General features: G+C 65.7%; 96 protein-coding genes and 1 pseudogene (1 of these 97 only partly in view). 52 read left to right on the top strand and 45 right to left on the bottom strand.

Annotated features, from left to right (window positions below):
• Positions 1-184: 184 nt before the first annotated feature.
• From L6D89_RS30075 to L6D89_RS30065, 3 genes are all read right to left on the bottom strand, one after another.
• Entirely contained in the window at positions 185-1,648 is a 1,464-nt protein-coding gene (locus L6D89_RS30075; protein ID WP_236202071.1) for a hypothetical protein, read from the bottom strand.
• A 165-nt stretch (positions 1,649-1,813) separates the two neighbouring features.
• Positions 1,814-2,920 (bottom strand): choline metabolism transcriptional regulator GbdR, encoded by a 1,107-nt coding sequence (gene gbdR / locus L6D89_RS30070; protein ID WP_024766695.1) that lies wholly within the window; start codon positions 2,918-2,920, stop codon positions 1,814-1,816.
• A 384-nt stretch (positions 2,921-3,304) separates the two neighbouring features.
• The gene (locus L6D89_RS30065; RefSeq protein ID WP_236202070.1) at positions 3,305-4,681 is read right to left on the bottom strand and encodes an L-serine ammonia-lyase; all 1,377 of its coding nucleotides are present in this window, start codon (positions 4,679-4,681) and stop codon (positions 3,305-3,307) included.
• Between the two features lie 348 nt (positions 4,682-5,029).
• On the opposite strand from L6D89_RS30065, the gene L6D89_RS30060 reads away from it, so the two are divergent.
• The 4 genes from L6D89_RS30060 to choV all read left to right on the top strand — a co-directional run bounded on the left by L6D89_RS30060 (position 5,030) and on the right by choV (position 9,216).
• A complete protein-coding gene (locus L6D89_RS30060; RefSeq protein ID WP_236202069.1) occupies positions 5,030-5,974 on the top strand; it encodes a choline ABC transporter substrate-binding protein in 945 nt (314 codons plus the stop codon).
• Between the two features lie 237 nt (positions 5,975-6,211).
• On the top strand, positions 6,212-7,150 hold the full coding sequence (locus L6D89_RS30055) for a choline ABC transporter substrate-binding protein (RefSeq protein WP_054907626.1): 939 nt from the start codon (positions 6,212-6,214) through the stop codon (positions 7,148-7,150).
• Positions 7,151-7,192: 42 nt separating this feature from the next.
• Complete coding sequence (gene choW / locus L6D89_RS30050) at positions 7,193-8,032, top strand: choline ABC transporter permease subunit (protein ID WP_038803445.1); 840 nt, start codon at positions 7,193-7,195, stop codon at positions 8,030-8,032.
• Between the two features lie 5 nt (positions 8,033-8,037).
• Positions 8,038-9,216 (top strand): choline ABC transporter ATP-binding protein, encoded by a 1,179-nt coding sequence (choV, locus tag L6D89_RS30045; protein ID WP_236173620.1) that lies wholly within the window; start codon positions 8,038-8,040, stop codon positions 9,214-9,216.
• A gap of 699 nt (positions 9,217-9,915) precedes the next feature.
• Here choV and L6D89_RS30040 read toward each other — a convergent pair.
• From L6D89_RS30040 to L6D89_RS30025, 4 genes are all read right to left on the bottom strand, one after another.
• The gene (locus L6D89_RS30040; RefSeq protein ID WP_236202068.1) at positions 9,916-10,926 is read right to left on the bottom strand and encodes an alpha/beta fold hydrolase; all 1,011 of its coding nucleotides are present in this window, start codon (positions 10,924-10,926) and stop codon (positions 9,916-9,918) included.
• Between the two features lie 322 nt (positions 10,927-11,248).
• Positions 11,249-12,118 (bottom strand): helix-turn-helix transcriptional regulator, encoded by an 870-nt coding sequence (locus L6D89_RS30035; RefSeq protein WP_236173622.1) that lies wholly within the window; start codon positions 12,116-12,118, stop codon positions 11,249-11,251.
• A 53-nt stretch (positions 12,119-12,171) separates the two neighbouring features.
• The gene (locus L6D89_RS30030) at positions 12,172-13,590 is read right to left on the bottom strand and encodes an aminotransferase (RefSeq protein WP_236202067.1); all 1,419 of its coding nucleotides are present in this window, start codon (positions 13,588-13,590) and stop codon (positions 12,172-12,174) included.
• A gap of 93 nt (positions 13,591-13,683) precedes the next feature.
• On the bottom strand, positions 13,684-14,787 hold the full coding sequence (locus L6D89_RS30025) for a polyamine ABC transporter substrate-binding protein (RefSeq protein ID WP_236202066.1): 1,104 nt from the start codon (positions 14,785-14,787) through the stop codon (positions 13,684-13,686).
• 200 nt (positions 14,788-14,987) lie between these two features.
• Here L6D89_RS30025 and L6D89_RS30020 point away from each other — a divergent pair, with 200 nt between their 5' ends.
• The 14 genes from L6D89_RS30020 to L6D89_RS29955 all read left to right on the top strand — a co-directional run bounded on the left by L6D89_RS30020 (position 14,988) and on the right by L6D89_RS29955 (position 32,723).
• Positions 14,988-15,635, top strand: a complete 648-nt coding sequence (locus L6D89_RS30020) for a TetR family transcriptional regulator C-terminal domain-containing protein (protein ID WP_236173625.1) — start codon at positions 14,988-14,990, stop codon at positions 15,633-15,635.
• 110 nt (positions 15,636-15,745) lie between these two features.
• Positions 15,746-16,492, top strand: coding sequence for a response regulator (locus L6D89_RS30015; protein WP_236202080.1), 747 nt, complete (start codon positions 15,746-15,748; stop codon positions 16,490-16,492).
• A gap of 96 nt (positions 16,493-16,588) precedes the next feature.
• Positions 16,589-17,350 (top strand): substrate-binding periplasmic protein, encoded by a 762-nt coding sequence (locus L6D89_RS30010; protein ID WP_236202079.1) that lies wholly within the window; start codon positions 16,589-16,591, stop codon positions 17,348-17,350.
• Positions 17,347-19,590: an ATP-binding protein gene (locus L6D89_RS30005; protein WP_236202065.1), complete on the top strand. Its 2,244-nt coding sequence runs from the start codon at positions 17,347-17,349 to the stop codon at positions 19,588-19,590. Before L6D89_RS30010 ends, L6D89_RS30005 begins: the two co-directional genes overlap by 4 nt.
• Before the next feature lie 327 nt (positions 19,591-19,917).
• Entirely contained in the window at positions 19,918-21,345 is a 1,428-nt protein-coding gene (locus L6D89_RS30000; protein WP_236202064.1) for an amino acid permease, read from the top strand.
• Between the two features lie 393 nt (positions 21,346-21,738).
• A complete protein-coding gene (locus tag L6D89_RS29995) occupies positions 21,739-22,527 on the top strand; it encodes an enoyl-CoA hydratase/isomerase family protein (protein WP_236202063.1) in 789 nt (262 codons plus the stop codon).
• A gap of 17 nt (positions 22,528-22,544) precedes the next feature.
• Complete coding sequence (locus L6D89_RS29990) at positions 22,545-23,705, top strand: acyl-CoA dehydrogenase family protein (protein WP_138523355.1); 1,161 nt, start codon at positions 22,545-22,547, stop codon at positions 23,703-23,705.
• A 65-nt stretch (positions 23,706-23,770) separates the two neighbouring features.
• Complete coding sequence (locus tag L6D89_RS29985) at positions 23,771-25,858, top strand: acetate--CoA ligase family protein (RefSeq protein ID WP_236202062.1); 2,088 nt, start codon at positions 23,771-23,773, stop codon at positions 25,856-25,858.
• 112 nt (positions 25,859-25,970) lie between these two features.
• Positions 25,971-27,581: a 5-guanidino-2-oxopentanoate decarboxylase gene (locus L6D89_RS29980; RefSeq protein ID WP_236202061.1), complete on the top strand. Its 1,611-nt coding sequence runs from the start codon at positions 25,971-25,973 to the stop codon at positions 27,579-27,581.
• A gap of 55 nt (positions 27,582-27,636) precedes the next feature.
• Positions 27,637-28,827, top strand: coding sequence for a pyridoxal phosphate-dependent aminotransferase (locus L6D89_RS29975; protein ID WP_236173632.1), 1,191 nt, complete (start codon positions 27,637-27,639; stop codon positions 28,825-28,827).
• Positions 28,820-30,238 (top strand): aldehyde dehydrogenase family protein, encoded by a 1,419-nt coding sequence (locus L6D89_RS29970; RefSeq protein ID WP_236202060.1) that lies wholly within the window; start codon positions 28,820-28,822, stop codon positions 30,236-30,238. Before L6D89_RS29975 ends, L6D89_RS29970 begins: the two co-directional genes overlap by 8 nt.
• 78 nt (positions 30,239-30,316) lie before the next feature.
• Positions 30,317-31,021 carry an NAD(P)H-dependent oxidoreductase gene (locus L6D89_RS29965; RefSeq protein WP_236173634.1) on the top strand — a complete coding sequence of 235 codons (705 nt, stop codon included), beginning with the start codon at positions 30,317-30,319 and terminating at the stop codon, positions 31,019-31,021.
• A 390-nt stretch (positions 31,022-31,411) separates the two neighbouring features.
• Positions 31,412-32,347 carry a LysR family transcriptional regulator gene (locus tag L6D89_RS29960; protein ID WP_236173635.1) on the top strand — a complete coding sequence of 312 codons (936 nt, stop codon included), beginning with the start codon at positions 31,412-31,414 and terminating at the stop codon, positions 32,345-32,347.
• A 181-nt stretch (positions 32,348-32,528) separates the two neighbouring features.
• On the top strand, positions 32,529-32,723 hold the full coding sequence (locus L6D89_RS29955) for a hypothetical protein (RefSeq protein WP_236173636.1): 195 nt from the start codon (positions 32,529-32,531) through the stop codon (positions 32,721-32,723).
• A gap of 322 nt (positions 32,724-33,045) precedes the next feature.
• Here the strand turns inward: L6D89_RS29955 and L6D89_RS29950 are convergent, their stop codons facing one another.
• On the bottom strand, positions 33,046-33,945 hold the full coding sequence (locus L6D89_RS29950) for a methyltransferase domain-containing protein (protein ID WP_236173637.1): 900 nt from the start codon (positions 33,943-33,945) through the stop codon (positions 33,046-33,048).
• 164 nt (positions 33,946-34,109) lie between these two features.
• Here L6D89_RS29950 and L6D89_RS29945 point away from each other — a divergent pair, with 164 nt between their 5' ends.
• Positions 34,110-35,114, top strand: coding sequence for a hypothetical protein (locus L6D89_RS29945; protein WP_236202059.1), 1,005 nt, complete (start codon positions 34,110-34,112; stop codon positions 35,112-35,114).
• Here the strand turns inward: L6D89_RS29945 and L6D89_RS29940 are convergent.
• Together L6D89_RS29940 and L6D89_RS29935 are read right to left on the bottom strand one after the other, a co-directional pair.
• A complete protein-coding gene (locus tag L6D89_RS29940; RefSeq protein WP_236173639.1) occupies positions 35,096-36,430 on the bottom strand; it encodes a sigma-54-dependent transcriptional regulator in 1,335 nt (444 codons plus the stop codon). The two genes, L6D89_RS29945 and L6D89_RS29940, sit on opposite strands and share 19 nt — an antisense overlap.
• Positions 36,427-38,190 carry a sensor histidine kinase gene (locus L6D89_RS29935; RefSeq protein ID WP_236202058.1) on the bottom strand — a complete coding sequence of 588 codons (1,764 nt, stop codon included), beginning with the start codon at positions 38,188-38,190 and terminating at the stop codon, positions 36,427-36,429. The genes L6D89_RS29940 and L6D89_RS29935 overlap by 4 nt, the downstream gene beginning before the upstream one ends.
• 105 nt (positions 38,191-38,295) lie before the next feature.
• Here L6D89_RS29935 and L6D89_RS29930 point away from each other — a divergent pair, with 105 nt between their 5' ends.
• Together L6D89_RS29930 and L6D89_RS29925 are read left to right on the top strand one after the other, a co-directional pair.
• Positions 38,296-39,174, top strand: a complete 879-nt coding sequence (locus tag L6D89_RS29930; RefSeq protein WP_236202057.1) for an alpha/beta fold hydrolase — start codon at positions 38,296-38,298, stop codon at positions 39,172-39,174.
• Positions 39,171-39,524 (top strand): DUF7079 family protein, encoded by a 354-nt coding sequence (locus L6D89_RS29925; protein ID WP_236173642.1) that lies wholly within the window; start codon positions 39,171-39,173, stop codon positions 39,522-39,524. Before L6D89_RS29930 ends, L6D89_RS29925 begins: the two co-directional genes overlap by 4 nt.
• On the opposite strand, the gene L6D89_RS29920 is transcribed toward L6D89_RS29925, so the two are convergent.
• The gene (locus L6D89_RS29920; protein WP_373873597.1) at positions 39,521-39,985 is read right to left on the bottom strand and encodes a DUF3301 domain-containing protein; all 465 of its coding nucleotides are present in this window, start codon (positions 39,983-39,985) and stop codon (positions 39,521-39,523) included. The two genes, L6D89_RS29925 and L6D89_RS29920, sit on opposite strands and share 4 nt — an antisense overlap.
• 147 nt (positions 39,986-40,132) lie before the next feature.
• On the opposite strand from L6D89_RS29920, the gene pdxY reads away from it, so the two are divergent.
• The gene (pdxY, locus tag L6D89_RS29915) at positions 40,133-41,002 is read left to right on the top strand and encodes a pyridoxal kinase PdxY (protein ID WP_236202056.1); all 870 of its coding nucleotides are present in this window, start codon (positions 40,133-40,135) and stop codon (positions 41,000-41,002) included.
• A gap of 193 nt (positions 41,003-41,195) precedes the next feature.
• On the opposite strand, the gene L6D89_RS29910 is transcribed toward pdxY, so the two are convergent.
• The 6 genes from L6D89_RS29910 to L6D89_RS29885 all read right to left on the bottom strand — a co-directional run bounded on the left by L6D89_RS29910 (position 41,196) and on the right by L6D89_RS29885 (position 48,354).
• The gene (locus tag L6D89_RS29910; RefSeq protein ID WP_024766834.1) at positions 41,196-41,780 is read right to left on the bottom strand and encodes a YqaA family protein; all 585 of its coding nucleotides are present in this window, start codon (positions 41,778-41,780) and stop codon (positions 41,196-41,198) included.
• A gap of 4 nt (positions 41,781-41,784) precedes the next feature.
• On the bottom strand, positions 41,785-43,488 hold the full coding sequence (ybaL, locus tag L6D89_RS29905) for a YbaL family putative K(+) efflux transporter (protein WP_236173645.1): 1,704 nt from the start codon (positions 43,486-43,488) through the stop codon (positions 41,785-41,787).
• A gap of 209 nt (positions 43,489-43,697) precedes the next feature.
• Positions 43,698-44,177, bottom strand: coding sequence for an acyl-CoA thioesterase (locus tag L6D89_RS29900; RefSeq protein ID WP_236202055.1), 480 nt, complete (start codon positions 44,175-44,177; stop codon positions 43,698-43,700).
• A gap of 200 nt (positions 44,178-44,377) precedes the next feature.
• A complete protein-coding gene (locus tag L6D89_RS29895; protein ID WP_236173647.1) occupies positions 44,378-45,136 on the bottom strand; it encodes an SDR family NAD(P)-dependent oxidoreductase in 759 nt (252 codons plus the stop codon).
• A 307-nt stretch (positions 45,137-45,443) separates the two neighbouring features.
• Positions 45,444-46,811: a glutamine synthetase family protein gene (locus L6D89_RS29890; RefSeq protein ID WP_236202054.1), complete on the bottom strand. Its 1,368-nt coding sequence runs from the start codon at positions 46,809-46,811 to the stop codon at positions 45,444-45,446.
• Positions 46,812-46,959: 148 nt separating this feature from the next.
• Positions 46,960-48,354 carry an aspartate aminotransferase family protein gene (locus L6D89_RS29885; RefSeq protein ID WP_236202053.1) on the bottom strand — a complete coding sequence of 465 codons (1,395 nt, stop codon included), beginning with the start codon at positions 48,352-48,354 and terminating at the stop codon, positions 46,960-46,962.
• A gap of 127 nt (positions 48,355-48,481) precedes the next feature.
• Here L6D89_RS29885 and L6D89_RS29880 point away from each other — a divergent pair, with 127 nt between their 5' ends.
• From L6D89_RS29880 to lepB, 3 genes are all read left to right on the top strand, one after another.
• Positions 48,482-49,270: an SDR family NAD(P)-dependent oxidoreductase gene (locus L6D89_RS29880; RefSeq protein ID WP_236202052.1), complete on the top strand. Its 789-nt coding sequence runs from the start codon at positions 48,482-48,484 to the stop codon at positions 49,268-49,270.
• A gap of 74 nt (positions 49,271-49,344) precedes the next feature.
• Positions 49,345-50,010 (top strand): GntR family transcriptional regulator, encoded by a 666-nt coding sequence (locus L6D89_RS29875; RefSeq protein WP_236202051.1) that lies wholly within the window; start codon positions 49,345-49,347, stop codon positions 50,008-50,010.
• A gap of 137 nt (positions 50,011-50,147) precedes the next feature.
• Positions 50,148-50,717 carry a signal peptidase I gene (gene lepB, locus L6D89_RS29870; protein WP_236202078.1) on the top strand — a complete coding sequence of 190 codons (570 nt, stop codon included), beginning with the start codon at positions 50,148-50,150 and terminating at the stop codon, positions 50,715-50,717.
• A gap of 19 nt (positions 50,718-50,736) precedes the next feature.
• Here lepB and L6D89_RS29865 read toward each other — a convergent pair whose 3' ends face one another.
• The 3 genes from L6D89_RS29865 to L6D89_RS29855 form a co-directional block, all read right to left on the bottom strand.
• Complete coding sequence (locus tag L6D89_RS29865) at positions 50,737-50,949, bottom strand: YgdI/YgdR family lipoprotein (protein WP_017521498.1); 213 nt, start codon at positions 50,947-50,949, stop codon at positions 50,737-50,739.
• A 103-nt stretch (positions 50,950-51,052) separates the two neighbouring features.
• Positions 51,053-51,454, bottom strand: a complete 402-nt coding sequence (locus tag L6D89_RS29860) for an SMI1/KNR4 family protein (RefSeq protein WP_184595010.1) — start codon at positions 51,452-51,454, stop codon at positions 51,053-51,055.
• Between the two features lie 248 nt (positions 51,455-51,702).
• Complete coding sequence (locus tag L6D89_RS29855) at positions 51,703-52,587, bottom strand: Tim44 domain-containing protein (protein WP_236202050.1); 885 nt, start codon at positions 52,585-52,587, stop codon at positions 51,703-51,705.
• A gap of 257 nt (positions 52,588-52,844) precedes the next feature.
• Between L6D89_RS29855 and L6D89_RS29850 the strand changes: the two genes are divergently transcribed.
• Positions 52,845-54,605: a cation:proton antiporter gene (locus L6D89_RS29850; RefSeq protein WP_236173653.1), complete on the top strand. Its 1,761-nt coding sequence runs from the start codon at positions 52,845-52,847 to the stop codon at positions 54,603-54,605.
• Positions 54,606-54,617: 12 nt separating this feature from the next.
• On the opposite strand, the gene L6D89_RS29845 is transcribed toward L6D89_RS29850, so the two are convergent.
• Together L6D89_RS29845 and L6D89_RS29840 are read right to left on the bottom strand one after the other, a co-directional pair.
• Positions 54,618-55,391 carry an ABC transporter ATP-binding protein gene (locus L6D89_RS29845; protein ID WP_236202049.1) on the bottom strand — a complete coding sequence of 258 codons (774 nt, stop codon included), beginning with the start codon at positions 55,389-55,391 and terminating at the stop codon, positions 54,618-54,620.
• A gap of 8 nt (positions 55,392-55,399) precedes the next feature.
• Positions 55,400-56,155 (bottom strand): ABC transporter permease, encoded by a 756-nt coding sequence (locus tag L6D89_RS29840; protein WP_236173655.1) that lies wholly within the window; start codon positions 56,153-56,155, stop codon positions 55,400-55,402.
• Between the two features lie 121 nt (positions 56,156-56,276).
• Here L6D89_RS29840 and L6D89_RS29835 point away from each other — a divergent pair, with 121 nt between their 5' ends.
• From L6D89_RS29835 to L6D89_RS29815, 5 genes are all read left to right on the top strand, one after another.
• Entirely contained in the window at positions 56,277-57,014 is a 738-nt protein-coding gene (locus L6D89_RS29835; RefSeq protein ID WP_236202048.1) for a sulfotransferase family protein, read from the top strand.
• 15 nt (positions 57,015-57,029) lie between these two features.
• Positions 57,030-57,953: a glycosyltransferase family 2 protein gene (locus L6D89_RS29830; protein WP_236202047.1), complete on the top strand. Its 924-nt coding sequence runs from the start codon at positions 57,030-57,032 to the stop codon at positions 57,951-57,953.
• A complete protein-coding gene (locus L6D89_RS29825) occupies positions 57,950-59,773 on the top strand; it encodes a class I SAM-dependent methyltransferase (RefSeq protein ID WP_236202046.1) in 1,824 nt (607 codons plus the stop codon). The genes L6D89_RS29830 and L6D89_RS29825 overlap by 4 nt, the downstream gene beginning before the upstream one ends.
• Before the next feature lie 3 nt (positions 59,774-59,776).
• Positions 59,777-60,883, top strand: coding sequence for an acyltransferase family protein (locus tag L6D89_RS29820; protein ID WP_236202045.1), 1,107 nt, complete (start codon positions 59,777-59,779; stop codon positions 60,881-60,883).
• Between the two features lie 81 nt (positions 60,884-60,964).
• Positions 60,965-62,122: an acyltransferase family protein gene (locus tag L6D89_RS29815; RefSeq protein ID WP_236202044.1), complete on the top strand. Its 1,158-nt coding sequence runs from the start codon at positions 60,965-60,967 to the stop codon at positions 62,120-62,122.
• 6 nt (positions 62,123-62,128) lie between these two features.
• On the opposite strand, the gene L6D89_RS29810 is transcribed toward L6D89_RS29815, so the two are convergent.
• Complete coding sequence (locus tag L6D89_RS29810) at positions 62,129-62,920, bottom strand: 2OG-Fe(II) oxygenase (protein ID WP_236202043.1); 792 nt, start codon at positions 62,918-62,920, stop codon at positions 62,129-62,131.
• 18 nt (positions 62,921-62,938) lie between these two features.
• On the opposite strand from L6D89_RS29810, the gene L6D89_RS29805 reads away from it, so the two are divergent.
• Positions 62,939-64,846 (top strand): sulfatase family protein, encoded by a 1,908-nt coding sequence (locus L6D89_RS29805; protein ID WP_236202042.1) that lies wholly within the window; start codon positions 62,939-62,941, stop codon positions 64,844-64,846.
• A 13-nt stretch (positions 64,847-64,859) separates the two neighbouring features.
• Here the strand turns inward: L6D89_RS29805 and uvrD are convergent, their stop codons facing one another.
• Positions 64,860-67,040, bottom strand: coding sequence for a DNA helicase II (gene uvrD, locus L6D89_RS29800; RefSeq protein ID WP_236202041.1), 2,181 nt, complete (start codon positions 67,038-67,040; stop codon positions 64,860-64,862).
• Between the two features lie 175 nt (positions 67,041-67,215).
• Between uvrD and L6D89_RS29795 the strand changes: the two genes are divergently transcribed.
• Positions 67,216-70,065, top strand: a complete 2,850-nt coding sequence (locus L6D89_RS29795; protein WP_236202040.1) for an EAL domain-containing protein — start codon at positions 67,216-67,218, stop codon at positions 70,063-70,065.
• Here the strand turns inward: L6D89_RS29795 and L6D89_RS29790 are convergent.
• From L6D89_RS29790 to L6D89_RS29760, 7 genes are all read right to left on the bottom strand, one after another.
• Complete coding sequence (locus L6D89_RS29790) at positions 70,059-70,580, bottom strand: nitrous oxide reductase accessory protein NosL (RefSeq protein WP_236202039.1); 522 nt, start codon at positions 70,578-70,580, stop codon at positions 70,059-70,061. The two genes, L6D89_RS29795 and L6D89_RS29790, sit on opposite strands and share 7 nt — an antisense overlap.
• A gap of 16 nt (positions 70,581-70,596) precedes the next feature.
• On the bottom strand, positions 70,597-71,421 hold the full coding sequence (locus L6D89_RS29785) for an ABC transporter permease (protein WP_236202038.1): 825 nt from the start codon (positions 71,419-71,421) through the stop codon (positions 70,597-70,599).
• Positions 71,418-72,326 carry an ABC transporter ATP-binding protein gene (locus L6D89_RS29780; RefSeq protein WP_236202037.1) on the bottom strand — a complete coding sequence of 303 codons (909 nt, stop codon included), beginning with the start codon at positions 72,324-72,326 and terminating at the stop codon, positions 71,418-71,420. The genes L6D89_RS29785 and L6D89_RS29780 overlap by 4 nt, the downstream gene beginning before the upstream one ends.
• A complete protein-coding gene (locus L6D89_RS29775; protein ID WP_236202036.1) occupies positions 72,323-73,600 on the bottom strand; it encodes a nitrous oxide reductase family maturation protein NosD in 1,278 nt (425 codons plus the stop codon). The genes L6D89_RS29780 and L6D89_RS29775 overlap by 4 nt, the downstream gene beginning before the upstream one ends.
• A gap of 59 nt (positions 73,601-73,659) precedes the next feature.
• Complete coding sequence (gene nosZ / locus L6D89_RS29770; protein WP_236173675.1) at positions 73,660-75,567, bottom strand: TAT-dependent nitrous-oxide reductase; 1,908 nt, start codon at positions 75,565-75,567, stop codon at positions 73,660-73,662.
• Between the two features lie 27 nt (positions 75,568-75,594).
• Positions 75,595-77,742 (bottom strand): transcriptional regulator NosR, encoded by a 2,148-nt coding sequence (gene nosR / locus L6D89_RS29765; protein WP_236202035.1) that lies wholly within the window; start codon positions 77,740-77,742, stop codon positions 75,595-75,597.
• 75 nt (positions 77,743-77,817) lie between these two features.
• A complete protein-coding gene (locus L6D89_RS29760; protein WP_236173679.1) occupies positions 77,818-78,129 on the bottom strand; it encodes a c-type cytochrome in 312 nt (103 codons plus the stop codon).
• A gap of 200 nt (positions 78,130-78,329) precedes the next feature.
• Here L6D89_RS29760 and L6D89_RS29755 point away from each other — a divergent pair, with 200 nt between their 5' ends.
• The 6 genes from L6D89_RS29755 to L6D89_RS29730 all read left to right on the top strand — a co-directional run bounded on the left by L6D89_RS29755 (position 78,330) and on the right by L6D89_RS29730 (position 83,841).
• Complete coding sequence (locus L6D89_RS29755; RefSeq protein WP_236202034.1) at positions 78,330-79,127, top strand: CbbQ/NirQ/NorQ/GpvN family protein; 798 nt, start codon at positions 78,330-78,332, stop codon at positions 79,125-79,127.
• Positions 79,111-79,701, top strand: a complete 591-nt coding sequence (locus L6D89_RS29750; RefSeq protein WP_236202033.1) for a cytochrome c oxidase subunit 3 — start codon at positions 79,111-79,113, stop codon at positions 79,699-79,701. Before L6D89_RS29755 ends, L6D89_RS29750 begins: the two co-directional genes overlap by 17 nt.
• Positions 79,698-79,946, top strand: coding sequence for a cytochrome C oxidase subunit IV family protein (locus tag L6D89_RS29745; protein WP_236202032.1), 249 nt, complete (start codon positions 79,698-79,700; stop codon positions 79,944-79,946). Before L6D89_RS29750 ends, L6D89_RS29745 begins: the two co-directional genes overlap by 4 nt.
• Before the next feature lie 113 nt (positions 79,947-80,059).
• Positions 80,060-80,500 (top strand): c-type cytochrome, encoded by a 441-nt coding sequence (locus L6D89_RS29740; RefSeq protein WP_045213987.1) that lies wholly within the window; start codon positions 80,060-80,062, stop codon positions 80,498-80,500.
• The gene (locus L6D89_RS29735; RefSeq protein ID WP_236202077.1) at positions 80,500-81,927 is read left to right on the top strand and encodes a cbb3-type cytochrome c oxidase subunit I; all 1,428 of its coding nucleotides are present in this window, start codon (positions 80,500-80,502) and stop codon (positions 81,925-81,927) included. The genes L6D89_RS29740 and L6D89_RS29735 overlap by 1 nt, the downstream gene beginning before the upstream one ends.
• A 66-nt stretch (positions 81,928-81,993) precedes the next feature.
• Positions 81,994-83,841: a nitric oxide reductase activation protein NorD gene (locus L6D89_RS29730; protein ID WP_236202031.1), complete on the top strand. Its 1,848-nt coding sequence runs from the start codon at positions 81,994-81,996 to the stop codon at positions 83,839-83,841.
• Positions 83,842-84,052: 211 nt separating this feature from the next.
• Here L6D89_RS29730 and L6D89_RS29725 read toward each other — a convergent pair whose 3' ends face one another.
• The 6 genes from L6D89_RS29725 to nirK all read right to left on the bottom strand — a co-directional run bounded on the left by L6D89_RS29725 (position 84,053) and on the right by nirK (position 88,663).
• Positions 84,053-84,235, bottom strand: coding sequence for a protein DnrP (locus L6D89_RS29725; protein ID WP_236202030.1), 183 nt, complete (start codon positions 84,233-84,235; stop codon positions 84,053-84,055).
• Between the two features lie 3 nt (positions 84,236-84,238).
• Entirely contained in the window at positions 84,239-84,922 is a 684-nt protein-coding gene (locus tag L6D89_RS29720; protein ID WP_236202029.1) for a Crp/Fnr family transcriptional regulator, read from the bottom strand.
• 108 nt (positions 84,923-85,030) lie between these two features.
• Complete coding sequence (ytfE, locus tag L6D89_RS29715) at positions 85,031-85,714, bottom strand: iron-sulfur cluster repair protein YtfE (RefSeq protein WP_236202028.1); 684 nt, start codon at positions 85,712-85,714, stop codon at positions 85,031-85,033.
• A gap of 111 nt (positions 85,715-85,825) precedes the next feature.
• Positions 85,826-86,554: a Crp/Fnr family transcriptional regulator gene (locus tag L6D89_RS29710; protein WP_236173693.1), complete on the bottom strand. Its 729-nt coding sequence runs from the start codon at positions 86,552-86,554 to the stop codon at positions 85,826-85,828.
• Between the two features lie 66 nt (positions 86,555-86,620).
• Positions 86,621-87,430: an SUMF1/EgtB/PvdO family nonheme iron enzyme gene (locus L6D89_RS29705; protein ID WP_236202027.1), complete on the bottom strand. Its 810-nt coding sequence runs from the start codon at positions 87,428-87,430 to the stop codon at positions 86,621-86,623.
• Positions 87,431-87,511: 81 nt separating this feature from the next.
• Positions 87,512-88,663, bottom strand: a complete 1,152-nt coding sequence (nirK, locus tag L6D89_RS29700; RefSeq protein ID WP_373874997.1) for a copper-containing nitrite reductase — start codon at positions 88,661-88,663, stop codon at positions 87,512-87,514.
• A 244-nt stretch (positions 88,664-88,907) separates the two neighbouring features.
• On the opposite strand from nirK, the gene L6D89_RS29695 reads away from it, so the two are divergent.
• Complete coding sequence (locus L6D89_RS29695) at positions 88,908-91,076, top strand: PA5441 family protein (protein ID WP_236202026.1); 2,169 nt, start codon at positions 88,908-88,910, stop codon at positions 91,074-91,076.
• Positions 91,007-91,789 (top strand): DUF3142 domain-containing protein, encoded by a 783-nt coding sequence (locus tag L6D89_RS29690; protein WP_373874996.1) that lies wholly within the window; start codon positions 91,007-91,009, stop codon positions 91,787-91,789. The genes L6D89_RS29695 and L6D89_RS29690 overlap by 70 nt, the downstream gene beginning before the upstream one ends.
• Before the next feature lie 148 nt (positions 91,790-91,937).
• On the opposite strand, the gene trhP is transcribed toward L6D89_RS29690, so the two are convergent.
• Together trhP and zwf are read right to left on the bottom strand one after the other, a co-directional pair.
• Positions 91,938-93,341 (bottom strand): prephenate-dependent tRNA uridine(34) hydroxylase TrhP, encoded by a 1,404-nt coding sequence (trhP, locus tag L6D89_RS29685; protein WP_236202024.1) that lies wholly within the window; start codon positions 93,339-93,341, stop codon positions 91,938-91,940.
• Between the two features lie 285 nt (positions 93,342-93,626).
• Positions 93,627-95,102, bottom strand: a complete 1,476-nt coding sequence (zwf, locus tag L6D89_RS29680; protein ID WP_236202023.1) for a glucose-6-phosphate dehydrogenase — start codon at positions 95,100-95,102, stop codon at positions 93,627-93,629.
• Between the two features lie 90 nt (positions 95,103-95,192).
• Between zwf and hexR the strand changes: the two genes are divergently transcribed.
• Both hexR and L6D89_RS29670 read left to right on the top strand, forming a co-directional pair.
• A complete protein-coding gene (hexR, locus tag L6D89_RS29675; protein WP_024766116.1) occupies positions 95,193-96,077 on the top strand; it encodes a transcriptional regulator HexR in 885 nt (294 codons plus the stop codon).
• A gap of 216 nt (positions 96,078-96,293) precedes the next feature.
• A complete protein-coding gene (locus L6D89_RS29670; protein WP_037013823.1) occupies positions 96,294-96,509 on the top strand; it encodes a PA3496 family putative envelope integrity protein in 216 nt (71 codons plus the stop codon).
• Here the strand turns inward: L6D89_RS29670 and L6D89_RS29665 are convergent.
• Complete coding sequence (locus L6D89_RS29665) at positions 96,463-97,398, bottom strand: LysR family transcriptional regulator (protein ID WP_139092869.1); 936 nt, start codon at positions 97,396-97,398, stop codon at positions 96,463-96,465. The two genes, L6D89_RS29670 and L6D89_RS29665, sit on opposite strands and share 47 nt — an antisense overlap.
• A 241-nt stretch (positions 97,399-97,639) precedes the next feature.
• Between L6D89_RS29665 and L6D89_RS29660 the strand changes: the two genes are divergently transcribed.
• The 3 genes from L6D89_RS29660 to L6D89_RS29650 all read left to right on the top strand — a co-directional run bounded on the left by L6D89_RS29660 (position 97,640) and on the right by L6D89_RS29650 (position 101,674).
• Positions 97,640-99,055, top strand: coding sequence for an acetyl-CoA carboxylase biotin carboxylase subunit (locus L6D89_RS29660; protein ID WP_236173704.1), 1,416 nt, complete (start codon positions 97,640-97,642; stop codon positions 99,053-99,055).
• An 11-nt stretch (positions 99,056-99,066) separates the two neighbouring features.
• Positions 99,067-100,881, top strand: coding sequence for a sodium-extruding oxaloacetate decarboxylase subunit alpha (gene oadA, locus L6D89_RS29655; RefSeq protein WP_236173706.1), 1,815 nt, complete (start codon positions 99,067-99,069; stop codon positions 100,879-100,881).
• Positions 100,882-101,050: 169 nt separating this feature from the next.
• Positions 101,051-101,674 carry a c-type cytochrome gene (locus L6D89_RS29650; RefSeq protein ID WP_236202022.1) on the top strand — a complete coding sequence of 208 codons (624 nt, stop codon included), beginning with the start codon at positions 101,051-101,053 and terminating at the stop codon, positions 101,672-101,674.
• A 71-nt stretch (positions 101,675-101,745) separates the two neighbouring features.
• Here L6D89_RS29650 and L6D89_RS29645 read toward each other — a convergent pair whose 3' ends face one another.
• Positions 101,746-101,979, bottom strand: a complete 234-nt coding sequence (locus L6D89_RS29645) for a hypothetical protein (protein WP_236202021.1) — start codon at positions 101,977-101,979, stop codon at positions 101,746-101,748.
• A gap of 186 nt (positions 101,980-102,165) precedes the next feature.
• Positions 102,166-105,138, bottom strand: a complete 2,973-nt coding sequence (locus tag L6D89_RS29640) for an autotransporter family protein (RefSeq protein ID WP_236202020.1) — start codon at positions 105,136-105,138, stop codon at positions 102,166-102,168.
• Between the two features lie 163 nt (positions 105,139-105,301).
• On the opposite strand from L6D89_RS29640, the gene L6D89_RS29635 reads away from it, so the two are divergent.
• Positions 105,302-105,643, top strand: coding sequence for a zinc ribbon domain-containing protein YjdM (locus L6D89_RS29635; RefSeq protein WP_024766124.1), 342 nt, complete (start codon positions 105,302-105,304; stop codon positions 105,641-105,643).
• Positions 105,644-105,834: 191 nt separating this feature from the next.
• On the opposite strand, the gene L6D89_RS29630 is transcribed toward L6D89_RS29635, so the two are convergent.
• From L6D89_RS29630 to L6D89_RS29620, 3 genes are all read right to left on the bottom strand, one after another.
• Positions 105,835-106,674, bottom strand: a complete 840-nt coding sequence (locus L6D89_RS29630) for an acyl-CoA thioesterase (protein ID WP_236202019.1) — start codon at positions 106,672-106,674, stop codon at positions 105,835-105,837.
• A gap of 79 nt (positions 106,675-106,753) precedes the next feature.
• Complete coding sequence (locus L6D89_RS29625) at positions 106,754-107,782, bottom strand: DUF5924 family protein (RefSeq protein WP_236202018.1); 1,029 nt, start codon at positions 107,780-107,782, stop codon at positions 106,754-106,756.
• Between the two features lie 306 nt (positions 107,783-108,088).
• Entirely contained in the window at positions 108,089-108,997 is a 909-nt protein-coding gene (locus L6D89_RS29620) for a LysR substrate-binding domain-containing protein (RefSeq protein ID WP_236173715.1), read from the bottom strand.
• A 203-nt stretch (positions 108,998-109,200) separates the two neighbouring features.
• Here L6D89_RS29620 and L6D89_RS29615 point away from each other — a divergent pair, with 203 nt between their 5' ends.
• The 5 genes and pseudogenes from L6D89_RS29615 to L6D89_RS29600 all read left to right on the top strand — a co-directional run.
• Entirely contained in the window at positions 109,201-109,998 is a 798-nt protein-coding gene (locus L6D89_RS29615) for a carbon-nitrogen hydrolase family protein (RefSeq protein WP_236202017.1), read from the top strand.
• Between the two features lie 182 nt (positions 109,999-110,180).
• Positions 110,181-111,674: an aldehyde dehydrogenase gene (locus L6D89_RS29610; RefSeq protein WP_236202016.1), complete on the top strand. Its 1,494-nt coding sequence runs from the start codon at positions 110,181-110,183 to the stop codon at positions 111,672-111,674.
• A 44-nt stretch (positions 111,675-111,718) separates the two neighbouring features.
• Positions 111,719-111,834 (top strand): annotated as a pseudogene (locus tag L6D89_RS32890) (hypothetical protein); the annotation flags it as partial.
• 12 nt (positions 111,835-111,846) lie between these two features.
• Entirely contained in the window at positions 111,847-113,229 is a 1,383-nt protein-coding gene (locus L6D89_RS29605; RefSeq protein WP_236173720.1) for an aspartate aminotransferase family protein, read from the top strand.
• Between the two features lie 222 nt (positions 113,230-113,451).
• Positions 113,452-114,281 carry the 5' portion of an ABC transporter substrate-binding protein gene (locus tag L6D89_RS29600; protein WP_236202015.1) on the top strand. 217 nt of this gene lie beyond the right edge of the window, so only the first 830 of its 1,047 coding nucleotides appear in the window; it begins with the start codon at positions 113,452-113,454; its stop codon lies off the right edge, out of view.

The raw sequence follows: 114,281 nt of genomic DNA, 5'->3' as shown, positions 1-114,281 counted from the left end.
GGTTCAATGGCAAGGTGCCGCTCTTGAAGGCTGTCCGATGTTTCCATTCGCCGCAGTTCTGTTGGCTCGCCTGCATGGTTGCGGGAGCTTCCCCTGGCTGCGCCTGAATTGGCTGAGTGTGCGAGCGAGTCGGGGTGTCGTGGCAGTTGAGCCTGCCGCTGGCGGCATAGGGCAGGGCCTGCACTCAAGGCAGGTCAGCAGCCACTTCCAGCGGGGTCAGCGGGAAGGTGTCGCCAACCGGCTCTCCCAGCAGGGCCAGGTAGCGCTGGCCCTGGTCTTCCACGGTGACCTTGCGGCCGGCATCCAGGGGCAGGGTCGGGCAGAGAACACGCAGGCCGTTCGCGTCGGGCAGCAGCAGGGCATAGCGTGGCGCGCTCTCCTGCAGCTTGCTGCGCAGGCTGAGGCGGCAGGGGCGCAGCTGCGAGGAGAGCCAGGCGCCGCGCAGTTCATAGCGGTCGCCGCCAAGCAGGCGCAGGCTGTCCACCTGCGCCAGTTGCCAGGAGCCTCCGGGAGAGCGGCGGATGCCAAGCAGTTCGCCAACGGCGGGCGGTGGGGAGTCTTCCCAGTGACCACTGAAGTGCTGCTCCGTGGTGCGGGGTTGTGCCAACGGCAGAGTGGCTGGAAGGCTGGCCTTGAGTGTCGGGCGGCTGAACTCGATATCGCGCGGGTGCGCGACGACCTCATCCAGCCCGCCACGGTTGCCGGCGTGCTGGGACCAGACGTCGCTCACCTGGTGCTGGCGCTCGAAGTGGCGTGCGTCGAGTCGGGTGTCGTCAGCCACGCCCAGGTGCGCCAGCAATTCAGGGAAGCCCCGACAAACCTGCCAGGGTTCGGCGCAGCTTTCCGCTTCGCTCCAGCAGGCGAGCAAGTGGGCATTCAGGTCGAAGCTGGCATCGCCCGTGCTCGCGGCGGCGAAGCGTTTGAGCATGTCCAGTAGTTCGTCGAGCACCAGGGCGAGTCCTTGCTCGCGGTTGGCAGCGCCGGGATCAAGGAAGGGACGGTCGTCCTTTTGTTCGAGTCGCCAGTGGCTACCAGGCCGTTCCGGCTGGATGTGCACGACGGAGGCGAATACCTGGATGGATTCGATCAGCGCCGGCAGGCATTGCGCGGGAACCTCCAGCGGCCGGGAGCCGGCCACCAGCAGGCAGTGCAGGTAGCCGCCGGCGACGGTCTGGCTGTGCAGTTCGAAGGCTTCGCCGTCATCGATGGGCAGGTGCTGGACTTCGAGCTTCAGGGCGCGCCCATACACCTGGTGCAGCAGGCTCCATAGTCCCGGCGGCGCCGGGTGGTGGTTCTGCAGGCAGCTGCAATGGATTTCCTGCAGGCTGCGCACCAGGCGCTGCATCAGCAGGGCGGCGGTCTTGCGCTCGGCTCGGCGGGTGCGCAGCAGGTGCCAGTAGCCGCCGAGCAGCCGTCGGTGCAGGGCGACGATGAGCTTTTCCGCTTTGTCCGCCCGCGCCCGTTCGAGGGTGCCAGCGTGCTCGCCGAAGAGCTCGGTGAGGTGGCGGCTGACGTCGAAGACCTGCGGGCGCAGGCGTTCGAGCTGGCGCAGCAACTGGATGCCGGTCAGCGTCGAGTGGTTCAGTTCGATGGCCGTGCGGTACAGCTCCCGCGTTCGCTGGGCCAGGTAGTCGAGGGCGGTGTCCATGTGTCCCGTGCTTCCGAAGCTCGCCGGAGGTGGCCGACGCTTCGGAGACTGCGGGATTCAGGGCGGTTTGCGATTCAGACGAATCTGAATGATGGAGAGTAATGCGTCACAGGCAGGAAAAAAGGGAGGCCGTCGGGCCTCCCTTCGGGTCTGCGGGAAAGCGTCTCAGAGCACCCGCACGCTGGCGAAAGTGGATTCGCCCTGGGCCTGGCTGAGGGCCGAGATGGCCGAGGAGTTGGGCATGAGGGCGAGGTCCTGCGGGATCGGCATGACCATCACCGGTTGGCCGATTGGCTGGCCCTGGCGCTCGTCGCGCGGCGGGATGCCGAAGTACTCGCGATAGCACTTGGAGAAGTGCGGCGTGGAGACGAAGCCGCAGACCGAGGCGACTTCGATGATCGACATCGACGTCTGCTTGAGCAACTGGCGCGCGCGGATCAGGCGCAGCTTCAGGTAGTAGCGCGACGGTGAGCAGTGCAGGTACTTCTGGAACAGGCGCTCGAGCTGGCGGCGCGAGACGTTGACGTAGACGGCCAGTTCGTCGAGGTCGATGGGCTCCTCGAGGTTGGCTTCCATCAGCGCGACGATTTCCTGCAGCTTGGGCTGGTTGGTGCCGAGCATGTGCTTGAGCGGCACGCGCTGGTGGTCCTGCTCGTTGCGGATGCGCTCGTAGATGAACATCTCGGAGATCGCCGCCGACAGCTCGCGGCCATGCTCGCGGCCGATCAGGTGCAGCATCATGTCCATCGGCGCGGTGCCGCCGGAGGAGGTGAAGCGGTTGCGGTCGATGGAGAACAGGCGGGTGCTCATGGCCACGCGGGGGAAGGCTTCCTGCATGGCCGCCAGGCATTCCCAGTGCACCGAGCAGTCGTAGCCGTCGAGCAGGCCGGCGCGGGCCAGGGCCCAGCTGCCGGTGCACACGGCGCCGAGCTTGCGGCCCAGGCGCGCCTGGGCCTGGAGGAAGGTGGTGTGTTCGCGGGTGACGCTGCGCTGGATACCGACGCCGCCGACCACGATCAGCGTGTCCATCTGCGGGGCGCTGTCGCACGCTGCGTCAGGGGTGATCTGCAGGCCATCGCTGGCCCAGACCTGGCGGCCGTCGAGGCTCAGGGTGTGCCAGCGGTAGAGTTCGCGTCCGGACAGCTGGTTGGCCATGCGTAGCGGTTCCACCGCTGAGGCCAGGGAGATCAGGGTGAAGTTGTCCAGCAGCAGGAAGCCGATGGACTGCGGAGCTCGGTTTTGCGGGGGAACTCCGGGGTTGAACGCATTCATTCAGTCACCTCACGCTAGTCACAGTCGCCTCGCTGGAGGCGTTTCTTATGCTTGTTCTTCTGTTGGGAAATTCGCCCCGGGATCGCCCTGGGCCATTCCTCTGATTGCTCTCTACCCAATAGCAAGGCAAATGCCGTGCCTAGGTTGAATGGGCGTTCAATTAAAAAAGAAAACGGCATGGGAATGCCGCTTTTGCAGGCCCGGATTGCGACGCCTCGAAGGTCGCAAATACGCATGAATCGTGGGCTGGGGTTTTTGGTAGCACTCACCGGTCACGCGACCGGCGGAGCTGTGCCCGGAACGGTAACGCCCTTGTGTCGTCGGGACGGGCGTTGCACTTGCGCCATCAGGGGGCGCGTCGGGTCTGGCGTGGTCGATAGCGGGTCAGCACTCGATGATGCTGACGGCCAATCCGCCGCGCGAGGTTTCCTTGTACTTGTCGTGCATGTCGGCGCCGGTGTTGCGCATGGTGCGGATCACCTGGTCGAGGCTGATGAAGTGCTGGCCGTCACCACGCAGGGCCATCTGTGCGGCGTTGATGGCCTTCACCGCGGCGATGGCGTTGCGCTCGATGCACGGTACCTGGACGAGACCGCCGACCGGGTCGCAGGTCAGCCCGAGGTTGTGCTCCAGGCCGATCTCGGCGGCGTTCTCCACCTGTTCGGGCGAGGCGCCGAGTACTTCGGCGAGGCCCGCGGCAGCCATGGCGCAGGCAGAACCGACTTCGCCCTGGCAGCCGACTTCGGCGCCGGAGATGGAAGCGTTCTTCTTGCACAGGATGCCGACGGCGGCGGCGGCGAGGAAATAGTTGGTGACGTCGTCGTCGCTGGCGTCGGGGTTGAAGCGCATGTAGTAGTGCAGCACCGCCGGGATGATCCCGGCCGCGCCGTTGGTGGGTGCGGTGACCATGCGCCCGCCGGCGGCGTTTTCCTCGTTCACCGCGAGGGCGAAGAGGTTGACCCATTCCATCGCCGAGAGGGTCGAGCCGATGACGTTGGGCTTGCCGATTTCCTGCAGGTTGCGGTGCAGGCGCGCGGCGCGGCGCTGCACGTTGAGGCCGCCAGGGAGGATGCCTTCGTGGCTCAGGCCGTTGTTCACGCAGTCGCGCATGGCCTGCCAGATGACCTTGAGGCCTTCGCGGATGTCGGTTTCGCTGCGCCAAACGCGCTCGTTGGCCATCATCAGCTCGGACACACGCAGGTTGTGGCGACGGCAGAGCATGAGCAGTTCGGCGGCGCTGGCGAAGTCGTAGGGCAGCACGCTGTTGTCGGTGTCGAGGCTGCCGGAGGCGGCCTGTTCCTCGTCGACCACGAAGCCGCCGCCGATGGAGTAGTAGGTGTCGCTGTGCAGCACGTGGTCGCCTTCGATGGCGGTCAGGCGCATGGCGTTGGGGTGGTAGGGCAGGTTCTCTTCGAGCAGGCGCATGTCGCGGATCCAGTCGAAGGGAATCGCCCGGCTGCCGGCCAGCAGCAGTTCGCCGGATTCACGCAGGGCGGCCATGCGCGGTTCGATCTGGCGCGGATCGATACGGTCCGGCCATTCGCCCATCAGGCCCATGATCACCGCGCGGTCGGTGCCGTGGCCGACGCCGGTGGCGGACAGCGAGCCGTACAGGCGCACCTCCACGCGGCTGGTGCGTTCGAGCATCTGCCGTTCGCGCAGGGCGCCGATGAACAGCGCAGCGGCGCGCATGGGGCCGACCGTGTGCGAGCTGGACGGGCCGATACCGATCTTGAACAGGTCGAACACACTGATTGCCATGCCGGACTCCGGGCGAGCTGCGCATCCATGAAGGGGCATCTCTTGAAGGGATGAGTAGGCACGTCCCTGTGCCCGCGATGCCCGGCCATGATCGGCCCAAGTCCGACGCCGGCTGCGTCCATCGGCGACGCGGCCGTATCCAATAACGCCGCTTGTGCACCGCGCCGATGCGGGGCGCCGGGTTGCCTGTTCCGGGGCCGACGAAAGCTTGCCTTTTTACGACGCGAGTGCCGTGAACCACGACCGGTCGATAGGCGTGCGGCAGGTTGCTGTTCCATGATCCGCCACCGACGAACGGCCGCGTTCGCCCGTATCCACCCCCCTTCTCCGCAGTCAGAGGCTGGCCTCATGAAGAGTCTTGTGTCGTCGCTGTTGGCGTTATCCGTGGTACTACCGGGCGCTGCGCGCGCCGTCGAAGCCGAACCCGAGTCCTGCGCCGTGGTGCGCCTCGCCGATGTCGGCTGGACCGACATCACCGTGACCACGGCGGTCACCCGCCTGGTGCTCAGCCACCAGGGCTATCGCACGCAGGTGGTGCGGCTGTCCGTGCCGGACACCTACAAGGCCATGGCGGAGAAGAAGATCGACGTGTTCCTCGGCAACTGGATGCCGAGCATGGCGAACGACATCAAGCCGTTCGCCGACAAGGGCCAGGTGGAAACCGTGGGCGCCAACCTCGAGGGCGCCAAGTACACCCTGGCAGTGCCGCGCTATGCCTACGAGGCGGGCCTGAAGACTTTTGCCGATATCGCAAAATTCAAGGATCAGCTGGGCGGGCGCATCTACGGCATCGAGCCGGGCAACGATGGCAACCAGTTGATCCAGAAGATGATCAAGGAAAAAGCCTTCGGCCTGGGCGACTTCAAACTGGTCGAATCCAGCGAGGCCGACATGCTGGCCTACGTCAAGCGAGCCGGGGCCTTGAAGCAGCCGATCGTGTTCCTGGGCTGGGAGCCGCACCCGATGAATACCCGAATCCAGATGAACTATCTGGCGGGAGGGGATTCCTACTTCGGTCCCGACTATGGCGGAGCAACGGTCTTCACCAACGTCAGGGCAGGCTATCTTCAGGAGTGCCACAATGTGGCGCGCCTGTTGAAGAACCTGAAGTTCGACCTGGCGATGGAGAACCAGTTGATGGATGCGGTGCTCAACGAGCGACGCAATCCGCGCCAGGCCGCCAAGAGTTGGCTTAAGGCCAATCCGCAGGTGCTCGATGGCTGGTTGCAGGGCGTCGCACCGAGTACATCGAACGCGTCGCCAGGGGGCCAGAAAACCGCCGCCATGGAATGATCCTGGCCTCTGCAAGTCGCTGGAACCGGGCCTTTCCACTGGATGCGACATGGCTGGTGCTGAATACGACTTCGCCTGCACTGGATGCGACCCACCCGGTAGGCGACGAAATTTTCCTGCTCCATGATCGTTTACGAAATGACAACAAAAGGGTCCCTCCCGACCCCAACCATAATTCAGACCGCCGCGCCCCACTGTGGGCAGCGCCGGCGCCCCACCCCGCAGAGGAGTACGCTCATGAATGGTTTCAAGTCTTTGCTGCTGGCTGTGTCCATTTGCGCGCCGCTGGCGGTTCAGGCCGCTGAACCTGACTCGTGCGGCACGGTACGTTTCTCCGACGTCGGCTGGACCGACATCACCGTGACCACCGCTACTACCCGACAGGTGCTGGAATCCCTTGGCTACAAGACCAAGGTGACCATGTTGTCCGTGCCGGTGACCTACAAGTCGCTGGCGAACAAGGACCTGGACGTCTTCCTCGGCAACTGGATGCCGAGCATGGCCAACGACATCAAGCCCTACGCCGACAACGGTTCGGTGGAGACGGTGAAAGCCAACCTCGAGGGCGCCAAGTACACCCTGGCCGTCACCCAGGCGGCCTATGACGGCGGCCTGAAGTCCTTCGCCGACATCGCCAAGTTCGCCGACAAGCTCGACAACAAGATCTACGGCATCGAGCCGGGCAACGACGGCAACCGCCTGGTCCAGGGGATGCTCGACAAGAACCAGTTCGGCCTGGGCAAGTTCAAGCTGGTGGAGTCCAGCGAAGCCGGCATGCTCTCGCAGGTCGGGCGCGCCGACCGGCGCAACCAGTGGATCGTGTTCCTGGGCTGGGAACCGCATCCGATGAACACCCGCTTCAAGATGAAGTACCTCGAAGGTGGCGATGACGTGTTCGGCCCCAACTATGGCGGCGCGACCATCTACACCAACGTGCGCAAGGGCTACGCCCAGGAATGTCCGAACGTCGGCAAGCTGCTGACCAACCTGACCTTCACCCTGGATATGGAAAACAAACTCATGGACGCCGTGCTCAACGGGGGCAAGAAACCCGAAGAGGCGGCCAAAGCCTGGTTGAAGGACCATCCGGAACTGCTCGACGCCTGGCTCGCCGGCGTGACCACCCGTGACGGCAAACCGGCCTTGGCGGCAGCCAAGGTGGCATTCGCAAAATAATTGCCGTTGGCCGATTCCCTAAGCTTCTGATGGGCCCGCATTATGTTTCTGACTGACCACAAGCTACCGCTGGGCGAGCATATCGCCGCCTTCGTCGACTGGCTCACGCAACATGGCGCGTCGGTGTTCGACAAGATTTCCGACACCCTCGAGTTCCTCATCCACGGCGTCACCAACAGCCTGCTCTGGTTCAACCCGCTGGCGCTGATCGCGCTGATGGTCTTCCTGGTGTTCTACATCCAGCGCAGCTGGGGCCTGGCCGTATTCGCCCTGGCTTCGCTGCTGCTGATCCTCAACCTGGGGTACTGGCAGGAGACCATGGAGACCCTGGCGCAGGTGATCTTCGCCACAGTGGTGTGTATCGCCATCGGGGTGCCGCTGGGCATCCTGGCGGCGCACAAGCCCTGGTTCTACACCGGGCTCAGGCCCTTGCTGGATTTGATGCAGACGGTGCCAACGTTCGTCTACCTGATCCCCACCCTGACCCTGTTCGGCCTGGGGGTGGTTCCGGGCCTGATCTCCACGGTGATCTTCGCCATCGCCGCGCCCATCCGCCTGACCTGCCTGGGTATCCAGGACGTGCCGGCGGAACTGATGGACGCCGGCAAGGCCTTCGGCTGCTCGCGCTGGCAACTGCTGACGCGCATCGAGCTGCCGCACGCCATGCCGAGCATCGGCGCGGGGATCACCCAATGCATCATGTTGTCGCTGTCGATGGTGGTTATCGCCGCGCTGGTGGGTGCTGACGGCCTCGGCAAGCCGGTGGTCAACGCGCTCAACACCGCGGACATTTCCCTCGGCTTCGAGGCCGGTCTGGCCATCGTCCTGCTCGCCATCCTGCTCGACCGGGTGTGCAAGCAACGTTCGCTGCGGGGGAGGTAAGCACTATGTCGGCGATTCGATTCGAACATGTGGATGTGATATTCGGCACCCACACCAAGGAAGCGCTCAAGCTGCTGGACCAGGGCCTGGGCCGCGAGGAAATCCTCAAGCGCACCGGCCAGGTGCTGGGTGTCGAGGATGCCTGCCTGGACGTCAATCGCGGCGAGATCTGCGTGATGATGGGCCTGTCGGGTTCGGGCAAATCCAGCCTGCTGCGCTGCATCAACGGCCTCAACCGGGTCAGCCGCGGCAAGCTGCTGATCGAGCACGAGGGCCAGCAGGTGGATATCGCCAACTGCTCGCCGGCGACGCTCAAGACCATGCGTACCAAGCGCATCGCCATGGTGTTCCAGAAGTTCGCGCTGATGCCCTGGCTGACCGTGGCCGAGAACATCGGCTTCGGCCTGGAGATGCAGGGCCGCCCGGCCAACGAACGGAAGAAGGTGATCGACGAGAAGCTCGAACTGGTCGGCCTCTCGCAATGGCGTGACAAGCGCCCGGACTCGCTCTCCGGCGGCATGCAGCAGCGCGTCGGCCTGGCCCGCGCGCTGGCGATGGATGGCGACATCCTGCTGATGGACGAACCCTTCTCTGCGCTCGACCCGCTGATTCGCCAGCAATTGCAGGACGAGTTGCTGGTGCTGCAACGCCAGTTGCACAAGACCATCGTCTTCGTCAGCCACGACCTCGACGAGGCGCTGAAGATTGGTACCCGTATTGCGATCATGAAGGACGGACGCATCATCCAGCACGGCAAGCCCGAGGAAATCGTGCTCAGCCCGGCGGATGACTACGTGCGTACCTTCGTCGCCCATACCAACCCGCTCAACGTGCTCTGCGGCTCCAGCCTGATGCGAGGCCTGGACCAGTGCCGCCGCCAGGCCGACGAGGTGTGCTTCGACCAGGGCCGCGATTGCTGGCTGGGCCTGACCGAGTCGAACCAGATCAAGACCGCACGCCAGGGCAGCAACATCATCGACCTGCAGCAATGGCGCCCGGGTGACCCGGTGGAGAAGCTCAAGCACGAGCCGACCCTGGTGGACGTCAACATCCGCATGCGCGACGCACTGCAGATCCGCTACCAGACCGGCCACAAGCTGGTGCTGCAGGAGCAGAGCCGCGTGGTCGGCGTGCTCGGCGACAGCGAGCTGTACCACGCGTTGCTGGGCAAGAACCTGGGCTGATCGTTCGGCCATATGAAAACGCCGGCTCCCTGCGAAGGGGGGCCGGCGTTTTTGTGTGCGCAATTCGCGTGCCTGGGGCTGCGTGTTTGTAGGAGCGAGGGGGACGCACAGTTCTTGCTCGCGAACGGATTACCTGGCGGCCCTGCGGTTGGGCGGTTGGGCGGTTCGCGAGCAAGCTCGCTCCTACAGGGAAACTCCGCTGCCTCAGCGGGCTGTACCACGCGTTGCTGGGCAAGAACCTGGGCTAATCGTTCGGCCATATGAAAACGCCGGCTCCCTGCGAGGGGGCCGGCGTTTTTGTGTGTGCTATTCGCGTGCCTGGGGGCTGCATGTTTGTAGGAGCGAGGGGGACGCCCAGTTCTTGCTCGCGAACGGATTACCCGGCGGCCCTGCGGTTGGGCGGTTCGCGAGCAAGCTCGCTCCTACAGGTCAGCCCCGCGCGAGGGCTGGCCCTCACCCTAGCCCTCTCCCAAGGGGAGAGGGGACTGTCCTCTGCGTTCGGGAGGCTTGGAGCTTTCCGGCTACCTTCGTTTCCGATCCAGCACTCCGAACGGCTCCCTCTCCCTTCGGGAGAGGGCTGGGGTGAGGGGGCCTCGCGCCGATGTTGCAAGAACCGTAGGAGCGGACTTCGTCCGCGATGGTATCCGGCGCGAAGCGGAATCGATCGCGGACGAAGTCCGCTCCTACAGACCTGCCAGGTCAGTGCTTCAGGTCCGCCAAGCCCTTGAGCAGCGCATCGTGGAAGCGTTTCGGGTCCTGGATCTGCGGCGCGTGGCCCATGTCGTCGAACTCCACCAGGGTGGCGTTGGGAATGGCCTTGGCGGTCGCCTTGCCCAGCTCGGCGTAGTTGCCCAGCTTGGCTTTCAGATCGTCCGGGGCGATGTCCTTGCCGATCGCGGTGTTGTCCTTGGTGCCGATCAGCAGCAGGGTCGGCATCTTCAGTTGGCCGAATTCGTAGACCACCGGCTGGGTGAAGATCATGTCGTAGAGCAGTGCCGAGTTCCACGCCACGCGCTCATGGCCGGCGCCATTGAACAGGCCGGCGAGCATGTTCACCCACTTGTCGTACTCGGGCTTCCATTGGCCGGCGTAGTAGGTCGCCTGCTCGTACTGGCGAATGCCCTCGGCGCTGGTCTTCAGCTCGCGCTCGTACCACTGGTCCGGGGTGCGGTAGGGCACGCCCAGGGCTTTCCAGTCCTCCAGGCCGATGGGGTTGACCATCGCCAACTGCTCGACCTGCTGCGGATACATCAGCGCGTAGCGGGTGGCGAGCATGCCGCCGGTGGAGTGGCCCAGCAGGGTGATCTTGCCGATCTTCAGGTGCTCCAGCAGCGCGTGGGTGTTGGTCGCCAGTTGCTGGAAGCTGTACTGGTAGCGCTCGGGCTTGGTGGACTTGCAGAAGCCGATCTGGTCCGGCGCCACCACGCGGTAGCCGGCATCGCTCAGCGCGGCGATGGTGGTTTCCCAGGTGCCGGCGCAGAAGTTCTTGCCGTGCAGCAGCACCACGGTGCGGCCGTTGGGCTGTTTCTTCGGCTTCACATCGATGTAGGCCATGTGCATGTGGTGGCCCTGGGAGGCGAAGCTGTAATGGCCGACCGGGTAGGAGTAGTTGAAGCGCTCCAGTTCCGGGCCATAGGTGGGTTTGGATTCGGCGGCGTGCAGCGGCAGGGCGGCGGCCAACAGCAAGGCGGGTAGCCAGCGGCGGGGCATCGGGGAGCTCTCCTGGTGGTGGGGCACGGGTCAGACAGCGGGAATGGACATAGGTTGGCAGATTTCCGGGCGGGATGCCGCATCGGCGGGTAATGCGAGGAGCGCTTTTTTGCAGGAGCGAGGGGGGGCGACCAGTTCTTGCTCGCGACCCGATTTCCCGGCGGCTCTGCGGTCGAGTGGTTCGCGAGCAAGCTCGCTCCTACAGGCCAGGACCCGCTGCGGTGTCATGATCGTAGGATGGGTGGAGCGCAGCGATACCCATGCTGATGGCAAGCGGGGCGATGGGTATCGCTGCGCTCTACCCATCCTACAAAAGCGGGCGTCAGGCCGCGGTGGCGTCGCCAGTCAGCCAGTCGATGAACAGCGAGAACAGTTCTGCCTGGGAGTTGATCTCCAGCTTGGTATAGAGGTGCTTGCGGTGCATGCGCACCGTCTCGGGCGAGATATCCAGCACCCGCGCGCTGGATTTCACCGAGTGGCCGCGCAGCAGCAGGTGGGCGATTTCCCGCTCGCGCTCGGTGAGCTGGTCGGCGCCGAAGTTCATGAAGGCCGCGCGGATGTGCCGGTTCAGCGGCGCCTGGGCATCCGCCGGGCTGACGCTCACGCCGCGCCCGGCGAGCAGCAGGTCCAGCCCGCCGTTGCGTTCGAACTGGCGGATCAGCTCGCGCACCAGCGGCAGCACGGTGGCCAGCAGGTCCAGCTGGGTTTCGCTGAAGCGCGCGCCGCTCTTGCCCTGGTACAGGCACAGCGAGACCTTGCGCGCCTCGCCCAGGTCGATGATGAAGTGGCAGTCCTCGGTGCAGCCGAACTTGAGGTAGTAGGTCTTGTAGTACTCGCTGGCGAAGAAGTCGTCCGGGGCGATGTCGGCCAGTGGGTAGAAACCTTCGGTGAGGCCGTCTTCCATGGCCAGGCAGAAGGGGTCGAGCAGGTAGCCGCGGGCGTAGTAGCGGTCGATCAGCGCCTCATGGTGTTCCGGGTCGATGCCGCGCTGGTACAGCGGTTGCGGCGGCTGGCCGCGCTGTTCCAGGCCGAGCATCACTGACTCCAGCGGCACAAGGCAGCCCAGCGCGTCGGCCAGGCGCTCGACGAAGATGACTTCAGCGACGCTGGCCATGGCGCGCGCCAGCCCCGCATGCCAGGCATGCAGGGCCAGTGCGTCGGAGGTTTCGCTCAGTGCCTGAGATTCGCTCATGCCCGGCAGCATAAAGGGCTGCCGGGGTGTAGGCAAAATCCTCGGATCGATCATCAGTGCCCCGCGTAATCACCGCTGCGCTGGAGGTCTTCGGCGGCCTCGAGGATCGACTCGCGCAGCGTGTCGACGATCTCGTCGACCTGCGCGCGGGTGATGGTCAGCGGCGGCGACATCACGTTCAGGTGCACGATCGGCCGCACCAGCAGGCCCTTGGCCTGGGCGCGCAGGTGGATCTTCTCGCCGATGTTCAGCTCCTCGGGGAAGAGCACCTTGCTGCGCTTGTCGGCAACGAACTCGACGCAGGCCATCAGCTTCTGGCAGCGCACGCTGCCCACCAGCGGCAGCTCGGCCAGTTCCTGCAGGCGCTGCTCCAGGTAGGAGCCGACGTCCTTCACGTGGTCGAGCAGGTTCTCGCGCTCGATGATCTCGATGTTCTTCAGCGCCGAGACGCAGCTCACCGGGTGCCCGCTGTAGGTGAAACCGTGGGCGAAGCAACGGCCCTTGTCGGCTTCGCCGATCACTTTCCAGATGCGGTCGGAGAAGATGCACGCGCCCAGCGGCAGGTAGCCGGAGGTCAGGCCCTTGGCGGTGGTGATGATGTCCGGCTGCATGCCGAATACGTCCTCGGAGGCGAAGAACGCGCCGAGGCGGCCGAAGGAGGTCACCACTTCGTCGGCGACGTAGAGCACGTCGTACTTCTGGCACACCTGCCACATGCGCTGGTGGTAGCCCTTGGGCGGGATGATCACGCCGCCGGAGCCCATGATCGGTTCGGCGAAGAAGGCGGCGACCTTGTCCTCGCCCAGTTCGAGAATCTTGTCTTCGAATTCCTTCACCAGGAATTCGAGGAAATCGCCCTCGGTCATCCCTTCCGGTGCGCGGTAGGGGTTGGGGCAGGAAATGTGGTGGATGACGTCCTTGAGGAAGTCGAACTCGGCCGGATGGTCGGCAACCTTGCCGCCCAGCGACATGGTGAGGAAGGTCGAGCCGTGGTAGGCGTTGACCCGGCTGATGATGTGCTTCTTCTCATGCTTGCCGCGGCAGTTCTGGTAGTACTGGATCAGCCGGTAGGCGGTGTCCACGGCGGTGGAGCCACCGGTGGTGAGGAACACATGGTCGAGGTCGCCCGGGGCCAGTTCGGCGAGCTTCTCGCAGAGCTGGATGGCGGTGACGTTGGCCATGTCGCAGAAGGGGTTGGAGTAGGCCAGCTGGCGCACCTGCTCGGCGATGGCGTCGGCCATTTCCGCGCGGCCCAGGCCGATGTTGGTGCACCACATGCCGCCCACGGCATCCAGGTAGCGATTGCCCTTGGTGTCGTAGATATACGCGCCCTCGCCGGCGGCGATGTTCAACGCACCGTTGACCCGGTGATCGTCGAACACGTGGTAGCCGTGCATGTAGTGGGCTTTGTCGGCGGCGACCAGCTGCTCGTCGTTGAACTGGGCGAAGAAGGCTGGGGTGGTGGTGGTCATCGTCTGTACCTCGGACTTTCGGTTATTCATGGTGGGGGAGAGCCTTCTCCCCGTGCCCCGGCGCTCAGGCCGGGGCGGGTGGTTGGCGATCCATCAGGTCCCGGTCTTCACCGCGTTCCAGGTACGGGTGATCAGGCGGGTGGCCTTGGGGTTCTGCACTTTCTGGGTGAACAGGCGGGCGCGGGTCTCGGCGTCGGGGTAGATCGCCGGGTCATTGCGCACTTCGGCGGCCAGCAGCGGGGTGGCGGCGGCGTTGCTGGAGGCGTAGCGGATGTAGTCGGCGACGCCCGCGGCAACCTTCGGCTGCAGCATGTACTCGATGAACTTGTGGGCGTTTTCCACGTGTGGCGCGTCGGCCGGGATGTAGAAGTCGTCGAACCAGATCAGCGAACCTTCCTTGGGCACGAAGTAGCCCAGCTTGACCTTGGCGCCGGCTTCGTCGGCGCGGGCCTGGGCGGTGGCGTAGTCGCCGGACCAGGTCATCGCCATGCACTGGTCGCCGTTGGCCAGGCCGTTGAGGTAGCTGGTGGAGTCGAACTTGCGGATATACGGGCGGATCGATTGCAGCAGGTCCTGGGCGGCCTTCAGGTCCTCGGACAGCGCGCTGTTGGGGTCGCGCTTGAGGTAGGCCAGGGCCAGCGGGATCACGTCGGTGGGGGAATCGATGATGGTCACCCCGCAATCGGCGAATTTCGACACGATCTTCGGATCGAACAGCATCGCCAGCGAGCCGATCGGTGCGTCGGGCATGCGCTGCTTGATCTTGTCGATGTTGTAGGTGATGCCGTTGCTGCCCCAGGTGTACGGCGCCGAGTACTTCACGCCCGGATCATAGTGGTCCAGGTGCTTGAGCACGTCCGCATCGAGGTTGTTCCAGCTGGGCAGCTTGGACTTGTCCAGCGGCTGGAACACGCCCGCTTTCAGCAGCGGCGGCACCAGGGCGGCGTTGAGCACCACCAGGTCGTAGCCCGAGCGGCCGGGCAGCAGTTTGCCCTGCACGGTCTCGTAGGAATCGAAGGTGTCGTAGACCACCTTGATCCCGGTTTCCTTCTCGAAGTCGGCGATGGTGTGCTCGCCGATATAGTCGGTCCAGTTGTACAGCCGCAGCGTCTTCGCACCGCCGGCTTCCTCCCCGTGACCCAGTGCCGGCAAGGTCGCCAGCGCCGCGCTGAGTACTGCTGCGAGCGTTTTCTGCATGTCAGTCCCACCTTTGATTTTGTTATGGATTGGAGATATCGCGGATGCAGCCACTGTCGACCAGGGCCGGTTCCCCGGCCATTCCCCGAACGGGTAGGTAAGGGGCGTTGGCGTTTCGACGCGAGTCGCAACAGAGCCTGACGCTGGCGTCTTGTCGAACAATCGTTCAGATTGACCATCTGAAACCCTAGGAGCCAGGCATGAACGAGGAAGTCCGCTTTACCCGACTGGAGCCGGAACAGCGCAAGGCGCTGCTGATCGAGGCCACCCTCGCGTGCCTGAAGCGCCATGGCTTCCAGGGAGCATCCATACGCAAGATCTGCGCCGAGGCCGGCGTCTCGGTGGGGCTGATCAACCACCACTATTCGGGCAAGGACGAGCTGGTGGCCGAGGCCTACCTGACCGTCACCGGGCGGGTCATGCAGTTGCTGCGCGAGGCCATTGCCGAGGCGGCGCCGGATGCCCGCGCAAGGTTGTCGGCGTTTTTCCGCGCGTCCTTCTGCGCCGAACTGCTCGACCCGCAGCTGCTGGATGCCTGGCTGGCGTTCTGGGGCGCGGTGAAGACGGCCGAGGAAATCAACAAGGCCCACGACCATTCCTACGGTGAGTACCGCTCCTTGCTGGCGCAGGCGCTGGGCGAGCTGGCGCGGGAGCAGGAATGGTCCGACTTCGATGCGGAGCTGGCCGCCATCGCCCTCAGCGCGTTGCTCGACGGCCTGTGGCTGGAGTCCGGCCTGAACCCCAACACCTTCACCCCGGAGCAGGGCGTGCAGATCTGCGAAGCCTGGGTGGATGGCCTCCAGCACGGTGGCCGGCAGCGCTTCTGTCGGGCGTCGGGAGCCTGTTGATCGATTGTTCAGCGGGCGGTAACCTGCCGCCATCTGCAGGACGGTTCCTACAGCTCTACCTCCACGCATAACAAGAATGGCCCCGTCACGAGCGGTGGCTTCAGCAGGGTATTGCGATGACTTCCCGTGTACTGATCGTCGACGACGATCCGGTGATTCGCGAGCTGCTCCAGGCCTACCTCGGCGAGGAAGGCTATGACGTGCTTTGCGCCGGCACCGCCGAACAGGCCGAGGCCAGCCTGGCCGAAGCCGAGCAGGCCGAACAGCCCATCGACCTGGTGATGCTCGACATCCGCCTGCCCGGCAAGGATGGCTTGACCCTGACCCGCGAGCTGCGCGTGCGCTCGGAGGTCGGCATCATCCTGATCACCGGGCGCAACGACGACATCGACCGCATCGTCGGCCTGGAATGCGGCGCCGACGACTACGTGATCAAGCCGCTCAACCCGCGTGAGCTGGTGTCCCGCGCGAAGAACCTGATCCGCCGCGTGCGCCACGCCCGGCAACCTGCCACCAGCTGCGCTGCGGGCGCGCGCCAGCAGCACAAGCGCTTCGCCCAGTGGACGCTGGACCCGGACCGCCGCCGCCTGATCGACCGCGATGGCAGCGAAACCCCGCTGACCCACGGCGAATTCCAGCTGCTCGGTGTGTTCCTGCGCAACACCGGCCACACCCTGAGCCGCGACCAGCTGATGGACCAGATCCGCAACCGCGAATGGCTGCCCAACGACCGCTCCATCGACGTGCTGGTCGGCCGCCTGCGCCGCAAGCTGCGCGACGATCCGGCCGAGCCCGAGCTGATCATCACCATCCACGGCGCCGGCTACCTGTTCACTGCCACGCCTGCCGACACCTGAGTCAGCACGGTGATTGCGGAGGGCGCAGGACAGTCCCCTCTCCCTTCGGAGCGGGGCGCGCAGCCAGGGCGAGGGAAGCCCCTGTTTCGACTCCTCCTGTCCCTGTTGGTCCTGTTCTTCTGCACCACCGCCCGCGCCGCCCAGTCCATCCGCTACTGCGACTACCCCGTCTACCCGCCGATCTCCTGGAGCGACGGCCACGAAGTTCGCGGCCTGGCCCCGCAGACTGTGCGCAGCGTCCTCGGCGAACTGGGCTACGAGGTGAAGACCGTGGTGCTGGGCAACTGGAAGCGCTGCCTGCTGGACGCCGCCGAGGGCCGTGTCGACGTGGTGCTCGCCTACCAGACCCCGCAGCGTGACGACGGCCTGCTGTTCTCCCGCGTGCCGGTGCTGCGCGAGGAAGTGGCGATCTTCTACAACCGCCGCAAACCGGTGCGTTTCGATCGCCTGGGCGACCTGGCGAGCTACCGTGGCGGGTTGCTCTTCGGCGAGAGCTACGGGCCCGAGTTCGACCGCTTCGTCGCCGAGCACGGTAACGTCGAATGGGTCTCCGACAGCCGACAGAACTTCGGCAAGCTGATCCGCCAGCGCATCGACTTCATCGCCCACGAGCGGCGCACCGGCACCCTGTTCGTCGAGCAGTTGGCCGGCGGAGAAGACATTGTTGCTTTGCCTCGGCCGTTGACCGTGGATTACCTGCGCATCGCCGTCTCCCGCCATTCGCCGCTTGCCATACGGATGGACGAGATCGATGTGCTGCTGAAGAAGCGCGTGGATGACGGCAGTGTCGCCCGCTGGCTGGAGCAGAGCGAGCGCGACTACCGCGCCATGCTGGCCGGCGACGGGGTGCCGCGATGAGGCTGCCCGGCGGCTTGGCCCGTCGCCTGCTGCTGCGGGTGCTGCTGTTCAGCCTGTGTTTCACCGTGCTGGCCAGCGCGGTGCAGCTGTACTTCGAGTACCGCCGCGAGATGCGCGACATCGATACGCGCCTGGAGCTGATCCGCATCGGCTACCTCGCCAGCTTCGAGCGCAGCCTGTGGGATCTCAACCAGGAACAGCTCAACGTGCAGTTGCACGGCCTCGCCGACTTCCCCGACATCGCCCAGGTGCGCCTGCGCAGTGCCGACTTCAACCTGGTGCAGGACGCCGACGACACGCGCGGGCCGTTCCGTACCGAGCGCTACGCCCTGGCCTTCCAGCCGCCGGACGGCGAGCGCCGCGACCTCGGCGAGCTGGAAGTCAGCGTCGACCTGGGCGCCGTCTACCTGCGCCTGCTCCATGGCGGTCTCGCCAGCCTGTTGTGGATGGGCGTGTTCCTCTGTGGCCTGGCGGTGGCGCTGAGCTGGCTGTTCCACAGCCTGGTCACACGCCATCTGCGCGCCATGGCCGACTTCGTGCGCGGGCTCACCGGCGGCGACCTCGGCACCGAGCTGGCGCTGGACAAGAAGCGCTCGGGAGAAGAAGACGAAATCGACACCGTGGCCGATGCCCTCGATGGTTTGCGCCGCGCGCTGCGTGCCGAACTGCGCCGCCGCGAGGCTGACCGCGAAGCCTTGCAGAGCAAGCGCGACGAGTTGCAGCGGCGGGTCGAGCGGCGCACGGCCAGCCTGCGCCGTGCCAAGGAAGAGGCCGAGGCCGCCAACCGTGCCAAGAGCCGCTTCCTCGCCACCATGAGCCACGAGATTCGCACACCGCTCAACGGCATTCTCGGCATGGCCGAACTGCTGCGCGCCGCGCCCCTGGGCGAGCAGGACCGGCGCCGGCTTGAAGCGTTATCCACAGCCGGTGAAGGCCTGCTGGCAATCCTCAACGAGGTGCTGCACTTCGCCAAGCTGGAGGACGGCGCCAGCCAGCCGGAGCCGGTGGACTTCTCCCTGCGCCGCCTGCTCGACGACGTGGTGACCCTGCTGGAGCCGCGCGCCGAGGACAACGGCACCTGTCTGCGTTTGCGTATCGAACCCCAGGTGCAGGACGGTTGCCGGGGCGCCGAGCAGTTCCTGCGCCAGGTGCTGAGCAACCTGCTGGCGAATGCCGTGAAGTTCACCGAAGAGGGTGAGGTGTTGCTGGAAGTCGTTGTGCTTGAAAGCAGCGATGCGGGACAGCGCCTGCGCTTCAGCGTGACCGACGATGGCATCGGCATCTCCGCCGAGCAGCAGGAAAAGATCTTCCAGCGCTTCACCCAGGCCAGCGACGAGGTGGCGCGGCGCTACGGCGGCACCGGGCTGGGGCTGGCGATCAGCAAGCGGCTGGTGCAGGCCATGGGCGGCGAGATCGGCGTGGAAAGCCTGGAAGGCGAGGGCAGCACCTTCTGGTTCGAGATGGTGCTGGCGCCGGGCGTGGTGCCGCGCTCCACCCTGGCCGTCGAACAGGCACCAGCACTGGACGTGCTGGTGGTGGAAGACGTCGCCCTCAACCGCGAGGTTGCCCAGGCGCTGATCGAGCGTGACGGCCACCGCGTGCAACTCGCCGAGGACGCGGCGCCGGCGTTGGCGCTGACCGCCGCGCGGCGCTTCGATCTGATCCTGCTGGATATGCACCTGCCGGGCATGAACGGCCTCGACCTATGCCGGGCGATCCGCGCGCAGGCCGGCGGGCTCAATGCGACCACGCCGATCCATGCCTTCACCGCCAGTGTGCAGCCGGGGATGGTCCGGCGCTATTTCGAGGCCGGCATGCAGGGCGTGCTGGGCAAGCCGCTGCGCCTGGATGACCTGCGCCGTGCGCTGTCCGGCGTGGCCTGGGAACTGCTACCGGAGGCTGTGGATAACGGCCCGCTGGATCGCCAGGTTCTGGATACCCATCGCCGCCTGCTGGGTGAGCACAAGCTGGACGAACTGCTCGCCAGCCTGTGGAAGCTGCTGGACGAGCAGTGGCCGCTGCTGCTGGAGGCGTTGCGTCAGGATGATGCCATCGAGGCCGCGAGCATAGCGCATCGGCTGGCGGGGAGTTGCCGGTCCATGGGCTTGCGCGGGTTGGGGGATTGCCTGGGTGAGCTGGAGGAGGCGGCGTTGGCGGGTTCGTTATCCGACGATTGGGTGGCACGACTGGAGCGAGAGAGGACGGTTGCCGCTGAACTCCTGAAGAGCGTTCAGGTGTAGCTCTGGCATAGCAGGCCGATCCTCACTTTGTAGGAGCGAGCTTGCTCGCGAATCCGCCCAGCTCTGGATTCATCGGGGAAATCCGTTCGCGAGCAAGCTCGCTCCTACAAGTGCCAATGCGCTGAAAGCCTCGTCCCACAAGGCCTGCACAAAATCCTTACATCTTTCTACAACTTCGATCCGAGGAAACAACGGGGTCTTACATCGCCTTCCAATAATCCGCTGGCATCCGTGCCCGAGCCACGGCCTCTGATTGATTGGAGATAACAATAATGATCCAACGTAGAGTTCTGCTCCGTCGCGCCCGCCGTTTCCCGGAGGTGCGCCATGTCTGAGTCCCATCACGCCACGAGCGGCGAGAAGATCCAGCTCACCCGCGCGCTCAAGAGCCGCCATATCTTCATGCTGTCCCTCGGCGGCGTGATCGGCACCGGCCTGTTCATGGGCTCAGGGGTCACCATCAGTTCCGGCGGCCCGATGGGCGCCATCCTCGCCTACCTGGTCGCCGGCCTGCTGATGTACCTGGTGATGGTCTGCCTGGGCGAGCTGTCGGTGCAGATGCCCGTCTCCGGCTCCTTCCAGGCCCACGCCACACGCTTCATCGGCCCGGCCACCGGGTTCATGATCGGCTGGGTGTACTGGATGAGCTGGGCCTCCACCGTTGGCCTGGAATTCACCGCCGCCGGCATGCTGATGACCCGCTGGTTCCCCGAAGTGCCGATCTGGCTGTGGTCGGGCTTCTTCGTGGTCGTGCTGTTCTCCCTCAACGCCCTGGCCACCCGTGCCTTCGGCGAGGCGGAATACTGGTTCTCCGGAATCAAGGTCGCGGCCATCCTCGGCTTCATCGTGGTCGGCCTGCTGGTGATCTTCGGCGCCATCCCGTTGAACAGCGGCGAGGCCGCGCCGGGGCTGTCCAACCTGGTCGGCGACGGCCTGTTCCCCAACGGCCTGTCCGCCGTGTTCGCGGTGATGATGACGGTGGTCTACGCCTTCCAGGGCTGCGAGATCATGGGCGTCGCCGCCGGCGAGACCGACCAGCCGGAAAAGAGCATCCCGCGCGCCGTGCGCAACGTGGTGTTCCGCGTGCTGATCTTCTACGTGCTGGCGATTGCCGTGCTGTCCTGCATCGTGCCGTGGAAGCAGGCCGGGCTGATGGAAAGCCCCTTCGTGCAGGTGTTCGACATGGTCGGCATTCCCTACGCCGCCGACCTGATGAACTTCGTGATTCTCACCGCGATCCTCTCGGTGGGTAACTCCGGCCTCTACGCCTCCACGCGCATCCTCTGGGCCATGTCCAAGACCGGCATGGCGCCACGCAAGCTGTCCAAGCTCAGCGCCCGCGGCGTGCCGCTCTACGCGCTGCTGATCAGCCTGGGCTTCGCCCTGCTGTCGCTGCTCACCAGCGTGGTCGCCGCCGACACCCTGTTCATGGTGCTGATGGCGGTGAGCGGAATGGCCGGCACCGTCACCTGGATCGTCATCGCCTACGCCCAGTACCGCTTCCGCCGCGAGCACATGGCCAAGGGCGGCACCGTGGCCGACCTGAAGTACGCCGCGCCGCTGTTCCCGCTGATCCCGCTGGCGTGCATCGCGATCTGCTGCTCGCTGTTCGTGTTCCTCGCCATGGACCCGACCCAGCGCCCGTCGCTGTACTGGGGTTTCGGCTTCATGGGCGCGTGCTACCTGGCCTACTACCTACTCAAGCGCAAGCGCGGCCAGGTGCTGAGCGAGGAAGCGCTGCCGAGTATCGGTTGAGTCTTCCGGCATTGGAAAAGCCCCGCCTCGCGGGGCTTTTTCTTTGGCTCTTTGTAGGACCGAGGGGGACGCCTAGTTCTTGCTCGCGAACCCGCCCAAGGCCGGAGCTGCCGGAGGCCAATCGCGGACGGAGACCGCTCCTACGCTCGCCGGTCAGGTAGAAACGGACTCTGTCCGCGAAGGCCCGCAGGGCCGTTTGTTCGAAGTTGTAACAAAGCCTCGGGGCAAACCCTGGGGAAACCCCTCAGCCCCCGCGTCGCGCGGCCTTCCCGCCGTTCGGCGGGGCGTTACAAGCCACCCATTCGGGTGGATTGCCGGCTTGCTGAACAAGTGTTTAGTATTGGCTCCAACGCTTCATCCGCCTCAGCAAACGACTACAAGAACGAGGGCAGCATGACTCAGCCATCCCCACTCAGCCGGGTCCAGGACGGTATCGCCTGGATCACCCTGAACCGCCCCGAGCAGCGCAACGCGCTCGACGTCCCCACGCTCAAGAACCTGCTGGCCCTGCTCGACGCCTATGAGGCCGATGCGGCCGTGCGCGTCATCGTGCTGACCGGCGAAGGCCGCAGCTTCTGCGCCGGCGCCGACCTCGCCGAATGGGCCGAGGCCGAAGCCCGTGGCGAACTGGAAACCTACGGCTGGACCGAAACCGCCCACGCCCTGATGCGCCGCCTGCACAGCCTGGACAAGCCGACCATCGCCGCCGTCAACGGCACTGCCGTCGGCGCCGGGATGGACCTGACCCTGTGCTGCGACTTCCGCATCGCCGGCGCCTCTGCGCGCTTCAAGGCCGGCTACACCGGCATGGCCTACTGCCCGGACGCTGGCGCCAGCTGGCACCTGCCGCGTCTGATCGGCAGCGAAGCGGCCAAGCGCCTGCTGTTCCTCGACGAGCTTTGGAACGCCGAGCGCGGGCTGAGCGCCGGCCTGGTCGGCGAAGTGGTCGCTGACGATCAATTGCAGGCTCAGGTCGGCGAATTCGCCGCGCGTCTGGCGGCCGGCCCGACCTACGCCTTCGGCCACACCAAGCGCCTGATCCGCGAAGGCGCCAGCCGCACCCTGGCCCAGCAGCTGGAAGCCGAACAGGCCGCCGGTCTGCTCTGCGGCCGCAGTGAAGATGCCGCCGAGGCGCTGCGCGCCGTGGCCGAGAAACGCTCCCCCCAATTCAAAGGCCGCTGACGGCTGCAGGTGATGTGATGGATTTCCAACTGACCCAAGAACAGGAAATGCTCGTCGAGGCGGTCAAGGCTTTCGTCGAGAAAGAGCTGCTGCCCTACGAAGAGGAAGTAGACCGCGCCGACGCGGTGTCCCCGGAGCTGGCCGCGAAGATTCGTGGCAAGGCCCTGGCGGCTGGCTTCTACGCCTTCAACATGCCTGAGGAAGTGGGCGGCGGCGGCCTCGACTACCTGTCCCAGGCGCTGGTCGAGCGCGAGCTGTCCAAGGTCTCCTGGGCCCTGCATGTGTTCGTCGCGCGCCCGTCGAAGATCCTCATGGCGTGCAAGGGCGAGCAGATCCAGAACTACCTGCTGCCAGTGGTGCAGGGCGAGAAGATCGACTGCTTCGCCCTCACCGAACCGGGCGCCGGCTCCGACGCCAACTCGATCAAGACCCGCGCCGTGCGTGATGGCGAGGACTTCGTGATCAACGGCTCCAAGCATTTCATCAGCCACGCCGGGCATGCCGACTTCGCCATCGTCTTCGCCGTGACCGACACCTTCGAGCGCAACGGCAAGAAGCGCAACGCGGTGACCGCCTTCCTGGTGGACAAGGGCACCGCCGGCATGACCGTGCGCCGTGGCCCGAAATGCGTCAGCAACAAGGGCTACCACACCTACGAGATCTTCTTTGATGACTGCCGCGTGCCGGCCTCCCAGGTGCTGGGCGAAGTCGACAAGGGCTGGGAAGTGGCCAACGCCTGGCTCACCGCCGGCCGCGTGATGGTCGCCGCCAACTGCGTCGGCCAGGCCCAGCGCGCGCTGGACCTGGCGCTGCAATGGTCGGCCGACCGCAAGCAGTTCGGTCAGGCCATCGGCAGCTACCAGGGCATCTCCTTCAAGCTCGCCGACATGGCCACGCAGATCCGCGCCGCCGAGCTGATGACCCTGCACACCGCCTGGAAGATGGATCGCGGCAGCATGACCGACGGCGAAGCCGGCATGGCCAAGCTGTTCGCCAGCGAAGTGCTGGGCAAGGTCGCCGACGAGACCGTGCAGATTTTCGGCGGCATGGGCCTGATGGACGAAGGTCCGGTGGAGCGCATCTGGCGCAACGCGCGCATCGAGCGCATCTGGGAAGGCACTTCGGAAATCCAGCGCCACATCATTTCCCGCGAACTGCTGCGTCCGTTGTTGCGCTGAATCCTTCGCTCCCTCTCCCTCTGGGAGAGGGTTGGGGTGAGGGATCGACATTGCCGAGACAAGACATGAAAAGAGAAAACCTCCAGCGCCTGTTGGCTCCCCGTCACGTCGCCTTCATCGGCGGCCGCAGCATGGCGCGCGCGCTCAAGCGCTGCGCCGAAGGCGGCTTCCCGGGTGCGATGTGGCTGGTCAACCCGCAATACGACGAGCTCGAAGGCGTGCCCTGCGTGCGCAGCGTCGCCGAGCTGCCCGAAGGGCCGGACGCAGTATTCGTCGCCACCAACCGCGACCTGACCCTGCAGGCCGTGGCCGAGCTGGCCGCCAAGGATGCCGGCGGCGCCATCTGCTACGCCTCCGGCTTCGCCGAGACCGGCGCCGAGGGCGAAGCGCTGCAGCGCCGGCTGCTCGCCAGCGCCGGCGACATGGCCCTGCTCGGCCCCAACTGCTACGGCCTGCTCGACTACCTGCACGGCTCCGCGCTGTGGCCGGTGGCCCACGGCGGGCACATGGTCGAGAAGGGCGTGGCGGTGCTCACCCAGAGCGGCAACTTCGCCTACAACCTGTCCATGAGCGACCGCTCGCTGCCCATCGCCTACATGGCCTCGGTGGGCAACCAGGCGCAGCTGGGCGTGGCCGAACTCATGGACGTGCTGCTCGACGAGCCGCGCGTGACCGCCATCGGCCTGCACCTGGAAGGCCTGAAGAATGTTCCCGGCTTCGCCCGCGCCGCCTTCAAGGCGCTGCAGAAAGGCATCCCGGTGATCGCCCTGAAGACCGGCGTTTCCGAGATCGGCGCCGAGCTCGCACTCAGCCATACCAGCTCCCTGGCCGGCTCCGATGCACTGTACGACGCGCTGTTCGACCGCCTCGGGGTGATCCGCGTGAGCGGCCCGGTGAGCTTCATCGAAACCCTGAAAGCCGCCGCCTGCGGCAACCTGCCGGCCGGCCCCAGCCTCGCCGCGCTGGCCTGCTCCGGCGGCGACGCCGGGCTGATCGCCGACTACGCCGAGCGCAACGGCCTGAGCCTGCCCAAGCTGGTCGACGCGCAGCGCGTCGAACTGGCCCAGGTGCTGCCGGACTACGCCAACATCGCCAACCCGCTGGATTTCACCACCGCCATCTGGGGCGACGGTCCTGCGCTGGACAGGATGCTCGACAGCGCCCTGCAGACCGAAGCCGACGCCGCCCTGCTGGTGCTCGACTACCCCGGCGAAGAAACCGGCGAGCGCCCGCAGTGCGACCTGCTGCTGGAGCTGTACTGCGCGGCGCTGGAGCGTCACGGCAAGGTCGGCTTCATCGCCTCCGCGCTGCCGGAACTGCTGCCCAAACATGCTCGCGAACTGCTGCATTCCCATGGCGTCGCCGCGCTGCAGGGCGTGGAAGACGGCCTCGCCGCCTGGGGGCGCATCGCCCATTACCGCCAGCGCCGCGAAGCGTTGCTGGCCCGTGGCGAAGCCGCGCTGGTGCCACTCTGCCCGCAGGCCATCGACGGCCACGGCCGCTTGCTCGACGAGTGGCATTCCAAACAGGCGCTGAAACCCTTCGGCCTGCCGCTGCCGCGCGCCGCCTTGAGCACGCCGACCCAGGCCCGCGAAGCGGCCACCGATGTTGGCTTCCCGCTGGCGTTGAAAGTGGTCAGCGCGCAGCTGCCGCACAAGACCGAGGCCGGCGGCGTGGCGCTCAACCTGCGCAACGAGGCGGCATTGGAAGCTGCGTTGTTCGACATGCGCGAGAACATCGCCCGCCACGCGCCCACGGTGCCGTTCGACCAGGTGCTGCTGGAGCGCATGGCCAACCCGCCGCTGGCCGAGCTGATCGTTGGCATCAAGCGCGAGAACGGCTTCGGCCTGGCGCTGGTGCTGGGCGCCGGCGGCATCCTCGTCGAGCTGCTCAAGGACAGCCGCAGCCTGCTGCTGCCGACCACCGACGCGGCGATCCGCGATGCCCTGCTGAGCCTGCGCAGCGCGCCGCTGCTCACCGGCTTCCGTGGCCGCGCGGCGGTAAACCTGGAGGCGCTGGTGGAAGCCATCCGTGCGGTGGCCGACTACGCCTGCGAGCACGTGGACAACCTGCTGGAACTGGACGTGAACCCACTGCTGGCGGACGCCGAAGGCGCCGTGGCGGTGGATGCGCTGATCCGCGTCGCCGAATGAACACTCCGCACCCTGCAGGAGCGAGCTTGCTCGCGAACAGCCCAGCTCTGGGATTTGTTCGCGAGCAAGCTCGCTCCTACAAGGCCACGCATTAGTCTTGGGGAGACACCTCATGCAAGAGAACAAAACCCTCACCGGCGGCCAGGCCCTCGTGCGCCTGCTGGCCAACTATGGCGTCGACACCGTGTTCGGCATTCCCGGTGTACACACCCTGGAGCTTTACCGTGGCCTGCCCGGCAGCGGCATCCGCCATGTGCTGACGCGCCACGAGCAGGGCGCCGGCTTCATGGCCGACGGCTACGCGCGCGTCAGCGGCAAGCCGGGCGTGGCCTTCATCATCACCGGGCCGGGGGTGACCAACGCCGCCACCGCCATCGGCCAGGCCTACGCCGATTCGATCCCGCTGCTGGTGATTTCCAGCGTCAACCACACCGCCAGCCTGGGCAAGGGCTGGGGCTGCCTGCACGAGACCCAGGACCAGCGCGCCATGACCGCGCCGATCACCGCGTTCTCCGCCGTTGCCCTGAGCGCCGAGGACCTGCCCGAGCTGATCGCCCGCGCCTTCGCCGTGTTCGACAGCGAGCGCCCGCGCCCGGTACACATCTCGGTGCCGCTGGACGTGCTCGCCAACCCCGTCGCGCGCGACTGGACCCACGAAGTCGTGCGCCGCGCCGGCCGTGGCCAGCCCAGCGCCGATGCGCTCCGGCAGGCTGTGGATAAACTCCAGGCCGCCCAGCGCCCGATGATCATTGCTGGCGGCGGCGCGCTGCATGCCGCCGATGCCCTGGCTGCGCTGAGCGAGCGCCTGGCCGCACCGCTGTTCACCAGCGTCGCCGGCAAGGGCCTGCTGGCACCGGAAGCGCCGCTCTCCGCCGGCGCCACCCTGTGCACCCAGGCTGGTTGGGACATGATTGCCGAGGCCGACGTGGTCCTCGCCATCGGCACCGAAATGGCCGACACCGACTTCTGGCGCGACCGTCTGCCGGTCACTGGCGAGGTGATTCGCGTCGACGTCGACTCGCGCAAGTTCAACGACTTCTACCCGAGCGCCGTGGCGCTGCTGGGCGATTCGAAAGCTACCGCCGAAGCCCTGCTCGCCGCGCTGCCGAACGCAGCCCGTGACGCGGCAAAAGCACAGTCGCGGATCGCCGAACTGCGCGCGCAGATCGACGGCGGCCACGCGCCGCTGCAACTGATCCACAAGTCGATTCTGCAGCGCATCGCCAAGGTCCTGCCGGACAACGCCTTCATCGCCAGCGACATGACTCAGCTGGCCTACACCGCCAACTACCTGTATCCGAGCAAGGCGCCGCGCGGCTGGCTGCACCCCACCGGCTACGGCACCCTCGGCTACGGCGTGCCCGCTGGCATCGGCGCCAAGTTCGGCGCGCCGGAGCGTCCCGGCCTGGTGCTGGTGGGCGACGGCGGCTTCCTCTACACCGCGCAGGAACTGGCGACCGCCACCGAGGAACTGGACAGCCCGCTGGTGGTGCTGCTGTGGAACAACGATGCGCTGGGGCAGATCCGCGACGACATGATCGGCCTGGACATCGAGCCCATCGGCGTCCTGCCGCGCAACCCGGACTTCGCCCTGCTCGGCCGCGCCTATGGCTGCGAGATGCGCCAACCGCAGAGCCTGGACGAACTGGAGCGCGACCTGCGCGAAGGCTTCGCCCACCCGGGCGTGACGCTGATCGAGCTGAAACACGCCTGCGCCCAGTAGGACCTGTTGCACCTGCCGGGGCCCCTGAGCCCCGGCGCCATGAAGGATGAACACCATGCGCTACTCGAACTTCACCCAACGCATCGCCGGCGACGGCGCCGCCGCCTGGGACATCCATTACCGCGCCCTGGCGCGCATGGAGCAGGGCGATGACATCCTGCTGCTGTCGGTGGGCGACCCGGACTTCGACACTCCCGTGCCCATCGTGCAATCGGCCATCGACAGCCTGCTGGCCGGCAACACCCACTACGCCGACGTGCGCGGCAAACGCTCGCTGCGCGAAGCCATTGCCCGCCGTCACAGCCAGCGCAGCGGCCACGCCGTCACCGCCGATGACGTGGTGGTGCTGGCCGGCGCCCAGTGCGCGCTGTATGCCGTGGCGCAGTGCGTGCTCAATCCCGGCGATGAGGTCATCGTCGCCGAACCGATGTACGTCACCTACGAAGCGGTATTCGGTGCCTGTGGCGCCAAGGTCATTCCGGTATCGGTGCGTTCCGAGCACGGCTTCCGCGTGCAGGCCGAGGACGTCGCCGCGCTGATCACCCCGCGCACCCGCGCACTGGCCATCAACAGCCCGCACAACCCGTCCGGCGCCAGCCTGCCGCGCGCCACCTGGGAAAAGCTCGCCGAGCTGTGCGTGAAGCATGACCTGTGGATGATCTCCGACGAGGTCTACAGCGAGCTGCTGTTCGACGGCGAACACATCAGCCCCGCCAGCCTGCCGGGCATGGCCGAGCGCACCGCGACCCTCAACAGCCTGTCGAAATCCCACGCCATGACCGGCTGGCGCGTGGGCTGGGTGGTCGGCCCGCGCGAGCTCTGCGCGCACCTGGAAAACCTCGCCCTGTGCATGCTTTACGGCTCGCCGGACTTCATCCAGGACGCCGCCTGCACCGCGCTGGAAGCCAAGCTGCCGGAACTGGAAGCCATGCGCGAGGCCTACCGCCAGCGCCGCGACCTGGTGCTCGACTGCCTCGCCGATTGCGTCGGCGTGCGCGCCCTGCGCCCGGACGGGGGCATGTTCGTGATGGTGGATATCCGCGCCACCGGGCTCTCCGCCCAGGACTTCGCTGATGTGCTGCTGGATCGCCACGGCGTCTCCGTGCTCGCCGGCGAAGCCTTCGGCCCCAGCGCCGCCGGGCACATTCGCCTGGGCCTGGTGCTCGGCGCCGAGCCGCTGCGCGAAGCCTGCCGCCGCATCGCCCTGTGCGCCGCCGAACTGCTCCAGGAGAAACGTTATGCGTGATCGTTCTCAGCTCTACATCGATGGCGCCTGGGTGGCGCCGCAAGGGCAGGGCGTGGCCGAGGTGCAGAACCCGGCCACCGAGGAATGCGTCGGCCGCGTGCCGCTGGGCGGCGAAGGCGATGTGCACCGCGCGGTGGACGCCGCCCGCCGCGCCTTCCCGGCCTGGTCGCAAACCCCTTCCCACGTGCGCGCTGGCTATATTCGCGCCCTCGCCGAACAACTGGAGCACCGTGCCGAGGAGATGGCCGCGCTGATCACCGCCGAGCTGGGCATGCCGGTGCAGTGGTGCCGCATGGTGCAGGTCGACGGGCCGATCGAGGGCCTGGAAAGCTACGCCGCGATGGCCGCGCACATGGACGAAGTGCGCGAGGTCGGCAATTCGCTGATCGTCAAGGAAGCGGTTGGCGTCTGCGCCTTCATCAACCCCTGGAACTACCCGCTGCACCAGCTGATCGGCAAGCTCGCCCCGGCCCTTGCCGCCGGCTGCACCGTGGTGGTCAAGCCGAGCCAGGACACCCCGTTGCACGCCTTCCTGCTGGCCGACATGGTCCACGCCATCGGCCTGCCGGCCGGCGTGTTCAACCTGGTCAGCGGCCCCGGCTCCAAGGTCGGCGAAGCGCTGGCGCGGCATCCTGACGTGGACATGGTTTCGTTCACCGGCTCCACCGGCGCGGGCGTCAAGGTCTCCGAAGCGGCGGCGCCGACGGTCAAGCGCGTGTGCCTGGAACTGGGCGGCAAGTCGCCGTTCCTGATCACCGCCGATGCCGACCTGGCGGCTGCCGTGCGCCATGGTGTGCAGGACGTGATGATCAACTCCGGGCAGACCTGCACCGCGCTCACGCGCATGCTGCTGCCGGCTCGTAGCTATGCCGAAGCCGTGGAAATCGCCCGCGCCGAAACCCTTGCGCTGAAGATGGGCGACCCGCTGGACGCCGACAGCTTCCTCGGCCCGATGTGCTCCGGTGGCCAGCGCCGCACCGTGCTCGATTACCTGCGTGTCGGCCAGGAAGAGGGTGCGCAACTGGTCTGCGGCGGCGCCGAGCGCCCGGCTCATCTGGAGCGCGGGCACTACGTGCAGCCGACCATCTTCGCCGGGGTGAACAACCAGATGCGCATCGCCCGCGAGGAAATCTTCGGCCCGGTGCTGTGCCTGATTCCCTATGCCGATGAAGCAGAAGCCATCGCCATCGCCAACGACTCGCCGTTCGGTCTGTCCAGCGCTGTCTGGGCCGGCGACCGCGAAGATGGCCTGCGTCTCGCCCGGCAGATGCGCGCCGGCCAATGCTTCGTCAATGGCGGTGTCTTCAACTACCGCGCACCCTTCGGCGGCTACAAGCAGTCCGGCAATGGCCGCGAGTGGGGCGAGCAGGGCCTGCACGAGTTCGTCGAACTCAAGGCCATCCAGCTTTAAGCGCTTTTTTGCCCCCTCTCCCTTGGGGAGAGGGCTGGGGTGAGGGCTGTCTCTCTCACCGAATCATCAGGAATTCCCATGAACGTACTGATCGTCCACGCCCACAACGAACCGCAATCCTTCAGCACCGCGCTGTACCAGCTCGCCGAGGAAACCCTGCGCGGCCAGGGTCACGAAGTGCAGGTCTCCGACCTCTACGCGATGAACTGGAACCCGGTGGCCAGCGCCGCCGACTTCGGCGCCCGCGCCAATCCCGAGTACCTGGTTTACGCCCTGGAGCAGCGCGAAGGCGCCAAGGCGAAAACCATCGCCGCCGACATCCAGGCCGAGCTGGACAAGCTGCTCTGGGCCGACCTGGTGATCTTCAACTTCCCGATCTACTGGTTCTCCGCGCCGGCCATCCTCAAGGGCTGGTTCGACCGCGTACTGGTCTCGGGCATCTGCTACGGCGGCAAGCGCTTCTACGACCAGGGCGGCCTGGCCGGCAAGAAGGCGCTGGTCAGCGTGACCCTCGGCGGGCGTGACCACATGTTCGGCGACGGCGCCATTCATGGCCCGCTGGAAGACATGCTGCGGCCGATCCTACGCGGCACCCTGGCCTACACCGGCATGAGCGTGCTGCCGCCGTTCGTGGCCTGGCACGTGCCCTACATCAGCAACGACGCGCGCCAGGACTTCCTGCGCCAGTACCAGGACCGTCTGCAGCACCTGGAGAACGACCAGCCGCTGGAGTTCGTGCGCCTGGAGCAGTTCGACGAACGCCTCTACCCGCTGCCGCGCTGAGCGCTCTTTTGTAGGAGCGAGCTTGCTCGCGAACAGGGCTAAACGACGGCGACAGGGCCAAGCGGTTCGCGAGCAAGCTCGCTCCTACAGGTTCGGGTCGGGTGTACTGTCTTGCGCCCGAGCAGAAACGAAAAAGGGCGGTCATCCGAAGATGACCGCCCCTGGAGAAAGAGTCAGTCGCTGCAGCCAGGTATGCGCGGGGGAGATGGACGCCGATTGGTGTATCGGCGGCCGTACGATGAGCCTGGTATGCCCAACGTTGCTGCAGCGACTTGTCCGGCACTATACGTGGTAACAATCGGTAAAAAACGACCCTATACTGCGATTCAGTTTTGCGGCGCGGACAATAATTGTCGTCGTTTCCTACAAGACGGATAAGCAGGGGGAAGGATGGACGTACTTCACGCAATGCGGGCGTTCGTCCGGGTAGTAGATGCCGGCAGTTTCACCGCCGCCGCCAATGCCCTGGGCTTGTCCACCGCCCAGGTCTCGCGCGTGGTCTCCGACCTCGAAGCCCAGCTTGAAGCACGTCTCCTGCACCGCACCACAAGGCGCCTGGCGCTGACCGAAACCGGCGAGCGCTATCTGCTGCGCTGCCGGGAAATCCTCGCCGATGTCGAGGAAGCCGAGGCCGAGGCCAGCGGCGCGCACCTCAAGCCGCGTGGCCGCCTGCGCGTGCATTCGCTCACCGGCCTTGGCCAGCAGCACCTGATCCCGCTGGTCTCGCGCTACTGCGAGTCCTTTCCCGAGGTCTACATCGAGCTGACCTTGGCGCAGCGCCAGCCGGATATCCTCGAGGAAGGCCAGGACGTGGTCATCACCCGCGACCGCGAGCTGCCCGACTCCGAATTCGTCGCCCAGACCCTGGGCACCATCTACAGCGTGCTCTGCGCCAGCCCCGAGTACCTCAAGCGGCGCGGCACTCCGAGCAGCGTCGCCGACCTGCACCAGCACCAGTGCCTGCGCCTGCAGGACCCGACCTTCCCCGAGGGCTGGGCCTTCGAGGAAGGCAATGAGGAAAGCGTGATTCGCCCGCGCGATACCTTCATGGTCAACGTCGCCGAGGCGCTGACCGGCGCTGCCGCCGCCGGCATGGGCATCTGCCTGCTGCCCAGCTACGTTGCCGCCCCCGCCCTGCGCCGCCGCACGCTGGTGCGCGTGTTGCCCCGGCACAGCCTGCACGTGCGGCAGATCTACGCGCTGTACCCGTCGCGGCGCTTCCTCGACGCGAAGATCCGCACCTGGGTCGAGTTCCTCAAGACGGAATTGCCGAAGGTGTTCGAAGAGGACGAAGCAGCGCTCAACGATCCCGTCAATTGGGCGTAAGGCAAAGGGCTAGTATGGCGCATCGTCGCAGCCGCTCTATATCAACGTTCTCGGACGATCGGCGCGGATTGTTGCTTTTTAGGCAATGCTTTGTTGGTTAGCTAGCTATTTTTCTACCCACTGTTGCGCCGTAACCTTTCTCCAACCCCGACCAATCGGGTGTTCAGAAAGGATCACCGTCATGTCCCGTTCGCTTTATGTTGCTGCCTTGCTGTCCGTCTGCTCGCTGTCCTTCACTCAGCTGAGCTTCGCCGAAGAATCGCGCCTGATGACCGACAAGATGGTCAAGGCCAACGAAGCAGTGATTGCCCAGCAGCAGGCCCAGTCCGCCGAGCAGACCGCCAAGGCCGCCACTGGCAGCAACGCCGATTCCTGATCGGCCACTTCCCCCGGGAGGTCCGGAGCGTGAGCCGGGCTTCTCAACACCTTGCGCCGCATACGATATGCGGCGTTTTTTTTACCTGTGTTTCCGGCGCCCGAAGGCGACTGTTACAGACGCTGTAACAGTCTTTCGCTATTGATGGTCTGTATTCCTGCCTGATCGGTCAATATACTTGACCCAACAGCGTGGCTTTCGAGCGGCGCCGTTACCGGCCTCACCGCCGGCAAGCTTCCCGACGCCGATTCTTGATTGCTCCAGATCGACGTCCGTCTCAAGGCCGCTGCTATCAGCGGCCTTTTTTTATGCCGGCGGCGGGCTAGTTGGCGTCTGCCTGGAAGACGAAGAACGGCAGGCCGAAATGACCCTGCCAGGGCCCCCAGTACAGGTGCGCGCGAACTTCGCCGAAGCCGGCCTCGCGCAGCCTGTCGAGCAGGTCCCAGCCGAAGTGCTGGAAGCACAGCACGCCGCCGTCGCCAACCGGATCTCCGTGGTATTCCGCCGGCAGCAGATGCTCCAGAGTGCCGTTGGCGGTAAAGCGCGCGCGGATCTCGGTTTCGGCCTGGCCAGGGAAGAACGGTACGCTGAATACCAGCCGTCCTCCGCGCCGGAGCACCCGCCGGCATTCGCTGAAGGCTCGCGCGAAATCGGGAATGTGCTCGAAGATGTCCTGGGAGATCACCAGGTCGAAGCTGTCATCGGCGAACGACAGCCGGGTCAGGTCCTCGTGGCGCAGATGCTGGCGATGCTGCTCGTTCCAGTAGGTTTCGCCGGAAACCCGATCCATGCCGAGGAATTCGCTGCCCACGAGCCGTGGGTAAAGCCGCTCCAGCTGCCTGAAACTGGCGGTGACGCACTCGGCGATGTACACGCGTGAGTCCCGGGGCAGTTCGAGTTTGCGCAGGCGATCCAGCAGCGCGCGCATCCGGCTGTTGAGGCCGCAGCCCCGGCAGGCGGCGGTTTCCGTCCACGCCGGGTGCACGCTGCCATCCGCGGCAATGCCTCCCAGGCGCCAGTCGACATGCATTGGCTGGATGCTTTCGCAGGCCGAGCACCAGGCCTCGATGTCCATGGGATGGCGGGACCAGAGCACGCGGTCCTCGATGGCGCCGCACAGCGCCCGGGCGGTCGGCACCTGTTTCGCCTGGCGGGCCTGTTGCCAGTCTTCGGCGGACGCGAAGGCGCCCAGCCAGATGGAGGGGAGTAGGCTGCCGGTCATGCTGGTTTTCCTTGTTCGAGAGGGCGGCAGGGCTGGCCGGGTCGCGGCACCCGGTTCAGGGTAGCGGTTCGCTCGGCGAACGCCAGTGCGCTGGCCAGCACTGGCTAGCCGGCGCCGGCTGTGAGAGGCTCGGGCGCTTCGATGGACCGACAAGGATGCCGCCGGTGACCACTGACAATCCGTTCGCGCCCCCCCATGCGCCGCTCACCGCACCAGCCGTCGAGGCTCCACCGGCTGGCCGCGAGCCGCTGCTGTTCGTCGCCGCCATGATCGTGGCCGCGGCGGTGGTGTTCTTCGGCAGTAATGCCGTGCAGTGGATCGGTGACCTGGGCAATTACCGCGAGCGCCTGCCGCAGTACCTGCCGACGATGCTGGCAAACTGGCTGGGTGGACTGGTTTTCTATGCCGCAGCGGTCCTGCTGCTGGTGCATTACCAGCGCGAACGCCACGCTATCGCGCGGTTCCAGCCACTGGCCGGGTTGCTGGCAGGTTTCGGCGTGGCTTATCTGATCGCCACCATGGTGGTCAGCACGGCGGTGTCCTACCTGAGCGTATCGTTCTATCAGTGGGCGTTCGAGCAGGGCTCCCGAACCCTCTGGATAGTCCTGTATGGCCAGGTCAATTCGCTGATCAACCTGTTCCTCGGCTGCCTCCTGCCGCTCTGGCTGGTCCTGCATCTGGCGCGCTCGCGCTCCGAACCGATGGCGCCGGGCCAGGCCGTCGCACTGCCGTCCTGGCACGTGGCGCTGGCGGTGGCGCTGTGCTTCAGCGCAGTGATCTACAAGCTGTCCGCGGCACTCGGCTATGGCGTGCTCTACCTGTACAGCGGCGCTGACGGCTGGCAGTCGGTACTCATGCTGTCGAGCTGCGTACTGCCGTTCGCCATCGTCATGCTGGCGGTGCGGACACGCCTGCCGCCGCAGCTCACGCGTTTTGCCGCCGGCCGGGTGCTGGCCTGTGCGCTGGTCCTGCTGGCGATCTGGGTGGTGGTGGCCGTGCTGTTCTCGATCCTGGTGGCCTTTGCCGCCTACGGCTCGCTCAACTCCAGCCGCCTGCCGCTGTACCTGCTGCCGCCAGCGATCCTGCTGCTGGCGCTGCTCTGGCCGTTGGCGTACTGGTGTACCGGCTGGTTCTTCGCCGAGCAGCTCACTCAGTCCTCGCCCAGGTAGTCCCCGCGGCTCAGGCCGTGGCGCTGCATCTTCTCGTTGAGGGTGCGGCGCGGCAGGCCGAGCAGCTCCATCACCGCCTTGATGTCGCCCTTGCACTGGCCCAGCGCCTGGCGGATGCATTGCGCCTCGTAGGCTTCCATGCGTTCGAAGAGGCCGTTGCCGGCCGGCTCTTCCGCCTGCTCGGCGCGATCCAGGCCGAGCACATGGCGCTCGGCGGCGTTGGCCAGCTCACGCACGTTGCCCGGCCAGTCGTGGGCGAGCAGGCGCGCCAGTTCGCTGGCCGACAGCGGTGCGGCTTCGCGGCCGAATTTCTCGCTGGCCAGCAGCGCGTAGTGCTCGAACAGCAGCGGGATGTCCTCGCGACGTTCGCGCAGTGGCGGCAGGCGCAGCTCGGCGACGTTCAGGCGGTACACCAGGTCCTCGCGGAAGCGCCCGGCACGGGCTTCTTCGAGCAGGTCAGGCTTGGTGGCGGCAATCACCCGCAAATCGACCTTGATGCTCTGGTTCGAGCCCAGGCGCTCCAGTTGCTGTTCCTGCAGCACGCGCAGCAGCTTGACCTGCTGGGCCAGTGGCATGCTCTCGATCTCGTCGAGGAACAGGCTGCCGCCGTTGGAGTGCTCCAGCTTGCCGATGCGCTTGCCCTGGGCACCGGTGAAGGCGCCGCTCTCGTGGCCGAACAGTTCGGTCTCGAACAACTGCTCGGGAATCGCCGCGCAGTTCAGCGCGACAAAGGGCTTGCCAGCGCGTGGCCCGAAGTCGTGCAGGCAGCGTGCGACCAGCTCCTTGCCGCTGCCGGTGTCACCCCGGATCAGCACGTTCACCGGCGTACCGGCCAGCGCCATGATCTGTCGGCGCAGGGTTTCCATGGGCCGCGAGACGCCGAGCAGGCGCGACTCGATCTGGTCCTTGAGCGCCGCCTGTTCGCGCAGCCGGCGGTTCTCCTGCACCAGCCGGCGTTTTTCCAGGGCACGGCGCAGACTGTCGAGCAGGCGTTCGGGGGTGAAGGGTTTCTCGATGAAGTCGTAGGCGCCCTGGCGCATCGCCTGCACTGCCATGGGCACGTCGCCGTGGCCGGTGACCATGATCACCGGCAGGTCGCGGTCGATCTGCTGCAGGCGCTCGAGCAGCGCCAGGCCATCGGTGCCGGGCATGCGCACATCGCTGATGACCACGCCGGGCAGCTCGCGGGAAACGCTCTTCAGGCATTCGTCGGCGCTGCTGCACAGGCGTACCTCGAAGCCGGAGAGTTGCAGCCACTGCTGCACGGCGTCGCGGATGGCGGCTTCGTCGTCGACGAAGAGGATGGTCTCGCTCATGGTTTTCTTTCTTCGCTGGCGGCCGGCAGGCTGAGGCGAAACACCGCGCCGCCGGTGGGCTGGTTGGCGGCGTCGAGGCGCCCGCCGAGTTCGTGGACGATGCCATAGGATACCGCCAGCCCCAGGCCCAGTCCTTCGCCCACCGGCTTGGTGGTGAAGAAGGGATCGAAGACGCTGGCCAGATGGGCTTCGTCGATGCCCGTGCCGTTGTCGGCGACCTCCAGGCACCAGTGTTCATCGTCGCGTTGCAGGCTCAGCCGGATGCGTGGCTGCGCGCTGCCGGCCACGGCATCCAGGGCATTGCGGAGCAGGTTGACCAGCACCTGTTCCAGGCGGATCGCGTCGCCCAGCACCCAGGCGGGCAGGGCGAGGTCCTGGCGGATCTCCACGCCTTCGGCGCGGATACGCACGGCCAGCAGTTGCAGCGCCTGCTCGATCACGTGGCCCAGTTCGATGCGCTCGCGCAGGCCGCCGGGCGTCTTGCGCGCGAAGGTCTTCAGGTGGCCGGTGAGCGCGGCCATGCGTTCGAGCAACTCATCCACGCGCACCAGCGCGGCGCGGGCGTCGTCCTGGCGGCCGGCGTCCAGCAGCAGGCGCACGCTGGCCAGTTGCATGCGCTGGGCGGTGAGCGGCTGGTTGATTTCGTGGGCCAGCGCGGCGGACATCTGCCCCAGCGCGGCCAGCTTGGCGGCCTGTACCAGGCCATCCTGGGCGGTGCGCAGGGCGGCGGTGCGTTGCTCGACGAGACGCTCCAGCTCTTCCTGGTCGCGCTGGCGCAGGCGGGCGAGGCGGCGCCGCTGTTGCAGCCAGAGCACGAGGAACACCAGCGCCAGCCAGGCGCCGGCAGCGGCGAGGCGCGCGTTGGTGACGTCGGACTGTACCCCGCGGGTGTCGCGCAGCAGGTGCAGGGTCCAGTCCTCTTCCGGCAGGCTGACCGATTGCCAGAGGTAGTCGCCGCTGATTTCCTGGCCCTCCACGCGCACCATCCGCGCGTGTTCGCCGAGCGACTCCAGCGCCCGATGCGGTAGCGCGCTGAGTGGCTGGCGGTGGTACTGGCGGGTATCGGCCAGCTCGGCGCGGGCCACCGCGTCCAGTGGCATCAGCTCGCGGTAGCGCCAGCGCGGGTGGTTGGCGAGGAACACCACGCCCTTGCTGTCGCTCACCAGCACCACGTCCGGGGTCTGGCTCCACTGCCGTTCGAGGTCGGGAAACTCCAGCTTGACCACGATGGCGCCGAGGAAGTTGCCCGCGTCGTCACGCAGTGCATTGGACAGGAAGTAACCAGGAATGCCGGTGGTCACGCCGACCGCGTAGAAGCGCCCGGCGCCCTGGGCGATGGTCTGGCGAAAGTACGGCCGAAAGCTGTAGTTGTGGCCGACGTAGCTGGTCGGCAGGTTCCAGTTGCTGGCGGCCACGGCGAGGCCGGTGCGGTCCAGCAGCTCCAGGGTCGACGAGCGTGCCGCGCCGTTGATTTCCTGCAGCTTGAGGTTGAGCCGGTGCTGCACCTCGTCCGTCAGCGTGCCGCGCATGGTCGCGCGCAGTTCCGGGTCCAGCGCCAGCACGGAAGGAATGCTGCGGAAACGCTCGATCAGGGTATGCAGGGAACTGGCGTAGAGGCCCAACTGCTCATGGGCGGTTTCCGCCTCGGCGAGCAGCGCGCGGTGCCGCGCCTTCTCGCCCGCCCAGAACACCGACAGCACCAGCCCGGCCAGCAGGAGCAGGCAGATCAGCAACAGGCGGAGAGGGCGAGTAGGCGACATGTTCGACGGGGTTCGACCAAGGGTCGGCGACAATAGCATGACCGCGCGCTGGTCCGGCGCCCCACCGCCTCGCTACACTGCCGCATCCTGATGGAGAGCGCTTCGATGCAGTTGTCGTCCTGGACCCACGAAGGGTCCGCCGGTTTCACCCTGCGCGGCTGGCGCAGCGAGCCCAGTGGCAAGCCGCTGCTGCACTTCCTGCATGGCAACGGCTTCTGCGGCCGCGCCTACGAGCCGATGCTGAAGGTCCTGGCGGAGGATTTCGACCTCTGGTTGTGCGATGTCCAGGGCCATGGCGACAGCGACCACGGCGGACGCTTCCACGGCTGGAACCGCAACGCCGAGATGGCGGTGGAGGCCTTCCGGGCCGGCAACACGGTTTTCGGCGACGTGCCGCACTACGCCGCCGGGCACAGCTTTGGCGGCGTACTCACCAGCCTGATCCTCGGCCGTCATCCCGAGCTGTTCCGCCGCGCGGTGTTGCTCGACCCGGTGCTCTTCACCCCGGCGATGATCGGCGTGATGGCGCTCTCCGAAGTGCTCGGCCTGCACAAGCGCCGCACCATGGTGCAGAAGGCGCGCTCGCGGCGCAGTCAGTGGCCGGACCGCGAAGCGGCCTACGCCGGCCTGCACGGCCGCGGCATCTTCAAGGGCTGGACCGACGAAGCGCTGTGGGCTTACGTGGAGAACGCGATGAAGCGCACCGAGGCTGGCGTCGAGCTGAAATGCCGGCCCAGCCGCGAGGCGGAGATCTTCAGCTCCTTCCCCAAGCGCCTGTGGCCATCGCTGAACAAGGTGGTGACGCCGACCCAGGTGCTGTTCGGCGAGCGTACCTACCCCTTCGTCGCCAAGTCCGTGGCGCGCTGGTGCGCAGCGAACACGGTGGTGAGCGGCCAGTGCGTCGACGGCGGGCATTGCTTCATGCAGGAGTTCCCCGAAGACAGTGCCGAGCGCGTGTCGCGCTTCCTGCTGGGCCACGAATGAACGACCCGGCCCGCGAGTCCGTCTGGCTGGCACTGTCCGAGCTGTGGCTGGACACCGAGCTGGTCGAGGACGATCTTGCCGCCATCGCGCGCACCCTGGCGATCAGCGGCTATGCCGCGGAGGAGCTGGAGGCGATCTACCGGCTGGAAGTCGCGCCGGTGGTCTGGGGTAACGCCTGGGTGACAGCCGGCGTGTGGGACGGGTTCGATCCCGACTGGCTGTTCGAAGCCTGCAGGCGCAACCAGCAGCGGCGTCGCTCGCCCTGGCATCGGCTGCGCTGTCGCGTGCTACGGCGTGCGATGACCTATGCCACCGAGGCGCACTGGCGGGCGATCCGCGCGCAGCTCTAGTCGCCGACCTTCTTGCCCTGGTGTGCGCGGCGCCATTCGTCCAGGCGCACCACTTCACCCCTGGGGCGCGGCGGCGCGGGGGCGTCGTCGAACACGGCGTCGACGATTTCCTCATCCACCGGCTGGGCGGCGGGATGGAAGGTGGCAACCGGCGATGCCGGTGCACGCGGTTCAGGCTCCATGCGGAACGGCGCCAGCTCGACGCGGCCCAGATGCTGGCCGAACATGGCGATGCTGCCGGCGTAGCGTTCCTGGCCGGTGGCGGTGAACTCGAAGGCGTATTCGCGGGCCAGGCGCAGGTTGCCCCGGCCGTCGCGCTGGAAGCGGAAACGCTGCAGGGCCATGGCTTCATCGAGCAGTTCCACGCCTTCGCGCGCGCAGTGCTGCTTGGCCAGAAGCAGCGCACGCTCGCGGATGCCATGGGCGCGCCACCACCAGGCGGCGCCTGCAATGACCAGCATGAAGATGAAAAGATTGCCCAGGTCCACTTCGGCTTCCTCGGAATCGGCGCACCAGCTTACTCACTCCGCCGTCGGGCGGCGAGGGGCGGATGTTCACAGCGTGTGAATTGCGCTCCATACTGCCCCATTCTGTAGCAGGACACCGTTATGCCGCGCACTCCCCACGTTCTCGCCATCCAGTCCCACGTCGTCTTCGGCCACGCCGGCAACAGCGCTGCCGAGTTCCCCATGCGACGCGTCGGGGTGAACGTCTGGCCGCTGAACACCGTGCAGTTCTCCAACCATACCCAGTATGGCCACTGGACGGGCCAGGTGCTGCCGCCGGAGCAGATTCCGGCGCTGGTGGATGGCATCGCCGCCATCGGCGAGCTGGGCAACTGCGACGCGGTGCTCTCGGGCTACCTGGGCAGTGCGGCACAGGGCCGTTCGATCCTCGAGGTGGTGCGCCGCATCCGCGAGGTCAACCCGCGCGCGGTGTACCTCTGCGATCCGGTGATGGGCCATCCGGAGAAGGGCTGCATCGTCGCCCCGGAAGTCGGCGAATTCCTGCTCCACGAGGCCGCTGCCGTGGCCGACTACCTGTGTCCGAACCAGCTGGAGCTGGACAGCTTCTGCGACCGCCAGCCGAGCTCCCTGGAGGACTGCGCAGCGATGGCCCGTGGCCTGCTGGTGCGCGGCCCGAAGGCAATCCTGGTGAAGCACCTGAACTACCCCGGCAAGCCGGCGGATGCCTTCGAGATGCTGCTGGTGACCCTCGACGAGACCTGGCACCTGCGCCGACCGCTGCTGGCCTTCCCGCGCCAGCCGGTGGGCGTGGGCGACCTGACTTCCGGGCTGTTCCTTGCCCGCCTGCTGCTGGGCGACGACCTGCGCAGCGCCTTCGAATTCTGCGCCGCCGCGGTGCACGAAGTACTGCTGGAAACCCAGGCCTGCGGCAGCTACGAGCTGGAACTAGTGCGCGCCCAGGACCGCATCGCCCATCCGCGGGTGAAGTTCGAGGCAGTGAAGCTGGGGTGAGTCAGATTTCGCAAGCCGTTGATTCCTTGTAGGAGCGAGCTTGCTCGCGAACCGCCCGGTTCCTGAACTGCCGGTGATTCCGTTCGCGAGCAAGCTCGCTCCTACAAAATCCCGCCTGCCGCCTGCCGCCTGCCGCCTGCCGCCTGCCGCCTGCCGCCTGCCGCCTGCCGCCTGCCGCCTGCCGCCTGCCGCCTCAGAGCATGTACTTGCCCAGCAGCAAGCCACCGACCACCATCGCGGTGAGCAGGCCGAACGCCAGCCCCAGGCGTTTTTCGATGGCTTCGCGCAGCGCCGGTCCCGCCCAGAACAGCAGGGCGCAGGTGGCGGCGAAACGCAGGGTGCGCGCCACCACGCTGAGGGCGATGAACAGCACCAGGTCCAGCTGGGTCACGCCGCTGGTGAGGGTGATCAGCTTGTAGGGCAGCGGGGTGAAACCGCCGCCCAGCAGCACCATCAGCCAGCCAAGCTCGTTGTAGCGTTCGGCGACCTCGGCGAAGTTCTCCTGCAGGCCATAGAAGGCCAGGATCGCCTGGCCCACCGTCTCGAACAGCAGCAGGCCGATGAAGTAGCCGGCGATGCCGCCCAGCACCGAGCTGACGATGCAGATCGCCGCGTAGCGCCAGGCCTTGGCCCGGTTGGCCAGCACCATCGGCACCAGCAGCGCGTCCGGCGGGATGGGGAAGAACGAACTCTCGGCGAAGGTCACTCCACCCAGCGCCAGCTCCGCCCGCGGATGGCCCGCCAGGCGCATGGTCCAGTCGTACAGCCGGCGCAGCATGGCGTCAGGCCGACTGCGGCAGGTGGTCGTCGCCCGGCGCCGCGGCGGCGTCCTCGCGTTCGACCCGCTCGACCATGCCACGGGCAATCTCGCGCTCGCCCATGATTACCAGGCTGGCGCCATTCTGCTCCAGGTAGTCCACCTCGGCGTCGAAGTGGGCGCGGGCGATGATGTCCAGGTTCGGGTTGATCGCCCGTGCGTGGCTGGAAATGGTCCCGGCCTCGAAGCCATTGGGAATGGCGATCAGCAACCAGCGCGCCGAGGTGATGTTGGCCTGGTTCAGCACATCGGGATTGGCGGCGTTGCCCACCACCACGCAGAGCCCGTGCTCGCGCAGCTCGGCGGCCTTCTCGCGCTTGTCCTCGATGACTACCAGCGGCACCTTGTCCTTGCGCAGGCGCTCGCTCACCAGCGCGCCGACGCGGCCGTGGCCGATAAGGATCGCGTGATTGTGCTCCAGCACCGGCGGTGGCAGGTCCTGGGGTTCCACCTGGACCACGCCGGGCTCGCTCTCGGCCTTCTGCTCCTGGCGCGCCTGCAGGCGATCGATGGCGATGAACAGCAGCGGGTTGACCAGGATCGACAGGATCGCGCCGGCCAGCACCAGGTCGCGACCGGCTTCGGGCAGCAGGTTCAGGGTCACGCCCAGGCCGACCAGGATGAAGGAGAACTCGCCGATCTGCGCCAGGCTGGCGGCGATGGTCAGTGCGGTGCTGTTGGGGTGGCCGAACATGCGCACGATGACGTAGGCCGCCACCGACTTGCCGAAGACGATCACCAGGAAGGTTGCCAGCACCGGCAGCGGCTCCTGGATCAGGATCGCCGGGTTGAACAGCATGCCGACCGAGACGAAGAACAGCACGGCGAAGGCGTCGCGCAGCGGCAGCGAGTTCTCGGCAGCCTCGTGGCTCAGCTCGGACTCGTTGAGGATCATCCCGGCGAAGAATGCGCCGAGGGCGAAGGACACGCCGAAGATCACCGCCGAGCCGTAGGCGATGCCCAGGGCGATGGCCAGCACGGCCAGGGTAAACAGCTCGCGCGAGCCGGTCTTGGCGACGCGCTCCAGCACCCAGGGCACGAAGCGGCGGCCGCCGACGATCATCACCGCGACGAAGGCGGCGACCTTGCCCAGGGTCAGCAGGATCGGCATCAGTACGCCGCCGTCACCACCGTCGGAGGTGCCGCCCAGCGAGCCGGCCAGGGCCGGCAGCAGAACCAGGGTGAGGACCATCGCCAGGTCTTCGACGATCAGCCAGCCGATGGCGATGCGCCCGCGCTTGGTGTCGATCAGCTGGCGCTGCTCCAGTGCGCGCAGCAGCACCACGGTACTGGCCACCGACAGGGCCAGGCCGAAGACCAGGCCGCCGCCGAAGTTCCAGCCCATCATCCACGCAAGGCCCAGGCCGAGCAGGGTGGCGACGCCGATCTGCACCACCGCACCGGGGATGGCGATGGCTTTCACCGACAACAGGTCCTTGAGCGAGAAGTGCAGGCCGACGCCGAACATCAGCAGGATCACGCCCAGCTCGGCGATCTCTACGGAGAGTGCCTGGTCGGCGACATAACCGGGAGTGAAGGGGCCGGCCAGCACGCCGGCGAGCAGGTAGCCCACCAGCGGCGAAATACGCAGGCGGTTGGCCAGGGCGCCGAGGACGAAGGCCAGCACGAAGCCGACGGCGAGGGTGGTCAGTAACGGGGTGTGATGCATGGTCTGGGCTCCGGGCACTCAGGGAGCGGCCGGACTGCTTGTCAGCACCAGGCCGCTCGACGGTGGGTCACGGGGGCAAACCCGCGTGTGAAAAGTTTAGGCGTAGTAATGAATTCCTACCTTGCTTTCACGCAAGGGTAACCTGTTGACGCATTAGGAAATTTCCGCGACACGCGGGATTTCTTTTCAGGAAATGTCGTGAACGTCGCTTATTCGTCGCGAAGCTCCTGATAGCGCTGCTCCAGCTCCTGGCGAATCTGCCGGCGTTGCTGGGCCTGGGCGAAGCGACGTTTCTCGTCCCTGGTCTGCGGAACCAGTTGCGGCACGACGATTGGCTGGCGCTGATCATCCAGCGCCACCATGGTGAAGAAGCAGCTGTTGGTGTGGCGCACGGACTTCTCGCGGATGTTCTCGGTCACCACCTTCACGCCGATCTCCATGGAGGTGCGACCGGTGTAGTTCACCGAAGCGAGGAAGGTGACCAGTTCGCCGACGTGGATCGGCTGGCGGAATATCACCTGGTCCACCGACAGGGTCACCACGTAGTAGCCGGCGTAGCGGCTGGCGCAGGCGTAGGCGACTTCGTCGAGGTACTTGAGCAGGGTGCCTCCGTGGACATTGCCGGAAAAGTTGGCCATGTCGGGGGTCATCAGGACGGTCATGCTGAGCTGGTGGTTGCCAGGTTCCATGGAATTCTCGGGCAGATGTCTGGGGAAAAGGAAAGGGCCTCACTCTGGACAACCCGAGCGCGGCTGGCGACACAGTTTTTTCTATATCCCTGATTGGCCAGCGGCGCCAGTGGACCATTCGCCAGCGGTGCATCCACCGTTCGAGCAACGCCGTGAACGAAAACGGGCGACCCCTGGCCGCCCGTTCGCGTCGTTGCGCCTCAGCGCCCGGCCGAGAGGCCGAAGTCGATGGCCAGGTCCGCGCCGGTGATGGCTTCGGATTCCGGCTTGCACAGGTACCAGACCAGCTCGGCGACTTCCTCGGGGCGGATGAAGCGCGCCACCTTGCCCTGTGGATAATCCTTCAGCAGCTCGCGTTTATAGGCCGCCGGGTTGCCCTGGCCGTAGCGCTCGGCCTGGTAGTCGAGCATCGGCGTGGCGATGTCGGCGGGGGAGATGGCGTTGACCCGCACGCCGGACTCGGCCAGTTCCAGGGCCAGGGTGCGGGTAAGCATGGTCAGTGCCGCCTTGCTTGCGCAGTAGGCGGCGGAGCCGCGATAGGCCTGGCGGCCGGAGTCGCTGGAGATGTTGACGATGCAGCCGTGGTTTTCCTTGAGGTACGGCGTTGCCGCCTGGCACATGTAGAACGCGGCCTTGAGGTTCACCCCCATAACCAGGTCGAAATCATCCTCGTTGAAGTCTTCCACCGGGCCTTCGCGCCAGACACCGGCGGCGTTGACCAGCGCATCGAGACGGCCGGTGCGGGCGAGAATGTCGGACATCAGGCTGTGGCAGTTATCGGCGCGTCGCAGGTCGCCGACGGCGGTAGCGTCCAGCGGTACCTGGGCGTTCAGCGCATGCAGGCCGGCTTTATCCACGTCGGTGGCGGCGATGCGCCAGTGGCTTTGGGCGAAACGTTTGGCGATGGCTTTTCCGAGGCCACCGGCGGCGCCGGTGATCAGTACGACGGGAGTGCTCATTGGCTACGGGTTCTCCCTGCCTGAGAGAGGACGGCGGCCGGCAGGCAGACCGGCGGGCGCCGCATCGATCGCAGAGCGCTCAGGCGCTCCGTGCAACTACAGACCAAGAAAAGACCAGATTCTTCACTCTGGCAGAGTAAATTTTTCGTAAGACTTTCGCGTGTCAGCGGGTGAGCTGATCGGAGGCATCGAGGATTGCTGTCCCTGTAGGAGCGAGGGGGACGCCCAGTTCTTGCTCGCGAACAAGCCCGGCGTGGAGGCGTTCGCGAGCAAGCTCGCTCCTACAAGAGCCTTCTTTTTCCGCCGATCAGGCGTGGTGCAGATACCAGCGCCAATCCTGCTCACCCACCTCGCCCATGAACTGGCGGAACTCTTCCCACTTGATCGCCAGGAACACCTTGAGGAATTCCTCGCCCAGCGCCTCGCGCGCCCAGGCCGAGGATTCCAGCGCGCGCAGCGCGGTGAGCCAGTCGGTGGGCAGGAACTCGGTGGCCTGTTCATAGCCGTTGCCGACGATCGGCGCGCCCGGATCGATCTGTTCGCGGATGCCTTCGTGGATCGCCGCAAGGATCGCCGCCGCCGCCAGGTACGGGTTGGCGTCGGCGCCGCAGATGCGGTGCTCGATGTGCCGGCTCTTGGCCGGGCCGCCGGGCACGCGGAACGACACGGTGCGGTTGTTCACGCCCCAGCTCTTGGCCAGCGGCGCGTAGCTGTTGGCCTGGAAGCGGCGGAAGGAGTTGGCGTTGGGGCAGAAGATCGCCAGCGAATCCAGCAGGCGCGCCATCATGCCGCCGATGGAGTGGCGCAGCAGTGGAGTGCCGTGAATGTCTTCGCTGGCGTAGAGGTTGTTGCCCTCGGCGTCCGCCAGGCTGACGTGCAGGTGCATGCCGGAGCCGGCGCGGTCACCGAACGGCTTGGCCATGAAGCAGGCCTGCAGCCCGTGCTTGTTCGCCACGCCTTTCACCAGGCGCTTGTAGCGCACGCCTTCGTCGATTGCCTGCATGACGTCGAAGCGGTGCTCCAGGGTCAGCTCGACCTGGCCTGGGGCGTATTCGGAAATCGCCGTGCGTACCGGAAGGCCCTGCACTTCACACGCGGCGTAGAGGTCGTCGAGGAACGGCTGTAGTTGTTCCAGCTCGTAGACGCCATATACCTGCGGCGCTTCCGGGCGGATGCCGTTCATCTGCAGCGCCGGCTGCGGGCGGCCGTTGGCGTCGCGCTGCTTGTCCAGCAGGTAGAACTCCAGCTCCACCGCCATCACCGGGTGGAAACCGTCGGCCTTCAGCCGATCCACCACGCGGCTCAGCGCCTGGCGTGGATCGGCCGGGGTGGCCGGCAGGCCCTGGGTCGGGTGCATGCTCACCTGCAGTTGGCCGGTGGGCGAGCTGCGCCAGGGTTGCAGAGTCAGGCTGCCGGGCAGCGGGTAGGTCCAGCAGTCGGCGTCGGCCACTTCCCAGACCAGCCCGGTGCCTTCGACGTCCTCGCCCTGCACGGTCAGCGCGAGGATTGAGCTGGGCAACGGGCGGCCGTTGTCGTAGATCGCCAGCAGCTCGTCGCGGTGCAGCAGCTTGCCGCGCGGGATGCCGTTGGAGTCGATGATGAACAGTTCGATGCTGCGCACGTCCGGGTGGGCGGCGAGGAAGGCTTCGGCTTCCTGACGATCGGCGAATTGCATGGTGGTCCTCGGTGGCGCGGTGCGCGCCGCAGAATGCTTTTCGTAGGAGCGAGCTTGCTCGCCAACGCTCTTTTGCAAATCCGCTGCGGGGGGCGGGTTCGCGAGCAAGGACTAGGCGTCCCCCTCGCTCCTACAGGGGGAGTTTCGATCAGGCCTCGCGCGCGCCGGGAATGGCCAGCAGCTCGGTGATGCCGGCATCGAGGGTCTCGATCAGGCGATCCACGTCGGCGGCAGTGGTGTCCGGGCAGCACAGGGTCATGTTGTGGAACGGCGTGATCAGGATGCCGCGGTTGATCAGGTACAGGTGCAGGGCCATCTGCAGTTCGTCGTGGAAGGCCGCTTCGGCCTCGGCGCCGGTACGCGGGGAGACGGGGCAGAACTGGAACTCGCTACGCGCTCCCAACTCGGTCACCGACCATTTCAGGCCGTGCTTGGCGATCAGCGCGCGGAAGCCGTCGGCCAGGCGCTTGGCCAGCGGCAGCATGTGGTCGTAGGCCGCCTGGGTCATCACCTGTTCCAGGTTGGCGCGCATGCAGTGCATGGCCAGGGCGTTGGCCGAGAGCGTGGTGCCCATGCCGCTGTGGCCGTGGCCATGGCTGTCTTCCTGGGCGCTCTGGCGCGAGGCAGCCATGCGCTCGGCCATCTCCGCACTGCAGCCGAAGATGCCGCAGGGCACGCCACCGGCGATCGGCTTGCCGACCACGAAGAAGTCCGGATCGAGGTTCCACAGCTGGGTACAGCCACCGATATTGGTGGAGATGGTGTGGGTTTCGTCGATGATCAGCAGCGAACCGTACTTGCGGGTCAGCTCGCGGCACTTCTGCATGAAGCCCGGATCGGGCAGGACCATGCCGATGTTGGTCATCGCCGGTTCGCACAGCAGGGCGCAGACGTCGCCCTGGGCCAGCGCGGCTTCCAGCGCCTCGACGTCGTTGAAGGGAATGGAGCGGCTGTGCTGGGTCAGGTCATAGGCCTGGCCGACCAGGCCGGAGCGGTGCACGGTCTCGCCGTCGCGGTAGCGCACCATCACGTCGTCCACGGTGCCGTGGTAGCAGCCGTCGAACACCAGCAGGGTCTTGCGCCGGGTGACCGCGCGGGCCCAGCGCAGCACATAGCGGTTGGAGTCGGTGGCGGTGGCGGTCACCTGCCAGTAGGGCAGGCCGAAGCGTGCGGCGAGCAGCTCGCCGCAGACCACCGCATCTTCGCCGGGAAGCATGGTGGTCAGGCCGCGTGCGCCTTGTTCGGCGAGGGCGCGGGCGATCGGCGCCGGCGAGTGGCCGAACATGCTGCCGGTGTCGCCCAGGCAGAAGTCCACGTAGTCATGGCCGTCCACGTCGTAGAAGCGGGCGCCCTGGGCGCGTTCGACGAACAGCGGACAAGGCGTGGACCAGTCGGCCATCCAGTGCATCGGCACGCCGGCGTACAGCGACTGGTGCGCGCGCTCGGCAAGGGCGACGGACTTGGGATTCTGTTCCAGGAAGCGCTGGCGCTCGCGGGCGGTGAAGAGATCCACGGCCTGTTGGGCGATTCCGCTGGCGGTCATGTTGCACACCTCGTTTGTTATTTCGCACATCTTCCATTTGTGATCACAAAAATGTCAATACAGTGAATCGTCTGCCTGATAATCTGCCCTGTAACGAATTCTGTGATCACAGAAAAAGAGGCTGCCCATGAGCGATGTCACGAATGAGTCCGCCTGGGCCGGCCAGGTCGCGCTGGTCAGCGGCGCCGGCAGCGAATCCGGTATCGGCTTCGCCAGCGCTCGCCGGCTGGCGCGCAACGGGGCGAAGCTGCTGCTCACCGCCAGCAGCGAGCGCGTGCTGCTGCGGGCGGAAGAACTGTGCGGCGAAGGTTTCGAGGCCCGCGCGCTAGCGGCCGACCTGACGGACGAAAACGATGTTCGCCGCCTGGCCGAATGGGCGCAGGCGCAATGGGGAAGGGTAGACGTGCTGGTGAACAACGCCGGCATGGCCATGCAGGGCAGCCCTGAGCCCTTCGCCGAGCTGGCGGCGATGGACCTGGCGACCTGGAACCTGTCGCTGGCACGCAACCTCACCAGCGCCTTCCTGCTTACCCGCGCGCTGCTGCCGGGCATGCTGGAGCGCGGCTACGGGCGCATCGTCAACGTCAGCTCCACCACCGGCACGCGGGCGAGCAATCCAGGCGAGTCGGCGTACAGCGCGGCCAAGGCCGGGATGCTCGGCATGAGCATGGGGCTGGCGCTGGAAGTGGCGCAGCACGGGGTGACGGTGAACAGCGTGGCGCCCGGCTGGATTGCCACCGGCTCCAGCAGCGAAGAAGAAATCCAGGCCGGGCGGCGCACGCCGCTCGGTCGTTCCGGGCGACCGGAGGAGGTGGCGGCCGCCATCGCCTTCCTGGCCTCGCCCGACGCCAGTTACATCACCGGCGAAGTGCTGGTGGTGGATGGCGGCAACTGCCTGATCGAGAACAAGGGATAAGCACGATGAAACACGATTGCAGCCTGACCTTCGCCCAACTGCCGGCACCGCCGGCCGGCCAGGAGTAATTCGCGATGGCCGACAACCTTCAGGAACAGCTCTACCAGAACCTGCGCCAGGCTTTGCTCTCCGGGCGTTTCCAGCCCGGCGAACGGCTCAAGATCCGCGACCTGGCCGATGAATGGGGTACCAGCCCGATGCCGGTACGCGCCGCCCTGCAGCGGCTGGTGGCCGAGGGCGCGCTGGAAGGCGAGCAGCAGCGCTCGCTACGGGTGCCGGTGATGACCCGCGAGCGCTACCTGCAGATCCTGCAGGTGCGGCAATCCCTGGAGGGGCTGGCAGTGGAGGATGCGGCCAGGCACCTGAAGCCTGCCGACATGGCGCTGCTGCGCGATTGCACCGAGCGCATGGAGGTCGCGTTGAATGCTCGCGACGTCCATGGCTACCTGGAGGCCAACAGCCGGTTCCACCTGACGCTCTACCGCGCCTGTGGCAACCCCACGCTGCTGCGCATGATCGAGGCGCTGTGGCTGCAGGTGGGGCCGTTCTTCAACCGGCTGTTCACCGAGGCCGACCTGTCGCTGCGCCTCAACGACTTCCATGAAGACACCCTGCAGGCGCTGGAGCGCGGCGACGCTGCGGGCGCACGCAAGGCCATCGAACAGGACCTGGGCTACTGCGGCCAGTACCTGCTCAACCTGCTGGAGCTGGAAAGCGGGGGAAGGCTCGGGGCGCGCTAGGGTCATTGCCGGGTGGGTTACGGATCGGCAAGGGCGTAGAGGATTTTCAGATACGCCCTACGCATTCAGGCTTGGTATCCAGCGGCAGCCAGGCGACAGTCATGCGCCATTTTCGACCTTGAGAAAATCCCGTGAAGATGCGCTTCCGGCCGGCCCTGACTGTGGTCGCGGCCTTGCTGACTGGCCTGTATCTGGTCAACCCGCTCGGGGTGCCGAGCCTGGACCCACGCATGCGCCTGCTGGGGATGACGACCTATTCGATCAGGTCCTCCTCCATGAATCCCACATTGCAGCCGGGCGACTACATCCTGACCAGCGCCGCTAGCTATGCATTCGGCACGCCGACGGCCGGGGATGTCGTGGTCTTCCTCAACCCCAAGGACCCGCAGCACAGCTACGTCAAGCGCATCGTCGCCGGCCCCGGCGACCGGGTAAGGATCAGCGAAGGTCGTTTGTATCTGAATGATCGCGAGATAGCGCAACCCTATCTGCTCGGGGCGCAGAACAGGGCGGCAGATTCACGGCGGCTGGTGGAGCACCGCGTGCCCGAGGAGCATTACTTCCTGCTTGGCGACAATCGTGACAACTCCCTGGATAGCCGATTTTTCGGCGACGTGCCGAGGGCCAATCTGGTCGGTCGGGTGTCCCGCATCTGGTACGCGCAGAACACCGGGCGCATCGGCGCCTTGCCTGAACCGCAGCCCTGAGGAGGCTGGTTCGCCTCGCTCAGGGCGTCTTGATGAAGCGGACGTTGTCCTTCTTGATCAGGATCGTCTCGCCGTTGAGTTGTTCGAACTCGTAGTAGTCATTGTATTTGTCGTAGTCGGAGTGATCCTTCACCAGAATTTCGCTGCCATCCTGCAGCGTCACCACGGCCTTGTCGGCGCATCCGGCGAGGCCGAGCAGCAACAGGCAGGTGAACAAGGCTTTCAACTTCATAGTTTCTCCACGGGGCATCGTACCCGCCCGGGCAGCAAGGGCTGGAGGTACGCTGGGTTGCCTGTGTGACCATGGAAGTTTCAGGAAATTCCGGAGCCCACCCTCAAGTGTCGAGCCATACGTCGCGTGCCCAGGTCCAGACGGAGTCCCAGGTTTCCTCGGTGAGTTCGCCATCGGCCCAGAGCACGACCTCGCCGTCCTCGGCGACCGCGTAGTAGTCGTCACCGTCGGCGCAGAGCGGTATCAGCTCGCGCGGCAGGCCACTCGCCCAGGCCACGGCGGCCACTTCCGGCAGGTAGGTATGCGACTGCGGATCGGTCACGGTCACCGGTTCCAGGCGGCCATAGATCACATCGCTGACCTGTAAAAGGAACTCGCGGAATTCCGACGGAATGCCGATCAGCAGCTCTTCCTCGATCTCCACCAGCAGCTCTTCGTCCGGCAGCTCCAGCGGAACCGGCACCGGCTCGTTCACTTCACGCAGTTTTTCGATCACATCTTCCACAGGCGGGGCCTCTCTGCATTCGACCAATGGCGCGCTTTATACAGTAGTAGCCGGCCATCCGCGCAAGACCACTGCGCGGGCGTTGTCCGGACGAGTGGCGAGGTGGCCGCCGGTATTGCGCAAGCGTTCGTACTTCAGTCCGCTCCCTGAAAGCGCGGGCTTGGGGAGACGCCTGGGCTGGCGTGCGGGTGTTCCGTGAGAAACCAAAAAGCCCGGCCAGGGCCGGGCTTTTTGCCGATCGCGCAGGATCAGTTCTGGCGGATGCCCGCCACCAGCCAGGGCTGGTTGTCGCCCTGGGCACGCTCCATGCGCCAGCTTTCGCTGAAGGGTTCGCCCTGGTCGAAGCGCGAGGACTTCGACACGCCGCTGAAGGTCAGGGTGGCGATGGTCTTCTCGGCCTGGTCGTCGACGCCTTCGAGCTGCACATCGAGGTTGTCGATGTAGGTCGACTGGTAGGCGTCGCCCAGGTCAGCGCGTTCCTGCTTGAGGAACTGCAGCATCTGCGGGGTGACGAACTCGGCGATCTTGTCCATCTCGTTGGCGTCCCAGTGTTGCTGCAGGGACATGAAGTGCTCGCGGGCGGCACCGATGAAACGGGTCTCATCGAACCAGCTCGGGGCGTTGATCACCGGACGGCTGTCCATCACCGGGCGGGACGCGCCACCGAAGATCGACGGCGGGGCGGCCGGCATTTCACGCTGCATCGGTGCGTGTCCACCGGCCATGGCGGGCTGCTGGCCCTGCTGCTGGCGGCGACGCGAAGCGATGAAGCGGAACGCGATGAAGGCGATCAGGGCGATGATCAGGATGTCGAGGAACTGCATGCCTTGGAAGCCGTCGCCCATGAACATGGAGGCGAGCAGGCCACCGGCGGCGAGGCCGGCCAGCGGGCCGAGCCAGCGCGAAGCACCGCTCTTGGCAGCGGCGCCGGCAGCGCCTGCGGCGGCACCGGTCGCGGCCGGGCCGGCGGCAGCGGGGGAATTCGGCGCGGCGTTGGGTTGCGCCTGGCGGGTCTGGTGGCTCGGCGCCGAGCCCATGCTCTTGCCGCCGCCGAAACGTTTGGCGGCGTTGACGTCGAGGCTGAGCGTCACGGCGACACAGAAGGCCATGGCAAGGCTGAGAAAGCGCTTCATCGTTGTCATTCTCTTGGTTGGTATACGACGCACGTCATGTTGCAGGCCGGGGCCGGTGAGAGCCAGTCGGATTTTGTTTCGTGCTGTTGCCCTGTGCGGGCCCGACCCCTGATATGGGGGCGGTTGATTCCCTTTCCAAATCAGTCTGTTACTGATTCTTTCAGAGCCGCCTGTCGGAAGGCTCGGATGATAGGCTTCGCTGAGCGAGGCCGTCAGCCGCGCGATCCCCTGACCCCACGCCGCGAGGACCGCCGACCATGCATGCCATCGACTTCATCCAGGACCTCGCGGTGATCATGCTGATCGCCGGATTCGTCACCATTCTCTGCCACCGCTTCAAGCAGCCGGTGGTGCTGGGCTACATCATCGCCGGGGTGATCATCGGCCCGCATACCCCGCCCTTTGCCCTGGTGCACGACGAGGAGACGATCAAGACCCTCGCCGAACTGGGGGTGATCTTCCTGATGTTCTGCCTGGGCCTGGAATTCAGCCTGCGTAAGCTGTTCCAGGTCGGCGCCACGGCGTTCATCGCCGCGTTCCTGGAAATCACCCTGATGATCTGGGCCGGCTTCGAGATCGGCCGCCTGTTCGACTGGAGCACCATGGATTCGCTGTTCCTCGGCGCGATCCTGGCGATGTCCTCGACCACCATCATCATCAAGGTGCTGGGCGACCTGAAGATGAAGAACGAGCGCTTTGCTCAGCTGATCTTCGGCGTGCTGATCATCGAGGACATCCTCGGCATCGGCATCATTGCGCTGTTCTCCGGCATCGCCGTGAGCGGCACGGTGGAAGCCGACCAGGTGTTCTCCACGGTTGGCAAGCTCAGCCTGTTCATGGTCGTCGCGCTGGTCGTCGGCATCCTGCTGGTGCCGCGCCTGCTGGCCTACGTGGCGAAGTTCGAAAGCAACGAGATGCTGCTGGTGACGGTGCTGGGCCTGTGCTTCGGCTTCTGCCTGCTGGTGGTGAAGCTGGAATACAGCATGATCCTGGGCGCCTTCCTGATTGGCGCGATCATGGCCGAGTCGCGCCAGCTGATCCAGATCGAGCGCCTGATGGAGCCGGTGCGCGACATGTTCAGCGCGATCTTCTTCGTTGCCATCGGCCTGACCATCGACCCCAAGGTGCTGGTGGACTACGCCGCGCCGATCCTGGTGATCACCCTGGTGGTGGTGGCGGGTAAGCTGATTTCCTGCGGCGCTGGCGCCTTCATCGCCGGCAACGACGGGCGCACCTCGATGCGCGTGGGCATGGGCCTTTCGCAGATCGGCGAGTTCTCCTTCATCATCGCCGCACTGGGCATGAGCCTGGGCGTGACTAGCGACTTCCTCTACCCGGTGGTGGTCGGCGTGTCGGCCATCACCACCCTGCTGACGCCCTACCTGATCCGCTCCGCCGACCCACTGGCGCTGTACCTGGGCCGCAGCCTGCCGTCACCCATGGTGCGGGTGTTCAGCCTGTACGGTGAGTGGCTGCGCAGCATCAAGCCACGCGGCGACAAGGCGATTCTCGCCAGCCTGATCCGCCGAATCCTGCTGCAGGTCGGGGTCAACCTGACCCTGGTGATCGGCATCTTCTTCGGCCTGGCGTTCTTCGCCGGGCAGATCGGCCAGTGGCTGGCGCAGTTCGTCGAGCCCGAGGCGCTGCACAAGGCGCTGATCTGGGGCGCCGCGCTGCTGCTGTCGCTGCCGTTCCTGATCGCGGCCTACCGCAAGCTCAAGGCGCTGGCGATGCTGCTGGCGGAGATGGGTGTGAAGGCCGAGAGCGCCGGGCGCCATACGGCCCGCGTGCGCCGGGTGATTTCCGAGCTGATCCCGCTGCTGTCGCTGGGCGGCATGATGCTGCTGCTGGCGGCGCTCAGTTCGAGCATCCTGCCGCCGGGCGAGCTGCTGGTGGTGGTGGCGCTGATCGCCGCACTGGTGATCGCGGTGTTCTGGCGCTGGTTCATCCGCGTGCATTCGCGGATGCAGGTGGCGCTGATCGAGACCTTCGAGCAGAGTGGCGGCGGGCATCACTGAGCCCGCCGGCGCTCAGTCCTGGGTCTCCAGCGTGCGCTGAGCTGCTGCCTTGCGCTCGCGCTCGGCCTGGTGCATCTCGCGTACGGCCTGGCGAACGGTCTCGTGGTAACCGTTGATCACGGTTTCCGCATCGCTGCAGATGATCGATTTGCCGCGCTCGATCCACAGCACCCGCTGACAGAGCTCGCGGATCGCCTCCATGCTGTGGGACACCAGGATCACCGTCTTGCCCTGCTTGATCTTGGCGCGCATGGCGGCGTGGGACTTCTCGCGGAAGGTCTGGTCGCCCACGCCCAGTACCTCATCGATCAGCAGGATGTCCGGATCGGCGTGGATCGCCACGGCGAAGCCCAGCCGGGCGCGCATTCCCGTGGAGTAGGTGCCGACCGGGCGCTCGAAGAAGTCGCCCAGATCGCTGAAGTCGCGAATGTCGTCCATTTGCCGGCGGATATCGGCGCGCTTCATGCCCAGCAACAGGCCGCTGATGACAACGTTGTCGCGGCCGGAGAGCTCCGGTTTGAAGCCCACGTTGAGCGCCAGCAGGCTGGCACTCAACGGCTTGCTGCGGTGCAGCACGCCGCGATCGGGGTCGACGATGCCGGCGATCATGCGCAGCAACGTGCTCTTGCCGGCGCCGTTGTTGCCGATCACGCCCAGGGTTTCGCCTTCGTAGAGTTCGAAGCTGACGTCCTGCAGGGCCCAGAAGGAGTCGTAGCGCAGCATGCCGACCCGCTGCCGGTAGGACAGGCCGACGTGTTCGGCCTGGAGAATCAGATCACCGGGCATGTCTCACCTCAGAACAGCAGCTTGGGGTACTTGCGCTCGTTGCGGTGGAGGATCCACAACGCGGCAACCAGCAGGGGGACGGCGACGGCCAGCACATAGAACTGCTCGCTCCAGGAAGGCCACTGGTTGTGCAGCAGCACATCGCGGAAGGCGGTGATCATCACGGTCATCGGATTGAGATTCAGGAACGGCGCCATGGAGGCGGGAATCTCGTGGATGCTGAAGAACACGCCGGACATGAACATCATCAGCATCAGGAAGTTGTCCACCACCTGGCGCAGGTCCGGTACGAATGGCAGCACCGAGGCGAGCAGGAAGCCGAAGCCGATGATGAACAGCAACTGATTGAGGATCAGCACCGGTAGTGCGAGCCATTCCAGCGACGGGCGGTACCCGGACAGCAGCAGGGAGAGGATCAGCAGCGTCAGGATGATCAGGAACTTGAAGGTATTGCTGAGTATCGGGATGAGCGCGAACACGTACTTGGGTACATCGATCTGCTGGATCAGCCCGGCGTTGCTCTGGATGGCATTGCTGGCCTGGCGGACCGAGCCGTCGAACCATTTCCAGGCCACCATGCCGCTGAGCAGCAGGGGCACATAGCCTGGGCGGCTGTGGCCCAGGGCCAGGCCGAAGACGATGTAGAAGGCACCCATGTACATCACGGGCTCGAGGATCCACCAGAGGAATCCCAGGAAGCGCCGCGCCACTTCGGTGCGCAGGTCGCTGTAGACGCCGAATAGAATGATGTCCCTGTGCTTCATGTCTTTCTTGTTGGATTGAAAAGGGTGGGGTATTTAAACACAATGCGCCGCAGCAAGCCTGTGTGCCAATCACGGCGCATTCTGTGCGGATCATCGCCCAAACATAAGAAAAAGAGCTGGTATGCGCCTATTTGATGTCTTGTTCGGCTCCTCCCGGAAAGCCGCTCCCGCCCAGGAAGACCTGGTCCTCATGGTGGTCGGCATGCACCGCAGCGGCACCAGTTTCCTCACCGGCTCCCTGCAGGAGGCCGGCCTGGAACTGGGCAAGCACAGTACATGGAACCCTCACAATCTCAAGGGTAACCGCGAGAACACCGATATCGTCGCCTTCCATGATGCGATGCTCGCCGAGCGTGGCGCGGCGTGGGACAACCCGCCCGCCATGGCGCCGCAATGGACGCCGGCCGAGTACGCCGCGGCCCGCGAACTGATCAGTGGTTACGACGGGGTGAAACGCTGGGGGTTCAAGGACCCGCGCGCGCTGCTGGCCGTCGAAGGTTGGCAGGAACTGCTCCCCAACCTGCGTTTCGTCGGTATCTTCCGCCACCCTTCGGCCGTCGCCGATTCCCTCCAGGCCCGTGGCGGCATGCCGCGCGAACAGGCTCTGGGCCTGTGGATGGCCTATAACAGCCGTCTGCTCGAACTGCATGGCCGGGTGAAGTTCCCGGTGCTCTGCTTCGACCAGGACGAAGACAGCCTGCATCGGCAACTGGATGAAGTGCTGCGCGGGTTCGGCCTCGAGCCGCCGGCTACGGAGCGCTTCTTCAGCTCCGAACTCAAACATCATCGGCACGGCGACGAGAAACTCACGCCCGAGCTGGATGCCCTGTACCAGGCTCTCAAAGCCATCGCTGATTGACCCGGGGGTTGTGTCATGCCCATCTTTCGTCGCGCGCCGCGCCTGAGCGTCGTGGTCATCGTCTACAAGATGCCCGAGCAGGCCGACAAGACGCTGCAATCGCTCAGCCCTGCCTACCAGCACGGCGTGAACGAACGCGACTATGAAGTCATAGTCGTCGAGAACCATTCCGACCGATTGCTCGGTCGTGAGCGGGCCACCCGGCATGCCGGCAACGTGCGTTACTTCCACCGCGATGAGAAGGAGCGTACGCCCGTCCACGCTATCAACTTCGGTGCCGCCCAGGCTCGCGGGAGCCATGTTGCCATCATGATCGACGGCGCGCGCATGCTCTCCCCCGGTGTCCTGCGCCATGCGCTGGACGCTTTCCGTCTCGACGCCGAGGCGGCCGTCTCCGTGCCGGGCTATCACATCGGCCACAAGCTTCAGCAGGTGGCAGTGAACGAGGGCTATAACGAAGACGCCGAGCAGGTGCTGCTGCAAAGTATCGAATGGCCGAGCAACGGCTATCGCCTGTTCGACATCGCGGTGCTCAGCGGCTCCTGCCAGGGCGGCTTCTTCCAGGCCAACTACGAAAGCAATTTCATCGGCATGTCGCTGCGCAAGTGGAAGGCGCTGGGTGGGGTGAATCCGCGCTACAACGACTTTGGCGGCGGCAACGCCAACCTGGACCTCTACAAGCGCCTGCTGGAGTATCCGAACACGCCGTTCTACCTGCTCTACAGCGAAGGCTCGTTCCACCAGTTCCATGGTGGCGTGACCACCGGAACCCTGCGCGAGGAGCGCGAGCGGGTGTACAAGCTGCTGGACGCGCAGGACATCGAGATCCGTGGCGACAATCGCACGCCACCCAATGTGCGACCGATCCTGCTGGGCAGTGCGCATCCGCACATCTTCCGCTTCCTCAACCATTCGCTGGGCAGGGTGCAATCCGCATGACCTCGTTGCATGAGAAGCGCCCGCTGCTGTCGATCATCGTGATTGCCTACGACATGCCCCGTCAGGCACTGAACACCCTGATCAGCCTGGCGCCGGACTACCAGCAGGGCGTCGATGCGGATGACTACGAAGTCATCCTGGTGGAGAACCGTTCGCAGCGGAACATGGATGCCGACGCCATTGCGCGGTTGCCCGGCAATTTCCGCTACTACCTGCGCGACGAGGAAGGCGTGTCGCCTGCCCCGGCCATCAACTTCGGCTTCTCCCGGGCGCGTGGCCGCTTCATCGGCCTGATGATCGATGGCGCCCGCCTGGTCACTCCCGGCGTGGTGAAATATGCGCTGATGGCGTTCCGCATGAGCCCCGATGCCATGGTCGTGGTGCCCGGCTATCACCTGGGGGAGAACGAACAACAGTTCCACCTGACCCACGGCTATTCCGAGGAAGCCGAGCAGCAGTTGCTGGCCGATATCGGCTGGCCGGAGTCGGCCAATGGCTACCGGCTGTTCGACATCTCCTGCTGGAGCGGCGCCAACCCGAACGGCTACTTCCACCCGTTCATGGAAAGCAACTGCCTGTTCATCAACGCCCAGGTATTCCGCGACATCGGGCGTGCCGACGAGCGCTTCGACATGCCCGGCGGTGGCGCGCTGAACCTCTACCTCTACCGCAAGGCCGCCATGCACCCGCGCACCCAGTCGGTGATGCTGGTGGGTGAAGGCTCGTTCCATCAGTTGCACGGCGGTGTTACCACTTCCGAGGTGGCGGGGCGCGAGGAGCTGCTCAAGCGGCAGAGCGATCAGCTCTGCGCACTGCTTGGCGAGCCCTTCCGCTCGCCGACCGTGGAGCCCATTCTGCTTGGCCAGGCCAAGGCGCCCAGCCTGCGTTACCTCGAGCGCTCCGTGCAGCGCGGCATGGACCGTGTCCAGCGCTGCGCCGGACGCCAGGAAGATCCGTTCGCCGACCAGGCGCTCAAATCCGAATTTCGCCTCGCCCCGGTGCAGACGCCGGTGCGGATCATTGCTCCCCGACCCTACGCTTCCGGAGAAGGCCAGATCATGAAGACCCTCTACATGCCCCCGTCGATCAAGCATTTCGAGCCGCTGCACATGGTCTTCAGCACCTGGGTCGACCACCTGCCGTTCGGCTATGACCTGGTCACTGCGCTGCGGCCGAAGATGCTGGTGGAGCTGGGCACTCACAAGGGCCTGTCGTACTTCACCTTCTGCCAGGCGATGAAGGAAAACGACATCGACGGCGTCTGCTATGCGGTAGACACCTTCGAGGGTGACGCCCACACCGACAAATATGACGAGTCGGTGTTCAACGCGGTGAACAACCACAACCGCCAGCACTACCACGGCTTCTCGTACCTGATGCGGATGTTCTTCGAGGACGCGCTCAAGCACTTCGACGACGACAGCATCGAGTTGCTGCACATCGACGGCTTCCATACCTACGAGGCGGTGAGCGCCGACTTCGCCAACTGGTATCCGAAGGTGAAGCCGGGGGGCATCATCCTGTTCCACGATGTCATGGCGCGCCTGCAGGACTTCGGCGCCTGGAAGTTCTGGGACGAGACCCGCGGCCAGCACGAGACCTTCACCTTCAACCACGGTTTCGGCCTGGGCGTGCTGCGCAAGCCGGGCGGCGATCGCAGCAATGATCATCCGCTGCTCAAGTTGCTGTTCGAAGACGCCAAGGCTGACGAAGGTGCCGGCCTGCGTTCCTTCTACGTGCACGCCAGCAAGCACCTGGAGAACACCCGCAAGCTCAAGCGGCTGACCCAGGGGCAGCCGCAACAGCAGCCGGCCAACTGATTCGTGAGCGAGCGCGCCGACGCCCAGGCACACGCGCGATTCGCCGCTCTGGACGATCTGCGCGGCGCTGCGATTCTCCTGGTAGTCCTTTACCACGGCGTAACCCAGGCCTGGGGGTTTCAGCCGCCGCAGGGTGGGGACTACTGGCTGGCATTCATCTATGCCGGCAACAGCGGCGTCACCCTGTTCTTTCTGCTCAGCGGAATCCTCGTCTCGCGGCCCTTCTTCCTCGCGCGGCAGCGTCGCCAGCCGTTGGACCTGAAGCGTTACGCCGTGCAGCGGGCGTTGCGTATCCTGCCGCTCTACTACCTGATGGTCGTGGTGGGGGTGCTGGTTACCGGACATTACGAGCAATTGCCGGCGGCGCTGGCATTTCTCGCATGGGGTCATTCGCTGGGCACCTTCAGCAACGTCTGGTGGAGCCTGGCGACCGAGGTGCAGTTCTACGTCGTTCTACCGCTCATGTTCCTGATGCTGACCTACAGCCGGTGGCTGGTCGTGGCCGCGCTTCTGGCCTGGCTGGTCGTTTTCACGGCGGTGTGCCTGCATGCTGTCTCGTTTGGCCTGCTCGGCACCCTCTACTGGGTCCTTTCGCTGGGCGGCAAGCTGCCGGCGTTCCTGCTGGGCATGGGAATTGGCTGGGCACTGGTCGAGCGTCGTCTACCCAGCGTTGCCCCGCGATCCGGGCAGATTGGCCTGATGCTCCTGGCGATCATGCTGGCAGCTTTCCTGCAGGTCACCATTGAACACGGGGTAGTCGAGTTTTCCTTGCGGCAGCCCTGGGTCGTGTTGCCTGAAAGCCTGCTCTGGGGCGCGGTTGCCTGGCTGATGCTGGCGACGCCCGGCTTGGGTGGCGGAGCTGTCACCCGGCCACTGCGCTACCTGGGGCGCATTTCCTACTCTCTTTACCTGATTCACCTGCCGGTGATCATGTATTGCCTGTCCTTTGCCGAGACCCGTGGCGAGCCCGTTGCCCTCGGCGTGTCACTGGGCCTTGGTCTGAGCCTTGTGCTGGCGCACCTGAGCTACAGCGTGATCGAAAAGCCCTTCCTTTCGCTGAAGAGTCGGTACTCTTCGAACACCCAGCTTTCCGAGGCCTCGCCAGTATGATTTGCGCTTGTAAGCCGTGGGTATGCCACTTCGCGACCCTGCACGATGTGCGTGCGCTCAGAACGGCCGGCAAACCGACTCATGGCTGAGCCCCTCGACGTTCGCGCCGGGCTACGTCAGCCCGCCAGCTATCTGCCCGAACTGGAGTCCTTGCGCGGCTGGGCGATCCTGCTGGTGGTGGGCTTCCACTATTTCGGCATTCTCGCCCTGGCCGAGCGCCCGGACAATCCGCTGTGGGTGACTTTGCTCGGTGGCGGCAATACCGGCGTCACGCTGTTCTTCGTGCTCAGTGGCTTCCTGCTCGCACGGCCGTTCCTCGCCGGCCTGCGCAACGGTGAACAGGTGAGCATCCGGCGCTTCTATTCGGCGCGATTCTTCCGCATCGTGCCGCTCTACTATGCGGCGGTGCTGCTCGCCTGGTTCATGACGCAGAAGGCAGCGGCTCTCAAGGCCCTGCTGTTCATTCCGATCGGCTTCCAGGCCTTCCCGTTCAGCGTGCCCTGGTGGTCGCTGTGCACCGAAATCCAGTTCTACCTGCTGTTGCCCTGGGCCATGTGGCTGCTGCGCTACCGTGCTGGACGCTGGCTGGTAGGGGGCACGCTGCTGGTATGGGCCGCGGCGCATGTCTACCTGTTCCATTCGCCGGGATGGCTGTCACCGACCAACTTCTGGGAAAACTCGCTGTTCGGCCGTGCCGGCGCCTTCCTGGTGGGTGCGGCCTGCGCCAGGTTCAGCCTGGGGCGCGGCTACGACTGGCTGCGCCAACGGGCGCTCGTCTGCGCCGTGCTGCTGGTCGGCTGCCTGCTGGGGCTGGGGCGCCTGTGGCTGTGGTTCTCCCTCAGCGGGGAGCGCAATGCCCTGCAGGCACTGCCGATGTACCACAACATCGAATCAATGCTCTGGGGCGCGGTGATGATCGCGTTGCTGGCGCTGAGCTGGCGCATCAAGGTGCTGTTGGCCAATCCGCTGCTGGACCACTTCGGAGGAATTTCCTACTCGCTGTACCTGATACACGTCCCCGTGCAGTTCTACTGCCTGTACCCGTTGAAGGCTGCCGGCATGACCCTGGACGCGAACGCCGATGCCTATCTGTTGCGCATCGCCTTCAGCCTGGTGCTGTCTTGGGGGCTGGCGTGGTTGAGCTATCGCCTGGTGGAGCTGCCCTTCCTGCGGCTGAAGTCGCACCTGGCGACCTATACCGGGCGCGCCCCCTGGGCGCGCCGTGCTGCCGATGCCTGAGACCGGTCAGGCCGGTACGTCGCGCCAGTGGGTGGCAAAGCCGGGTTGTGCTTCGCCTTCCGGGCGGCCATTGGTGTAGTAGTACAGCGCCAGGGAACGGCGATAGATGCCATCGGGGCAGGTAAGCGGCTGCGGGTGTCCGTGGAATGAGCTGGATGTGGTACTGAACACCACGCAGCGGTTGGCGATCGGCAGCACGCGACGGGGCGGGCCGGCCATCTCCGTGTCCCACAGTTCGAGGTGGCCGCCATAGCTTTCCGGCCACTCCTCGTTCAGATAGATCAGTACGTTCAACCGGCGGTCCAGGCCAAAGTCGCGATGAGTGGCGAAGTCGGTGTGAACCTTGAGGAAGCCGCCGCGGGAAATCTGATGGATGCCCGCGCCGCGCAGGTTGGGGTCGGGGATCAGGTTGGCAATGCCGCTCAGCTGCGCCAGATAGTCGAGGAACGCATGGGAGTTGAGCTCCCAGAACAATTGGCGGTACGTCGGCGGCATGCGCAGCGGGTCGCGGATATTGCGCTTGTCCTTCTGCACATACTCGCCGCTGGCCTTGTCGGTGTGCGTGGCATTGTTCCACAGGGGGTCGCTCTGATCGTGCGGGTATTCCTGCAGGAGCCGGGCGAAGGTCGAGGGAGGCAGAAAGTTGTCGATGACGATATGCGGAAAGGGCGCATTGCCGGCATAGTTCGGTGCCTGTTCGGCCACCCTGGCCATCAGGGCGGGATAGTCCAGCAGCAGTCCATGGGACGGAGCGCCGACATCGCCGTTGCTCTTTGGGGTGAAAAGATTCTTAAGCATTTTTCGGGAATTCACTGAATGTTGTTCTTTTCCACGCGAGCGGCAGCTGCGCTCACGACCCGACTAGCCATTGCCTGGCTGATTCTGCTTGCCATGGTCCCTGTGAGCAATGCTCAGGATCAAGGCGCCAAACCGAATATCCTGTTCGTCCTCACCGACGACCTGGGCGTCAACGACATTGGCGCCTGGGGCGATGGCAAGGCACCCACGCCGACCCTCGACGAGCTCAGCCGGCAGTCGCTGCGCTTCCGCCAGCACTATACCGACAGTACCTGCTCAGTCAGCCGCGCGGCGCTGATCACCGGGCGTGCTCCGGTCAGCATTGGCTTCGAGCCCAACGGCCTTGGACTATCGCCGGACCTGCAGACCTTGCCCGAGTCGCTGAAGCGGCTGGGCTACAGCACCCATCACATCGGCAAGTGGCACATCGGCGAGGCCATCGAATACCTGGATATCCGGCCCAACCACCACGGTTTCGATGACTGGTTCGGCATGCTCAACCACTTCGTGCTGCACGGGCCGGACAAGAACGGCAAGCTGGTGAACGGCCCGCCGACCTACATCAACCCCTGGCTGGAAACCAACGACGGTCCGCCCGTGCAATATCAAGGGCATCTGGACGACATACTCACCGACCGTGCCATCGAGCTGATCAAGCAGGGCCGGTCGGGCGGCAAGCCCTGGTTCATCAACCTGTGGCTGTTCTCGCCGCATCATCCGTTCCAGCCTTCGGAAACCTTCCGCAGCCAGTTCCCGGACACCGATGAAGGCCGTTATCTGGCGGTGCTCAAGCAACTGGACCACAACGTCGCCCGACTGCTCGACAGCCTGCGCAGCAGTGGCCAGTTGGATAACACCCTGGTGGCTTTCACCAGCGACAACGGCAGCCCGAACCTGGCCCGCGACAGCAATTTCCCGCTGACCGGCACCAAGATGACCTATCTCGAAGGTGGCGTGCGCACTCCGCTGCTGATGCTCTGGCCCGGCCATCGTGGCAACGCGGACGTCACCGGCATCAGCCACATTACCGATCTTTATCCCACGCTGGTCGGCATGGCCGGCGGCAAGGCACCGGCCGGGCTGAGCGGGCGCGACCTGTCGGGCTATATCGCCAAAGGTCAGCCACTGCCCAGGGTCGATGCACTCTACTGGGCCGCGGACGTGATGACCTGGGGCATGACCTATGGCGGCCATCTCACCGGGCGTGGCCTGTTCTACCGGCCCACGCTGGGCAAGCTGGAGAGCCATCCGGTCACCGGCCCGCTGGGGGGGAGTGCTCCCAAGACCGAGGCTTTTGAGCCGATAGGCCGCGACGAAGCGATGAACCTGCTGCGTGGCTGGGAGCAGAAATACCGACCGATTCCCCTCACCTGGCACCCTGCCGCCGGCAGGAAACCGGCGTTCCTCAGCGGCCGCGACTACCAGCGTGCGCCGGTCCACGGGGCCTACAGCCTGGGGCTGGGATTGGGCAAGGCGCGGCTTGATGGCGCGCGGCAGGTCCTGGTCGAACAGGAAGGGCTATGGGGCATGGCCATCGAGAAGGGGCGAATCGAAGTGTGGCGTGGCCCGCTGCGCGTGCAGAGCGAGCCACTGGTCCTGGATCGCCAGTGCAATACCCTGGTGGCCAGCTTCAACGTGAAGCCCTACTCGAAATTCCCGTTCCCGGGGCCGGAAAAGGGCGCGCTGACGGTCTACCTCAATGGCAAGGCCATCCTGCAGTCCCAGGAGCCGATGCCGCGACCGGAAACCGCCGCGCCGTTGGCGCATCCGACCTACATTGGCGCTTCCGCCAGCGGTGCCGATCGATTCGCCGGCAGGATCGCCAAGCCGCTGCTGGTGGACAAGTTCATGCTGCCGCAGTTGGACGGCTACGGCCTGGACGACATGCAGGCGACGCTCTGCCCGAGCGCCACCGCCGCCCGCTGAGAAGCCTGGAGGCCTAGATCGCCTCCAGCTTCGCATACCCCATCATCAGCCACTTGCTGCCCTCGCTGTCGAAGTTCACCTGCACCCGCGCCTGGGCGCCGGAGCCTTCGAAGTTGAGGATCACGCCGTCGCCGAACAGTGGGTGACGTACGGACTGGCCGAGGCTGAACGGAGTGTCCGGTACGCTGGCGCCGCTGAACAGGCTGCCGCTGCGCTGGTTGCCGGACAGCGGCCGGCTTACCGAGTTGGACAGGCGTACTTCCTGGATCAGGCTCGGCGGGATTTCGCGGACGAAGCGCGACACCTTGTTGTAGGTCTCGCTGCCATACAGCCGGCGGGTTTCTGCGTAGGTCATGACCAGGCGCTGCATGGCGCGGGTGATGCCCACGTAGGCCAGGCGGCGTTCTTCCTCGAGACGGCCGGGTTCTTCCAGGCTCATCTTGTGCGGGAACAAGCCTTCTTCCATGCCGGCGAGGAACACCAGCGGGAATTCCAGGCCCTTGGCGCTGTGCAGTGTCATCAGCTGCACGCTGTCTTCGAAGGCGTCGGCCTGGGTGTCGCCGGACTCCAGCGCGGTGTGGTCGAGGAAGGCCACCAGCGGCGGGGTGTCCTCGTCGTCCGGAGTCTCGAAGGCGCGCGCGGCGCTGACCAGTTCTTCCAGGTTTTCCACCCGGGCCTGGCCTTTCTCGCCCTTTTCTTCCTTGTGGTAGGTGAGCAGGCCGGATTGCTCGATGACGATCTGGGCCATCTGGTGCAGCGGCAGGCCTTCGACCTTCACCGCCAGCAGGTCGACGGTCTCGAGGAAGCCGTTCAGCGCGCTGGCAGCGCGACCGGCCACGGCCTTGGCGGCGATCACGTCGTTGATCGCGCGCCACATCGAGGTGCCGTTGAGGCGCGCAGCGTTGCGGATCGCCTCGACGGTCTTCTCGCCGATGCCGCGCGGCGGCACGTTGATCACCCGCTCCAGCGCGGCGTCGTCGTCGCGCAGGCGGATCAGCCGCAGGTAGGCCAGGGCGTTCTTGATCTCGGCGCGCTCGAAGAAGCGCTGGCCGCCGTAGATGCGGTAGGGGATCTTCTCGCGCAGCAGCGCCTCTTCCAGTACCCGGGACTGGGCGTTGGAGCGGTAGAGGATGGCGATTTCGCTGCGCTTCAAGCCGTCCTTGCGCAGGGCATCCTCGATGGTCTCGACGATGTAGCGCGCCTCGTCGTGCTCGTTGAAGCCCGAATACAGGGTGATCGGGTCGCCGTCGACGCCGTCGGTCCACAGCTCCTTGCCCAGGCGCCCGCTGTTGTTGGCGATCAGCGCGTTGGCGGCCTTGAGGATGGTGGCGGTGGAGCGGTAGTTCTGCTCCAGGCGGATGTCCTCGGTGCCGGCGAAGTCATCGCCGAACTGCTGGATGTTCTCGATCTTCGCGCCGCGCCAGCCGTAGATCGACTGGTCGTCGTCGCCCACCACCATCAGGCTCTCGCCGCCCTTGCCGAGGAAGCGCAGCCAGGCGTACTGCACGGCGTTGGTGTCCTGGAATTCGTCCACCAGGATGTGACGGAAGCGCCGCTGGTAATGCTCCAGCAGGCTTGGGCGATCGCGCCAGAGGTCCAGCGAGCGCAGCAGCAACTCGGCGAAGTCGACCACCCCGGCGCGAGCGCAGGCGTCTTCGTAGGCCTGGTAGACGCTGACCATGGTCGACAGGTACAGGTCGCCACCGGCCTGGATGTTCTGCGGGCGGTTGCCCTCGTCCTTCTGCCCGTTGATGAACCACTGCGCCTGGCGCGGCGGCCAGCGCTGCTCGTCGAGGCCCATCTCGCGCACCACGCGCTTGACCAGACGCAGCTGGTCGTCGCTGTCGAGGATCTGGAAGTTCTCCGGCAGCCCGGCTTCCTGCCAGTGCGCGCGCAGCAGGCGGTGCGCCAGGCCGTGGAAGGTGCCGACCCACATGCCGGCCGGGTTGATCCCCAGCAACTGCTCGATCCGCGCGCGCATCTCGGCGGCGGCCTTGTTGGTGAAAGTCACGGCCAGGATGCTGTGCGGCGAGGCGTTCTCGACCTGGATCAGCCAGGCGATACGGTGCACCAGCACGCGGGTCTTGCCGGACCCGGCGCCAGCGAGCACGCGCTGGCGCCCCAGCGGCGCGGCCACGGCCTGGCGCTGCGGGTCATTGAGGGAGTTGAGCAGGTAGGAGATGTCATCGTTCATGGGGCGGCATTCTACCGACGGGCGGTTTTCCCCGGCAAACCGGGCCGCTGTCCGGCGTCTTCCCGACGAAAGTTGGGAGGGCGCGCAGCCAATTGCCATCATCCTGCTTGGGTGGGGCTACCTCCTCGGGTATGCTCCGCCGACGCCTAGGCCAGAACCTACAAGAAAAACGCCTATGACCGCTTATGTAGAGCCTTCGGCGATCCCGGTGAGCCATGCCGAGATCCGCCAGCAGTATGCTCACGAAATTGCCGTCGAACGCACGCGCCTGCTGTATCAGGGCTCGCGGGTACCGACCCTGCTCATGCTGCTCAACGGTTTGGCCTGCGCCGGTCTGTTGTGGGATTACGTGCAGCCGGGGCTGCTCGCCGGCTGGTTGATCTGGCTGGTGCTGCTGGCCGTGCTGCGGCTGATCCAGGTGTCCGCCTTCAATGCCGCTTCCGCCGAGCGCCAGGCCAGCCCGCACTGGCAGCGCACCTTCCTGTTCGGCGCCGGCGCCTCGGGCCTGACCCTGGCGTTTGCCGCCATCGCCCTGGTTCCGCCGGACGCGTTCCTCCAGCAATCCCTGGTGTTCGGCCTGATCGCCGCGGCCATCCTGTCCGCCAGCGTCGCCTACGCGGTCAGCCTGCCGGCCTTTCTCACCTTCGCCCTGCCTTGTCTGTTTCCCTCGATTGCCTATTTGTTGATCAGCGCCAACCCGCTGCAGCAGGGCTGGGGCGTGTTGGGGGTGATTCTCCTGGCCGCGCTGCTGGTGGTGGCCTGGCAGATCCACCGGGTAGTGCATGTCGGCCTGCTGCGGCGTTTCCAGGCCCAGGCGCTGGTGGCGCATCTGGAGCACGCCAAGGCGCAGACCGAGGCGCTGAACCAGGACCTGGAGCGTGAAGTCGAGCAGCGCCGCCGTGCCGAACGCGAGCTCTGCCGCGCCCGCGACGCGCTGCAGGAGCGGGTGGAAGCGGGTAGTGCCAAGCTCAGCCACACCGAGGCGCGCCTGGCCCTGGCGCTGGAAGCCAGCGAACTGGGCCTGTGGGACTGGAACCTGTTGACCGACGAGGTGCACCACTCCCATCTGGAGGAGATTTTCGGGCTGACCCAGGCGGCGGTGAAGAGCGTGCGCAACGATCTGCGCCCGCGCCTGCATCCCGATGACCTGCCGCTGCTGCGCCGGGCCCTGGTCGAGCATCTCAAGGGCCGTACCGACGGCTACCGCATCGAATACCGGGTGCGCCACGCCGCCGGTCATTGGGTGTGGGTCGAGGATCGCGGCCGGGTGATGGAGCGCGATGCTCGCGGGCAGGTCACGCGGATGGTCGGCACCCGCGCCGACATTTCCACCCGCAAGCAGCGCGAGGAAGAACAACGCCTGGCGGCGACGGTATTCGAGGCCGCCAGTGAGGGCATCATCATCCTCGACCCGGATTACCGGCTGATTGCCCTCAACGAGGCTTTCACCCGCCTCACCGGCTACCGTCGCGAGGATGTGCTGGGGCATAACGTCGCGCGTCTGATGGGCTCCTCGGAGGCACTGCGGCGTTACCAGTCGATCCGCACCGAGCTGGAACGCCAGGGTACCTGGCAGGGCGAGTTGATCGAGACGCGCAAGAACGGCGAGCTCTACCCCCAGTGGCTGCAACTGAACGTGGTGCGCGACGGCCGCGGCCAGGTTACCCACGTCGTTGGCTTCTTCGCCGACCTGACTGCCCGCCGCGATGCCGAGGAGCGCCTGCGTTACCTCTCGCATTACGACGAACTTACCGGGCTGGCCAACCGCGCGCTGTTCAAGGAGCGGCTGCACGAGGCCAGCCAGCGCGCGCGCCAGGAGGGCCGCACGGCGGCGTTGCTGCTGATCGACCTGGACCGCTTCAAGCTGCTCAACGACAGCCTTGGTCATGAGGTTGCCGACCAACTGCTGCGGCAGATGTCGCGGCGCATGACCCAGACGGTACCCGAGGCCGACACCATCGCCCGGCTGTCCGGTGACGAGTTCGCCGTGCTGATCGACTCCTATGCCAGCCTCGCCGCGCTCGCGCGGCTATCCAGTCGACTGCTGGCCAAGCTGCGCACCCCGATGACCGTAGGCGGCCACGAACTGGTGGTCAGCGCCTCGGTAGGCATCAGCCTGCTGCCGGACAACGCCTGGGAAATTTCCGCGCTGATGAGCCAGGCGAACATGGCCATGCAGCACTCCAAGCACCTGGGCGGCAATACCTTCCAGTTCTTCACCGACAACCTGCAGGCCTGCACCCTGGAGCGCCTGCAGCTGGAAACCCGCTTGCGCAAGGCCATCGACGAGGGCCAGCTGGACGTGCACTACCAGCCCAAGCTGAACCTGGCCAACGAACGCCTGGACAGCGCCGAGGCGCTGGTGCGCTGGCGCCACCCGGAAATGGGCATGGTGCCGCCCGGGGATTTCATCGGCCTGGCCGAGGAAACCGGGTTGATCGGTGCCATCGGCGAATTCGTCCTGCGCCGTGCGTGCCAGCAGGCCCGTGCGTGGCAGCTTCGGGGTCGCGAGTTGCGGGTATCGGTGAACCTGTCAGTGCACCAGCTGCGCACCGGCAACCTGGTCGACCTGGTGCGCACTGTGCTGGAAGAGACCGGCCTGCCATCGCACCTGCTGGAGCTCGAACTCACCGAAAGCCAGCTGCTGGACAACGTCGAAAGCGTTACCACGACCTTCCGCCAACTGCGCGAAATGGGTGTGAAGCTAGCCATCGACGACTTCGGTACCGGCTATTCCTCGCTCAGCTACCTGAAGCGCTTCCCGGTGGATTACGTGAAGATCGACCAGACCTTCATCCGCGATCTGTCGGAACGTGGCGAGGACGCGGCCATCACCCGGGCAATCATCGCCATGGCGCACAGCCTGGAGTTGAAGGTGGTAGCCGAAGGCGTCGAGCATGCCGAGCAATTGCGTTTCCTGCGGGCTCACGGCTGCGATGAGATCCAGGGTTACCTGATCAGCCAGCCGGTGCCGGCGGATGCCTGCCTGGCGCTGCTGGAGAGAAGCGACCGACTGGCTCAATGATGCAGGTGGTCACCCGATACGCCCTGCAGCACGCTCTGGTCGATCTCGCTGAAACCCAGCACCCGTCCGCCCTCGGCGTTGGCCATGCGTTCTGCGTCCGCGCGTTCGGAGAATGACGCGAGGGTAGCGCCCATGGCGCCGGGACGTTTCACCCCAACCACATAGAAGGCGCTGGTGGCGTCGATCAGGTGGCGGTCATCGGGATGGTTCCAGTCGCTGCGGGCCATGTCGTGCACATACAGGCGTGCGCCGCTGTGCTGGTTCTCCGGCTGCAGCCACCAGCCCAGCAGCTCGGCGGTGGAGCAAAACTTGTGCACGGCGCCGGGAGCCACGGCTTCGCCCTTCGGCCCTGCGAAGTCACTGATGACCATGCCGCAGACGTGACATTCCTCACCCTCCTTGAAGGGTACCGGGCCCAGGTCTGCGTTCTGTTGGGCTGCATCGTCGCAACCGCCGAGCAGCAGGGAGAGAAGCCCGGCAGCGAGGCCGAGGCGAAGTGAGCGGAAATGCAGCATGGGGAAACTCCTCGAATCAGATCGGTCGCCGGCGGAACAGCGCATAAGCCAGTGCCAGTGCGGCCAGGGTCCAGGCGCACAGCGCCAGCCAGAGCCCGGCAACGGGAACGCTGAGATCGCGACCCAGGGTCAGCACGCCTCCCAGCTCGGAACCGAAGCCGGGCAGGTTGATCAGCCGGTACAGGTCGGTGGGGTTGAGTAACAACAGCCAGGGCAGCAGGTTGGCGCTGAGCTGGCCCTTGCCGATCACCAGAAGGGCGAGCAGGGCCAGGTCGAACAGCAGCACGAAGAAGAACCACACGCCCAGGGCGAGGCCCGCGGCGGTGGACTTCTCGCTGACCCGCGCGCTCAACGCGTAGGCCATGGCCAGGAAGGTCCAGCCCAGCAGGCAGGACGACAGGATGAAGCGGCCGAAGGAGCCCAGCAGCTGCCCCAGCGGGATGCCGGGTACCAGCACGGCAATGGCCAGCGCCGCGGCGGAGAAGCCCAGCAGCGTGGCAAGGCCGAGGATCAGCCCGTGGCCGAGAAACTTGCCGATCAGCAGTTGCCCGCGCCCCAGTGGATAGGTGAGCAGGAGCAGCAAGGTGCCGCCTTCTTCCTCGCCAACGATGGCGTCGTAGGCCAGCAGCAGGGCGATCAGAGGCATCAGGAAGGTAGCCAGGCTGGTCAGGCTGGCGAGGGTCGCCGGTAAGGAAGTGAAGCCCACCTGGCCGCTGGCGGCCGCGCCCAGCCAGGCGATACCGACTGCGAGCAGCGCGAACAGCAGGCTGATGGCGAGCAGCCAGCGATTGCGCAGGCCATCGGCCAGTTCCTTGCGGGCGACGTTCCAGATCGGGTTCATGCCGGGGCTCCCGCTTGCGTGCTCTGCATGTGATGGCGATAGAGGTCCTCCAGTGAAGGCGGCAGCACTTCGAGTTCCTGTGCGCGCTCGGCGAGCAGCACGCTGAGCACCTCGTGCTGGCGTTCTTCCGTGACCCGCAGCTCCAGGCGCCGACCATCCAGGGCGGCGACTCCGTGGCCGGCGGTGCGCCAGCGCCGCGGCCAGTCGCCGTCGGGGCTGCCGGCAAAACGGATGCGCACCGGCAGGCCGGCGTCGCGGCGTAGATCGGCCAGGCTGCCGACGGTGAGCAGCCGGCCCTTGGCAAGGATCGCGGCACGGTCGATATGTGATTCCACGCCGGGCAGCACGTGCGAGCAGAGGATGATGCCGGTGCCTTGTGCGCGCAGACGGTCCAGCCACTGGTACAGCTCGATGGTGGCCAATGGATCGAGGCCGACTGTGGGTTCGTCGAGCAGCAGCAGTTGTGGCCGGCCGAGCAGCGCCTGGGCCAGGCCGAGGCGCTGGCGCATGCCTTTGGAATAGGTTTTCACCCGGCGTTGCGCGGCGTGGCTCAGGCCGAGCTGCTCGAGCAACTCGTCCGCCTCGGAGGGCCGGGCACCCTTGAGCCGGGCGAAGTGCAGCAACGTTTCACGGCCACTGAGCTGTGGATAGAACGTCACGTTTTCCGGCAGGAAACCGATGCGCTGGCGCACCGTCGGCTCGCTGGGAGACTGGCCGAAAACACGCACGCTGCCCTGGGTCGGCCGCAGCAGGCCGAGGATCAGCTTGATCGTGGTGGTCTTGCCGGCACCGTTGTGTCCCAGCAGGCCGAGGACTTCGCCGGCGCCCAGTTGCAGGTCCAGTCCATCCAGCGCGGTGAAACCACCGTAGGCCAGGCTAGCGTCGCGGATATCCACAGGGTTCATGGTTGCGCCTCCAGATCAGGCGCACGCATCAGCGGGAAGCTGTCGCGCACGCCGGGCGGACGGGTGACGGGAAAGGCGCGCTGGACCCAACGCAGCAATTCGATGGCAGGGCTGGTCATCAGTAACTGCACCTGCGGGTACATCCACATCAGTTGGTCGACCTTGTCATTGGGCTCGTAGGCGACGTCGCCGATGCCGTCGGCATTGCGGTCCCAGCCCAGGTAGTCGCTCCAGTAGTTGCCGCGCCCATCGACGGACCACTCCTGGGTACGGCTGGCCACGTACTTGACCTGCTGGCGGTTGCCGACAAAGGCGTTGCCGGCGATGCGGTTGTCCTCCGAACCGGCGGTCAGGTGGATGCCCAGGGCGCTGCTTTCGAAGCGGTTGTCCTCGATGCGATTGAACAGCGAGTTGTAGATGAACAGGGCCTTGCCTTCGGCGCCGGCGATCATCGCGTCGCCGCCACCATCGCCGCTGCGCACGGCTTCGACGCGGTTGCCGGTGAGGGTGGAGTAGGTGATGTAGTTCATCAGGATGCCGTAGTTCTGGTCGTCTACCGAGCGGTTGCCGACCACGGTGAGCTTGCGGCTCTGCATCAGCGCGTAGCCGGTGCGGGTGTGCCGGGTGGTGTTGCCGATGACGCGGCTGTTATGGGTGAACATGTAGTGCACGCCGTAGCGCAGGTCTTCGAAGAGGTTGGCTTCGATGGTGCTGTCGTTGGAGGTGTCGATGTAGACGCCGTCGCGGGTCTGGCGGACCTGGTTGCCGCGCACCAGGGCGTTCTTCACGGCATAGAGGTGGATACCGTTGCCGCGGTCCTGGGAGCGCACGCCCGGGTCACCCTGGATTCGGTTGTCGAGTATCTGCACGTCGGCCACGGCATCGAGCCAGATACCGAAGCCGGCGCCCTGCAGGTCATTGCCGCGTACCACGGTGCCGCGCGCCGCCTGGTCGATGAAGATTGCCGCGTCCATGGCGGTGAGGTCGTGCCCCCAGTTGCGCAGGGTGCAGTTCTCGATGGTGACGCCGGGTACCCGCACGTGCAGCGTGCTGCCCGTGCCCTGCCCGTCGATCAGGGCGCCAGGCTCGCAGCGCAGGTGCAGCGGGTGGTCGATGGCAAAGGAGCCGTGGTAGGTGCCGGCTGGCAGCGTGCGAATGTCGCCATCGAGCTGCAGCGGCAGTTGGTCGATGGCTTGAGGCTGTGGCTTTGGCTGCGCTTGGGCGCTTGTCGCGAGCAGTAGCAACAGCGCCAGTCCAGGCCTGGATGGTCCCATGCAACACCTTTTCGTCGATGCCCCGCCAGCGGCTGCCGGCGGGGCCAGGGGCCTTCTCGTCAGGCTTTTTCCACCAGCATGCGGCCGACCATTTCCATATGCAGCGCATGGCAGAACCAGCTGCAGTAGTACCAGTGCAGGCCGGGCTTGTCGGCGGTGAAGGTGATGGAAGAGGTCTGCTGCGGGCTGATCTCCATGCTCACGCCGTGGTTGACCATGACGAAGCCGTGGGTGACGTCTTCGATCTCGTCCAGGTTGGTGATGGTGACGGTGACTTCGTCGCCCTGCTTCACGGTGAACTCGGTGAGACCGTAGGTGGGGGCGGTCGAGGTCATGTACACGCGGACCTTCTTGCCGTCGCGGATGACCTTGCTGTCCTGCATCAGGTTGATGCCATCGCGCTTGGCCTGCGCCACGGTTTCGGCGAAGAACGGATCGTCGCGCGCCCATATCTTGCGCGTCTTGATCTGGTCGCGGCGGGCCAGGATGCAGTCGTGCGGCTCGGCGAAGGTGGGGCCGTCATGTACCAGTTTCATCTCGTCGCCGGAGATGTCGATCAACTGGTCGTTTTCCGGATGCAACGGTCCGGTGGGCAGGAAGCGGTCCTTGGAGAACTTGCTGAGGACGACGATCCACTTGCCGTCGGCCTCGCGGGTCTCGGTCAGTGTCGCGTGGTTGTGTCCCGGCTGATACTGCACGTCGAGCTTCTGGCGGATGTAGTCGACCTTTTCGCCTGTGTAGGCGCGAATCGCGTCTGCAATGCTCCACTTCACCAACTGGCTGTCGATGAACAGCGTGGTGTAGGCATTGCCGCGCCCGTCGAAGGTGGTGTGCAGTGGTCCGAGGCCCAGTTCCGGCTCGCCGACGATGACATCGCGCGGGTCCTTGAGCTTGTCGGCGAACAGATCGGGCAGTTTGTCGATGGCGATGATGCTGCAGGTAGGCGAGAGCTTGCCGTTGGCGATGAAGTACTTGCCGTCCGGCGAGGTGTTGAGGCCGTGCGGGTTCTTCGGCACCGGGATGTAGCGGGTGACGGCGCTGTCCTTGCCGTCCTTCTTGCGGCCATCGACTACCGGGACCTTGCTGTCGCCCAGGGTGATGAAGCGCTTGGCCTGGATCTCCTTCTCGATCGCCGGGACGTCGAATACCACGACCCAGTCGCGCTCGTTGCGCATCATGCCGGCCAGATCGGTGGCCTTCTCCGAGTTGTAGCAGGTGGAGGCGGTGAAGCGGCCGGTGTAGTCCATGTCGCTGTTGTCGAGGTTGCCGTCGACGATGACCTGCCAGGCCACCTCCATGGTCTCGGCATCCAGCGCGTTGTACATCGTGAAGGCGTTGTCGCCGGAGATGTCGAAGCTGGAGCCGTCATTGGGGTGCGGAATGATGAACTCGGCGTTGCAGAACACGTACTTGGTGTGTGGCACCTTCTGCAGGCGCAGGCCGTGGATGGCCTGGACGTTGGGAATAGTGGTGATCTTGTCGCACTTCATCACGTCCAGGCGGATACGCGCGACGCGACTGTTGGCCTTGTCGTTGATGAACAGGTACTTGCCGTCGTACTTGCCGTCGGTCATCGAGATGTGCGGGTGGTGGCAGTCGCCGTTGTGGAAGCGGGCGCTGTCACCGAGGATGCGCTTGCTCTCGTTGGTCAGCCCCCAGCCGGTGGCCGAGTCGGTGTTGAACACCGGGATGCGCATCAGCTCGCGCATCGACGGGATGCCCAGCACGCGCACCTCGCCCGAGTGGCCGCCACTCCAGAACCCGTAATACTCGTCCAGTTCGCCGGGGGCGACGTGGACCTTGTCCTGGGCTGACTTGACGGCATCGGCCCAGGCCTCGCGAGAGGTGAAGGCGCCCATCGAACCGGCGGTGACCAGCGCCGCTGCGCCTGTCACTGCCGAGGCACCGAGGAACCCTCGCCGGCTGAGCCCGGCGATCTCGTCGTGTGGCTGTTTCTTGTCAGTCATTTCCTGCTCCTTCCTGAAGGCAAATAGTCAGATCTGTTGCACCGCAATCAGCTGGTCGTCGTCGCTGGCAGCCCCGCGCTTGCTGCGTTTCTTGCGCTTGTTCACCAGCGGTGGGCACTTGTTTTCGTTGTGGTAGGTCATCTGGCAGTCGAGGCAGTAGTGGCACTCGTTGGCGTTGATCCGTCCGTCAGGGTGGATGGCCTGGATCTCGCACTCTTTGGCGCACAGCTGGCACGGCTGGCCGCATTCCTTGCGCCGCTTGAGCCAGTCGAACAGGCGGGCCTTGCCGGGGATCGCCAGCGCCGCACCGAGCGGGCAGACGTAGCGGCAATAGACCTTGCGGGTGAACAGGTTGATGACCAGCAGCACCAGCACGTAGGCGACGAACCACCACTGGCGGTCGAAGTGCAGGGTGATGGCGGTCTTGAAAGGCTCGACTTCGGCGAAGCGCTCGGCGGTGGACAGTGACTCGAGGGAGAGGCCGAACAGCACCAGCAGGACGATGTACTTGATCGCCCAGAGCCGCTCGTGGACGGCGAAGGGCAATTCGTACTGCGGCACCCGGAGCTTGCGCGCAGCCTCATTGAGCAGCTCCTGCAGGGCGCCGAACGGGCAGAGCCAGCCGCAGAAGACGCCGCGCCCCCAGAGCAGGATGCTGGCGGCGGTGAAGGTCCAGAGGATGAACAGCAGCGGATCGATGAGGAACAGCTCCCAGCGGAAGCCTTCGAACAGCGAGTGGACGAACGTCAGCACGTTGACTATCGAGAGCTGCCCCAGGCAGTACCAGCCGATGTAGACCAGGGTGAACAGCAGGTAGCCGCGGCGTAGCCAGTGCAGCAGTTGGGGGCGGCGTGCCAGGTTGTCCTGCAGGAACAGGATCACCGCGAGCAGCCCCAGGGCGCTGAGCAGCACGCCGATCTGGAAGCTCTTCTGGTACCAGATGCGCAGCCACATCGGCCGCTTGGCGTCTTCCAGTGCTTCGAGTTCCGCGGCCGTGGGCTGTGGTCGGTCAAGGTAGGCCTCGGGCGTCTGGTAGCCCAGGTCGAAGGTGGTGAACAGGCTTTCCACGGGGCCGGTCTGGCGCCGCACCAGCAGCTCCAGATCCCAGGGCGTGCCTGGGTCGAAGCGCTGCGCGGCACGGATGGTGAAGATTGCCATCTCGGTGAAGTGCGGCATGCCTTCGGCATAGGTGTCCGACAGGCGCTGGTAGTCGAGGTCGCGGAAACTCAGGATGTCGCCGAACTGGCGAATCTGCACCCGATCGAAAATGCCGCCGCGCACGTAGCCCGAACCCTTGAACGAGTACTGGCCGGTGCCCAGTATCGCTATCGCGTGCTCGCCTGGGCGCAACGATTCCAGCATCTCCTTGTATTGCTTCTCGCCCAGCAGGTTGCGGCCGATGGAGGGCGGATCGAGCAGGGCGGTGTAGAGATCGATGAAGGTCTCCTCGCGTTGCTCGGTGTCGTAAGCCGGGCTCGCCTTTTCGGCGACGGTACCCTTGAAGGCGGCATCGATCTGGCCATGGGTCAGCTTCAACCGGCGGATCGCACCGTTGCCCAACAGCTCGTTCCAGCTCGCGGGCTGGTAGAAATCGGCGCGGACGATGGCGGGCTTGGGCCTGACCTGGCCGTTGTCCTTGATCAGCTTCAAGGAGACCGCCACGGTGCGGGCGGCGCGCATGATGATCTCGTTGACCACCATGACGGTCACGGTGGCCCCGGCCACCGCATCTATCGTCACCGTCTGGGGATCGCCGGAACGGCCCACGGCGACGCGCTGGTCGGCGCGCAGTCCGGAATAGCCGGCGGTGAAGGCGTGGAGTTTCTCTTCGGGAATGCCGATCAGCAGGATCGGTTCGTGGTGTTCGAGGACATAGCTGTCGCGAATCACCGCCTGCGGATCAAGGATCACCTGGATGTTGATCGGCTTGCCCGAATAGGCGGGCATGTGGGTGACACGGATACTCTGGAAGGCGTAGCCCAGCAGCGTATCGCCGTGGGTCAGGCGCCGCACGCCGTACTCTCCTTCGGGCTCGCCGATGTGGTCGGCCTGGGGAAATACCTGCTGGATGCGCGTGCGCTCCAGGTCACTGAGTTCCCCGCTGTGGGCCGCGAGGCCAGCCATCAGCAACAGACAGCCGACCAGGGTCCTGAACAGCTCGCGAACGCCCACCATGGGGGCTCCTTCCTCGATTGCCCGAGTGGGCAGAACTGCGTCAGAAGGCGGTGGGCGCCGATCTCACGCGCGGGGTCACTTGAGGGTGACGATCCACTCGGCCAGGGTCTTGGCTTCTTCCGGAGTCACGGCGTTGGCCGGCATGGGGATTGGCCCCCAGTTGTCCTTGCTGCCGGTCGTGATGCTCTTGGTGATATGGGCGATGCCATCGGCCTGCGAACCATACTTGGCAGCGACGTCATGGAAGGCGGGGCCGACGAGCTTCTTGTCGATCGAATGGCAGGCCACGCAAACCTTCGCCTTGAACAGCTCCTCACCGGTGCTGGCCATCGCGGTTGTCTGGACCAGCATGCCGCCGAACAGCAGGGCTACCAGGGCTTTGTTCATGAACGTCACTCCTCACAGGCTTGGCGCTTCGAGGCGCCGATCGTTTTCGCCGGCTTCCCGCCCGGCGTCTGTGGCGATTCTAGGAGCGGCCCGTGCGGCTTCCGCTTGATGCCAATCAAGAACTTCCAGCGCCGTCCTTGAGGCAATGCGTCGCGCTGGATAGCTTGCCATCCGAAACTTCCTACCGAGACTCGCCTGTCATGAATGCCCCTGCGCAGAACGCTCCGCCGCTCTTCTATCAGCCTTCAGGCAATGAGGTGGCGCTGTTCACCCACGCGTCCGCGCACGGCATGCCGGTGCTGATCAAGGGCCCCACCGGTTGTGGCAAGACGCGTTTCGTCCAGCACATGGCGCAGCGCCTTAACCTGCCGCTGTACACCGTGGCTTGCCACGATGACCTGTCGGCTGCGGACCTGGTCGGTCGCCACCTGATCGGCAGCGACGGTACCTGGTGGCAGGACGGCCCGCTGACCCGAGCGGTGCGTGAGGGCGGCATCTGCTACCTGGACGAGGTGGTGGAAGCGCGGCAGGACACCGTCGTGGTGCTGCACCCCCTGGCGGATGACCGCCGCGAACTGTTCATCGAACGCACCGGCGAATCCCTGGTGGCTCCGCCGGGGTTCATGCTGGTGGTGTCCTACAACCCTGGTTATCAGAACCTGCTGAAGGGCATGAAGCCCAGTACTCGCCAGCGCTTCGTTGCCCTGCGTTTCGATTACCCGACGCCGGAGATGGAAGCCGGCATCATCGCCCGCGAGGCCGGAGTTTCCTTCGAGCTGGCACAGCGCCTGGCACAACTGGGCGTGGCCCTGCGGCGGCTGGGGCGGCAGGAGCTGGAGGAGGTCTGCTCGACGCGCCTGCTGGTGCTGACTGCGCGTCTGCTACAGGCCGGCGTGCTACCGCGCGACGCTTGCCGCGCCGGGCTCGCCGAGCCGCTGTCGGACGACGAGGCCACGGTCGCTGCGCTGATGGACCTGGTCGATGTCCACTTCGCCTGAAGCGATCAGCGCCCGGCGCCTGCCGGGCGATCTGGCGATGTGGTTGTTCATCCTTGCCGAACTGACCGTCTTCGCCATCCTCATCATCGTCTTCGCTGTGGCCCAACAGCTGAACGCCGAGGGCTTCCGTGCCGGCCGCGCGCAGCTGGACCTGTCGACTGCGCTGGCGCTGACCCTGACACTGCTGACCGCCGGTTTCTGCGCGGCGCTGGCGGTGGAGCAGGTGCGCCGAGGGCGCCAGCGGATCGCCGCGGCCCTGTTGGGGAGTGCCGTGCTGCTCGGGCTTGCCCATGTCGTGCTGAAGTCCGCCGAGTACCACCATCTCGCGTCGCGCGGGCTGGACCTGGAGTTCAGCACTTTCTTCACGCTGTTCTGGCTGATCACCGGCTTTCACTTCCTCCACGTGCTGCTGGGCTTGGTGATCCTTGCCTGGATGACGCTGCGCTGCCAGCGCCGCGCCTACCGCAGCGAGGCCCTGGGCGGCCTGGAGTCCGGCGCGCTCTACTGGCACATGGTCGACCTGGTCTGGGTCGTGCTGTTCCCGCTGGTCTACGTATTGGCGCCTGGCTCATGAGGACGCTGCTGCTCGCCTGGCTGCTGATGCTGCCGATGTCGGTCAGCGCTGTCCGGCTGGGCCACCAGGCGCCCGAGGCCATGCTGTCGGTGGCTGCGATCCTGTTGCTGGGCCTGGGTAAGGCCTGGATCATCGTGCTGCGCTTCATGGAGCTGAACCATGGTCCGCGCCTCTGGCAATCGCTGCTGTTTGGCTGGCCGCTGGTGATGACCGGTGTGATTCTGGCGCTCCACGCAACTCACTGATTTTTAATCGGAAAAATACCTGACTGGAAGCATTGGTCTTTCTTGATTGCCATCAAGCGAGACGCCTGGGGGCGATTCCTACAATGGCACCGACCGTGACCTAGGAGGGCCCCATGTCAGAGACATTTACCAAAGGGATGGCGAGGAACATCTACCTGGGAGGAGGCGTTTTCTTCTTCCTGGTGTTCCTCGCGCTGACCTATCACACCGAAACCACCTTCCCCAAGCGCACCAACCAGAGTGAGCTCACCGAGTCGGTGGTGCGCGGCAAGCTGGTGTGGGAGCAGAACAACTGCGTGGGTTGCCACTCGATCCTCGGTGAAGGTGCCTACTTCGCGCCGGAACTGGGCAACGTCGCGGTGCGCCGTGGCGGTGACGCGGCTTTCGGCAGCTTCCTTGCGGCCTGGATGAAGATGCAGCCGCTGGGCGTGCCCGGTCGCCGGCAGATGCCGCAGTTCCATCTGAGCGACCAGGAGGTCACCGATCTTGCGGCGTTCCTGTTGTGGACATCGAAGATCGACACCAACAAATGGCCGCCAAACAAGGAGGGTTGATGATGAACCCGGGCAATCCCTATCTGAAATTCGCCTCGCAGTCGGTGGCCAAGCCGTACTTCGTGTTCGCCCTGATGCTTTTCGTCGGGCAGATCATCTTCGGCCTGATCATGGGCATGCAGTACGTGGTCGGCGACTTCCTGTTCCCGGCCATCCCGTTCAACGTCGCGCGGATGGTGCATACCAACCTGTTGATCGTCTGGTTGCTGTTCGCCTTCATGGGCGCGGCCTACTACCTGATCCCCGAGGAGGCCGATCGCGAACTGTACAGCCCGAAACTGGCCATGGTGCTGTTCTGGGTGTTTGCCATCGCCGGCGTGCTGACCATCCTGGGCTACCTGCTGGTGCCTTATGCGGGCCTGGCCAGGCTGACCCACAACGAGCTGCTGCCGACCATGGGGCGCGAGTTCCTCGAACAACCGACGATCACCAAGATGGGCATCGTGGTGGTGGCGCTGGGTTTCCTCTTCAACATCGGCATGACCATGCTCAAGGGCCGCAAGACCGCGGTCAGCGTCGTGATGATGACCGGCCTGGTCGGCCTGGCGGTGTTCTTCCTGTTCTCCTTCTACAACCCGGAAAACCTGTCGCGCGACAAGTACTACTGGTGGTGGGTCGTGCACCTTTGGGTGGAAGGCGTGTGGGAACTGATCATGGGTGCGATGCTGGCCTTCGTGCTGATCAAGATCACCGGCGTCGACCGCGAGGTCGTGGAAAAGTGGCTCTACGTCATCATCGCCATGGCGCTGATCACCGGCATCATCGGGACTGGTCACCACTTCTTCTGGATTGGCGCACCACAAGTCTGGTTATGGCTGGGATCGATCTTCTCGGCGTTGGAACCACTGCCGTTCTTCGCCATGGTGCTGTTCGCTTTCAACATGGTTAACCGTCGTCGTCGCGAGCACCCGAACAAGGCTGCCGCACTATGGGCCCTGGGCACTACCGTCACCGCCTTCCTCGGCGCTGGCGTGTGGGGCTTCCTGCACACCCTGGCCCCGGTGAACTTCTACACCCACGGCTCGCAGCTGACCGCGGCCCACGGGCACCTGGCCTTCTATGGTGCCTACGCAATGATCGTGATGACCATGATCAGCTACGCCATGCCGCGCCTGCGGGGCATTGGCGAAGCACCTGATGCGCGTGCACAGAGCCTGGAAATCTGGGGCTTCTGGCTGATGACCATCTCCATGTTGCTGATCACTCTGATGCTCACCGCCGCCGGCATCGTCCAGGTCTGGCTGCAACGTATGCCGGCCGATGGCGCCGCCATGCCGTTCATGGCCACGGTCGAGCAGTTGAAGATCTTCTTCTGGCTGCGCCTGTACTGCGGCGTCGGCTTCTTCATCGGGCTGATCTGCTACCTGCTGAGCTTCCGCCAACGCGGTCGCGTTGCGGTCGCCTCCGGTGCGACCCAGGCGGGCTGATCGATACCTTCCACCCCGGGCCCGACCGCTTTGCGGCGGGCCCTTTTTCGTTCTGCAGGGGGCGTCATGACCATCCACCTCGAAATCGAAGAAGGCTTCGGCCGCGTCTGGCACCGTTTCATCACGCGCCGCGCCAGCCCCGAGTTCGAGGAAGCCGCCGTGTCCCTGGACGAGGTGCGGCGCAGTCTGCTGCTGCTGTTCCGCGGTACCGGTGGCGAGGCCGGTGTCGGTGTGGAGGCGGCCAGTGCGCGTGAGTTGCTGGTGCGACGCAGTCTGCTGCAACAGGTCGCCGGTACCTGCCAGCAATTGCCGGTGGCCTGGTTTGACGCTGATTCGCTGCGCTTGCCGGCACAACTGGCGGTGTTTCCCGACCCGGAGCTGAATCGCGAGCTTTACCGCTGGTTGGCGCTGCTCGCCGCCCACAGCCAGCCGATGCGCCACTGGGCACGCGACAACCAGGCCTGGACCTGCTCCGTACTGGAGCGCTACCCGTTGCTGCGTCCGCGCTACCGTCGGCTGGTGGAAGCGCTGCTTAGCCTGCGTCCCGATGCCGGTGACCTACCGCCCGCCGAAGCGGAGTTGGAGCTGGCGCTGCAACAGGCACTGCGCGATCCGGGCAGCGTCGAGCATCTGCCGCGCAGCGAAAAGGCACCCTGGCCAGTGCCGCTATGGCTCTATCCACCGCAACGGTTGGCCGCGCCCCAGCACACCGATCTGATCGACGGCGACGAGCAGGGCCGCTCCGCGCACAGCGAGGCCAAGGGCCTGGCGCGCAAGCGCGCCGAGCGGGTCGGACAGGACCCGGGCCGCGGTGGCTTGCTGTTGTTCCGTCTGGAGAATCTGTTCAGTTGGTCCGAGCATATCGAGCTGGATCGGGCCGGTGACGACAGCGAAGACCTGGACGCTGCGAAGGTCGCCGATGACCTCGACCACCTGAGCATGTCCCGACAGCGGCAGAAGAAGGGTGGCGGGTTGAGGCTCGACCTCGATCTGCCAGCCGCCGACTTCGATGACGTACCGCTGGGCGAAGGCATCCGCCTGCCTGAATGGGATTATCGCCGCCAGCAACTGATCGACGACTACGTCTGTCTGCAGCCGATGCTGCCCTGGGACGCTACGCCCGCGCCGTTGCCAGATGCCCTGGCACCCATCGCGCGCCGCCTGCGACGGCAGTTCGAGAGCCTGCGCCAGCAGCCGCAGTGGCTGCGGCGGCAACCCCAGGGTGCGGAGCTGGATCTGGAAGCCTGGCTGGACTTCAGCGTTGAAAGACGCCTGGGTGCCTGCAGTGAACCAGGGCTCTTCCTCGAGCGTCGGCAGACCCGCCGTGACCTGGCGTGCCTGTTGCTGGCGGACCTGTCGATGTCCACCGACGCGCACATCGACAATGATCATCGAGTGATCGACCTGATCAGCGACAGCCTCTTGTTGTTTGGCGAGGCGCTGCAGGCGGCAGGCGATCGCTTTGCGTTGTACGGCTTCTCCTCGTTGCGTCGCCAGCAGGTACGCATGACCCAGCTGAAGACTTTCGACGAGCGCCACAACGACATCGTGCGCGGACGCATCCGTGCGCTGCGCCCCGGCTACTACACACGCATGGGCGCGGCAATCCGCCGGGCGACGCAGCTGTTGCTGGAGCGCAAGGAGCGCCAGCGCGTGTTGTTGATCCTCACCGACGGCAAGCCCAATGATCTGGATTTGTATGAAGGGCGCTACGGTGTCGAAGACACCCGCCAGGCGGTGCTTGAGGCTCGTCGCGCAGGGCTGGTGCCGTTCTGCATCACCATCGACCGCGAGGCCGCGGATTACCTGCCGCACCTGTTCGGCAGCCAGGGTTATCTGTTGATCAATGACCCGGCGCAATTGCCGGTGCAGTTGCCGCAACTGTATCGGCAGCTCACCCGCCGCCAGGGATGACCAGCAAGGAATGTAGGGCGAATGAAGCGGAACGCTTCATCCGCCACGGCGGATAACGCCTGGGGCGTTATGCGCCCTACGAAGCTACGGGGCTGATGGCACACTCTGTAGGAGCGAGCTTGCTCGCGAACCGAATCCCGCAGCGGCGCCAGGTTCGCGAGCAAGGGCCAGGCGCCCCCTCGGTCCTACGAAGAACAAAGGCGAGCGGGGCTCAGCGCGGCAACCAGAGCATCATCACCCCGCAGAACAGCGCGAGAATGGCGCAGTACCAGGCAAAGCGTCGCAGCCTGCGCTGCTTCGCCAGCTCCTGGCCCACTGGCAGGGGCATCCCGCACTGCGAGCAATCCGCAGTGTCCTCGGGGTTCTCGTGCTGACAGTACAGACACTGGCGCATGGCCTACTCGAACTGTTCCAGCCGTGCGACGTCGAGCACCTGAACCATGCGCCCGTTAAGGTCGATGATCTTCTCGTCGATCAGTCGTCGCAGTACTCGGGAGAAGGTCTCCGGCTGGATCGACAGGTGCCCGGCCACCAGTTGCTTGGCCATCGGCAGCTCGAAGCGCCGCTCCTCGTTTCCCTGGCGGTTGAGTTGGGTGATCAGGTAGCGAACCACGCGGTGGGTGGAGTTCTTAAGCGACAGCGTCTCGATCTCGTTGATCCGCCGGTGCAGGCGCACGCAGAGGGTGGCGAGCAGCGAGAAGGGCAACTGCGGGTTGCTGTGCAGTAGCTCCATGTAGGTGCGGTTGGCGAAACGGTAGACCTGCGTAGGCTCCAGCGCCTGGGCCGAGGCCACGTAGTCGGGGGTATCCATCAGCATCATGGCTTCGGCGAAGGTCTGCCGGCTGCCGACGACCTCCAGCACCTTTTCCTGCCCTTCCGGAGTCAGGCGGTAGATCTTTACCGCGCCGGCAATCACGAAGTAGAACGCATGGGCCGGCTCGCCCTGGAGGAACAGCTTGTCGCCCTTCTCCAGATTGAGCAGCGTGCTGGTGGCAAGCAGCTGCTCCAACTGTTCCTCGTTGAGCACGTTGAACAGGTGGTGGCCGCACAGAATCTGGTGGTGGACGCGATGCGCGAGCATGGCGGAGCGCTCCTGGGCGGGGACAATCCTGCCAGTATGCGCGATGCTGTTCGGCAGCGTGGTGAGACAAGCTGTCACTGGTCGCCCTCCTGGCTCCAGGTCCGGCCATCAGGCCGGATGATTGGCGCCCAGGAACAGCAGGTTGTTCTCCAGGTGGATGTGCTGCATCAGGTCACGACGCAGCTCTTCCAGGCCGCTGTAGAGGCGGCGCCAACTGTTGCAGCCGTCCGCCGGTACCGTGAGGTCGTCGGTCAGGTCGGCCAGCACGGCGAGGGACTGCGAGTGTTCGTCGTGCTCATGGCGCATCACGCCGATCGGACCCTGTACGTGAGTCAGCGGGATTCCCTGGCGCAGCCAGGGGAACAACACGCTTTCCTCCTTGCACATGTGCCATTCGAGCTCTTCCTGGATCTTCTTCAGGTGTGCGGTCAGGCCGACTGGGCATAGCGGGTGCGCAGCGTGGGTCTTTTCGACGCGCTCGGCCAACGGGATCAGCGCCGGCAATTGCTGGCGGTGGACCGTGTGGTAGCGCTCGAGGATATGGTCGATCAACTGGTCGTTGCTGGTCAGGCGCCAATCGATCCACTGCACATTCATTTCTTCTGCAGGCGGCAACGCCAGCAGTTCCTCGGCGATGCGTTCGGCGTCCAGGCCTTGCTCGTTGGCCGCGTCGCGCAGGCTGCGCTGGCCGGCGCAGCAGAAATCGAGCTTGTAGTCGTGGAACAGCGCGGCGCTGCCCGGCAGGCTGAAGGCCAGGTCGCTCAGGGTGCGCTCGGTGAGGTGATTGGTCATGGCGGGCCTCGGGTGGAGTGGGGCACGGCGGCCGCAGTCGTCGTGGCCGTCAGTCTTGGCAAGGAGGCGGGCAGTCTAGGGAAGGTCGCGCGACTGGCTCCTTGATTGCAGTCAAGCGTTCTCGGCCGCCACGTCCCGCTCGCTGCCGCCGGCCACCAGCATCAGCTGCTGCGGATTGCGCACCAGCAGCTTCTGCCGACCGCCGATGACCAGGCCGCGATCCTCCCAGGCGCTGAGGATGCGCGAGACGGTGTGCAGGGTAGTTCCGGACATTTCGGCGATGTCCTGGCGCGTAACCGGAAAGTCGATGCGAATGCCATCGGCCTCCGGTCGACCGGATTGCTGGACCAGTCGCAGCACCGTGTGGGCGACACGTCGCTCGACTTCTTCGGTAGCCAGTTCGCAGAAGCGTACGTGGGCTTCCTGCAGGCGCTCGCCGATGGCCTGCACGGTGTTCAGAGCGAAGCCGGGGTGGCGGGCCAGCAGCGGTTCCCACTGGTTGGTGGGCCAGGCCAGGACGAGGCTGTCCTGGCTGGCGATTGCGGTGGCCGGATAGTCGCTCAGACCCAGGGCACGGACGAAACCGAAAAGATCCCCAGGATTGACCACCCGTACCAGCACGCGCTGGCCATCTCCGGTGAGCTGGGTGGCTTTTAGCCGGCCGTGCACCAGCAGATAGAAGCAGGTTGCCGGAGCGCCCTGTTCGAACACGGCAACTCCGTTGACCAGGCGCAAGATGCTGGCCTGGCGGAGGATGGAGTCCTGTTCCTCACGACTGCAATTGGCGAATGGTGGCAAGCTGGCCAGCCAGGCGCGGTTGAGAGCGGTATTGGCGGTCACGGCAGCGATTCCCGGAGGGCCTGCCGCAGCATAGCCGTTAAAGGTCGCGGCGAAACTTGAGAGGGATCAAGGGATGTCTCTGACCAGCCGGAAGCCCAGATTGTCCGGTGGCTGCCCGGCGGCACATCCGCCGCCGCGCGCGTCGCGGACGAAGTCGTTGATGGCGGCGCGGTGCTTGCCTTCGGCGATGCGGATCGAGCAGGCCTCGACTCGGCTGACCTGGCCACCCTGGGCATCCAGGTTGACCCGCTGATGGCAGCTCCGGGTCCATTCCCAGACATTGCCGCCCAGGTCGGCCACGCCGAACTCATTGAGGCCGTGGCTACCCCGGGGTTGTGCCTGGGCCGAGTCGGTGGTGCGGGTTTTCGCTTCGAAGCTGTAGCGTGCCAACCAGCGCCGTGCCGGATTGCTGCCGTCGTCGTCGATGCGCAAGGCGTCGTCGGCCCAGCGCGAACCGGCGAAGAACGCCCACTCCTGGTCGGTGGGCAGGCGCCAGTTCTGACCAGTGCGCCTGGACAGCCAGTCGGCGTAGAACTGCGCATCCAGCAGGCTGACGCCGGTCCGCGGCAGGTCGTCGCGGGGCGTGCCCTCGCTGAGCGGCAGGCAGTCACCATCGCTCACGCAACGGGCATATTCAGCTTGGCTGACCTGGTACTTCATCACCTCGAAGCGTGGTTGCAGGCGTTCGCTGGTCGAGGGGGAATCTATCGAGCGGTTTTCCTGCCAGTAGTCGCCGGCCGGTCGGAAGGAGAACTCGCGTTCCACCAGTTTCACCGTTTCCGGGGCCAGACCCGTGTCGTAACGGGAGCCTAGATAGAGAGCGACGGCGCCGATCAGGAGTGTGATGAGCACGCCGATCAGGGTTGCCTTGCGCATGCTTGCATCATCCGCTGCTTGCCAGGGCGAGGCCTGGCCGGAAGAGGAAGGCCGGCCCCGGTGGTGGGCCGGCCGGCGGGCTTACTTGATCGGCTTCGGTGGCTCGATCTGGGCCATCAGATCGTTGTTCCACTGGCCTTCCACCTGGAAGTGCGCGGAGGCACCCAGCAGTACGCCTTCGATGAGGTTGTGGTTGAGGTAGGCGTACAGTCCGGGCTGCAGGAAGGTGTAGAGCGCCGCTCCGGCTGCGCCTCCCGGAATGAACCAGGTTTCCAGGTCCTCTTCCGGCGGATTGTTGAACTTGCCGGTGGCCCAGACATAGTCGCCGTGGCCGCCGATCAGGTGCGGACGGGTGTCACGGTTGGCCTGGGAGTGGACGATCAGCACGGTTTCGCCAACGTTGGCCTTGAGCGCATTCTTGCCGGTTAGCGCACCGACCTTGCCGTTGAACACGATGTGGCTGGGGATCAGCCCCTTCATGACTTCCTGCATGTCGTTGAAGCCTTCCATCGGCGAGTTGTAACGCTTGAACTTGCCGTCCTTGTCCCGTGGGACATAGAAGTCCTGCTCGCCGACGTAGAACACCTTGTCGTACTTCAGCGACTTGCCGTTGCGGTCCTTCAGGCCATCGCGCGGCAGCACCATGATTGCGCCGTTCATGCCCGAGACTACGTGCCAGGGAATCATCGCGCCGCCCGGTGCGCAGTGGTAGACGAACACACCGGCACGGGTCGCCTTGAAGCGCAGCTTGACCTGTTCGCCGGGGCTGACGTGGGTCAGCCCGCCGCCGCCGAGGGCGCCGGTGGAGGCGTGGAAGTCGATGTTGTGGGCCATGGTATTGGTGGCCGGGTTGACCAGGGTCAGCTCCACGTAGTCGTCCTGGTGCACCACCATCAGCGGACCCGGTACCGAGCCGTTGAAGGTCATGGCGTGGACCTGGGTACCGTCATCGTCCAGGGTCAGGGTCTTCTCCTCGATGACCATGGTGAATTCCACGACCTTGGGCTTGCCCGTGGCGCGCGCCTCGTGGGGATGCACGAATGGGGGAGTCAGCAGTTCGATCTTGACGCGTTCCAGTTTGGACAGATCCGGGGCAGGGCTCATGTTCTTGGGTGACACTGCTGTGTCGGCCATCGCCTTGCCACTGCCGAGCATCGTGCCCGTGACGCCCAGAACCACCGCACCGGCCAGCAGAGTGCGGCGGGAAAGCGAAATATCTTCCTGATCTTGCATGGGGTAACTCTCCGTAATCGACGAACTGTCGTTAGACGAAGAAATACTCGCTGGGCAGAATCCTTCTTTGAGCGGGAACAAAGAACGATTCTGCTGGACATCATGTCGCAGGCCGTGCTGTGCGACATATCGCGTTTACAGACTTGTACCTGCGGAAGCGGGCAAGTGTCGGCGCGCCGAGGTAAGATTCTTCCTGCTCTGATTCCCGGCCCGGTGTGCGGGCTCCAACGGACAAGGATCATTCATGCGTCTGTACGGACTGACCCTGCTGGCCCTGATCACCGGCTGCCTCGGCGTGCAGGATGCGCGCGCGAGCAGCGACGACTCCTGCTACCCGAGCTGGAACCTCAAGCGCGATAGCCTGGACGTCTGCAACAGCCTGCCGTTCCTCAGTCCGGGTAACGACAGCCGGGTCAACCTGCAACTGCTGCTGGCCGACGCAGGGCAGGCGAGCATTCCCAATCACGCACTGACCGATGACGAGCAGCAGCTGGGCTACGGCCAGGTGCCGTTCCCGCTGGCGCGCTGGCTGGAAGGCCTGGCTCCGGGAGACTCGACCGACAGCACCAGCACCGCGCCGCTGGCAGACCTCGCCGCGCGCATCGGCCTGCCGGCGGATGCCGTGCAGTCGTCCGCCGACAGCTTCGCCAGCGGCGAAGGCAGCCGCTGCCGCAGCAACAACGCGGCCACTGCCCAGGGTTTCCTCAGCCAGTTACTGCTGGTCGACAGCCTTTCTGCTGGTGAGCGCCAGGCCCTGGCCCGCGCGCGCCTGACCCTGCTGGGTGCCTGCCAGTGGGACGAAACACAGCTCAGCGTATTGCTGCCCGATGACCTGCAGAGCTCGCCGGCCAAGGCCTATCGCGCTTATCTCAAGGGCGCGGCGGATTTCTACAGTGGCCGCTTCACGGATGCGCTGAAGTCCTTCCGTACCTTGCAGGACAGCGACCAGCCCTGGCTGAAGGAAACCTCGCGCTACATGGTCGCCCGCGCCCTGCTCAACCAGGCGCAGCAGAATGCCTTCGACGAGATGGGCTATCCGGACCTGCGCAAGGTCGACAAGAAAATCCTTGCCCAGGCCGAAACCGCGCTGGGGGAATACCTCAAGGCTTATCCACAGGGCCAGTACAGCGCATCGGCCAAGGGCCTGACGCGCCGGGTCTACTGGTTGATGAGCGATGAAGGCCGGCTGGCCGGCGAGTACGCCGAGCTGTTCGCGCGCGAGGATTCCGACGATCTTGCGCAACTGGTGCAGGAAGTCGACAACAAGCTGCTGGTCACCGCGCACCCGGTCGACGTGCGTGACGCGCGCCTGCTGGCGGTTCTCGACCTGATGCAGATGCGCCACCACGAAGCCAACGAGCCCCGGGCCCTGGACGTTGCCGGCCTGGCGGCGCAGAAGGATCTCTTCGCTAAGTATCCCGGCCTGCACGACTACCTGACGGCGGCCTACCAGCTGTACGTCGAGGAGAATCCCGCCGAGGCGTTGAAGTCCCTGCCCGACGAGTTGCCGTCGAAACTCGACTACCTTGCCTTCAGCCAGCAGACCTTGCGCGGCTTCGCCCTGGAAGCCGGTAACGACTGGATCGCTGCCGAGAAACTCTGGCTGCGCCTGCTGCCGCTGGCCGAGCAGCCGCTGCAGCGCGAGCAGCTGGAGCTGGCGCTGGCGTTCAACTACGAGCGCAGCGACCGCCTGGTGAAAGTCTTCGCCGAAGGCTCGCCGGTGCATACGCCGATCATCCGGGAAATCCTCCTGCGCCACGTCGCCGGCCCCGACCTGCTGCGCCAGCAGGCAAGATCCACCAGCGTCTCGGTGGAGGAGCGCGACACCGCGCTGTTCGCTCTGCTCTACAAGGACTTGCTGCACGGCCAGTACCAGGCCTACATCGACGACCTCGCGCTGCTGCCCACCGATGGCAGCGGCAAGCCCCTGGGTGCGAGCATCGGCTACCTCTACGGCAGCATGCCGCTGTCGCTGTTCCAGTGGCCGGGCGGCAAGAACGACAGTGGCTACGAATGCCCGGCGATCGCCGACATTGCCCGAGACCTGCAGCAGAGTCCGCCGCCGCCCAGGGCGCTGAACTGCCTGGGCGAATTCATCCTGCGCAACAACCTCGATGGCTTCCCGCTCGATACCCAGCCCAGCGAGCGCGAACTGGGGGGTGGTGAGTCGCTCTTCCCTGGCAGCGCCTATTCGCGCATGGACGGCTACCTGAAGGTCATCGCTGACAAACAGGCTGTGGAAGAGGATCGCGCCTACGCCTTGTTCCGCGCCATCAATTGCTTCGCGCCCAGCGGCTACAACGGCTGCGGCAGCCAGGACATCGCCCCGGCGCAGCGCAAGCAATGGTTCCGCACCCTCAAGGGGCAGTACTCAGCGACGCCCTGGGCGAAGTCCCTGAAGTACTACTGGTAAGACGCGTGCGGCGCGTCCTGGTCTTAGCGCTGGCGTTGCTCACGGGCAACGCATCAGCGAGCGGCGTGGACGCCGCCGACCACGACGCCTTCTGGCTCTGGAGCGGCGTTGCCGCGCAGCCGGTATTGGCTCAGGCGCGCACCCTCTACGTGCTGCAAGGGCAGGTCAGCGCGCCGCGCTACCGTGATGGTCGCGCCCGGCTGATCGCCCAGGGCATCGCCATTCCACGTCTCAAGCAGGGCAAGGTCTGGGTGGTCTACCGTGCCCACACCCTGCGCTGGGACGAGGACATCTACCGTACCCTGTTGTCACAGCTGCGCCGCTGGCGTGCCGCCGGCAATCCGATGGTAGGCGTGCAGATCGACTTCGATGCGCGCACGCGCTACCTGGATGAGTACGTCGATTTCCTCCAGAACCTGCGCCAGCGCCTGCCCGCAGACTGCAAGTTGAGCATCACCGGGTTGATGGACTGGGGCAGCAACGCTGCGCCGGAGACCATCAACCGCCTGGCCGGCGTGGTGGATGAGGTGGTGGTGCAGACCTACCAGGGGCGCCGGACCATCCCCAACTACCAGGCCTACCTGCCGCGCGTGGCGCGGCTGCAATTGCCCTTCCGCATCGGGCTGGCGCAGTACGGGGAGTGGCAGGCGCCGGACTACCTGGCGAAGAGCCGGTGGTTCAGGGGGTACGTGGTGTTCCTGCAGAACCCGTGAGGTTGGTGCGGATGGCGGATCGATCGCGGACGGAGTCCGCTCCTACGCACGCAGGTGGCATGGGTAGGGCGGCGCACTTCCCTGGCAAGGTGTTGAACATGGGGTAGGAGCGGACTCCGTCCGCGATAGCTGTCCGCCGGCAGCGGACTCAAGCGCCGCCACACCCGCACTTGCCGCAATCATTCCCGCAACCACCGGCTGCGGCCGGTTCCCGCGCATCGCGGGTGTTGCCGCCGTTGAGGTTGCGCATCAGCAGCGCGTACTCCAGGTCCAGTCCCTCGGGCACGGGGATGTAGACGACATGACCATCGCCCGGCGCGACGCCGATGGATTCGCCCCGCGTATTCTCCAGCGCATGCAGGCGGAAGGTGCGGTTGCCGGCCGGGGTCATCAGCTCGACGCTGTCGCCCACTTCAAAGCGGTTCTTCACCCGTACCTCAGCCAGCCCGTGACGGCGCTCGCCGGTGAATTCGCCGACGAACTGCTGGCGCTCGGACAGCGAGTGGCCGTACTGGTAGTTCTGGTACTCGTCATGCACGTGGCGGCGCAGGAAGCCCTCGGTGTAGCCGCGGTGGGCCAGGGATTCGAGGGTGTCCATCAGGCCGAGGTCGAAGGCGCGCCCGGCGACGGCATCGTCGATGGCCTTGCGGTAAGCCTGGGCGGTGCGCGCGACGTAGTAGTGGGACTTGGTGCGACCCTCGATCTTCAGCGAATGCACGCCCATCTGTGCCAGGCGCTGCACGTGCTGGATGGCGCGCAGGTCCTTGGAGTTCATGATGTAGGTGCCGTGCTCGTCCTCGAAGGCTTCCATCAGCTCGCCGGGGCGATTGCCCTCTTCGAGCAGGACGATTTCCTTCGTCGGCGCGCCGATGCCCAGGGTCGGCTCGACGTTGCGTACCGCGTGGCCCAGTTCGTCCTCGTGGGCGGCGTGGGTCTGATACTCCCAGCGACAGGCGTTGGTACAGGTGCCCTGGTTGGGGTCGCGGCGGTTGATGTAGCCCGACAGCAGGCAGCGCCCGGAGTAGGCCATGCACAGCGCGCCGTGGACGAAGACTTCCAGTTCCATCCCCGGCACGCGCTCGCGGATTTCGCCGATTTCCTCCAGCGACAGCTCGCGGGAAAGGATTACCCGCTTGAGCCCCTGCTGGCGCCAGAACTCCACGCTGGCCCAGTTCACCGCGTTGGCCTGCACCGAAAGGTGGATATCAACCTCGGGGAAATGCTGGCGAACCAGCATGATCAGGCCGGGATCGGACATGATCAGCGCGTCAGGGCCCAGGGCGATCACCGATTCGACGTCTTGCAGGAAGGTCTTCAGCTTGGCGTTGTGCGGGGCGATGTTGACCACTACGTACAGGCGCTTGCCCAGGGCATGGGCCTCGTTGATGCCGGTGGCGAGGTTGGCATGGTCGAATTCGTTGTTGCGCACCCGCAGGCTGTAGCGCGGCTGGCCGGCGTAGACGGCGTCGGCGCCATAGGCGAAGGCGTGGCGCAGGCTCTTCAGCGAGCCGGCGGGGCAGAGCAGTTCGGGGACAAACGGAGTGGGGGACATGGCGGCAGAGCGGGAAGTGGGAAAAAGGCCGCCACTCTAGGAAATCCGCAGGCTGCGCGTGCTGAGCGAGGTCAAGGGCAGGCTGATTTTCGTAGGACCGAGGGGGACGCCCAGTTCTTGCTCGCGAACCGCCTTGCACCGTGCCTACCCGGTTCGCGAGCAAGCTCGCTCCTACAGGGATTTCCCGGGGTACGTAGGAGCGGACTCCGTCCGCGATCGATTTCCGCTCGCGCCGAGCAGACCGGTAGCACATCGCGGACAGAGTCCCCTCCTACGCGAGGCCGATCATTCCAGCCAGCGGCGCCCCTGCAGTTCCAGCAGGGTCTGCGCCTGTTCCGGCCCGTTGCTGCCGGCGGGGTAGGGGCGCGGGCTCTGGTAATGCTCGTGCCAGCCGGCGAGGATCGGGTCGACCCAGCGCCAGGCTGCTTCTACCTCGTCACGGCGCATGAACAGCGTCGAGTCGCCCTCGATCACGTCCAGCAGCAGGCGTTCGTAGGCGTCCCAGCGGCGCTTGTTGGTGCTGAAGGCCTGGGCGAGGTTGAGGTCGAGTTCCACCGGCTCCAGTTGCATGCCCTTGCCCGGGGCCTTGGCCATCAGCTGCACGCTGATGCGCTCTTCGGGCTGCAGCCTTATCCACAAGCGGTTAGCCTCGCCGGCTGCGTTGCCGATCAGGCTGTTGGGCACCGGCTTGAACTGGATGACGATCTCCGAGCACTTCTTCGCCATGCGCTTGCCGGTGCGCAGGTAGAACGGCACGCCGGCCCAGCGCCAGTTGTCGATCTCCGCCTGAACGGCGACGAAGGTTTCCGTATCGCTGTCATTGTCGACATTTTTCTCGAACCAGTAGGCCGGCACTTCCTGCCCGCCGATATGCCCGGCGGTGTACTGGCCACGGACGGTCTTGTCCTGCACGTCCTGCCCGGTAATCGGCTTGAGCGCCTGGAGGATCTTCACCTTTTCATTGCGCACCGCCTCGGCGTCGAAGCGCACCGGCGCTTCCATGGTCACCAGGCAGAGCAGTTGCAGCAGGTGGTTCTGCACCATGTCGCGCATGGCCCCGGCATGGTCGTAGTAGCCGCCGCGGTTCTCCACGCCGAGGGTTTCGCTGACGGTGATCTGCACGTGGTCGATGGGGCCGTTGCGCCACACCGGCTCGAACAGGATGTTGGCGAAGCGCAGCGCCATGAGGTTCTGCACCGTCTCCTTGCCCAGGTAGTGGTCGATGCGGAAGACCCTGGATTCGTCGAACACCTCGCCGATCGCCTGGTTGATTGCCAGGGCCGACTCCAGCGAATGACCCAGCGGCTTCTCCAGCACGATGCGCGCCAGCGGCCCGGCCAGGCCGGCGATCTTCAGGTTCTGCGCGATCGGCGCGAACAGGCTCGGCGCAGTGGCGAGGTAGTGCACCAGCACGCGGCCTTCGCTGCGCTTGAGGGCCTTGGCGACGCGGCCGAAGTCGGCACTCTGCGAGGCGTCCATCGCTACGTACTGCAGGCGCTGAGCGAAGCTGCGCCAGGCTTCGGCGGAGAAATCGCTGCGCGCGACCTGCACCCGGCAATTGCGTTCGGCGAGTTCGAGGTAGGCGGCGTTGTCGCGCTGGCTGCGGGCGAGGGCGAAGATCCGCGTGTCGGCCGGCAGGCGGTTTTCCCGGTGCAGGTGATAGAGCGCCGGGAGCAGCTTGTGCAGCGCCAGGTCGCCGCTGCCGCCGAATACCAGGATGTCGCAGGAACTGGGAAGACTAAGGCTGGCGGGCGTATTCAAGACTTATTCCCTGGGCTTGGCGAGTAGTTTTGTAGTATAACTACAACAAGACTACATAATTCTCAGACAACTATCACCGAGCCTATCCCTGTGAACCTTTTGCAGCACATTGCCCAGTCGCGTCATCTGCTCCGCAAGTCGGAGCTCAAGGTTGCCGATCACGTGATGCAGGACCCTGCATCGGTCATGCACAGCTCCATGGCGGACCTCGCCCATGGCGTCGGCGTCAGCGAGCCGACCATCGTGCGCTTCTGCCGCGCCATCGGCTGCAGCGGCTTCCAGGATCTCAAGCTCAAGCTGGCGCAGAGCCTGGCCGCCGGTGCCAGCTTCGGTCAGTTCTCGATCAACGAGAGCGACTCGGTGGCGGACTTCAGCCTGAAGATTTTCGACACCACCCTGCACTCGCTGATGGAAGTGCGCGAGCACCTCGACACCCATGCCCTGGAGCGCGCCATCGCGGCCATCGCCCATGCCCAGCGTGTCGAGTTCTATGGCTTCGGTGCTTCCGGCGCGGTGGCGGCGGATGCCCAGCACAAGTTCTTCCGCCTGCTGCTGTCGGCAGCGGCGTACTCCGACCCGCACATGCAGGCCATGTCGGCAGTGACCCTGAAGCCTTCGGACGTGGCGATCTGCATCTCCCAGTCCGGCCGCTCCAAGGATTTGCTGGTGACCGCCAACCTGGTGCGCGAAGCCGGCGCCACGCTGATCACCCTGTGCCCCAGCCAGACCCCGCTGGCCGACCTGGCCACGGTGAACCTGGCGGTGGATGTGCACGAAGACACCGACATCTACACCCCGCTGACCTCGCGTATCGCCCACCTGGTAGTGATCGACGTGCTGGCGATGGGCGTGGCCATGGCCCGTGGCCCGGACCTGGTGAACCACCTGAAGAGCGTGAAGCGCAGCCTGCGTAGCCTGCGCCTGTCGCCCAAGGTGGTGAAGAACCACGAGGAGCGCCCGGAAGAGGCGTCCTGAGACCATACCTGTAGGAGCGAGCTTGCTCGCGAACAGAGCTAGCCGGGTGTTCCAGGGCTGAGCGGTTCGCGAGCAAGCTCGCTCCTACAAAAGCTCCTCGCCGACCACTCGCCGACCACTCGTCGGCGTCACCGGCGCTTCACCACCACGTCGTCAAACGGTCATCCGCCCCCAGCATGCTGGCGTCTCCAGCCCTTCGGCCTTGGGAGATGCGAGATGCCCCGCCATATCGACGACACCCAGCTCCAAGTGGACAGCAAGACCCGCCGCAAGCTCGAAGACCAGCGGCGTATGCAGTTCCGTCGCGCCATCGAGGACCGCGTGGAGGCCCAGCGCCTCGCCCTCGAAACCTCCGATTACCCTGACTTGATCGCCGCCGCCTACCTCACTTCGGCGAAGGCGGGCCGGCGAAGCGTTCGGCAAGCTGGCTGATCAGCGCCCGCTCTTCACGGATGAAGGCGACGAACGCCTGGGCCACCGGGCTCAGGCGCTTGCCGCGGGCATGCACCAGACACCAGCTGCGGTACAGCGGCAGCTCTTCCACCGGCAGTTCGTGCAACAGACCGGATTGCAGTTCGCGGCTTACCGCGTGGCGCGGCAGCAGCGCCAGTCCCAGTCCCGCCAATACCCCTTCCCGTGATCCTTCCAGCGAGGCAAATTCCAGCGTCTGCGCGAAGTGCGCGCGTTTCTGCTGGAAGTGCTCCTCACAGGCCTTGCGCGTACCCGAGCCGGGCTCGCGGATCAGTAGCGGATAGGGTTCCAGGTCCTTCAGCGAAAGCTTCGCGGCGTTGCACAGCGGGTGGTCCGGCGGTGCCACGGCAACGATCGGGTTGTTCAGGAAGGGCAGGAATTCCAGCGCCATGTCCTGCGGCACCAGCGACATGATCACCAGGTCGTCGCGGTTGTCCGACAGGCGCTTGATCACCTGGGCGCGGTTGACCACCGTGAGGTTCAGGCTGACATCCGGGTGCTGCGCGTGGAAGGCGGCGAACAGGTGCGGGGTGATGTACTTGGCGCTGGATTCCACCGCCAGGCGCAGCTGGCCCTGCAGCGAACCCTTGAGGTCGGAGAGGTTCATGTCCAGCACTTCCAGGCGCTGGAAGATGTCGGTAGTGGCGCGCAGCAGGGCGTCGGCGGCATCGGTCTGGTAGAGCTTCTTGCCGATGTACTCGAACAGCGGCTGGCCGACCAGTTCTTCGAGCTGGCGAATCTGCAGGCTGACCGCCGGCTGGGTCAGGGCCATTTCCTCGGCGGCGCGGCTGTAGGAACGGCTTTCGCACACCGCGCGGAAAACCTGCAGCTGGCGAAGGGTCATACGCATCAATGACTTACGCATAGAAGCCTGCTCGATGGCGACATTTTCCAGCGACTATAAAGCATTCTTTATGGCTACCCCAATAATTATTGATTTTGGTTAATCCTCCCTCCCGCGCTAGGGTAAAAACACGCCGGAACCCGCTCCGGTCGAGCAATATCCACAAGAAAATCCAGCTGCCGTGATCGGAGCTGCCGATGGGTTTTTACGCCGGGGTCCACAAGGCCCGGGCCGAGGGAAAGCCGCAGTGATCAAGAAAATCCTGATCGCCAACCGTGGGGAGATCGCTGTCCGGATCGTGCGCGCCTGCGCCGAGATGGGCATCCGTTCGGTGGCCGTCTATTCCGATGCCGACCGTCACGCCCTGCACGTCAAGCGCGCCGACGAAGCCCACAGCCTGGGCGCCGACCCACTGGCGGGTTACCTCAACCCGCGTGCGCTGGTGAACCTGGCCGTGGAAACCGGTTGCGACGCCCTGCACCCCGGCTACGGCTTCCTCTCCGAGAACGCCGAACTGGCCGATATCTGCGCCGAGCGCGGGATCAAGTTCATCGGTCCGTCGGCGGAAGTCATCCGCCGCATGGGCGACAAGACCGAAGCGCGGCGCAGCATGATCGCCGCTGGCGTGCCCTGCACCCCCGGTACCGAAGGCAACGTCGCCGACCTGGCCGAAGCCCTGGCCGAAGCCGAGCGCATCGGCTACCCGGTGATGCTCAAGGCCACCTCCGGTGGTGGCGGCCGCGGTATCCGCCGCTGCAACAGCCGCGAGGAACTGGAACAGAATTTCCCCCGGGTGATCTCCGAGGCGACCAAGGCCTTCGGCAGCGCGGAAGTCTTCCTCGAGAAGTGCATCGTCAATCCCAAGCACATCGAGGCGCAGATTCTCGCCGACTCCTTTGGCAACACCGTGCACCTGTTCGAGCGCGACTGCTCGATCCAGCGCCGCAACCAGAAGCTCATCGAGATCGCCCCCAGCCCGCAGCTGACCCCCGAGCAGCGCGCCTACATCGGCGACCTCTCGGTGCGCGCGGCCAAGGCGGTGGGCTACGAGAACGCCGGCACCGTGGAGTTCCTGCTCGCCGATGGCGAGGTGTACTTCATGGAGATGAACACCCGCGTGCAGGTGGAACACACCATCACCGAGGAAATCACCGGCATCGACATCGTCCGCGAGCAGATCCGCATCGCCTCGGGCCTGCCGCTCTCGGTGAAGCAGGACGACATCATCCACCGCGGCTTCGCCCTGCAGTTCCGCATCAACGCCGAAGACCCGAAGAACAACTTCCTGCCGTCCTTCGGCAAGATCACCCGCTACTACGCGCCCGGCGGCCCTGGCGTGCGCACCGATACGGCGATCTACACCGGCTACACCATCCCGCCGTACTACGACTCGATGTGTCTGAAGCTGGTGGTCTGGGCGCTGACCTGGGAAGAAGCGCTGGACCGCGGCCTGCGTGCGCTGGACGACATGCGCGTGCAGGGTGTGAAGACCACCGCCGCCTACTACCAGGAAATCCTCAAGAACCCGGAATTCCGTAACGGCCAGTTCAACACCAGCTTCGTCGAAAGCCACCCGGAACTGACCCAGTACTCCATCAAACGCACCCCGTCGCACCTGGCCATCGCCATCGCTACCGCCATTGCCGCCCACGCTGGCCTGTGAGGATCACGTACATGACCGTTGCCAAGAAAGTCACCGTCACCGATACCATCCTGCGCGACGCCCACCAGTCGCTGCTGGCGACCCGGATGCGCACCGAGGACATGCTTCCCATCTGCGACAAGCTCGACAAGGTCGGCTACTGGTCGCTGGAAGTCTGGGGCGGCGCCACCTTCGACGCCTGCGTGCGCTTCCTCAAGGAAGACCCGTGGGAGCGTCTGCGCAAGCTCAAGGCCGCGCTGCCCAACACCCGCCTGCAGATGCTCCTGCGCGGGCAGAACCTGCTCGGCTACCGCCACTACAGCGATGACGTGGTGCGTGCCTTCGTCGCCAAGGCGGCGGTCAACGGCATCGACGTGTTCCGCATCTTCGACGCGATGAACGACGTGCGTAACCTGCGCGTCTCCATCGAAGCCGTGAAGGCCGCCGGCAAGCACGCCCAGGGCACCATCGCCTATACCACCAGCCCGGTGCACACCATCGATGCGTTCGTCGCCCAGGGCAAAGCCATGGCTGACATGGGCGTGGACTCCATCGCCATCAAGGACATGGCCGGCCTGCTGACCCCCTACGCCACCGGCGAGCTGGTCAAGGCGCTGAAAGAGGCGCTGCCGCTGGACGTGGTGGTGCACTCCCACGACACCGCCGGCGTCGCCAGCATGTGCCAGCTCAAGGCGGTGGAAAACGGCGCTGACCGCATCGACACGGCGATCTCCAGCATGGCCTGGGGCACCAGCCACCCGGGTACCGAATCCATGGTCGCCGCGCTGCGTGACACGCCGTTCGATACCGGCCTGGACCTGGAACTGATCCAGGAAATCGGCATGTACTTCCACGCCGTGCGCAAGAAGTACCACCAGTTCGAGAGCGAGTTCACCGGCGTGGATACCCGCGTGCAGGTCAACCAGGTACCGGGCGGGATGATTTCCAACCTGGCCAACCAGCTCAAGGAGCAGGGCGCGCTGAACCGCATGCCCGAAGTGCTCGCGGAAATCCCCCGCGTGCGTGAAGACCTCGGCTTCCCGCCCCTGGTTACTCCGACCTCGCAGATCGTCGGCACCCAGGCGTTCTTCAACGTGCTGGCCGGCGAGCGCTACAAGACCATCACCAACGAGGTGAAGCTCTACCTACAGGGCCGCTACGGCAAGGCGCCGGGCAAGATCAACGAGCAACTGCGCCGCCAGGCCATCGGCAACGAGGAAGTCATCGACGTGCGCCCGGCCGACCTGATCAAGCCGGAGCTGAACAAGCTGCGCGAAGAGATCGGCAGTGTCGCCAAGTCCGAAGAGGACGTGCTCACCTACGCCATGTTCCCGGACATCGGCCGCAAGTTCCTCGAGGAACGCGCCGCCGGCACCCTGAAACCCGAAGAGCTGTTGCCGATCCCCAATGGCAAGGGCGTCGCCGCCGCTGGCGGTGAGGGCGTACCGACCGAGTTCGTGGTCGACGTGCATGGCGAAAGCTACCGCGTGGACATCACCGGCGTCGGCGTGAAGACCGACGGCAAGCGCCACTTCTACCTGTCGGTGGACGGCATGCCGGAAGAAGTGGTGTTCGAGCCGCTCAACGAGTTCATCGGCGGCGGCAACAACAAGCGCAAGCAGGCCAGCGAGCCGGGCCATGTCAGCACTACCATGCCGGGCAACATCGTCGATGTGCTGGTGAAGGAAGGCGACAGCGTGAAGGCCGGCCAGGCCGTGCTGATCACCGAAGCGATGAAGATGGAGACCGAGGTGCAGGCGGGTATTGCCGGCACCGTGAAGGCCATCCACGTAGCCAAGGGCGACCGGGTCAACCCTGGTGAGATCCTGGTTGAAATTGAAGGCTGACCAAGGACAGACGGGTCTTTAAGGTTCAGTCCCACGGGGGAGCACGATGCTCCCCCTTTTTTTTGCGCGCCCGTTCACTTCTGCTCGAACCGAATGGTTGATCCAGGTCGGAAATTTCCTTCAGAAACTCATTAGCGTCGATGCTGGGAAAACTGACCAGGGTCTGGCGATGGGAAGAGTCGTTCTGTTGTGGGTGCTGCTGTGCGGAGTCGCGCAGGCCTCGGAGATGATGGATCGGCTGGCCGCCCTGGAAAAGGACCCGGCCAAGCGCGAGCAAGCCTATGCCGCCGCCGAGGAACGCATCCTGCTGTGCAGCAAGTGCCACGGCAAGGATGGCAACAGCAAGCGCGATTACATCCCCAACCTGGCCGGGCAGAACCCGCAGTACCTCTTCGACGCCTTCGAGAAATACGTCGACGGCCAGCGCACCGACTTCGTGATGAACCAGGCGGCCAAGCTGTTGACCATCAACGAACGGGTCAACATCGCCTACTACTTCAGCCAGCAGAAGGTCGTGCCACGTACGGAAGCGGCACCGGACAAAGCGCTGGTGGAGCAGGGCGCCCAGCGTTTCGCCACGGTCTGCGTTACCTGCCACGGTGACAAGGCCATGGGCCACGATGGCTTCCCGCGCATCGCCGGACAGCCGCGGGCCTACCTGACCCACGCCCTGCAGCGCTACCGGGACAAGGACCCGAGCCGAGCCGGTTCGCCGATGCTGGCGGTGGCGGGGTTGCTCAGTGAGGACGATATCGCCACGCTGACGGCCTATCTCAGCCAGTTACAGCCCTGAAAACAGCCAGCCGCCCGAAGGCGGCTGGCCGGTGTGCTGCGCCGGCGCATTGCGGCAGCGGCTTGCGGGTTTTACTGCTGCTTGTCGTCGGCCGGCTTGGCTTCTTCGGCTGCCGGTTGGGCCGGCGCGCTGGCTTGTTCGGATGCTGCTGGCTGTTCTGCCGGCTTGGGCTCCGGTTGCGCCACAGGCTTGGCTTCCTGTTGGGTAACGGTGGCGGGAACGGCGGTCTGCGAGGCTTGCTCGTCTTTCTTATCGCATGCGGCGAGAACGGCGCAGGCGGCGATCAGGATGCAGAATTTTTTCATGGAGTGCTCACTCATCGAGGTTGGGCGGATGCCGGTCAGTTGACCGGGGCGGCAAGCTTTGCCGTCAGCGCTCGATGGGACCACAGGCCTCGCTCCGAGAAGGGCTGCGAATATTCTGAATCTCTGGTCTAAACGACACCTGCAAAAAGCCCGGCGAATGCCGGGCTTTTCGTCTTACGAGCAGAATCAGAACGCCATCTGCCACTGCGCGATCAGGGCGTGGTTCTGCGCGTTGCTGCCCATCTGGCCGCTGTAGCCGATGCCGAGGGTATTGCGTGCCGACACGCCGACGTCGAAGCCGACGTCCAGCAGCAGACTGTTGCGGTCCAGCGCCGTGCCCTGGACGCTGAAGGCATCACCGCCGGCAATGAAGGACTGGCGGGTCTGGCTGTCGATATCGCCGAAGGTGTGACGCCAGCCCAGGCCCAGGCGCGGGGTGAAGCTCATGCCGTTGCTCAGGGTATCCAGGCGGGCGATGCGCAGGCCCAGGGTGCTGCTCAGGTTGTCCTGGTCCTGGGAGTCGACGTGCAGTGCGGCGGCGCCGCCTTTCTCGTTGTACGAATCGCGCTCGTAGCGCTGATAGTCCAGGCGTGCGTAGGGCTCGGCGCTCAGGCGGCCGCTGCCCATGGCGTAGCCGGTCTCGGCGAAGGCCTGCCAGCTGTCGGCGTCATAGTCACCTTTGGGGCGATCGCTGAAGCCGTCGAATTCGACCCGGCGTTTGCTCTCGCCGTCGTGGCTGCTGTAGGCCGCGCCCAGTCGCACGGCCAGCGGGCCGCTCTGGTGCAGCGCGTAGGCGCCCAGGTGCCAGCTGTCGATATCGCCGGAAACACCGCCGCTGCCATCCAGGTCAGTGTGTGAGTAGCCGCCCAGCACGCCCAGGCGCCAGTCCGGGGTCACTGCCCAGTCGGCGCCGAGCAGGGTGCCGCCGGTGTTCTGTTGCAGGTCGCCGCTGTTGTCGTGCGCGTCGAGCTTGCCGTGGCTGCCGATGCCCTGCACCCACAGGCGGCCGGCGGCGTTCGGGTCGTTGAGGTTGCGCGCTGCACTGGGTACGCCAGTGGCGGCGAACATCGGCGTATCGCCGCGCTCGGTGGCTGCCAGCAAGCTGCTGCTGCCCAGTTGGCGCACGGCGTTGAGCATGGCGCTGCCAACCTGCTGGCTGCCGGCGATGGTCGCGGCGGCAAGGCTGGCATTGCTGGCGCCGGCCAGTTGCTCCAGGGCCGCGCTGGCGTTGCCTGCGTCGCTGGTGATCAGCGCGTTGTACAGTGCGCCGCCGTTCTGGCTCTGCAGTGCGGAGGCGGCGTTGCGGCCATTGCTGCTGCTGGCGAGATCGCCGAACTGCACGTCGTTGCGGGTCAGTTGCAGGTCGACGCCGCTGGCGCTGTAGCTCAGGGTCGGGGTGAGGAAGGCGAAGTTACTCTTCACGTCGGCGAACTGGCCGCTGACGCCGCCGCTGGAGCTGATCACCTGCACGCTGCTCTGCCACGGCCAGTTACCGCTGCCGGCCTGCACGGCGAGGTGCGCGCCGTCGATACGGGTTGCTCCGTCCACCTGCACGGTGGCGTGGGCGCCGCTGGGCTCCACGCCGAAGGACAGGGTCGAGCCACTCTGCAGGTTCAGGTCGCCAGTGACATGGGGGGCTCCTGATGCCGGCGAGGCGACCAGGCTGCCGGCGACGTTCAGCCCGCCGACACTGCCGCTGCCCGAGAAGGTGGCGCCCTGGTCGACCTGCAGGGTGCCGAGAATGCTGCCGGTGTTGCTCAGGCTGGCACCGCTGAAGACTTCGCCGCCTTCGCTGAAATCGTTGGTGCTGGAGAGCGCCCAACTGCCCTGTTTCACGTCCAGCCACTCGAAGTTGACGCTGTTGCCGAAGCTGCCGCCGGCGGCGTCGTCCAGGGTCACGCTATCGCGGCCGCTGCCACCGTCCACCAGGCCTTCGAAGCGGCTGCCGGAGAGCAGCACCAGGCGGTCGTTGCCGCCACCCATTTCCAGGGCGATGCCGTTGCCGCCGTGGATCAGACCGTCGTTGATCACGGTATCGTCGAGGTCACCGGAAAGAGTCACCCCGGAGAGTTTTTCGCCGGAAATCGTGCCGTGGTTTTCCAGGGTGGTGGAGCTGAAGCCGCTGTTGCCGTTGCCGTCGTCGACCAGGATGCCGCGGTCGACGCTGCGGATGATCGCGCCGGCGTAGTTGATGATGCTGCCGCCGCCCATGGCGATGCCTTCGCTGCCGTTGGGCGAGCCGTCTTTCGAACCGGCGGCGCCGAGGCCCTCGATGATGCCGTGGTTCTCGATGTGGCCGGTGTAGTCGATGTCCACGCCATCGCCGTCGCCGTCCGGTACCAGGCCGTTGTAGGCGCCGCTGATGCGCCCGTAGTTGATCACCGTGCCGTCGCCGTCGGAGCCGAAGCCCGAGCCGTTGCGGCCGATGATCACGCCGTCTTCGTAGTTGATCAGGGTGGCGCCCACATCGGTGGTGATGCCGTGGCGGCCGCCGCTGATCAGGCCGTGGTTTTCCACGTGGCCGCCCGCGGCGCCCTGGAAGTCGATGCCGTCGTTCTTGGTGTCGGCGGTGATCATGTCGGAGCTACTGATCTCGCCGTAGTTCGTGATGCTCGCGTTGCCGCCGGGGCGAATGGCGTCGTTGCCGTCGCTGTGGATGACCCCGCTGGCGCGGTTGATGATCGTAGTGGTCGCGGCGCTCTGCAGCTTGTCCAGGTCCAGCGCCTGGCCGGTGGCCGAGGTGATGCTGCCGGCGTTGTCGATCAGCAGGCTGCCGGCGCTGAACGGATTGTTCATGCGGATGGCGTCGTCGTAGCCGACGATCCGGCCGCCCTCACGGTTGATGATCTGGTAGAAGCGCGTGGTGCTGTCGCTGCCGGAGGTATCGACCACGCGGCCAGTGCTGGACTGCAACAGGCCGCTGTTGTCGATGACCACGCCGCTGCCGGTGGCCGCGCCCTTGAGGTCGAGGCTCTTGCCGCTGGTGACCAGGCTGCCGGTGCGGGTGACCGTCAGGGTGTCCTGGTTGGCCAAGGTGCGGCTGTTGGTCTGGGCGTCGCTGATGATCGGCGATACTGGAACAGCGTTGGCGGTTTCGGCGGCCAGGCTCGCCAGCACGACGGCGATGCTCAGCGCGAGCGGGGAGGGCTTGTGCAGCATGGCGTGGCGTCCTTTTCTTATCGAAGTGGCCGCCTGTTATAGCGATGGATTCTTACGCTTTTGTAACGGTGCTGGCTCATTGCCAACTCTGTTGCCGGGCAGGGACGGGAGAAACCTTATATACTCTGCGGTCTTTTTTACCGTTTCCACTGTGAGAACCGCCGTGAGCCAGCTGCCGCCCTGCCCCAAATGCAACTCCGAATACACCTACGAAGACGGCGCCCAGCTGGTGTGCCCCGAGTGCGCCCATGAGTGGTCCGCCGATGCATCCGCCGAGGCCGATGGCGACGCACGCGTGATCAAGGATTCGGTCGGCAACCTGCTGCAGGACGGCGATACCGTCACCGTGATCAAGGACCTCAAGGTCAAGGGCTCGTCCCTGGTGGTGAAGGTCGGCACCAAGGTGAAGAACATCCGCCTGGTCGACGGCGATCACGACATCGACTGCAAGATCGACGGCATCGGCGCGATGAAGCTGAAATCGGAGTTCGTGCGCAAGGTCTGAGCCTTCCGCGCAGCGATGAAAAAGCCCGGCCAAGTGCCGGGCTTTTTTATGCGCCTCTTTTCGCCACAGGGAACGGGCCAGAGTGAGCATCTATGTAGGATGGGTGGAGCGAAGCGATACCCATCGCGCGGTGTCGGCGAAGTTGATGGGTATCGCTTCGCTCCACGCCATCCTACGGGGAGCGAAGCGGGTTATTCCTTGTAGTAAACGATCTGGTTGCTGGTCGCCAGCAGCGCGCCGGACTCGCTCCACAGCTGGGCGCTCTGGTCGAAGAAGCCGTTGCGGAATTCCTGGGCGCGGGCGTCGCCCAGCAGGTAGCCGGTGCCGACCTCCGCCAGTTGCGCGGCGTCGGTGTGGAAGTAGGTGGTGATCGACACGGTGCCGGCCGGTACCGGCGTGGCGCGGCGCAGCCAGACGCGCGGGTAGAAGATGTCGCTCAGCGCCGCCAGGGACAGGAAGTCCAGCGGGCGCGGCTGGGCGTCGCGCAGCCAGAGCTGGCTGCGGCTGGTCTCGCCGCTGCCGTCCCATTTGGTCGGGAAGGCGCCGGAGACCGGGCGCATCTCGTACTGCTTTGGCCAGGCCACGCCCTTGGCGGCTGGGCTCATCGGCTCGAAGTCGCTGGCCGGGGCAAGGTTCGGGAAGGGCAGGTCGGTCAGGCTCCAGGTTTCGCGGCGCAGCGCGGTGACCAGGGTGGCGGTGGTGGTGACCTGCTGCTCGCCGGCTTCATCCGCCTGGGTCAGTTGCAGCAGCCAGTGCTGGGTCGAGCGGTTGGTGCGCACCGGGATGGCTTCGACCTGGAAGGCGCCGGCCACGACTGCCGCGGCGTAGTTCACCGTCAGCGACACCGGGCTGCCGAGCAGCTGGGGGTGACGCAGCGCGCCCTGCAGCAGGACCGCGGCGGTCACGCCGCCAAAGGGGCCGACCATGTTCCAGTAGTCCTGGCTGGTGTGGCCTTCGTAGAGGTTGGGTTGGCCAGCAACGGGGTGCAGGGCCACGGCGCGGTCGAACGGGTGCAAGGCGGTATCGGTCATGACTCTCTCGGCGCTTTTTGTTCTCGGGAGAGGCTCTATGTAGAGGAAAGCGCCGAGGCGGGTCAAGGATACCGAGCGGTCAGGGCGTGACCTCGAACCTCAGCGTGCCGATCACCTGGCCGGCCTCGGTGAGCACCTGTACCTGCCATTTGCCACTGGGGTCGTTGGGGAAGTTCTGCTTGTGCGTCCAGGCACGGTAGCCGGCTTCGCGGCCGCCCTTGATGTCCAGGGCGATGCGATCGACTTCCTGGCCGTCCTTGCGCCAGGCGTGATAGATGCGCTCGTTCAGCCCGCGCGGCGCGTTGATCGCGGTGTAGGCGTAGAGGCCCTGGCTCTTGATCTGCGCCACGCTGACGGTATCCAGGCTGTCGCCGGGGGTGCGCTGGGCGTTGTCGAAGCTCTCGGTCACCGCCATCTCGGTCATCCACAGGGTCGAGGGCGGCACCCAGGCGCGGGCGAACCAGCCCACCGCGCCGATGGACAGGGTCAGGCCGATCAACGCGAACCAGCGCCACCATTTGTGGATCTTCACCGTCACCGCGAGGCTCGGGAACGACAGCAGCACGGCGATGCCCAGCGCGGCTTCGTAGCTCTGCGGGGTGCTCAGGTGGAGGATGATCGGCAGCGCGGTGAGCAGCACCGCGAACAGCGTCAGGGTGTGGTAGCCGAGGAAGGTCCAGCGCCGCACCGACAGCCACTTGTAGTAGATCGGGTCGGTGATCGCGGCGAGCCCCGCCAGCGTCAGCACGCCGGTGAACAGCGCCTGGCCGCTGTTCCAGGTGGTGGTGACGAAGAAGAACGGCAGGCAGAAGAACAGGCTTTCCTGGTGGATCAGCTGGGTCGCGTAGCGCAGCAGCCCCGGTGGCACTTCCCAGCCGAAGCGGCGCTTGAAGCGGTCGGTGAGCAGGTTTTCCAGCATCAGCCAGATCCAGCTGACCAGCATGACGATGGCCATGGCGCGGGCGAAACCGGCACGGTGGCGATCGACCATGATGAAGCTGAACACCCCGGAGCAGAAACCGAACAGGGCGATGACGCGCGGGTAGCGCTGCAGCAAACCGAGGACAAGGGTGATGAGGCGCTGCACGCGCTCTTTCCAGATCAGCATGGGGCGGGGTATGACGAAAACGAAAGGGGGCGAGATTGTAACGCCGGATGTCCGTGGGAGGCACGGGGAGTGACGGGAGGGGCGTCTGGTGTTCGGGCGTTTCCCTCACCCCTGCCCTCTCCCAGGAGGAGAGGGAGCCGTCCACAGCGTTGGGTCGTAACGGAGTCAGCCGGGGAGTGCCGAGCATTCAGAGCCTGCCGAACAGTCCCCTCTCCCTCCGGGAGAGGGCTAGGGTGAGGGCAGGTCGCAGCGCCGAAGTCTGTTCGCGAGCAAGCTCGCTCCTACAAGAAGAGCGAAGAGCGGGCATCAGTGCTTCCCGCTCAGCTCCTCCCGGGCGAAGTCGACGAACAGCTGCGCCGGCTTGGTCAGCTGGGCGCGCTTGAGCCAGGCGGCAACCAGGCCGGAGGCGCTGACGTCCTCGGCGATGTTCACCATCACCACCTTCTTGCCGTCGTAGGTGCACTCCGAATGCGGGCGGGTCACCAGCACCGAGAAGCCGAAACCACGGCCGACCATGCCGCGCACCATCTCGATGGAGGGCGAGCTGAAGGCGATGTGCGGGTTGAGCCCCAGCTCCTCGAAGATGCGCACGAAGTAGGTACGGCTGGGCTGCACGTCCAGCAGGATCATCGGCTCCAGCACCAGGTCGCGCAGGGACACCTTGTCCTGCTTGGCGAAGCGGTGGTTCTCCGGCAGCAGCGCGTAGGGGCGCTGGGCGGGCATCAGCGGGTCGGTGCAGATGGTTGCGTCCAGGTCGTGTTCGTAGAGCAGCGCCAGGTCGAAGCGGCCGGCGGTAAGGCCCTGCACCAGTTCCTGCTGCTCGCCGTCGCTGATGCGGATTTCCACGCCCGGATAGCGCTCGCGGAAGCCCGAGATCAGGCGCGGCAGGTAGAGCGGGGCGACGGTCTCGAAGCAGCCGATGTCGATCTGCCCGGCGACCACGTCGTTGTCCGCCAGGGCGTTCTGCTCGAACTCGTGGGCCATGCGCAGCAGTTCCTGCGCCTTGCGGTAGAAGCGCGCGCCGCTGGGGGTGAGCGACACGCCCTGGGCGTGGTGACGGATGAACAGCTGCACGCCGAAGCTCTCTTCCAGACCCTTGATCGCCGTGGAAATGGACGGTTGCGCGATGTACAGCTTGCGCGAGGCCTCAGCCACGCTGCCGCACTCCACGGTGGTCACGAAATACTTCAGTTGCCGCAAGGTATAGGAAGCCACTGCACGCCTCGTTGATGCTTTTTTATACAAGATACCGCGTTGAGCCGGCCGGCGGGGGCGGCCCGTGGCGAAGATTTTCCTCGCCGGGGACCACATTTTTCATGGCCTTGGCCGCCTGCTGCGTCCCTCCGGGCGCGGGCATACTCCGCCCAGACCCGAAATGCATCCTGCAAATCCCGTACACGCGGACTGGAGTAAAGCCCATGCGCATGGCCCTGTGGCAGACCTGCGGACTTCCCGGCGACGTTGCCGGCAACCTCGACCAACTGGAGCGCCAGGCCAGCGCGGCCGCCGCTGCCGGCGCGCAGCTGCTGCTCTGTCCGGAACTCTGGCTGGGCGGCTACAACGTCCCGCAGCGGATGAACGAGCTGGCCGAAGCGGCGGATGGCCCGTCGGCCCGGCGTATCGGCGAACTGGCCCGGCGCTTCGGGCTGGCCATTGCCTATGGCTACGCCGAACGCCATCCGCAGGGCGGCAAGCCCTACAACTCGGTGCAGGTGATCGGTCCGGATGGCAACGCGCTGGGCCACTACCGCAAGGCGCACCTGTTCGGTGCCATGGAGCGCGAAGTGTTCAGCGCCGGCGATGTGCTGGAAGCGCCGTTCGACTACGCCGGCTGGCGTATCGGCCTGCTGATCTGCTTCGACGTCGAGTACCCCGAGGCGGTGCGTACCCACGCGCTGAACGGCGCCGGGCTGATCCTCATCCCCACCGCGCTGACCCCGGAGTACGGCGCGGTGCCGGGTGTGATCGTCCCGGCGCGGGCGGTGGAGAACCAGTTGTTCGTCGCCTACTGCAACCACTGCGGCGTGGAGGACGGGCTGGCCTTCCTCGGCGGCTCCTGCATCGTCGCGCCGGACGGCGAGCGCCTGGCTGCTGCCGGGCCCGCGGAGAGTCTGCTGATCGTCGACCTGGACGCGCAGCAGCGCGCCCGCCAGGCCGCCACCTTCCCCTACCTGCCGTGCCGTCGCCCTGAGCTGTACGGTGCGCTGACCCGCTGAATACGGGTCCTGTGGCGGTGCGCAGGCGCGCACCGAGATGGCGCGCCATGCTCTGGACTGGTGCAAGGCTGCCCAGCTTTTTCATATACCCCGAAGACAAATTTAATAATTTTCCTTGGCAAGGCCTTGGGCGACCATCCAATCCACATTCCAACAACAACGATCCCCTACGGAGTGCCCTGGTGTACGAGCTCAACGATTGGCGGCAGCGTGCTGCCCGGCAGACCTTCATCGACAGCGCGCTGATCGGCGGCCGCCGCGTGGCCGCGCAGGATGGCGCGACCTTCGCGGCCATCGACCCGGCGACCAATCGCCTGCTGGCCAATGTCGCCGCCTGTGGCGTGGCCGAGATCGACGCCGCCGTGCGTGTCGCCCGCCACGCCTTCGAAACCGGCCCCTGGGCGCGCATGGCGCCGCGTGAGCGCAAGGCCGTGCTGCAGAAGCTCGCCGAGCTGATGATGGCCAACCGCGACGAACTGGCCCTGCTCGACACCCTGAACATGGGCAAGCCGGTGATGGACGCCTGGAACATCGACGTGCCCGGCGCCGCTGGCGTGTTCTCCTGGTACGCCGAAAGCCTCGACAAGCTCTACGACCAGGTCGCCCCGACCGCGCAGAATGCCCTGGCCACCATCACCCGCACGCCGCTGGGCGTGATCGGCGCCGTGGTGCCGTGGAACTTCCCGCTCGACATGGCCGCCTGGAAGCTGGCGCCCGCGCTGGCCGCCGGCAACTCCGTGGTGCTCAAGCCCGCCGAGCAGTCGCCGTTCTCCGCCCTGCGCCTGGCCGAGCTGGCGCTCGAAGCCGGCATCCCGGAAGGCGTGCTGAACGTCGTGCCGGGCCTGGGCGAAACCGCCGGCAAGGCGCTGGGCCTGCACCCGGATGTGGACGCCCTGGTGTTCACCGGCTCGACCCAGGTCGGCAAGTACTTCATGCAGTATTCCGCGCAGTCCAACCTCAAGCAGGTCTGGCTGGAGTGCGGCGGCAAGAGCCCGAACCTGGTGTTCGCCGACTGCCGCGACCTCGACCTCGCCGCTGAAAAAGCCGCCTTCGGCATCTTCTTCAACCAGGGCGAAGTCTGCTCGGCCAACTCGCGCCTGCTGGTCGAGCGCTCGATCCACGACGAGTTCGTCGAGCGCCTGATCGCCAAGGCCCGCGACTGGACGCCGGGCGACCCGCTGGACCCGGCCAGCCGCGCCGGCTCCATCGTCGACAACAAGCAGACCGCCGGCATCATGGCCTGCATCGACCGCGCCCAGAGCGACGGCGCGCAGCTCGCCTGCGGTGGTCGCCAGCTGAGCTTCAACGGCTCGGACAACTTCATCGAACCGACCATCTTCACTGGCGTGCGCCCGGAGCAGTCCCTGGCCCGCGACGAAGTGTTCGGCCCGGTGCTTGCAGTCATCCCCTTCGATAGCGAAGAGGAAGCCGTGCGTCTGGCCAACGACAGCATCTACGGCCTCGCCGCCTCCCTGTGGAGCGACGACCTGCACCGCGCCCACCGCGTAGCCCGCAAGCTGAACGCCGGCACCGTGTCGGTGAACACCGTGGACGCGCTGGACCCGGCGATTCCGTTCGGTGGCGGCAAGCAGTCCGGCTTCGGTCGCGACCTCTCGCTGCACTCGTTCGACAAGTACACCCAGCTGAAGACCACCTGGTTCCAGCTGCGCGACTGAACACAAGGCAGGCCGCCGGGTTCGAGCCCGGCGCCTGAGTAACACCCGAATTCCCAACCGAACCGCTCGAGACGGCCGGTGAGACTGCCCAGGTAAGTCCGTCGCCCTCGATCCCCTGAAGACCCCTCAGGCCGGCTGCCGGAGCACCGCCGAGGGATAGAGGAGAAAGTCGATGACCGACAACACCCGCGCCCCGCGCGACACCCGTGAATACCAGAAAGCCGATGCGGCCCACCACATCCATGCCTTCCTCGACCAGAAGGCGCTGAACGCCGAGGGCCCGCGCGTGATGGTGCGTGGCGAAGGCCTGCACCTCTGGGACAACGACGGCAACAAGTACATCGACGGCATGTCCGGCCTGTGGTGCACCAACCTGGGCTACGGCCGCAAGGACCTGACCGCCGCCGCCACCGCCCAGCTGGACGAGCTGCCGTACTACAACATGTTCTTCCACACCACCCACCCGGCGGTGATCGAACTCTCCGAGACGCTCTTCAGCCTGCTGCCCGACCACTACAGCCACGCGATCTACACCAACTCCGGCTCCGAGGCCAACGAGGTGCTGATCCGCACCGTGCGCCGCTTCTGGCAGATCGAAGGCAAGCCGCAGAAGAAGATCATGATCGGCCGCTGGAACGGCTACCACGGCTCCACCCTGGCGGCCACCGCGCTGGGTGGCATGAAGTTCATGCACGAGATGGGCGGCCTGATCCCGGACATCGCGCACATCGACGAACCCTACTTCTTCGCTGCCGGCGGTGACCTGACCCCGGCCGAGTTCGGCCGTCGCTGCGCGCTGCAGCTGGAAGAGAAGATTCTCGAGCTGGGCGCCGACAACGTCGCCGGCTTCATCGCCGAGCCGTTCCAGGGCGCCGGCGGCATGATCTTCCCGCCGGAAAGCTACTGGCCGGAAATCCAGCGCATCTGCCGCCAGTACGACGTGCTGCTGTGCGCCGACGAAGTGATCGGCGGCTTCGGCCGTACCGGCGAGTGGTTCGCCCACCAGCACTTCGGCTTCCAGCCCGATACCCTGTCCATCGCCAAGGGCCTGACCTCCGGCTACATCCCCATGGGCGGCCTGGTGCTGAGCAAGCGCATCGCCCAGGCGCTGGTGGAAGAGGGCGGCGTGTTCGCCCACGGCCTGACCTACTCCGGGCACCCGGTGGCCGCCGCCGTCGCCGTTGCCAACCTGCGCGCACTGCGTGACGAGGGCTGGGTGAATGCGGTGAAGAACGACACCGGCCCGTACCTGCAGCAGTGCCTGCGCGAAGTCTTCGGCAATCACCCGCTGGTGGGCGACATCCAGGGCACCGGCTTCGTCGCCGCGCTGCAGTTCGTCGAGGACAAGGCCACCCGCAAGCGCTTCGACAACGAGAACGACATCGCCTGGCGCTGCCGCACCATCGGCTTCGAGGAAGGCGTGATCATCCGTTCCACCCTCGGCCGCATGATCATGGCCCCGGCGCTGGTCGCCGGCCGTGCCGAGATCGACGAGCTGGTCGACAAGACCCGCCGCGCGGTGGATCGCACGGCCCAGGAAATCGGCGTGCTGTAAGCCGCCGGAGCCACCTGTAGGGCGCATAGCGCGCCAGCGTTATCCGCCGCCAAAGGAGCGGGCGGATAACCTGTTCCAGGTTATGCGCCCTACGGTTCAGCCCAATACCAACAACGCCGCGAGCGCAAAGACGCCCGCGCGATGGAACCCTTTTGCCCGGCTTCTGGCCGGGGGTACTGCCCAGCAACACAACAACGCCAATCCGGCTGTGGGAGTCGTTCCATGAAAGTGTCCTTGCTCACGCGCATCTCCATCACCTGTGCCCTTGCCGCTGCTGTCGGCAGCGTTCAGGCCCAGTCCCAAAGCATCACCGTCATCTCCTTCGGCGGCGCCACCAAGGCGGCCCAGGAGCAGGCCTACTTCAAGCCCTTCGAGGCCAGCGGCGCCGGCAAGATCGTCGCCGGCGAATACAACGGCGAGATGGCCAAGGTGAAGGCCATGGTCGACGTCGGCAAGGTCACCTGGGACGTGGTCGAGGTGGAAAGCCCCGAGCTGCTGCGCGGCTGCGAGGAAGGCCTGTTCGAACGCATCGACCCGGCGGCCATCGGCGACGAGAAGAACTTCGTCCCCGGCACCCTCAGCGAGTGCGGCGTGGCCACCTACGTCTGGTCCATGGTCATGGCCTACAACGGCGCCAAGGTCGCCAAGGCCCCGCAATCCTGGGCCGACTTCTGGAACACCGCCGAATACCCGGGCAAGCGCGGTCTGCGCAAGGGCGCCAAGTACACCCTGGAGATCGCCCTGCTGGCCGATGGTGTGAAACAGGAAGACCTCTACAAGGTGCTCGGCACGAAAGAGGGCGTCGACCGCGCCTTCGCCAAGCTCGACCAGCTCAAGGGCAACATCCAGTGGTGGGAAGCCGGTGCGCAACCGCCGCAGTGGCTGGCCGCCGGTGACGTGGTGATGAGTGCCGCCTACAACGGCCGCATTGCCGCCGCGCAGAAGGAAGGCGTGAAGCTCGGCATCGTCTGGCCGGGCAGCCTGTATGACCCGGAATACTGGGCCGTGGTGAAAGGCACGCCGAACAAGGCGCTGGCCGAGAAGTTCATCGC

The sequence above is a fragment of the Pseudomonas pseudonitroreducens genome (genome assembly GCF_021603645.1).
In the GTDB taxonomy this organism is placed as follows: Bacteria; Pseudomonadota; Gammaproteobacteria; order Pseudomonadales; family Pseudomonadaceae; genus Pseudomonas; species Pseudomonas pseudonitroreducens.
Note: the sequence above shows the minus strand (reverse complement) of the source record. Positions and strands in the feature narration are given on the sequence as shown.

Bases quoted from the DNA above. Each gene is read 5' to 3' on its own strand.
- L6D89_RS29790 (WP_236202039.1), bottom strand. From the start codon at position 70,580: ATGCTGCATTTCCGCTCACTTCGCCTCGGCCTCGCTGCCGGGCTTCTC.
- L6D89_RS29785 (WP_236202038.1), bottom strand. From the start codon at position 71,421: ATGAACCCGATCTGGAACGTCGCCCGCAAGGAACTGGCCGATGGCCTG.
- L6D89_RS29855 (WP_236202050.1), bottom strand. From the start codon at position 52,587: ATGAAGCGCTTTCTCAGCCTTGCCATGGCCTTCTGTGTCGCCGTGACG.
- L6D89_RS29935 (WP_236202058.1), bottom strand. From the start codon at position 38,190: ATGTCGCCTACTCGCCCTCTCCGCCTGTTGCTGATCTGCCTGCTCCTG.
- L6D89_RS30055 (WP_054907626.1), top strand. From the start codon at position 6,212: ATGAATGGTTTCAAGTCTTTGCTGCTGGCTGTGTCCATTTGCGCGCCG.
- L6D89_RS29745 (WP_236202032.1), top strand. From the start codon at position 79,698: ATGAGGACGCTGCTGCTCGCCTGGCTGCTGATGCTGCCGATGTCGGTC.
- L6D89_RS29840 (WP_236173655.1), bottom strand. From the start codon at position 56,155: ATGAAGCACAGGGACATCATTCTATTCGGCGTCTACAGCGACCTGCGC.
- choV (WP_236173620.1), top strand. From the start codon at position 8,038: ATGTCGGCGATTCGATTCGAACATGTGGATGTGATATTCGGCACCCAC.
- L6D89_RS29630 (WP_236202019.1), bottom strand. From the start codon at position 106,674: ATGACCGATACCGCCTTGCACCCGTTCGACCGCGCCGTGGCCCTGCAC.
- L6D89_RS29885 (WP_236202053.1), bottom strand. From the start codon at position 48,354: ATGACCGCCAGCGGAATCGCCCAACAGGCCGTGGATCTCTTCACCGCC.
- L6D89_RS29650 (WP_236202022.1), top strand. From the start codon at position 101,051: ATGGGAAGAGTCGTTCTGTTGTGGGTGCTGCTGTGCGGAGTCGCGCAG.
- L6D89_RS29640 (WP_236202020.1), bottom strand. From the start codon at position 105,138: ATGCTGCACAAGCCCTCCCCGCTCGCGCTGAGCATCGCCGTCGTGCTG.
- L6D89_RS30025 (WP_236202066.1), bottom strand. From the start codon at position 14,787: ATGCAGAAAACGCTCGCAGCAGTACTCAGCGCGGCGCTGGCGACCTTG.
- L6D89_RS29705 (WP_236202027.1), bottom strand. From the start codon at position 87,430: ATGCGCAAGGCAACCCTGATCGGCGTGCTCATCACACTCCTGATCGGC.
- L6D89_RS29725 (WP_236202030.1), bottom strand. From the start codon at position 84,235: ATGCGCCAGTGTCTGTACTGTCAGCACGAGAACCCCGAGGACACTGCG.
- L6D89_RS29900 (WP_236202055.1), bottom strand. From the start codon at position 44,177: ATGGAACCTGGCAACCACCAGCTCAGCATGACCGTCCTGATGACCCCC.
- L6D89_RS29670 (WP_037013823.1), top strand. From the start codon at position 96,294: ATGCCCCGCCATATCGACGACACCCAGCTCCAAGTGGACAGCAAGACC.
- L6D89_RS30065 (WP_236202070.1), bottom strand. From the start codon at position 4,681: ATGGCAATCAGTGTGTTCGACCTGTTCAAGATCGGTATCGGCCCGTCC.
- uvrD (WP_236202041.1), bottom strand. From the start codon at position 67,040: ATGAACGATGACATCTCCTACCTGCTCAACTCCCTCAATGACCCGCAG.
- L6D89_RS30005 (WP_236202065.1), top strand. From the start codon at position 17,347: ATGAGGCTGCCCGGCGGCTTGGCCCGTCGCCTGCTGCTGCGGGTGCTG.
- L6D89_RS29695 (WP_236202026.1), top strand. From the start codon at position 88,908: ATGCGTCTGTACGGACTGACCCTGCTGGCCCTGATCACCGGCTGCCTC.
- L6D89_RS29895 (WP_236173647.1), bottom strand. From the start codon at position 45,136: ATGAGCACTCCCGTCGTACTGATCACCGGCGCCGCCGGTGGCCTCGGA.
- L6D89_RS29880 (WP_236202052.1), top strand. From the start codon at position 48,482: ATGAGCGATGTCACGAATGAGTCCGCCTGGGCCGGCCAGGTCGCGCTG.
- L6D89_RS29625 (WP_236202018.1), bottom strand. From the start codon at position 107,782: ATGCTGATCTGGAAAGAGCGCGTGCAGCGCCTCATCACCCTTGTCCTC.
- lepB (WP_236202078.1), top strand. From the start codon at position 50,148: ATGCGCTTCCGGCCGGCCCTGACTGTGGTCGCGGCCTTGCTGACTGGC.
- L6D89_RS29780 (WP_236202037.1), bottom strand. From the start codon at position 72,326: ATGAACCCTGTGGATATCCGCGACGCTAGCCTGGCCTACGGTGGTTTC.
- L6D89_RS29995 (WP_236202063.1), top strand. From the start codon at position 21,739: ATGACTCAGCCATCCCCACTCAGCCGGGTCCAGGACGGTATCGCCTGG.
- L6D89_RS29740 (WP_045213987.1), top strand. From the start codon at position 80,060: ATGTCAGAGACATTTACCAAAGGGATGGCGAGGAACATCTACCTGGGA.
- L6D89_RS29930 (WP_236202057.1), top strand. From the start codon at position 38,296: ATGCAGTTGTCGTCCTGGACCCACGAAGGGTCCGCCGGTTTCACCCTG.
- L6D89_RS29835 (WP_236202048.1), top strand. From the start codon at position 56,277: ATGCGCCTATTTGATGTCTTGTTCGGCTCCTCCCGGAAAGCCGCTCCC.
- L6D89_RS29825 (WP_236202046.1), top strand. From the start codon at position 57,950: ATGACCTCGTTGCATGAGAAGCGCCCGCTGCTGTCGATCATCGTGATT.
- ytfE (WP_236202028.1), bottom strand. From the start codon at position 85,714: ATGACCAATCACCTCACCGAGCGCACCCTGAGCGACCTGGCCTTCAGC.
- L6D89_RS30000 (WP_236202064.1), top strand. From the start codon at position 19,918: ATGTCTGAGTCCCATCACGCCACGAGCGGCGAGAAGATCCAGCTCACC.
- gbdR (WP_024766695.1), bottom strand. From the start codon at position 2,920: ATGAATGCGTTCAACCCCGGAGTTCCCCCGCAAAACCGAGCTCCGCAG.
- L6D89_RS29755 (WP_236202034.1), top strand. From the start codon at position 78,330: ATGAATGCCCCTGCGCAGAACGCTCCGCCGCTCTTCTATCAGCCTTCA.
- L6D89_RS29985 (WP_236202062.1), top strand. From the start codon at position 23,771: ATGAAAAGAGAAAACCTCCAGCGCCTGTTGGCTCCCCGTCACGTCGCC.
- L6D89_RS29690 (WP_373874996.1), top strand. From the start codon at position 91,007: ATGGTTCCGCACCCTCAAGGGGCAGTACTCAGCGACGCCCTGGGCGAA.
- L6D89_RS29810 (WP_236202043.1), bottom strand. From the start codon at position 62,920: ATGCTTAAGAATCTTTTCACCCCAAAGAGCAACGGCGATGTCGGCGCT.
- ybaL (WP_236173645.1), bottom strand. From the start codon at position 43,488: ATGCATCACACCCCGTTACTGACCACCCTCGCCGTCGGCTTCGTGCTG.
- L6D89_RS30035 (WP_236173622.1), bottom strand. From the start codon at position 12,118: ATGAGCGAATCTCAGGCACTGAGCGAAACCTCCGACGCACTGGCCCTG.
- L6D89_RS29830 (WP_236202047.1), top strand. From the start codon at position 57,030: ATGCCCATCTTTCGTCGCGCGCCGCGCCTGAGCGTCGTGGTCATCGTC.
- L6D89_RS29845 (WP_236202049.1), bottom strand. From the start codon at position 55,391: ATGCCCGGTGATCTGATTCTCCAGGCCGAACACGTCGGCCTGTCCTAC.
- L6D89_RS29730 (WP_236202031.1), top strand. From the start codon at position 81,994: ATGACCATCCACCTCGAAATCGAAGAAGGCTTCGGCCGCGTCTGGCAC.
- L6D89_RS29815 (WP_236202044.1), top strand. From the start codon at position 60,965: ATGGCTGAGCCCCTCGACGTTCGCGCCGGGCTACGTCAGCCCGCCAGC.
- L6D89_RS29850 (WP_236173653.1), top strand. From the start codon at position 52,845: ATGCATGCCATCGACTTCATCCAGGACCTCGCGGTGATCATGCTGATC.
- L6D89_RS30075 (WP_236202071.1), bottom strand. From the start codon at position 1,648: ATGGACACCGCCCTCGACTACCTGGCCCAGCGAACGCGGGAGCTGTAC.
- nosR (WP_236202035.1), bottom strand. From the start codon at position 77,742: ATGGTGGGCGTTCGCGAGCTGTTCAGGACCCTGGTCGGCTGTCTGTTG.
- L6D89_RS29875 (WP_236202051.1), top strand. From the start codon at position 49,345: ATGGCCGACAACCTTCAGGAACAGCTCTACCAGAACCTGCGCCAGGCT.
- L6D89_RS29805 (WP_236202042.1), top strand. From the start codon at position 62,939: ATGTTGTTCTTTTCCACGCGAGCGGCAGCTGCGCTCACGACCCGACTA.
- L6D89_RS30030 (WP_236202067.1), bottom strand. From the start codon at position 13,590: ATGACCACCACCACCCCAGCCTTCTTCGCCCAGTTCAACGACGAGCAG.
- L6D89_RS29735 (WP_236202077.1), top strand. From the start codon at position 80,500: ATGATGAACCCGGGCAATCCCTATCTGAAATTCGCCTCGCAGTCGGTG.
- L6D89_RS29865 (WP_017521498.1), bottom strand. From the start codon at position 50,949: ATGAAGTTGAAAGCCTTGTTCACCTGCCTGTTGCTGCTCGGCCTCGCC.
- L6D89_RS29975 (WP_236173632.1), top strand. From the start codon at position 27,637: ATGCGCTACTCGAACTTCACCCAACGCATCGCCGGCGACGGCGCCGCC.
- L6D89_RS30040 (WP_236202068.1), bottom strand. From the start codon at position 10,926: ATGCCCCGCCGCTGGCTACCCGCCTTGCTGTTGGCCGCCGCCCTGCCG.
- L6D89_RS29965 (WP_236173634.1), top strand. From the start codon at position 30,317: ATGAACGTACTGATCGTCCACGCCCACAACGAACCGCAATCCTTCAGC.
- L6D89_RS30020 (WP_236173625.1), top strand. From the start codon at position 14,988: ATGAACGAGGAAGTCCGCTTTACCCGACTGGAGCCGGAACAGCGCAAG.
- L6D89_RS29665 (WP_139092869.1), bottom strand. From the start codon at position 97,398: ATGCGTATGACCCTTCGCCAGCTGCAGGTTTTCCGCGCGGTGTGCGAA.
- L6D89_RS29750 (WP_236202033.1), top strand. From the start codon at position 79,111: ATGTCCACTTCGCCTGAAGCGATCAGCGCCCGGCGCCTGCCGGGCGAT.
- L6D89_RS29795 (WP_236202040.1), top strand. From the start codon at position 67,216: ATGACCGCTTATGTAGAGCCTTCGGCGATCCCGGTGAGCCATGCCGAG.
- L6D89_RS29980 (WP_236202061.1), top strand. From the start codon at position 25,971: ATGCAAGAGAACAAAACCCTCACCGGCGGCCAGGCCCTCGTGCGCCTG.
- L6D89_RS29990 (WP_138523355.1), top strand. From the start codon at position 22,545: ATGGATTTCCAACTGACCCAAGAACAGGAAATGCTCGTCGAGGCGGTC.
- L6D89_RS29940 (WP_236173639.1), bottom strand. From the start codon at position 36,430: ATGAGCGAGACCATCCTCTTCGTCGACGACGAAGCCGCCATCCGCGAC.
- L6D89_RS29955 (WP_236173636.1), top strand. From the start codon at position 32,529: ATGTCCCGTTCGCTTTATGTTGCTGCCTTGCTGTCCGTCTGCTCGCTG.
- L6D89_RS29910 (WP_024766834.1), bottom strand. From the start codon at position 41,780: ATGCTGCGCCGGCTGTACGACTGGACCATGCGCCTGGCGGGCCATCCG.
- L6D89_RS29920 (WP_373873597.1), bottom strand. From the start codon at position 39,985: ATGCTGGTCATTGCAGGCGCCGCCTGGTGGTGGCGCGCCCATGGCATC.
- L6D89_RS29605 (WP_236173720.1), top strand. From the start codon at position 111,847: ATGACCGACAACACCCGCGCCCCGCGCGACACCCGTGAATACCAGAAA.
- nirK (WP_373874997.1), bottom strand. From the start codon at position 88,663: ATGCAAGATCAGGAAGATATTTCGCTTTCCCGCCGCACTCTGCTGGCC.
- choW (WP_038803445.1), top strand. From the start codon at position 7,193: ATGTTTCTGACTGACCACAAGCTACCGCTGGGCGAGCATATCGCCGCC.
- L6D89_RS29960 (WP_236173635.1), top strand. From the start codon at position 31,412: ATGGACGTACTTCACGCAATGCGGGCGTTCGTCCGGGTAGTAGATGCC.
- L6D89_RS29925 (WP_236173642.1), top strand. From the start codon at position 39,171: ATGAACGACCCGGCCCGCGAGTCCGTCTGGCTGGCACTGTCCGAGCTG.
- pdxY (WP_236202056.1), top strand. From the start codon at position 40,133: ATGCCGCGCACTCCCCACGTTCTCGCCATCCAGTCCCACGTCGTCTTC.
- L6D89_RS29775 (WP_236202036.1), bottom strand. From the start codon at position 73,600: ATGGGACCATCCAGGCCTGGACTGGCGCTGTTGCTACTGCTCGCGACA.
- oadA (WP_236173706.1), top strand. From the start codon at position 99,067: ATGACCGTTGCCAAGAAAGTCACCGTCACCGATACCATCCTGCGCGAC.
- L6D89_RS29950 (WP_236173637.1), bottom strand. From the start codon at position 33,945: ATGACCGGCAGCCTACTCCCCTCCATCTGGCTGGGCGCCTTCGCGTCC.
- L6D89_RS29760 (WP_236173679.1), bottom strand. From the start codon at position 78,129: ATGAACAAAGCCCTGGTAGCCCTGCTGTTCGGCGGCATGCTGGTCCAG.
- L6D89_RS29615 (WP_236202017.1), top strand. From the start codon at position 109,201: ATGCGCATGGCCCTGTGGCAGACCTGCGGACTTCCCGGCGACGTTGCC.
- trhP (WP_236202024.1), bottom strand. From the start codon at position 93,341: ATGTCCCCCACTCCGTTTGTCCCCGAACTGCTCTGCCCCGCCGGCTCG.
- L6D89_RS29720 (WP_236202029.1), bottom strand. From the start codon at position 84,922: ATGCTCGCGCATCGCGTCCACCACCAGATTCTGTGCGGCCACCACCTG.
- L6D89_RS30060 (WP_236202069.1), top strand. From the start codon at position 5,030: ATGAAGAGTCTTGTGTCGTCGCTGTTGGCGTTATCCGTGGTACTACCG.
- L6D89_RS29970 (WP_236202060.1), top strand. From the start codon at position 28,820: ATGCGTGATCGTTCTCAGCTCTACATCGATGGCGCCTGGGTGGCGCCG.
- L6D89_RS29645 (WP_236202021.1), bottom strand. From the start codon at position 101,979: ATGAAAAAATTCTGCATCCTGATCGCCGCCTGCGCCGTTCTCGCCGCA.
- nosZ (WP_236173675.1), bottom strand. From the start codon at position 75,567: ATGACTGACAAGAAACAGCCACACGACGAGATCGCCGGGCTCAGCCGG.
- L6D89_RS29890 (WP_236202054.1), bottom strand. From the start codon at position 46,811: ATGCAATTCGCCGATCGTCAGGAAGCCGAAGCCTTCCTCGCCGCCCAC.